General features: G+C 65.8%; 109 protein-coding genes, 8 tRNA genes and 1 riboswitch. Of the genes, 77 read left to right on the forward strand and 40 right to left on the reverse strand.

Annotation, left to right across the window (positions count from 1 at the left end):
- The first annotated feature begins 8 nt into the window (after positions 1-8).
- The 4 genes from QP457_RS08045 to QP457_RS08060 all read left to right on the forward strand — a co-directional run bounded on the left by QP457_RS08045 (position 9) and on the right by QP457_RS08060 (position 1,559).
- Positions 9-84 (forward strand) — tRNA-Gly (locus tag QP457_RS08045).
- Positions 85-150: 66 nt separating this feature from the next.
- Positions 151-224 (forward strand) — tRNA-Cys (locus tag QP457_RS08050).
- A 129-nt stretch (positions 225-353) separates the two neighbouring features.
- On the forward strand, positions 354-923 hold the full coding sequence (locus tag QP457_RS08055) for a DUF998 domain-containing protein (protein ID WP_205403944.1): 570 nt from the start codon (positions 354-356) through the stop codon (positions 921-923).
- Positions 924-1,013: 90 nt separating this feature from the next.
- On the forward strand, positions 1,014-1,559 hold the full coding sequence (locus QP457_RS08060) for a DUF4124 domain-containing protein (protein ID WP_240196355.1): 546 nt from the start codon (positions 1,014-1,016) through the stop codon (positions 1,557-1,559).
- A gap of 9 nt (positions 1,560-1,568) precedes the next feature.
- Here QP457_RS08060 and QP457_RS08065 read toward each other — a convergent pair whose 3' ends face one another.
- Positions 1,569-2,138, reverse strand: coding sequence for a flavin reductase (locus QP457_RS08065; RefSeq protein ID WP_240196354.1), 570 nt, complete (start codon positions 2,136-2,138; stop codon positions 1,569-1,571).
- 243 nt (positions 2,139-2,381) lie between these two features.
- Here QP457_RS08065 and QP457_RS08070 point away from each other — a divergent pair, with 243 nt between their 5' ends.
- Positions 2,382-3,020, forward strand: a complete 639-nt coding sequence (locus tag QP457_RS08070; protein WP_286041424.1) for a winged helix-turn-helix domain-containing protein — start codon at positions 2,382-2,384, stop codon at positions 3,018-3,020.
- A 132-nt stretch (positions 3,021-3,152) separates the two neighbouring features.
- Positions 3,153-3,422, forward strand: coding sequence for a hypothetical protein (locus QP457_RS08075; RefSeq protein ID WP_089240177.1), 270 nt, complete (start codon positions 3,153-3,155; stop codon positions 3,420-3,422).
- Positions 3,423-3,435: 13 nt separating this feature from the next.
- Here the strand turns inward: QP457_RS08075 and QP457_RS08080 are convergent, their stop codons facing one another.
- Positions 3,436-4,518 carry a hypothetical protein gene (locus QP457_RS08080; RefSeq protein WP_205403941.1) on the reverse strand — a complete coding sequence of 361 codons (1,083 nt, stop codon included), beginning with the start codon at positions 4,516-4,518 and terminating at the stop codon, positions 3,436-3,438.
- Between the two features lie 261 nt (positions 4,519-4,779).
- On the opposite strand from QP457_RS08080, the gene QP457_RS08085 reads away from it, so the two are divergent.
- Complete coding sequence (locus tag QP457_RS08085) at positions 4,780-5,295, forward strand: ATP-binding protein (RefSeq protein ID WP_205403940.1); 516 nt, start codon at positions 4,780-4,782, stop codon at positions 5,293-5,295.
- Positions 5,296-5,389: 94 nt separating this feature from the next.
- Entirely contained in the window at positions 5,390-6,223 is an 834-nt protein-coding gene (locus tag QP457_RS08090) for an AraC family transcriptional regulator (RefSeq protein ID WP_205403939.1), read from the forward strand.
- A 3-nt stretch (positions 6,224-6,226) separates the two neighbouring features.
- On the opposite strand, the gene crcB is transcribed toward QP457_RS08090, so the two are convergent.
- Both crcB and QP457_RS08100 read right to left on the reverse strand, forming a co-directional pair.
- A complete protein-coding gene (crcB, locus tag QP457_RS08095) occupies positions 6,227-6,619 on the reverse strand; it encodes a fluoride efflux transporter CrcB (protein ID WP_100552116.1) in 393 nt (130 codons plus the stop codon).
- A gap of 81 nt (positions 6,620-6,700) precedes the next feature.
- A riboswitch (Fluoride riboswitch) is annotated at positions 6,701-6,764 on the reverse strand.
- A gap of 22 nt (positions 6,765-6,786) precedes the next feature.
- Complete coding sequence (locus QP457_RS08100; protein WP_223880016.1) at positions 6,787-7,227, reverse strand: helix-turn-helix domain-containing protein; 441 nt, start codon at positions 7,225-7,227, stop codon at positions 6,787-6,789.
- Between the two features lie 78 nt (positions 7,228-7,305).
- On the opposite strand from QP457_RS08100, the gene QP457_RS08105 reads away from it, so the two are divergent.
- Both QP457_RS08105 and QP457_RS08110 read left to right on the forward strand, forming a co-directional pair.
- Positions 7,306-7,515 (forward strand): hypothetical protein, encoded by a 210-nt coding sequence (locus QP457_RS08105; protein WP_180167603.1) that lies wholly within the window; start codon positions 7,306-7,308, stop codon positions 7,513-7,515.
- Positions 7,516-7,866: 351 nt separating this feature from the next.
- Entirely contained in the window at positions 7,867-8,103 is a 237-nt protein-coding gene (locus tag QP457_RS08110; protein ID WP_025875165.1) for a hypothetical protein, read from the forward strand.
- A gap of 1 nt (position 8,104) precedes the next feature.
- Here the strand turns inward: QP457_RS08110 and QP457_RS08115 are convergent, their stop codons facing one another.
- Together QP457_RS08115 and QP457_RS08120 are read right to left on the reverse strand one after the other, a co-directional pair.
- On the reverse strand, positions 8,105-9,154 hold the full coding sequence (locus QP457_RS08115; protein WP_180167602.1) for a 4Fe-4S dicluster domain-containing protein: 1,050 nt from the start codon (positions 9,152-9,154) through the stop codon (positions 8,105-8,107).
- Entirely contained in the window at positions 9,151-9,432 is a 282-nt protein-coding gene (locus QP457_RS08120; RefSeq protein ID WP_108266615.1) for a hypothetical protein, read from the reverse strand. Before QP457_RS08120 ends, QP457_RS08115 begins: the two co-directional genes overlap by 4 nt.
- Before the next feature lie 180 nt (positions 9,433-9,612).
- On the opposite strand from QP457_RS08120, the gene QP457_RS08125 reads away from it, so the two are divergent.
- Positions 9,613-10,053, forward strand: a complete 441-nt coding sequence (locus QP457_RS08125; protein ID WP_205403938.1) for a group III truncated hemoglobin — start codon at positions 9,613-9,615, stop codon at positions 10,051-10,053.
- A gap of 44 nt (positions 10,054-10,097) precedes the next feature.
- On the forward strand, positions 10,098-11,507 hold the full coding sequence (hemN, locus tag QP457_RS08130; RefSeq protein WP_205403937.1) for an oxygen-independent coproporphyrinogen III oxidase: 1,410 nt from the start codon (positions 10,098-10,100) through the stop codon (positions 11,505-11,507).
- Positions 11,508-11,515: 8 nt separating this feature from the next.
- Here hemN and QP457_RS08135 read toward each other — a convergent pair whose 3' ends face one another.
- Together QP457_RS08135 and QP457_RS08140 are read right to left on the reverse strand one after the other, a co-directional pair.
- Positions 11,516-11,995, reverse strand: a complete 480-nt coding sequence (locus tag QP457_RS08135) for a hypothetical protein (RefSeq protein WP_205403936.1) — start codon at positions 11,993-11,995, stop codon at positions 11,516-11,518.
- Between the two features lie 176 nt (positions 11,996-12,171).
- A tRNA-Leu gene (locus QP457_RS08140) sits at positions 12,172-12,258 on the reverse strand.
- Between the two features lie 115 nt (positions 12,259-12,373).
- On the opposite strand from QP457_RS08140, the gene QP457_RS08145 reads away from it, so the two are divergent.
- The 5 genes from QP457_RS08145 to QP457_RS08165 all read left to right on the forward strand — a co-directional run bounded on the left by QP457_RS08145 (position 12,374) and on the right by QP457_RS08165 (position 17,481).
- Entirely contained in the window at positions 12,374-13,399 is a 1,026-nt protein-coding gene (locus QP457_RS08145; RefSeq protein ID WP_286041426.1) for a TraB/GumN family protein, read from the forward strand.
- A gap of 58 nt (positions 13,400-13,457) precedes the next feature.
- The gene (locus tag QP457_RS08150) at positions 13,458-13,910 is read left to right on the forward strand and encodes a BLUF domain-containing protein (RefSeq protein ID WP_240196353.1); all 453 of its coding nucleotides are present in this window, start codon (positions 13,458-13,460) and stop codon (positions 13,908-13,910) included.
- A 111-nt stretch (positions 13,911-14,021) separates the two neighbouring features.
- Positions 14,022-15,308 carry a nucleotide sugar dehydrogenase gene (locus QP457_RS08155; RefSeq protein ID WP_100552122.1) on the forward strand — a complete coding sequence of 429 codons (1,287 nt, stop codon included), beginning with the start codon at positions 14,022-14,024 and terminating at the stop codon, positions 15,306-15,308.
- Between the two features lie 45 nt (positions 15,309-15,353).
- On the forward strand, positions 15,354-16,976 hold the full coding sequence (locus QP457_RS08160) for an FMN-binding glutamate synthase family protein (protein ID WP_180167597.1): 1,623 nt from the start codon (positions 15,354-15,356) through the stop codon (positions 16,974-16,976).
- A 43-nt stretch (positions 16,977-17,019) separates the two neighbouring features.
- Positions 17,020-17,481, forward strand: a complete 462-nt coding sequence (locus tag QP457_RS08165) for a GNAT family N-acetyltransferase (RefSeq protein WP_180167596.1) — start codon at positions 17,020-17,022, stop codon at positions 17,479-17,481.
- A gap of 25 nt (positions 17,482-17,506) precedes the next feature.
- Here the strand turns inward: QP457_RS08165 and QP457_RS08170 are convergent, their stop codons facing one another.
- Together QP457_RS08170 and QP457_RS08175 are read right to left on the reverse strand one after the other, a co-directional pair.
- Positions 17,507-18,754, reverse strand: coding sequence for a TIGR03862 family flavoprotein (locus tag QP457_RS08170; protein ID WP_240196352.1), 1,248 nt, complete (start codon positions 18,752-18,754; stop codon positions 17,507-17,509).
- Entirely contained in the window at positions 18,741-19,175 is a 435-nt protein-coding gene (locus tag QP457_RS08175; RefSeq protein WP_205403933.1) for an FKBP-type peptidyl-prolyl cis-trans isomerase, read from the reverse strand. The genes QP457_RS08170 and QP457_RS08175 overlap by 14 nt, the downstream gene beginning before the upstream one ends.
- 68 nt (positions 19,176-19,243) lie before the next feature.
- Here QP457_RS08175 and QP457_RS08180 point away from each other — a divergent pair, with 68 nt between their 5' ends.
- The 4 genes from QP457_RS08180 (at position 19,244) to QP457_RS08195 (ending at position 22,430) form a co-directional block, all read left to right on the forward strand.
- Positions 19,244-19,609: a DUF6164 family protein gene (locus tag QP457_RS08180; protein WP_100552127.1), complete on the forward strand. Its 366-nt coding sequence runs from the start codon at positions 19,244-19,246 to the stop codon at positions 19,607-19,609.
- A gap of 302 nt (positions 19,610-19,911) precedes the next feature.
- Positions 19,912-20,679, forward strand: coding sequence for a sulfurtransferase (locus QP457_RS08185; RefSeq protein ID WP_205403932.1), 768 nt, complete (start codon positions 19,912-19,914; stop codon positions 20,677-20,679).
- Between the two features lie 191 nt (positions 20,680-20,870).
- Positions 20,871-21,866: an LLM class flavin-dependent oxidoreductase gene (locus QP457_RS08190; protein WP_180167592.1), complete on the forward strand. Its 996-nt coding sequence runs from the start codon at positions 20,871-20,873 to the stop codon at positions 21,864-21,866.
- A 66-nt stretch (positions 21,867-21,932) separates the two neighbouring features.
- Positions 21,933-22,430 (forward strand): pyridoxamine 5'-phosphate oxidase family protein, encoded by a 498-nt coding sequence (locus QP457_RS08195; RefSeq protein ID WP_205403931.1) that lies wholly within the window; start codon positions 21,933-21,935, stop codon positions 22,428-22,430.
- Positions 22,431-22,594: 164 nt separating this feature from the next.
- Here QP457_RS08195 and QP457_RS08200 read toward each other — a convergent pair whose 3' ends face one another.
- Together QP457_RS08200 and QP457_RS08205 are read right to left on the reverse strand one after the other, a co-directional pair.
- Complete coding sequence (locus QP457_RS08200) at positions 22,595-23,248, reverse strand: exopolysaccharide biosynthesis protein (RefSeq protein ID WP_205403930.1); 654 nt, start codon at positions 23,246-23,248, stop codon at positions 22,595-22,597.
- A complete protein-coding gene (locus tag QP457_RS08205) occupies positions 23,232-24,536 on the reverse strand; it encodes a hemolysin family protein (RefSeq protein ID WP_223880018.1) in 1,305 nt (434 codons plus the stop codon). The genes QP457_RS08200 and QP457_RS08205 overlap by 17 nt, the downstream gene beginning before the upstream one ends.
- A gap of 292 nt (positions 24,537-24,828) precedes the next feature.
- Between QP457_RS08205 and QP457_RS08210 the strand changes: the two genes are divergently transcribed.
- Positions 24,829-25,455, forward strand: a complete 627-nt coding sequence (locus QP457_RS08210) for a DUF47 family protein (protein WP_025878890.1) — start codon at positions 24,829-24,831, stop codon at positions 25,453-25,455.
- 13 nt (positions 25,456-25,468) lie between these two features.
- Positions 25,469-26,590, forward strand: coding sequence for an inorganic phosphate transporter (locus tag QP457_RS08215; RefSeq protein WP_099820083.1), 1,122 nt, complete (start codon positions 25,469-25,471; stop codon positions 26,588-26,590).
- Between the two features lie 342 nt (positions 26,591-26,932).
- Here the strand turns inward: QP457_RS08215 and QP457_RS08220 are convergent, their stop codons facing one another.
- The 3 genes from QP457_RS08220 to parE all read right to left on the reverse strand — a co-directional run bounded on the left by QP457_RS08220 (position 26,933) and on the right by parE (position 31,149).
- Entirely contained in the window at positions 26,933-28,429 is a 1,497-nt protein-coding gene (locus QP457_RS08220) for a S10 family peptidase (protein WP_205403929.1), read from the reverse strand.
- Between the two features lie 98 nt (positions 28,430-28,527).
- Positions 28,528-29,106 (reverse strand): GNAT family protein, encoded by a 579-nt coding sequence (locus tag QP457_RS08225; RefSeq protein ID WP_205403928.1) that lies wholly within the window; start codon positions 29,104-29,106, stop codon positions 28,528-28,530.
- A 153-nt stretch (positions 29,107-29,259) separates the two neighbouring features.
- Positions 29,260-31,149, reverse strand: a complete 1,890-nt coding sequence (parE, locus tag QP457_RS08230; RefSeq protein WP_205403927.1) for a DNA topoisomerase IV subunit B — start codon at positions 31,147-31,149, stop codon at positions 29,260-29,262.
- Between the two features lie 160 nt (positions 31,150-31,309).
- On the opposite strand from parE, the gene QP457_RS08235 reads away from it, so the two are divergent.
- From QP457_RS08235 to truD, 10 genes are all read left to right on the forward strand, one after another.
- Positions 31,310-31,543: a hypothetical protein gene (locus QP457_RS08235; protein WP_089240228.1), complete on the forward strand. Its 234-nt coding sequence runs from the start codon at positions 31,310-31,312 to the stop codon at positions 31,541-31,543.
- A gap of 401 nt (positions 31,544-31,944) precedes the next feature.
- Positions 31,945-33,609 carry a CTP synthase gene (locus QP457_RS08240; RefSeq protein WP_100464696.1) on the forward strand — a complete coding sequence of 555 codons (1,665 nt, stop codon included), beginning with the start codon at positions 31,945-31,947 and terminating at the stop codon, positions 33,607-33,609.
- A gap of 88 nt (positions 33,610-33,697) precedes the next feature.
- Positions 33,698-34,528, forward strand: coding sequence for a 3-deoxy-8-phosphooctulonate synthase (gene kdsA, locus QP457_RS08245; RefSeq protein WP_012510652.1), 831 nt, complete (start codon positions 33,698-33,700; stop codon positions 34,526-34,528).
- Positions 34,525-34,872, forward strand: coding sequence for a hypothetical protein (locus QP457_RS08250; RefSeq protein ID WP_089240231.1), 348 nt, complete (start codon positions 34,525-34,527; stop codon positions 34,870-34,872). Before kdsA ends, QP457_RS08250 begins: the two co-directional genes overlap by 4 nt.
- Positions 34,872-35,204 (forward strand): hypothetical protein, encoded by a 333-nt coding sequence (locus tag QP457_RS08255; RefSeq protein ID WP_205403926.1) that lies wholly within the window; start codon positions 34,872-34,874, stop codon positions 35,202-35,204. The genes QP457_RS08250 and QP457_RS08255 overlap by 1 nt, the downstream gene beginning before the upstream one ends.
- 97 nt (positions 35,205-35,301) lie before the next feature.
- Positions 35,302-36,594, forward strand: a complete 1,293-nt coding sequence (gene eno, locus QP457_RS08260) for a phosphopyruvate hydratase (RefSeq protein WP_176021100.1) — start codon at positions 35,302-35,304, stop codon at positions 36,592-36,594.
- Positions 36,595-36,598: 4 nt separating this feature from the next.
- A complete protein-coding gene (ftsB, locus tag QP457_RS08265; RefSeq protein WP_205403925.1) occupies positions 36,599-36,949 on the forward strand; it encodes a cell division protein FtsB in 351 nt (116 codons plus the stop codon).
- Positions 36,946-37,644: a 2-C-methyl-D-erythritol 4-phosphate cytidylyltransferase gene (gene ispD, locus QP457_RS08270; RefSeq protein ID WP_205403924.1), complete on the forward strand. Its 699-nt coding sequence runs from the start codon at positions 36,946-36,948 to the stop codon at positions 37,642-37,644. The genes ftsB and ispD overlap by 4 nt, the downstream gene beginning before the upstream one ends.
- 34 nt (positions 37,645-37,678) lie before the next feature.
- Complete coding sequence (gene ispF / locus QP457_RS08275; RefSeq protein WP_099820094.1) at positions 37,679-38,176, forward strand: 2-C-methyl-D-erythritol 2,4-cyclodiphosphate synthase; 498 nt, start codon at positions 37,679-37,681, stop codon at positions 38,174-38,176.
- The gene (gene truD / locus QP457_RS08280) at positions 38,173-39,204 is read left to right on the forward strand and encodes a tRNA pseudouridine(13) synthase TruD (protein WP_205403923.1); all 1,032 of its coding nucleotides are present in this window, start codon (positions 38,173-38,175) and stop codon (positions 39,202-39,204) included. Before ispF ends, truD begins: the two co-directional genes overlap by 4 nt.
- A gap of 303 nt (positions 39,205-39,507) precedes the next feature.
- On the opposite strand, the gene QP457_RS08285 is transcribed toward truD, so the two are convergent.
- Positions 39,508-40,047 carry a Smr/MutS family protein gene (locus QP457_RS08285; RefSeq protein ID WP_099820096.1) on the reverse strand — a complete coding sequence of 180 codons (540 nt, stop codon included), beginning with the start codon at positions 40,045-40,047 and terminating at the stop codon, positions 39,508-39,510.
- A gap of 209 nt (positions 40,048-40,256) precedes the next feature.
- Between QP457_RS08285 and surE the strand changes: the two genes are divergently transcribed.
- From surE to QP457_RS08305, 4 genes are read left to right on the forward strand one after another with little or no spacing between them, the layout of a single operon-like run.
- Entirely contained in the window at positions 40,257-41,036 is a 780-nt protein-coding gene (surE, locus tag QP457_RS08290) for a 5'/3'-nucleotidase SurE (RefSeq protein WP_089240247.1), read from the forward strand.
- Positions 41,033-41,710, forward strand: coding sequence for a protein-L-isoaspartate(D-aspartate) O-methyltransferase (locus QP457_RS08295; RefSeq protein ID WP_089240249.1), 678 nt, complete (start codon positions 41,033-41,035; stop codon positions 41,708-41,710). Before surE ends, QP457_RS08295 begins: the two co-directional genes overlap by 4 nt.
- A gap of 19 nt (positions 41,711-41,729) precedes the next feature.
- Positions 41,730-42,344, forward strand: a complete 615-nt coding sequence (locus QP457_RS08300) for a DedA family protein (protein WP_180167583.1) — start codon at positions 41,730-41,732, stop codon at positions 42,342-42,344.
- Positions 42,341-43,126: a peptidoglycan DD-metalloendopeptidase family protein gene (locus tag QP457_RS08305; protein WP_205403922.1), complete on the forward strand. Its 786-nt coding sequence runs from the start codon at positions 42,341-42,343 to the stop codon at positions 43,124-43,126. Before QP457_RS08300 ends, QP457_RS08305 begins: the two co-directional genes overlap by 4 nt.
- A 170-nt stretch (positions 43,127-43,296) precedes the next feature.
- On the opposite strand, the gene QP457_RS08310 is transcribed toward QP457_RS08305, so the two are convergent.
- Both QP457_RS08310 and yhbY read right to left on the reverse strand, forming a co-directional pair.
- The gene (locus QP457_RS08310) at positions 43,297-43,671 is read right to left on the reverse strand and encodes an Mth938-like domain-containing protein (RefSeq protein ID WP_205403921.1); all 375 of its coding nucleotides are present in this window, start codon (positions 43,669-43,671) and stop codon (positions 43,297-43,299) included.
- Between the two features lie 12 nt (positions 43,672-43,683).
- Positions 43,684-43,989: a ribosome assembly RNA-binding protein YhbY gene (gene yhbY, locus QP457_RS08315; RefSeq protein WP_025878910.1), complete on the reverse strand. Its 306-nt coding sequence runs from the start codon at positions 43,987-43,989 to the stop codon at positions 43,684-43,686.
- A gap of 64 nt (positions 43,990-44,053) precedes the next feature.
- Here yhbY and rlmE point away from each other — a divergent pair, with 64 nt between their 5' ends.
- The 15 genes from rlmE (at position 44,054) to QP457_RS08390 (ending at position 59,328) form a co-directional block, all read left to right on the forward strand.
- Entirely contained in the window at positions 44,054-44,686 is a 633-nt protein-coding gene (gene rlmE / locus QP457_RS08320; protein WP_100552143.1) for a 23S rRNA (uridine(2552)-2'-O)-methyltransferase RlmE, read from the forward strand.
- Positions 44,687-44,752: 66 nt separating this feature from the next.
- Positions 44,753-46,690, forward strand: a complete 1,938-nt coding sequence (ftsH, locus tag QP457_RS08325) for an ATP-dependent zinc metalloprotease FtsH (protein ID WP_162292006.1) — start codon at positions 44,753-44,755, stop codon at positions 46,688-46,690.
- A gap of 98 nt (positions 46,691-46,788) precedes the next feature.
- Positions 46,789-46,974: a hypothetical protein gene (locus QP457_RS08330; protein WP_100464731.1), complete on the forward strand. Its 186-nt coding sequence runs from the start codon at positions 46,789-46,791 to the stop codon at positions 46,972-46,974.
- Positions 46,975-47,575: 601 nt separating this feature from the next.
- Entirely contained in the window at positions 47,576-48,472 is an 897-nt protein-coding gene (gene folP / locus QP457_RS08335) for a dihydropteroate synthase (protein ID WP_180167581.1), read from the forward strand.
- Positions 48,472-49,425, forward strand: a complete 954-nt coding sequence (miaA, locus tag QP457_RS08340; protein ID WP_205405305.1) for a tRNA (adenosine(37)-N6)-dimethylallyltransferase MiaA — start codon at positions 48,472-48,474, stop codon at positions 49,423-49,425. Before folP ends, miaA begins: the two co-directional genes overlap by 1 nt.
- 95 nt (positions 49,426-49,520) lie before the next feature.
- Entirely contained in the window at positions 49,521-49,796 is a 276-nt protein-coding gene (hfq, locus tag QP457_RS08345; protein ID WP_025878916.1) for an RNA chaperone Hfq, read from the forward strand.
- Positions 49,797-49,810: 14 nt separating this feature from the next.
- Positions 49,811-51,121 carry a ribosome rescue GTPase HflX gene (gene hflX, locus QP457_RS08350; protein WP_205405304.1) on the forward strand — a complete coding sequence of 437 codons (1,311 nt, stop codon included), beginning with the start codon at positions 49,811-49,813 and terminating at the stop codon, positions 51,119-51,121.
- Positions 51,122-51,224: 103 nt separating this feature from the next.
- Positions 51,225-51,719 carry a nicotinamide-nucleotide amidohydrolase family protein gene (locus QP457_RS08355; protein WP_088101362.1) on the forward strand — a complete coding sequence of 165 codons (495 nt, stop codon included), beginning with the start codon at positions 51,225-51,227 and terminating at the stop codon, positions 51,717-51,719.
- Positions 51,720-51,754: 35 nt separating this feature from the next.
- Positions 51,755-53,437, forward strand: coding sequence for a 2-polyprenylphenol 6-hydroxylase (gene ubiB / locus QP457_RS08360; protein ID WP_205405303.1), 1,683 nt, complete (start codon positions 51,755-51,757; stop codon positions 53,435-53,437).
- Positions 53,438-53,575: 138 nt separating this feature from the next.
- Positions 53,576-54,211, forward strand: a complete 636-nt coding sequence (lexA, locus tag QP457_RS08365; RefSeq protein ID WP_025878920.1) for a transcriptional repressor LexA — start codon at positions 53,576-53,578, stop codon at positions 54,209-54,211.
- Positions 54,212-54,412: 201 nt separating this feature from the next.
- On the forward strand, positions 54,413-55,450 hold the full coding sequence (recA, locus tag QP457_RS08370; protein ID WP_025878921.1) for a recombinase RecA: 1,038 nt from the start codon (positions 54,413-54,415) through the stop codon (positions 55,448-55,450).
- Positions 55,451-55,559: 109 nt separating this feature from the next.
- Positions 55,560-56,051, forward strand: coding sequence for a recombination regulator RecX (recX, locus tag QP457_RS08375; protein ID WP_099820106.1), 492 nt, complete (start codon positions 55,560-55,562; stop codon positions 56,049-56,051).
- A 105-nt stretch (positions 56,052-56,156) separates the two neighbouring features.
- Positions 56,157-58,805: an alanine--tRNA ligase gene (gene alaS, locus QP457_RS08380; RefSeq protein WP_180167578.1), complete on the forward strand. Its 2,649-nt coding sequence runs from the start codon at positions 56,157-56,159 to the stop codon at positions 58,803-58,805.
- 148 nt (positions 58,806-58,953) lie between these two features.
- Positions 58,954-59,157 (forward strand): carbon storage regulator CsrA, encoded by a 204-nt coding sequence (gene csrA / locus QP457_RS08385; protein ID WP_025878924.1) that lies wholly within the window; start codon positions 58,954-58,956, stop codon positions 59,155-59,157.
- A 78-nt stretch (positions 59,158-59,235) separates the two neighbouring features.
- Positions 59,236-59,328, forward strand: a tRNA-Ser gene (locus QP457_RS08390).
- Between the two features lie 57 nt (positions 59,329-59,385).
- On the opposite strand, the gene QP457_RS08395 is transcribed toward QP457_RS08390, so the two are convergent.
- Entirely contained in the window at positions 59,386-61,716 is a 2,331-nt protein-coding gene (locus QP457_RS08395) for a TonB-dependent receptor (RefSeq protein WP_205405302.1), read from the reverse strand.
- 208 nt (positions 61,717-61,924) lie between these two features.
- On the opposite strand from QP457_RS08395, the gene QP457_RS08400 reads away from it, so the two are divergent.
- Positions 61,925-62,407 (forward strand): LuxR family transcriptional regulator, encoded by a 483-nt coding sequence (locus QP457_RS08400; RefSeq protein ID WP_100552151.1) that lies wholly within the window; start codon positions 61,925-61,927, stop codon positions 62,405-62,407.
- Between the two features lie 57 nt (positions 62,408-62,464).
- Here QP457_RS08400 and aceE read toward each other — a convergent pair whose 3' ends face one another.
- Positions 62,465-65,137 carry a pyruvate dehydrogenase (acetyl-transferring), homodimeric type gene (gene aceE, locus QP457_RS08405; RefSeq protein WP_205405301.1) on the reverse strand — a complete coding sequence of 891 codons (2,673 nt, stop codon included), beginning with the start codon at positions 65,135-65,137 and terminating at the stop codon, positions 62,465-62,467.
- 271 nt (positions 65,138-65,408) lie between these two features.
- Here aceE and QP457_RS08410 point away from each other — a divergent pair, with 271 nt between their 5' ends.
- The 4 genes from QP457_RS08410 (at position 65,409) to QP457_RS08425 (ending at position 71,640) form a co-directional block, all read left to right on the forward strand.
- Entirely contained in the window at positions 65,409-65,924 is a 516-nt protein-coding gene (locus tag QP457_RS08410) for a sigma-70 family RNA polymerase sigma factor (RefSeq protein ID WP_180167575.1), read from the forward strand.
- On the forward strand, positions 65,921-66,958 hold the full coding sequence (locus tag QP457_RS08415) for a FecR domain-containing protein (RefSeq protein ID WP_205405300.1): 1,038 nt from the start codon (positions 65,921-65,923) through the stop codon (positions 66,956-66,958). The genes QP457_RS08410 and QP457_RS08415 overlap by 4 nt, the downstream gene beginning before the upstream one ends.
- 141 nt (positions 66,959-67,099) lie before the next feature.
- Positions 67,100-70,033, forward strand: coding sequence for a TonB-dependent receptor (locus tag QP457_RS08420; RefSeq protein ID WP_205405299.1), 2,934 nt, complete (start codon positions 67,100-67,102; stop codon positions 70,031-70,033).
- Positions 70,034-70,044: 11 nt separating this feature from the next.
- Positions 70,045-71,640: an alkaline phosphatase D family protein gene (locus tag QP457_RS08425; RefSeq protein ID WP_205405298.1), complete on the forward strand. Its 1,596-nt coding sequence runs from the start codon at positions 70,045-70,047 to the stop codon at positions 71,638-71,640.
- Between the two features lie 55 nt (positions 71,641-71,695).
- Here QP457_RS08425 and QP457_RS08430 read toward each other — a convergent pair whose 3' ends face one another.
- The 4 genes from QP457_RS08430 to QP457_RS08445 all read right to left on the reverse strand — a co-directional run bounded on the left by QP457_RS08430 (position 71,696) and on the right by QP457_RS08445 (position 78,581).
- On the reverse strand, positions 71,696-73,804 hold the full coding sequence (locus tag QP457_RS08430; RefSeq protein WP_205405297.1) for a phospholipase C, phosphocholine-specific: 2,109 nt from the start codon (positions 73,802-73,804) through the stop codon (positions 71,696-71,698).
- A 10-nt stretch (positions 73,805-73,814) separates the two neighbouring features.
- Entirely contained in the window at positions 73,815-76,193 is a 2,379-nt protein-coding gene (locus QP457_RS08435; protein WP_205405296.1) for a TonB-dependent receptor, read from the reverse strand.
- A gap of 118 nt (positions 76,194-76,311) precedes the next feature.
- Positions 76,312-77,238 carry a c-type cytochrome gene (locus tag QP457_RS08440; protein WP_205405295.1) on the reverse strand — a complete coding sequence of 309 codons (927 nt, stop codon included), beginning with the start codon at positions 77,236-77,238 and terminating at the stop codon, positions 76,312-76,314.
- The gene (locus QP457_RS08445; protein ID WP_205405294.1) at positions 77,235-78,581 is read right to left on the reverse strand and encodes a cytochrome c; all 1,347 of its coding nucleotides are present in this window, start codon (positions 78,579-78,581) and stop codon (positions 77,235-77,237) included. Before QP457_RS08445 ends, QP457_RS08440 begins: the two co-directional genes overlap by 4 nt.
- Positions 78,582-78,764: 183 nt before the next feature.
- On the opposite strand from QP457_RS08445, the gene QP457_RS08450 reads away from it, so the two are divergent.
- Complete coding sequence (locus QP457_RS08450; protein WP_205405293.1) at positions 78,765-79,916, forward strand: alpha/beta fold hydrolase; 1,152 nt, start codon at positions 78,765-78,767, stop codon at positions 79,914-79,916.
- Positions 79,917-79,920: 4 nt separating this feature from the next.
- On the opposite strand, the gene QP457_RS08455 is transcribed toward QP457_RS08450, so the two are convergent.
- Positions 79,921-81,060 carry an MFS transporter gene (locus QP457_RS08455; protein ID WP_205405292.1) on the reverse strand — a complete coding sequence of 380 codons (1,140 nt, stop codon included), beginning with the start codon at positions 81,058-81,060 and terminating at the stop codon, positions 79,921-79,923.
- Between the two features lie 395 nt (positions 81,061-81,455).
- Here QP457_RS08455 and QP457_RS08460 point away from each other — a divergent pair, with 395 nt between their 5' ends.
- The 5 genes from QP457_RS08460 (at position 81,456) to QP457_RS08480 (ending at position 86,929) form a co-directional block, all read left to right on the forward strand.
- Positions 81,456-82,154: a hypothetical protein gene (locus QP457_RS08460; protein ID WP_205405291.1), complete on the forward strand. Its 699-nt coding sequence runs from the start codon at positions 81,456-81,458 to the stop codon at positions 82,152-82,154.
- A gap of 2 nt (positions 82,155-82,156) precedes the next feature.
- Entirely contained in the window at positions 82,157-82,993 is an 837-nt protein-coding gene (locus QP457_RS08465; protein ID WP_205405290.1) for a hypothetical protein, read from the forward strand.
- Between the two features lie 2 nt (positions 82,994-82,995).
- The gene (locus QP457_RS08470; RefSeq protein WP_205405289.1) at positions 82,996-83,787 is read left to right on the forward strand and encodes a Fic family protein; all 792 of its coding nucleotides are present in this window, start codon (positions 82,996-82,998) and stop codon (positions 83,785-83,787) included.
- A 94-nt stretch (positions 83,788-83,881) separates the two neighbouring features.
- Positions 83,882-84,577, forward strand: coding sequence for an alpha/beta hydrolase (locus QP457_RS08475; protein WP_180167566.1), 696 nt, complete (start codon positions 83,882-83,884; stop codon positions 84,575-84,577).
- Positions 84,578-84,733: 156 nt separating this feature from the next.
- Positions 84,734-86,929 carry a TonB-dependent siderophore receptor gene (locus QP457_RS08480; RefSeq protein WP_205405288.1) on the forward strand — a complete coding sequence of 732 codons (2,196 nt, stop codon included), beginning with the start codon at positions 84,734-84,736 and terminating at the stop codon, positions 86,927-86,929.
- Positions 86,930-86,983: 54 nt separating this feature from the next.
- On the opposite strand, the gene QP457_RS08485 is transcribed toward QP457_RS08480, so the two are convergent.
- Positions 86,984-87,685, reverse strand: a complete 702-nt coding sequence (locus tag QP457_RS08485; protein ID WP_099820122.1) for a pirin family protein — start codon at positions 87,683-87,685, stop codon at positions 86,984-86,986.
- A gap of 140 nt (positions 87,686-87,825) precedes the next feature.
- Between QP457_RS08485 and QP457_RS08490 the strand changes: the two genes are divergently transcribed.
- Positions 87,826-88,746 (forward strand): LysR family transcriptional regulator, encoded by a 921-nt coding sequence (locus tag QP457_RS08490; RefSeq protein ID WP_205407010.1) that lies wholly within the window; start codon positions 87,826-87,828, stop codon positions 88,744-88,746.
- Positions 88,747-89,357: 611 nt separating this feature from the next.
- Here the strand turns inward: QP457_RS08490 and QP457_RS08495 are convergent.
- The 10 genes from QP457_RS08495 to QP457_RS08540 all read right to left on the reverse strand — a co-directional run bounded on the left by QP457_RS08495 (position 89,358) and on the right by QP457_RS08540 (position 95,539).
- Positions 89,358-89,434 (reverse strand) — tRNA-Arg (locus tag QP457_RS08495).
- Positions 89,435-89,466: 32 nt separating this feature from the next.
- Positions 89,467-89,543: transfer RNA gene (locus QP457_RS08500), tRNA-Arg, on the reverse strand.
- Positions 89,544-89,612: 69 nt separating this feature from the next.
- A tRNA-Arg gene (locus QP457_RS08505) sits at positions 89,613-89,689 on the reverse strand.
- Positions 89,680-90,606 (reverse strand): alpha/beta fold hydrolase, encoded by a 927-nt coding sequence (locus QP457_RS08510; RefSeq protein ID WP_205404704.1) that lies wholly within the window; start codon positions 90,604-90,606, stop codon positions 89,680-89,682. The genes QP457_RS08505 and QP457_RS08510 overlap by 10 nt, the downstream gene beginning before the upstream one ends.
- Positions 90,603-91,412, reverse strand: a complete 810-nt coding sequence (gene thiD / locus QP457_RS08515; protein ID WP_205404703.1) for a bifunctional hydroxymethylpyrimidine kinase/phosphomethylpyrimidine kinase — start codon at positions 91,410-91,412, stop codon at positions 90,603-90,605. The genes QP457_RS08510 and thiD overlap by 4 nt, the downstream gene beginning before the upstream one ends.
- Before the next feature lie 329 nt (positions 91,413-91,741).
- Positions 91,742-92,410, reverse strand: coding sequence for a YoaK family protein (locus tag QP457_RS08520; protein ID WP_180167561.1), 669 nt, complete (start codon positions 92,408-92,410; stop codon positions 91,742-91,744).
- Between the two features lie 9 nt (positions 92,411-92,419).
- Positions 92,420-92,926: a hypothetical protein gene (locus QP457_RS08525; protein WP_180167560.1), complete on the reverse strand. Its 507-nt coding sequence runs from the start codon at positions 92,924-92,926 to the stop codon at positions 92,420-92,422.
- On the reverse strand, positions 92,923-94,323 hold the full coding sequence (locus tag QP457_RS08530) for a PhoH family protein (RefSeq protein WP_099820128.1): 1,401 nt from the start codon (positions 94,321-94,323) through the stop codon (positions 92,923-92,925). Before QP457_RS08530 ends, QP457_RS08525 begins: the two co-directional genes overlap by 4 nt.
- An 84-nt stretch (positions 94,324-94,407) precedes the next feature.
- The gene (locus QP457_RS08535) at positions 94,408-94,887 is read right to left on the reverse strand and encodes a peroxiredoxin (RefSeq protein ID WP_205404702.1); all 480 of its coding nucleotides are present in this window, start codon (positions 94,885-94,887) and stop codon (positions 94,408-94,410) included.
- 91 nt (positions 94,888-94,978) lie between these two features.
- Complete coding sequence (locus QP457_RS08540; RefSeq protein ID WP_025879444.1) at positions 94,979-95,539, reverse strand: glycine cleavage system protein R; 561 nt, start codon at positions 95,537-95,539, stop codon at positions 94,979-94,981.
- Positions 95,540-95,703: 164 nt separating this feature from the next.
- Between QP457_RS08540 and dapA the strand changes: the two genes are divergently transcribed.
- Together dapA and QP457_RS08550 are read left to right on the forward strand one after the other, a co-directional pair.
- The gene (gene dapA, locus QP457_RS08545; protein WP_089240321.1) at positions 95,704-96,597 is read left to right on the forward strand and encodes a 4-hydroxy-tetrahydrodipicolinate synthase; all 894 of its coding nucleotides are present in this window, start codon (positions 95,704-95,706) and stop codon (positions 96,595-96,597) included.
- Positions 96,598-96,629: 32 nt separating this feature from the next.
- The gene (locus QP457_RS08550; RefSeq protein WP_100552172.1) at positions 96,630-97,145 is read left to right on the forward strand and encodes a hypothetical protein; all 516 of its coding nucleotides are present in this window, start codon (positions 96,630-96,632) and stop codon (positions 97,143-97,145) included.
- 236 nt (positions 97,146-97,381) lie between these two features.
- On the opposite strand, the gene fdxA is transcribed toward QP457_RS08550, so the two are convergent.
- Positions 97,382-97,705, reverse strand: coding sequence for a ferredoxin FdxA (gene fdxA / locus QP457_RS08555; protein ID WP_005409054.1), 324 nt, complete (start codon positions 97,703-97,705; stop codon positions 97,382-97,384).
- Between the two features lie 186 nt (positions 97,706-97,891).
- On the opposite strand from fdxA, the gene QP457_RS08560 reads away from it, so the two are divergent.
- Positions 97,892-99,316, forward strand: coding sequence for a sugar porter family MFS transporter (locus tag QP457_RS08560; RefSeq protein ID WP_205404701.1), 1,425 nt, complete (start codon positions 97,892-97,894; stop codon positions 99,314-99,316).
- Between the two features lie 463 nt (positions 99,317-99,779).
- Here QP457_RS08560 and QP457_RS08565 read toward each other — a convergent pair.
- A tRNA-Glu gene (locus QP457_RS08565) sits at positions 99,780-99,854 on the reverse strand.
- A gap of 49 nt (positions 99,855-99,903) precedes the next feature.
- Between QP457_RS08565 and pcnB the strand changes: the two genes are divergently transcribed.
- From pcnB to pgi, 7 genes are all read left to right on the forward strand, one after another.
- Positions 99,904-101,283 carry a polynucleotide adenylyltransferase PcnB gene (gene pcnB / locus QP457_RS08570; protein ID WP_100552174.1) on the forward strand — a complete coding sequence of 460 codons (1,380 nt, stop codon included), beginning with the start codon at positions 99,904-99,906 and terminating at the stop codon, positions 101,281-101,283.
- Between the two features lie 3 nt (positions 101,284-101,286).
- The gene (gene folK, locus QP457_RS08575) at positions 101,287-101,772 is read left to right on the forward strand and encodes a 2-amino-4-hydroxy-6-hydroxymethyldihydropteridine diphosphokinase (protein ID WP_205404700.1); all 486 of its coding nucleotides are present in this window, start codon (positions 101,287-101,289) and stop codon (positions 101,770-101,772) included.
- Positions 101,773-101,806: 34 nt separating this feature from the next.
- A complete protein-coding gene (panB, locus tag QP457_RS08580) occupies positions 101,807-102,622 on the forward strand; it encodes a 3-methyl-2-oxobutanoate hydroxymethyltransferase (RefSeq protein ID WP_089240331.1) in 816 nt (271 codons plus the stop codon).
- The gene (panC, locus tag QP457_RS08585) at positions 102,619-103,458 is read left to right on the forward strand and encodes a pantoate--beta-alanine ligase (RefSeq protein WP_205404699.1); all 840 of its coding nucleotides are present in this window, start codon (positions 102,619-102,621) and stop codon (positions 103,456-103,458) included. Before panB ends, panC begins: the two co-directional genes overlap by 4 nt.
- Before the next feature lie 66 nt (positions 103,459-103,524).
- Complete coding sequence (locus QP457_RS08590; protein WP_205404698.1) at positions 103,525-104,019, forward strand: hypothetical protein; 495 nt, start codon at positions 103,525-103,527, stop codon at positions 104,017-104,019.
- Positions 104,020-104,106: 87 nt separating this feature from the next.
- Entirely contained in the window at positions 104,107-104,487 is a 381-nt protein-coding gene (gene panD, locus QP457_RS08595) for an aspartate 1-decarboxylase (RefSeq protein WP_100552178.1), read from the forward strand.
- Positions 104,484-105,998, forward strand: coding sequence for a glucose-6-phosphate isomerase (pgi, locus tag QP457_RS08600; protein WP_205404697.1), 1,515 nt, complete (start codon positions 104,484-104,486; stop codon positions 105,996-105,998). Before panD ends, pgi begins: the two co-directional genes overlap by 4 nt.
- A 90-nt stretch (positions 105,999-106,088) precedes the next feature.
- Here the strand turns inward: pgi and QP457_RS08605 are convergent, their stop codons facing one another.
- Positions 106,089-106,658, reverse strand: coding sequence for a response regulator transcription factor (locus tag QP457_RS08605; RefSeq protein WP_032952096.1), 570 nt, complete (start codon positions 106,656-106,658; stop codon positions 106,089-106,091).
- Positions 106,655-107,875, reverse strand: a complete 1,221-nt coding sequence (locus tag QP457_RS08610) for an ATP-binding protein (protein ID WP_205404696.1) — start codon at positions 107,873-107,875, stop codon at positions 106,655-106,657. The genes QP457_RS08605 and QP457_RS08610 overlap by 4 nt, the downstream gene beginning before the upstream one ends.
- A 114-nt stretch (positions 107,876-107,989) precedes the next feature.
- Between QP457_RS08610 and ispG the strand changes: the two genes are divergently transcribed.
- From ispG to QP457_RS08625, 3 genes are all read left to right on the forward strand, one after another.
- Positions 107,990-109,255, forward strand: a complete 1,266-nt coding sequence (gene ispG / locus QP457_RS08615; protein ID WP_100552180.1) for a flavodoxin-dependent (E)-4-hydroxy-3-methylbut-2-enyl-diphosphate synthase — start codon at positions 107,990-107,992, stop codon at positions 109,253-109,255.
- Positions 109,236-109,985 (forward strand): phosphatase PAP2 family protein, encoded by a 750-nt coding sequence (locus QP457_RS08620; protein WP_089240345.1) that lies wholly within the window; start codon positions 109,236-109,238, stop codon positions 109,983-109,985. The genes ispG and QP457_RS08620 overlap by 20 nt, the downstream gene beginning before the upstream one ends.
- Before the next feature lie 202 nt (positions 109,986-110,187).
- Positions 110,188-110,835 (forward strand): response regulator, encoded by a 648-nt coding sequence (locus tag QP457_RS08625; protein WP_025878804.1) that lies wholly within the window; start codon positions 110,188-110,190, stop codon positions 110,833-110,835.
- The last annotated feature ends 23 nt before the right edge of the window (positions 110,836-110,858 follow it).

Raw genomic sequence — 110,858 nt, forward strand, 5'->3', positions numbered from 1 at the left:
CGGCTTATGCGGGAATAGCTCAGTTGGTAGAGCGCAACCTTGCCAAGGTTGAGGTCGCGAGTTCGAGTCTCGTTTCCCGCTCCATGTTCCGACAGGCCCCATCGCGGGGTTTTGTCATGTCAGGGGCTTCGTTCCTGATCGCAGTACGTTGGCCTCATGGCAGAGTGGCTATGCACCGGATTGCAAATCCGTTTACAGCGGTTCGATTCCGCTTGAGGCCTCCAATTGAAAAGCCCTGACTCCGGTCAGGGCTTTTTCTTTGCGCGCAATCCGGCGCCGGCAGGCTGTACCAAAATGCACATGCGACCCGGCGGGGCCGGCTGCTAACGTCGCCGCTCTCCTCTTCAGCAGTGGTGACCGCAGTGCGAAACCTGGCGATCCAGCAGGCCGTGTACATCCCCCTCGGCGCCATGCTGGCGTTGATCGCTTTTGCTTTCACCGTGCCCGGCTACCACTCGCTCTCGCAGCACCTCAGCGAGCTTGGCCTGCTGCCGGGGCTGCAAGCCAAGGCGGTGCAGGCCGGCCCGGTGGCCAGTGGCTCGGCCATCATCCTCTTCAGCCTCGCGTTGCTCGCCCAGGGCCGCCGTTTCGCGCTCACTGCGCTCACCTCCACCCTGTTTGGGGTGTCCATGGTCAGCAATGGCGTCTTCACCATCGGCAGCCCCATGCATGGCCTCTATGGCATCGGCATCTTCTCGATCCTGACCCCGCTGCTGTTCCTCGCAGAGCTGGGCCCACAGGCGTCAACGCGGATGGCATGGTTTGCGCGCGCCAGCTCGCTGCTGGGCATGGCCTATCTGTGGCTGATGATGTCCGGCTTCGATCCGGAGCCCTATCGCGGCCTCACCCAGCGCCTTGCGCTGCTGCCGGCGTTCGGCTGGTACACCGTGGCGGCGCTGGAGCTGCGTTCATTCCGCCGCTGATTCGCCGGGCGTGAGGGCATTTGCCCGGACGCACGATCAGTCGTAGCGTATGGCCAAACGGGCCGCAGGGCCCCGGACAGGAGGTCTGGCATGAACATGAAACCTGGCATCGCGCTGGCGCTGCTGCTGGTCGCGCCGCTGGCGTCGGCGCAGGTCTACAAGTGCAAGGGTGCGTCCGGTGAGACCACCTACTCGCAGAGCCCCTGCGCCGCAGGCGCGGAGCCGATGAAGCTGCGCTCCAACCGCGCCGCATCGGAATCGGTTGGCGAGCTTGCCAACCGCACCGCGGTCTACCGCACTACCGAAATGAATGACGCCGGCATTGCCGAGCGCAACTGTCTGCAGAGCGAGCAGTCGCGCATCTATGGCCCGTTCGAATCGCGCAGCCAGGCGGTCAATCAACAGGTGGCCGATCTGAACCGGCAACTGGCTGCTGCCAGCAGCAATCTGGCCGGTGCCACCAGCGAATCTGGCATCCGCGCGCAGATTTCCAGCCTGCAGCAGTCGTTGAGCTCGGAACGGACCTCGGCCGACAGCCAGATGTCGACAGCGCGCGAGCGTTGTTCGAGCGCGCGTCGCGGCCGCGAAAAAGAGGTGCATGAGAAGTACTCGAACGCGCCAGCGTCTTCTTCCTGATCGCAGCTGTCATGCAGTCAGCTGCGAAGGAGCGTCAGCACGGAAGTTGCGCGCCACCGGAATGGTGGTGCCCACATAGTGGCGGAACAGGTAGATCAGCGGTGCCCAGCGCTGCACGTCGATGTGCTGGGTACCTGCAATGGTGATCGCCTCGTGTGCATGCACCCGGCAGATCCGTCCCTCGACGATCATGAAGCCCTGATCCTGCGTTCCGCTGGGTCGATGCGAGGCAAGCAGCGCGACCTCCACCTGCAGCGGGCATTCGGCGATCGCCGGTGGTGCAACCTGCACCGAGTCGACGCGGGTGAAGCCACCCAGTGCGAACTTGTCACGCACATGTACGTAGCCCATATCACGCTTCGAATCCGGCACAGGGGTGCGCGCGGTGGCGCGGGCGATGGCTTCAACCTGCGCCGCCTGGGTGGCATCTGCGAAGTTCAGGACGCATTCGCCGCGTGCCAGAAGATTGCTGCAGCCCTGGCCCTGTTCGCCGATGCCGAGCACCACGCGGTCGCCCAGCGCCCAGAATGAAGAAAGCGGGCTGATGTTCGCGCTGCCGTCTTCGTTCAACGTGGTCATCAGCACCACCGGCGTTCCCGGATAGAGCACGGAGGGAGTGATACAGCGGCGTTGGATGTCTTCTGCTCGCATGCTGGAAGTTGTGGGTTTCGGGCGATCACTGTGCCCTGTGCAAGCGCGCGGAAGCTTCGATCCGGGTCGAATGATGCGTGGCAGGGCGCATGCCACAATGCGGCCATGGTCCAGACCTCCCGCGCTTTCATCAATGTCGGCACCTTGGTCGGTGACCACGCACGCGCGGCCATGCTGTTGACGTTGATGGATGGCCGCGCGCACACGGCATCCGAGCTGGCTGGCGTGGCTGGCATCTCGCCGCAGACGGCAAGCAGTCATCTGCGGCGGTTGCTCGATGGCGGCATCCTGGCTGTAGCTGTGCAGGGACGCCACCGTTATCACCGGCTTGCCTCGGCTGAGGTCGCCGACATGCTGGAAGGCATCCTGCGCTTCAGCGATCAACGGCCGCCGCTCTCTCCACGAACCGTGCGGGTCGATGCCGGCTTCCGCCGGGCGCGTACCTGCTATCGGCACCTGGCCGGTGAATACGCCGTCGCCATCTCCGACCACCTGCTGAGCACCGGAGCGATCACCGCGGCGGCAGACCACTGGCAGATCTCGGCTCATGGCGCCGACGTCCTGCGCGCCGTGGGCGAGCCGCTGGCAGAGCTGATCGCGCGATCACCGCAGGTGAAGCCCGAGCGCTACTGCCGCGGGTGCCTGGACTGTACCGAGCGTCGCCCGCACATGGCCGGCATGGTCGGCGAAGCCATGCTGGAGAGCTTCCTGCAGAACCGCTGGCTGCGTCGCCTCGAGGGGCGGCGCGAACTGCGGCTCACACCCGCCGGGCAGGAAGCGTTCCGCAGGTTGTTCGACGTGGGCGACTGAGACCCACCATGTGCCCTGTCAGTCTCAGCCGGCCACGACATGGCGACGGGGTATGGTCGAGTTCTGGTCTTCGGGAGCAGCAATGGCAGGCAAGGACATGAGGGGCTGCATGCACGATGCAGCTGGCGGGCAATGAGCAGATCCACCGCAGATGTGCGCTGGCTTACATTCCGGTTGAAGAACGGGCAGTCCATCGGCCCCGATCAACTGAAGGACGGCTGGGTCCTCGCCTCGGAGAGCCGTCATTGTGATGTGCGCCGCGAGCGCATCGAGGGCGCTGGCGTGGTCTATGCGCTGTATGGCCCGCCGGATCTTCCGTCGCCGCGCCGCGCCGAGCTGCGCATGCGCGACTTCCTCATGCGCTCCGGGTATACCTTCACCATGGGTACGCTGGGCCACTGATCCGTTCGGCTGCTCAGAGGGGAGCCGCTGCTGCCTTCAGCGCCTCGACCACCTGCGAATCCACAAAGCCACAGTGGCCTCCGCCAACCGCAGGCAGGACACGCAGCAATGACGTGGCGCCTGCGCGCTCTGCCAGCTGCGGATACACCGCCTGCATGCGCGGCACGATGCTTGGGTCATTGTTGTTGAACTGGATCACCAGCGGCCGCTTGACCGCGCCGGTCAATGCCAGCTTGCCGCGCACATATCGCTGTGCCAGCGCGACCGGCACGTGCCGCTGCACGCCCGCATTGAACGCCTTGTCGTCGCCGAATCCGCGGTAGACAGTCCTCAGATTGCCGACCGGCATGCCGCCGGCGCGCGTAGCCAGTTCGTGCAGGATCATCGCGTGCAGGCTGATCGTGCCCGGCAATGCCTCGGCGCTTACCTGCAGTCGTGTGGCCAGTTGCGCAGCCACGGCGGGCCGGCTCTGAAGCGCGGCAGCGATGCCTTGATAGAGCGCCATCTGCGATAGCGCCGCAGCGTCTGCCGATACCAGGCCCTGGCGGGGCAGCCCCTCGGCCTCGGGGAAGAAATAATCGAACGCCACCAGTGTGGTCAGCAGGTCATTGGCCAACTGCTCGCCGGGCAGGTTGGCGCCGCACAGCGACACGCCGCCGCTGTAGTGCTGCGGCAGGCGTTCGAGGGTGGCGATGGCTACCGCGCCGCCCATCGAAAAGCCGAGGATCCAGGTGCGATGTACGTCCTTCAATTCGGACAGGGCCAGCACGCGCAGGCGTTCCATGTCGTCGATCGCATCTGCCACTGCCCAGCCCTGGCTGGCATAGGCGCTCTGGGCAACGGCGTAGCCCGCTGCAAGCAGGCCGGCGGTGCTGTCGTTGGCCGGCATCGGTGAAGGCTGCGGAACGCCGACCGGTTCATAGCCATGCGCCAGCATCACCAGTTCACCGTTCCAGCCGGTGGGCACGTCCAGGCGCCAGCGTGCGCCTTGCAGTTCGCCGCTGGAGGTGCGCGGCGTGGTTGCAGGTGCGGCGGACAGCGGGGTGTGTGGCAGCAGCAGGGCCACGGCCAGGGCGAGTCGAAAAAGTGGACGCATCGTGACCTTCCTTGCAGGGCGTGTGGCGAGGATAGGGCTGGATAGTGCAAGGGGCGCGCTGCACCGCATCAGTGGCTTGCCCAGGCGCCTGATCTGACGCTAGTGTGGGGGAATGGTGACCCAGCGCATTCCGGCGATTATCCGAATTCCCCACGGGAAGGCGGGTTAGCGCGCGGCTGTTCCAGCCATGCAACCCGCCCGGGAGGGCGGGCTGCCACCGCTCCCGGGCGATCGACGTTCCTTCGCCCTCGGAGATGGCACATGCAGCTACTTCCCACCAGTACACACGATTGCCCGGCCACCCTGCACCTGGTATGCGGCAAGATCGGAGCAGGCAAATCCACGCTGTCCCGGCAGTTGTCGATGCAGCCGCGGACTGCACTGATCTGCGAAGACACCTGGCTGGCGGCACTCTATCCCGGCCAGATCACGTCCGTGGCCGACTACCTGCGGAACGCGGCGGCGTTGCGCGGCATACTTACCGACCACGTCTGCTGCCTGCTGCAGGCGGGGGTGTCGGTAGTGCTCGACTTTCCCTCCAATACCCCCGCCAGCCGCGCATGGGCGCGGCAGATATTCGTTCGCGCCGGCGCGGCGCATCGGCTGCACTTCCTGGACGTCCCTGATGAGGTCTGCAAGGCGAGGCTGCGCGCGCGCAATGCTGCTGGCGCGCATCCATTCCAGGCTACGGAGGCCGAGTTCGAGCGGATTACCCGCCATTTCGTTGCTCCTGCCGAGGAAGAGGGATTCGACGTGATCCACCTACCCGGAGGATGAGCCCTTGTTCCGGCTTGAGCCGCCGTGCCGGTAGGTCTTGAATCCGATACGATCTGACGTATCTGCCTTCTTCCGCTTGATCTGGAGTCCCGTCATGGCCGATCGTCTCGCCATCCTGCTCGAACGCTTCGCGGTCACCGCCTCGGTGTTCCATGCCGGCGCGCTGTGTGGCATCAACAGTCTCGAAGGAGAGGGCGAGGCCGGCCAGCTGCATCTGGTGCGGCGCGGTCCGTTGCAGGTCAGCCATGGCGGGCAGACGGTGCAGGTCGATGTTCCCAGCCTGCTGCTGTATCCGCGCCCGATGCCGCACCGCTTCCATACCGATCCCCGGCACGGCGCCGACATGGCCTGCGCCAACCTTCATTTCGAGGGCGGCAGGCTCAACCCGATCAGTGCGGCGCTGCCCGATTTCATCTGCCTGCCCTTGGCCGATCTGTACGGCGGCCATGCCGCCCTGGAGCTGCTGTTCGAGGAGGCATTCGAGCAACGTTGCGGTCGAGCGGTGATGGTCAACCGTCTGTTCGAGGTGGTGATGATCCAGGTGCTGCGGCAGCTGATGGAGGGGGGCGAGATGCGCGGCGGCCTGTTCGCCGGGCTCGGCCACCCACGCCTGCGGTTGGCGCTGGTGGCGATGCATGAGGCACCGGCCCAGGCCTGGACACTGGAGGATCTGGCTGACGTTGCCGGCATGTCACGCAGCGTGTTCGCCGCCAGTTTCCGCGAGGCCATGGGAACCACCCCCGGTCACTATCTGCAGGGGTGGCGGGTTGGCCTGGCACAGCAGGCGTTGCGCCAGGGCCGGCCGTTGAAACGGATCGCCGACGAGGTCGGCTATGGCAGCGAGGCGGCATTGTCGCGGGCGTTCAAGGCGCACACCGGGCAATCGCCACGACAGTGGCGGGGACAGGCGCGCGTCGCTGCCGGTTGAGTGTCACCCCAGCGCGAGCCGGGTCAGCTTCATGCCGGCGAACAGCCCGGCCAGGCCCAGGGCTACCGAGCCGCCCGCGTAGAGTGCGGCCAGGCCATGCTGGCCCCGCTGCAGCAGCAGGCCGGTTTCCAGCGAAAAGGTGGAGAACGTGGTGTAGCCGCCAAGAATGCCGGTGGCCAGCAGCAGGCGCAGTTGCGGCGAGGCGCCGTTGCGCAGGGCAAATGCCTCCACCACTACACCCATCAGCAAGGCGCCGCTGATGTTGACCAGGAAGGTCGACCAGGGCCACGAACTGCCGACGGCGACGCGGGCGCCGATCAGATTGCAGGCGTGACGCAGGCAGGCGCCGACACCGCCGCCCAGGAATACCAGCACATAGTTGTTCAACGTCTGCATTGCTTGCCTCGAGTGCGTGTTCGCAGGTTCGACGGCGTACGCAATGGCGGGCAATGCCTGCCATCGACGAACGCCGGGTTCGTCGCAGCAGGAGCCATCAGCCATCTCAGGCGGTTATCGGGGGAGCCCCATCCCCATCGGCGGCCATGCTACCAGCCCGCGATGGGTCAGGGCAGGGCAGTCATCACCACGCGTGCGACCTTGCCGCGGCTGACGCCCTCCATCAGCAGGTCATGGGCCATCAGCCCCAGCGTGGCTTCACGGCGGTAGCCGACCTCCAGGCCGCGCTCGGCAAGGATGTGGGCGACCAGCTCATAGGCCGCTTGCCAGACATCCAGATGGGCTTCGCTGGGCATGTGCATGTAGGCCGTGCCGCGTTCGCCGACACCCCGTCCCAACGGGCCGAACAGCAGCTCCCGCGGGTCCAGCTTCACCGCATCGGCGATGCGGAACAGCTGTTCGGCTTTCACGTGGTTGGCTTTGACGTGGTCGTTGAGCCAGTTGCTGACCGTTGCCGTCGTCGTTTCGGCGGCACGCGCCAGGTCGGCCGGGCGGGCATGCCCGGCGTCCTTCATGGCGACCGCGAGTCGTTGTCCAAGAGTATTCATCTATGCAAGCCAGCTTAACGCGTGGAATCGAAAGAGGCCTTGGCGCAAGAATAAGTTTGATGATGAAAGGGATCGAAAATGGACGAATTCTGGAGCAAGCGGCAGGTCCGCGCGCGGCTGGGCTTTTCCACCGACGCGGAGCTCGCCAGATTGTTTGGAATCAGCAGATCCGCTGTCTCGCAATGGCCCAGAGGCTTTCCCATCCCGCCGCTGAGGCGCTACATCCTGCAGCAGCGGTACCCCGCGCTGTTCCCTCTGGATCAGGATCCGAACGATGAAATCGCATGAGATGCGTCCAAGACTGTCGCAGACAGACCGCTAAGGTCAATTTGCTAAGCATGCTTAGCAATATAGGCAGAATCGATCGCCCCGCTCGCAGCGATGGCCTGATCTGTGATGGGCACCCGGGTTCGTTGGCGAGCAGTGTCGACATCGGCACGGAGATTCGCGATCCCCTTCGTCACGGCCTTTCATGAACGATTAATAATTTCAATCGCGAAAGTCGTGCCCTGTAATTGACGTGTCGTGAAATCTATGACTAATTGGCATCAACCGGTTGTGAAGGCCGGGAGTCTTTCAGTAGCTCGCAAGTGAATTGGTCGACCGTCAACGATGCAGAACAAGTCAAACGGAGGTCGTATGGAATACGGCATGCATGGCTTGGCTGAACGGGTACGCCGCGAACTGGAAGCCAGTTATCACAAACACGGATGCGGTCCGGCGTTCTGGGATACCTACCAGCAGGTGCTTGATCGTCTGGTTCCGCAGGGGACCGGGCGGACCGATGTCACCAACGAAATGGCGCTGATCATCGAACAACTGGGCATCGTCCGTCGCGCCCAGCTGGTACCGCCGCGCCCGGGCGACCCGGGCTGACTCAGAACAGGCGCCAGACGCCACAGGCCAACAGCGCCAGCAGCATCGATGCGAGGACAGTGGTGCGGGGGCGCCACCACCGGCGCGGCTGGCCTGCCATCACCTGCGGGCTGCAATAGCTGATCAGGCCGGGCCCGAAGCCCGCCTGCTGCTGTTGCCGGGTGCACGCTTCCAGACAGGCGCCGCAGGCCAGGCAATCGGCCTGTGGACCATGGCGGATGTCCAGTTGCATCGGGCAGGCGCGTACGCAGGCCATGCAATCGATGCAGTCGCCCAGCCGATCCGCACTGAAGGTCGGCATCGGTCCGGCCAGCAGTGGATGTGCAGCACGGAAAACGTAGTCCTGCGCGGTGGTCGGGTCGAGCAGGCCACGACCGCGCCCGAGCACGCCGCCCAATGCCGGCGGGCGGGCGCCGCGTGGCTCGCCGCGGCGTGGGTCATACAACATGCGCGGGGTATGCGGGTCGGTCAGCAACGGCTGCATGCGCGCGAACGGACAGAGCGATCGGCACACCTGCTCGCGCAGGAACCCGGCATTGCCCCAGGTGGCGCCGGCATAGAACAGCACCCAGAAGGTCTCCCAGCCGCTCCAGCTGCCATCGAACGCGCCGGCGACCAGTTCGCGGATCGGACTGAACAGTCCTACGAAGGTGATCCCGGTCCACAGCGACAGCAGCAACCAGACCACGTGGGTAAACGGCCGCGCTGCCTGCGCGGGCAGCACGCGGGCCAGGGCCTGCGCGATCCCATCGAAGGCCCGTGTCCACAGCGTCTGCGGACAGGCATGCCCGCACCAAACGCGGCCGGCCAGATGGGTGAGCAGGGCCAGACCCACTGCCATCACCGCCAGCAGGCCCAGCAGCACGCCGATATCGTCTGGCCACAGTGTCAACGCGAACAGGTCGAAGCGGCGCGCGTTGAGGTCCAGCAGCAGGGCCTGCCGCCCATTCCATTGCAGCCACGGCAGGGCATGGAACAGGATCAGCAGTGCCAGGCCCAGCGCACGGCGCCAACGCCATGGGTGCGGTGGCGGCCTCGTGGCGACGCTCATCCCAGTGGCTCCTCATCCTCTTCGCTCGGCATCGGCCGCAGCAGGTAGCCGGTCACCGCGCTGGAAAGTGCGGTGACGGCCCAGAACATGAAGAACCCTGCGGTGTAGCCCAGCTCACGGCTGATGGCCGTACCCGGGAAGCTGATTGCCTGCAGCCGCAGTGGATCGACGAAGGCGAAGAACACCACGCAGGCCAGGCCGGCGGCGATGAAGCTGGGCCACAGGACTGCGCCCCACTGCTGGATACGCCGCTGGCGGCTGGAAGACGGTGTGTTCATGCGGGTTCGGGTTGAAGAAGAGGGCGGCGCGTATACTTCGCCGTGGTTGGCGCAGCATCCGCAGGGCATGCTTCCTGCAAGCGTGTCAGCCTAGGTGCGCCGCAGTGCGCTGACATTGATCTGGATCAACAGTAGTGGTGGCGGTCTGCGGCACACTGCCGATCCGCATTTGGTGCCCTGATGAACGCAACGCCCAAGACCGATATTCCCGTTGCTTCACCAGAGCTGTGCAGCGAGGAGGAAGTGACCCGGCTGGTTCACGATTTCTACGCGCGCGTGCGTGACGAGGAGCGTCTGGGGCCGGTGTTCGAAGGTCACGTGAAAGACTGGCCGGAACACCTCGCGCAGCTCGTGGATTTCTGGTCGGCGATGCTGCGCGGGACGCGCAGGTTCAAGGGCTCGCCGATGTCCAAGCACATGGCAATCGATCTGGAAAAGGATCTGTTCGATCGCTGGCTGGTGCTGTTCCACATCACCACGGCCGAATGCAACAACCCGCCGATGCAGGCGCTGGCCGACGATGTGGCCGCCCGCATCGCCGAAACCTTCTGGCGCCGCTACCAGATGCTGCGCTGGCCGCAGGTCATGCTGCCGGTGCTGGGCGTCCCCGCCAGGGATTGATCTGGGTCAAGGCGCACCGCCTGGCTTGGCGCGATGCTGGCGCCATGGACACGTTCTCTCCCGCTGCCGGTGGCCTGGCCTGGACCTTCGATCCCGATCTGCTGCGCCGGCATGACCGGCCCGGCCCGCGCTACACCTCCTATCCCACCGCACCGCACTTCCACGACGGCTTCGATGCACCGGCGCTGCGCCAGGCGATCGCCGACAGCAACCCGCTGGCGCGCGCGCTGTCGTTGTACGTCCATGTGCCGTTCTGCTCCAGCCCCTGCTTCTACTGTGGCTGCAACCGGGTGATCACCCGCGACCGCGGACGTGGCCACAGCTACGTGTCACGCGTGCTGGCCGAGGCGGACCTGCTGGCGCCGCAGTTCGCCGACGGCCGTGAAGTGATCCAGCTGCACCTCGGCGGTGGCACGCCGAATTTCCTGGATGCCGATGCGATGACCGCACTGGTCGAGGGCCTGCGCCGGCGCTTCGATTTCAGCGATTCCTCGCAGCGTGATTTTTCCATCGAACTGGACCCGCGCTTCATCGACACCAGCGACGTGGCGATGCTGGCCCGGCTCGGTTTCAACCGCGCCAGCCTGGGTGTGCAGGATTTCGACCCGCAGGTGCAGGAATCGATCAATCGCGTGCAGGGCGTGCGGCAGACGCTGGACATCCTGCGCGCGTGCCGCGACAGCGGCATGCGTTCGGTCAATGTCGATCTGATCTACGGTCTGCCCGGGCAGAGCCTGGAGGGCTTCGGCCGCACCCTGGAACTGGTGCTGGCGCTGCGCCCGGATCGCTTGGCGGTGTACGGCTATGCGCATCTGCCACACCTGTTCCGCGCGCAGCGGCAGATCGACGAAAGCCGCATGCCTTCGCCGGAAGACAAGCTCGCGCTGCTGGGCCTGGCGGTGGAGCGCCTGTCCGCAGCCGGCTACCAGTACATCGGCATGGACCACTTCGCATTGCCGGAAGAGGATCTGTCGCGTGCCCAGCGCGCCGGCCAGCTGCATCGCAATTTCATGGGCTATACGACCCATGCCGACACCGATCTGCTTGGCCTCGGCGTGAGCGCGATCAGCCACATCGGTGCCACCTACAGCCAGAATCCGCGCGACCTGCCGTCGTGGGAGAACGCAGTGGACCAGGGGCAACTGCCGGTCTGGCGCGGCGTCGCGCTCAGTGCCGACGACGAGCTGCGTGCCGAGCTGATCCAGCAGTTGATGTGCCAGGGGGAAGTGGATGGCACGTCACTGGCACAGCGCCATGGCATCGACTTCGAGACCTATTTCGCTGAAGACCTGCAGGCCGTGCAGCGCCTGCAGCAGGATGGCCTGGCCGAGTACCGCGACGGCGTGGTGCGCACCAGCGAGCCCGGACGGCCGTTGCTGCGCCTGCTGGCGATGTGCTTCGATCCCTATCTGCGTGTTGCCCAGGAGCAGCCTCGCTACTCGCGGGCGATCTGAGCGCAGCCTCAGCGCTTGCCGACGCCGCGTTCGGGGTGGCGCGCGGCCATGCCGCCGCTGGAGGTGGTGGTCCAGTTGCCGCTGAGATCGCGCACGCTGGTCGAGTAGGAGCCATCGCTGTACTCAGTGCGCCATCTGCCGCTCAAGTCACGCTTGCTGATGGAGTAGGCGCCGTTGCTGTACTCGGTACGGATGTTGCCGCTCAGGTCAGTGCTGCTGTTGGAGTAGCTGCCATCGCTGTGGATGGTGCGCTTGCTGCCACTCAGATCGGTGGTGGTGGTCGAACGGCTGCCGTTGCTGTGCTCGGCGATCACGCGGCCGGACAGATCGCGCTTGATGCGGCTGGACGAGCCGTCGCTGTTGCGGATATCCCGACTTCCGTCGAGGTTGCGGTGGCTGTCCGAACGGCTCTGTGCCGATGCGGGCGCGGTGGCCTGGGCGAGCAGCGTGACCAGCGCCAGCGATGATGCGAGCCACATCCACTTCATGGGTGATGTCCCTGTGCGTCGTTCGGCGGCCGGGGCGGCGCAGTCGATTCTGCCATGCGGGCCTGAAGGCGTCCTGATCGCGGCAACGGCAGCCGAATGGCTGCATTCCTTTCAACGGGCTGCTGTTGAACCAGCGGTGCGCTGGCCCTTTGCAGGGGCGTCGATGCGTGATTGGGTGGTGCCCGGAGCCGGGATCGAACCGGCATGGGGTTGCCCCCGGCGGATTTTAAGTCCGATGCGTCTACCAGTTTCGCCATCCGGGCCTGCAGCGCGCGCCGATTGTAACGGAATCGCCGCCGCTGCCGTCGGCTAACGCTGCTTTTACGCACCCCGACGCGGGGCTGGGTACAGTCCGCCAACGTTTCCGGGAATGGCGATATGCGTGCACGTGGTGGCAGGCGATGGATCGGATGCAGTGCCGTGCTGGGGCTGATGCTGGCGATAGGCCCGGCCGCCGCGCAGCAGGCACCAGCACCCACGGGCCCCGTGGTGGACATGGACACGGTGCAGGTGACCGGCGAACAACCCGGCCCCGGCCTCTGGAAGGTCACCGCTCCACAGGGGCATGTGCTGTGGATCCTGGGAACGGTCTCGCCGTTGCCAAGCGGCGTGCAATGGCGCTCGGATGAAGTCGAACGGACCATCGCCGGTGTCGACCATGTGCTGGGCGATCCTGGTTTCAGCCTCGATGCGAAGATCGGTGTGTTCAAGGGCCTGACCCTGCTGCCGCTGGCGATGAAGACCGCGCGTGATCCGCAGGGGCGCACGCTGGATCAGATCCTGCCGGCGGCAACGTACGCACGCTGGCTGGGGCTGAAACAGACCTACCTGGGCAATGACCGTGGCGTGGAAAAGGACCGTCCGCTGGTGGCCTCCGGTCGCCTGTACCAGGCGTTCCTCAAGCGCAACGGCCTCCGCGACGGCAAGCAGGTGAAGGAAGCACTCGGGCGCGCCTACAAGGCCCGCGATCTGAAGCCGGAAGATGTGCAGGTGAAGCTGAAGGTCGACGACATCCGTGGCACGTTGAAGGAACTGCAGGCCACCGAAGTCGATGACCGCGCATGCTTCGAACGCACGCTCGACACCGTGGAGTTCCAGGCACCGGTGTTGCGTGAGCGGGCCAATGCCTGGGCACTCGGCGATGTTGCCGCACTGCGTCGGCTGTCGGGCTCGGCGATGGCCCAGACCTGCCGCGAACTGCTGCAGGATTCGGCCTTCGTGCGCAGGCGTGGCTGGAGCGACATGCCACAGCAGGTGCGCACGCGCTGGCTGCAGGGCGTGGATGCGGCGCTGACCCACCACGCTGGCACGTTCGCGACGGTGCCGGTGAGCCTGCTGCTGGGCGAAGGCTATCTGGACGCGCTGGTGCAGCGCGGCTACCAGGTAGAGGCGCCGCCGGAATAACCAACGCTTGAAGTCCTCGTGCTTCCTGTCATATTCCTCTGCACTCAGGAGGGGAGTGATGGACATGCCGTTGCATGCGTACGCCTATGTCAGCACGGCCAGGGAGGGACTGGACGTGCCTGAGCTCGATGCGCTGCTGGCCGATGCGACGGCGTTCAATCGCATGGCCGGAGTGACCGGGGTGCTGATGTTCGATGGCAGCCGTTTCCTGCAGTACATCGAAGGCCCACGCGATGGGCTGGCCTCGGTGCACGCGCGCATCAGCAACGCGCGGCGCCACGGCAGCGTCGTCCAGCTTGCCGCAGGCCCGATCGCGACCCGCTGGTTCCCGCGCTGGACGATGGCCAACCGGCATGTGGATCCGGCGACGCTGGCCAGCATCGTGGCGGCCCCGTGGCACGGTTTCAGTCTGGAACAGAACCATCTGGACCACGGCTTCTGCCTGTTGCTGCGGGCCTGGACCGGGGGCCACGGCGAGCTCGAGCCGGCTGCCGTCAGCCTCGGATCCTGAGTCCGGCGTGGTCTGGCGGCGCTGCCGCGGTTAATCTTGTCGGCATGTTTGCCTGCACCCGGACCCTCGCATGACCCACTGGACACCGTCGCCAGCTGCTGGACGCCGCGCGTGAGCGCGCCGATCGGCGCAGCACAGATGCCGTCCCCGGCCATCATCGGCCTGGGGTATGTCGGGCTGCCGTTGGCGGTGGCTTTCGGCCGGCAGCTGCCCACGCTGGGGTACGACATCGACGCTGCGCGCATCGCCGAACTGGCTGGCGGGCAGGACCACACGCTGGAGATGGAGCCGGACGAACTGGCCAGCGCGTCGCTGCTGCGCTACAGCAGCGATCCGGCGCAGCTGGACGCCTGCAACGTGTACATCGTCACCGTGCCCACACCGATCGATGCCTACGAGCAGCCCGATCTGGAGCCATTGCGCTCGGCGACGCGACTCATCGCCAGCCATCTTCGCGCCGGTGACCTGGTGATCTACGAATCCACCGTCTACCCCGGCACCACCGAAGAAGTCTGCGTACCACTGCTGGAGCAGGGCTCGGGCCTTCGCTTCAACGAGGATTTCTACTGCGGCTACAGCCCAGAGCGGGTCAGCCCTGGCGATCGTCAACGGCGCCTGGCCGACATCCGCAAGATCACGTCCGGTTCAACGCCACAGGTGGCTGCGGTGGTCGATGGCCTGTACCAGCGGATCATCACCGCTGGCACCTTCCCGGTGCCGTCGATGCGGGTCGCCGAAGCGGCCAAGGTGGTGGAGAACATCCAGCGCGACGTCAACATCGCGCTGGTCAACGAGTTGGCATTGATCTTCGACCGCCTCGGCATCGACACCCAGGATGTGCTCGACGCGGCAGGCAGCAAATGGAATTTCCTGCCGTTCCGTCCGGGGCTGGTGGGAGGCCACTGCATCGGCGTGGACCCGTACTACCTGTTGCACAAGTCCGAAAGCGTGGGCTACCACCCCGACCTCATCCATACTGCGCGGCAGGTCAACAACCGGGTGGGCGAACATGTGGCCAATCGTGTGTTGGCGATGCTGGCCGAACGCGGTCGCTCACCGGCGCACTCGCGCATCCTGGTGCTGGGCGTGACCTTCAAGGAGGACTGCCCGGACCTGCGCAACAGTCGCGCGCTGGAACTGGCCCAGCGGCTGGCCGACGGCGGCGCGCAGGTGGATGTCAGCGATCCGTGGGTGGGGCCGGCCGCACTGGCGGACGAGGGTGTGAACTGGTTGGCTGAGCCGACGGCGGGGAGCTACGACGCAGTGGTGCTGGCGGTGGCTCATGAGAGCTTCAAGGCGATGGACGATGCCCATATCCGCAGCCTGCTGGCGCCCGGTGGATTGGTCTACGACGTGAAGTCTGCCTGGCCGCGCAGCGTGGTCGACGATCGCCTGTAGGTGCTTGCGCGGTAGACTCGGGGGCAGTTGCAACCGAGGAACGCCATGCACCGGTATATCGTCTACCTGCTCGCCATCCTGATGTTTCCGATCTGCCTGTGGCTGGCCACGATCTGGCCGGCCTGGTATTGGGGCGTCGGCCTTACAGCTGCGATGGTGGCGCTGGGGACCTGGGACCTGCTGCAGAAGCGCAGCACCCTGCGCCGCAATTATCCGGTGATGGCGCACTTCCGCTACGGCCTGGAATCCATCGGCCCGGAGATCCGCCAGTACTTCGTGCAGAGCGATCTGGAGGATGTGCCGTTCTCGCGGCAGCAGCGCGCGCTGATCTACCAGCGTGCCAAGAACCAGATGGATACGGTGCCCTTCGGCACCCTGCGCAGCACCTATGCGGTGGACTACGAATGGATCAATCATTCGCTGGCGCCGACCACCATCGCCAAGCACGATTTCCGCGTGCTGATCGGTGCGAACTGTGCCAAACCCTATTCGGCGAGCGTGTTCAACATCTCGGCGATGAGTTTCGGCTCGCTGTCGGCCAATGCGATCCGCGCATTGAACGAAGGCGCGCGCCGCGGTGGCTTCTACCACGACACCGGCGAAGGCTCGATTTCACCGTATCACCGTGAGATGGGCGGCGACCTGGTCTGGGAGATCGGCTCGGGCTACTTCGGTTGCCGTGACGAGAGGGGCGGCTTCAGCGAGGAACGCTTCGCCATCAACGCCGCGCTTGAGCAGGTCAAGATGATCGAGATCAAGCTTTCGCAGGGCGCCAAGCCGGGCCACGGCGGCGTGCTGCCGGCGCCGAAGGTGACGGCTGAGATATCGGTGACGCGTGGCGTGCCGATGGGCGTGGACTGTGTTTCTCCGTCACGCCATTCGGCGTTCTCCACGCCGGTTGAACTGCTGCAGTTCGTCGCCCGCCTGCGCGAGCTGTCCGGTGGCAAGCCGGTGGGATTCAAGCTGGCGATCGGCCACCCGTGGGAATGGTTCGGCATCGCCAAGGCGATGCACGAAACCGGTCTGCTGCCTGACTTCATCGTCGTCGATGGCGCCGAAGGCGGTACCGGTGCGGCACCCGCCGAGTTCGTCGATCACGTGGGTGTGCCGATGCACGAGGCGCTGCTGCTGGTGCACAACACCCTGGTGGGCCTGGACCTGCGCGAGCACATCCGCATCGGCGCGGCCGGCAAGATAACCAGCGCGTTCGATATCGCCCGCACCATTGCGATGGGCGCCGACTGGTGCAATGCCGGGCGCGGTTTCATGTTCGCGCTGGGCTGCATCCAGTCGCTCAGCTGCCATACCGACAAGTGCCCAACCGGCATCGCTACCCAGGATCCGGCGCGCTGGAAGCATCTGGATGCACCGGACAAGGCCACGCGCGTGTACAGCTTCCACGAGCACACCCTGCACGCGCTGAAGGAGCTGCTGTGTGCGGCGGGCTTGAACGATCCGGCCGAGCTTGGCCCGGAACACATCCTGCGCCGGGTGTCGCCGGTCGAGATCCGTTCGCTGGCCTCGCTGTACCGCTACCTGGAGCCGGGCGAGCTGCTGCACAAGGTGCCCGACCACGCGGTGTTCCATTCGTTCTGGGCCGATGCGCGCAGTGATTCCTTCCAGCCGCCGCCGAAGATCCAGGCGCTGCGGGCCAGCAAGTCGCGATGAGCCGCGTTGCAGGACATGAAAAGCAGACGCATACGGAGATTGCATGCAGTTCAGGACCGGCACCAACGATGATGTAAGCACGCTGTGGGCCTTGCGAACGCGTTGCGTACGCGAGCTGTGCAGCAGCCACTATCCGCCGGAGGTGATCGCGCCGTGGTCGGCATCGCCACCGCCGGTGCAGTACTCGCGGTTGCTGGGGCAGGGCGGCTGTGTCGTCGCCGAGGATGATCGGGGCGACGTGCTGGGGTTCGGTGTGCTCGATGCCGAGGGTAATGAGATCGACGCGCTGTTCGTTGATCCGGCTCAGGGCGGGCAGGGGGTTGGCCAGGCGCTGATGCAGCGGCTGCTGGCGATGGCCGATCCAACACGCGAGGTGGTGTTGTCGGCCTCGCTCAATGCCGTGCCGTTCTACCAGCGGCAAGGCTTCGTTGCCGAACGCGAGGAACTGTATCCGCATCCCAGTGGCGTGGCATTGGCTTCGGTGAAAATGCGCCGGCCAGCCTGATGTGCCCGGCGCTACCGCACCTTGATCAACGCGTGGCCAACCACGCGGTCACGCCCTCTGCCGCGCGCAGTCCGCTGGCATAGCAGGCCGTCAACAGGTAGCCACCGGTCGGGGCTTCCCAGTCCAGCATTTCTCCCGCGCAGAACACCCCCGGCAAGGCACGCAGCATCAATCCATCGTCCAGCGCATCCAGGCGCACGCCGCCGGCGGTGCTGATCACCTCGGCCATCGGCCGCGGGCGCAGCATGCGCAGCGGCAGGTGCTTCAATGTGGTGACTACCGCGGCGAGGTCGTTGCCGGCATCCTTGCCCAGCGTTTCGAATACCAGTGCGGTCTTCACGGCGTCCAGCCCAGCCTGGCGACGCAGGTGCTCGCCGAAGCTGCGGCCCTTGCGCGGCTGCGAGAGATCGGACTGCAGGCGTGCCTCGTCGCGGCCCGGAACCAGGTCCAGCCACAGCGTGGCGTGGCCGTCGCGGTTGATGGTGTCGCGCAGGTCGGCCGACAGGGCGTAGATCAGGCTGCCTTCGATACCGTACTCGCTGGCCACGCATTCTCCCTGCAGCGAGCGGGGCTCACCGTCCAGGCCATGCCAATGTGCGACGACCGGCTTCAGCGGCGCGCCCGCATGGCGCTGCGCGAAGAACGGTGTCCACGCCACGTCGAATCCGCAGTTGGCCGATTGCAGCGGCGCGATATCCACGGCGCGGGCCTGCAATACCGGAACCCATGCGCCGTCGCTGCCCAGCTGCGGCCAGCTTCCGCCACCCAGCGCCAACACGGTCGCGTCGGCGCGCACGTCCAGCACACCCGTCTCGGTGGCAAAGCGCAGTGCGCCGTCTTCGCCCCAGCCCAGCCAGCGATGGTTGACGTGCAGGCGCACGCCCTGTTCCTTCAGCCGGCGAACCCAGCCGCGCAGCAGCGGTGCGGCCTTGCGGTCGACCGGGAACACGCGGCCGGAACTGCCGACGTAGGTGTCCACACCGAAGCCAGCCGCCCAGTCGCGCAGCGCTTGTGCGTCGAAGCCGTCCAGCCATTGGCCGACGCTGGCGGCCTGCTCGCGGTAGCGGCTGTCAAACAGCGGACGCGGGTCGGAATGGGTGAGGTTGAGCCCCCCCTTGCCGGCGATCAGGAACTTGCGGCCCGGCGAGCCCTTGGCCTCGTACAGATCAACGTCGATCCCAGCCGCGCGCAGCCTCTCAGCGGCAAACAACCCCGCCGGGCCGCCGCCGATGACGGCGACGCGGCGCGGCGGGCGTACTTCACTGCTGGACATTGAGCAGCTCGACATCGAACACCAGCGATGAACCCGCCGGGATCGGGCCGACCTGGCGATCGCCATAGCCGAATTCCGGCGGAATCATCAGCGTGCGCTTGCCACCGACCTTCATGCCGGCCACGCCTTCATCCCAACCGCGGATGACCTGGCCGGCGCCCAGCGTGAAGGTGAACGGCTCGCTGCGTTCGACCGAACTGTCGAAGGTCTTGCCGTGCTTGTTGTCGGCGCGCTCGTCGTAGATCCAGCCGGTGTAATGCACGCTGACCTTCTGGCCCGGCACGGCCTCGGCGCCGGTGCCGGGCTGGGTATCGATGCGCTCGAAAGCGGCGATGGTGCCTCCCGGCGGCGGGCCAGGCGGTTCCGACGAGCAACCAACGGCGGCGAGGGACAGCAGCAGGGGAAGCAGCAGGCGGCGCATCGGCGTCTCCGTGGGTGATGAGTCAAGGGCGGCAAGGTTAGCGCATCGGCGCCGGGTATCATTGGCACATGGCAAAACTCCTGCTCAATCTGCGCAATGTCGGCAACGACGAATATGCCGATGTCTGCACGCTGCTCGACCAGCATGGCATCGCCTGGTACCGCACCGAACCCAGCCCTTGGGGCATCTCCAATGGTGGCCTGTGGCTGCGCGAGGATACCGACCAGCCGCGTGCCAAGGCGCTGATGGCCGAGTACCAGGCGGCCCGCGGCGTGCGGGTGCGCGCCGAGCGCGAGCAGGCCCTGCGCGATGGCACCGCCGAGACCTTTGGCAGCCTGTTCCGGCGCCGCCCTGGGTTCGTGGTGCTGGTGCTGCTGGGCATGGCGGTGGCGGCGGCATTGGTGCTGTTGCCGTTCATGCTGCTGCGGGGGTAAGGGTGTTCGGCCGGGTTGCACCCGGCACCCGCAGAAGCGACGGCAACAGCAACAGCAACAGCAACAGCAACAGCAACGGCGGGCGTTCCGTGGTGGGCGGGGCGGTGTGGGCGGGCGGGGACGGCAAAAGCTGCTCCTGCGTGCCTCGTAGAGCGCCATCCATGGCGCTCTGCGCCCCCGCCTGCCCACACCGCCCCGCCTCTGACAGTTCCCGTGATCTGCGGGGTCGGATCCCTCCGCTGCGCAGAGGGCTCCGACCCGTGAATCTGTCGATGGGGGCGGTCAGGCGGTAAAATGGCGGGATGATCGCCAATACCGCTGCTTATCATTTCGCCGTCATCGACGCTCCGCAGGCCCTGTGCGACCAGCTGCAGGCGCGTGCCGAGGCGTCCGGCCTGCAGGGCACGATCCTGGTGGCGGGCGAGGGGCTGAACCTGTTCCTGGCGGGTGCACCGTCTGCGATCGATGGCTTCTATGCGGAACTGCGTGCAGATGCGCGCTTCGCCGACATGCGGGTCAAGACCAGCTTCAGCGAGCACCAGCCGTTCGCGCGGCTGAAGGCCAAGGTCAAGGATGAGATCATCAGCTTCCGCCGGGACGATGGCCAGCCGCTGGACTACCCGCGCGCGCCGGCGATCGATCCCGCCACCGTGCAGCGTTGGCTGCGGCAGGGGCACGATGATGCTGGCAAGCCGGTAGTGATGCTCGATACGCGCAACCTGCAGGAGATCGAGTACGGCACCTTCAAGGACGCGCTGGTACTGCCCATCCACAAGTTCACCGATCTGCCCGAAGCCTTGGCACCCCATCGCGAGGCGCTGAAGGACAGCACCGTGGTCAGTTTCTGCACCGGTGGCATCCGCTGCGAGAAGGCAGCGCTGTGGATGCTCAACGACGGCATGGACAACGTGCTGCAGCTCGATGGCGGCATCCTCGGTTACTTCGAGGAAGTGGGTGGCGAGGGTTACGAAGGCCGCTGCTTCGTGTTCGACGAACGCGTTGCGCTGGACGCCGAACTGAAGCCGCTGGTGGACGAGCCGTTGCCGGAACCCCGCCCCAGCGCGTTCTGACCCGCCTTGTGTAGAGCCGAGCCCACGCTCGGCTGCTGTGCACCGGGGAAATGCAGCCGAGCGTGGGCTCGGCTCTACACAGGCCGGTGGCGCTGAATCCGTCCCACAGGAATCAGCGTCCCGCTACCGGCACTGGCCGCCGGGGCGGGGCGACCCCATCAACAGGGGATCCTGTAACGGAAAACCGCCTGATGATCCCGTTGTCGATCCTCGACCTGGCCCCGGTCTGCGAGGGCAGCGATACCACTGCCGCCTTCGCCAACATGCTCGAGCTGGCCCAGCATGCCGATGCGCTGGGCTACCGCCGCTATTGGCTGGCCGAACACCACAACATGCCTGGCATCGCCAGTGCCGCTACCGCGGTGCTGATCGGCCATGTGGCCGGTGGCACCAAACGCATTCGTGTCGGCGCCGGCGGCATCATGCTGCCCAACCACGCGCCGCTGCAGGTGGCCGAGCAGTTCGGCACCCTGGCCTCGCTGTACCCGGATCGCATCGACCTGGGCCTGGGCCGTGCACCGGGTACCGACCAGCCAACTGCGCGCGCCCTGCGCCGCTATTTCGACAGCGCCGACCAGTTCCCGCAGGACGTGCGCGAGCTGCTGCACTACTTCGAGCCGGTGCAGCCCGGTCAGGCTGTGCAGGCCGTACCCGGTGGCGGGCTGCGGGTGCCGACCTGGATCCTCGGTTCCAGCCTGTTCGGCGCGCGCATGGCCGCCTCGATGGGCCTGCCGTACGCCTTCGCCTCGCACTTCGCCCCCGATTCCATGGATGAAGCGCTGGCGGTGTACCGCCGTGAATTCCGCCCTTCGGCCACGCTCAAGCAGCCGCACGCGATGCTGGCATTGAACGTGGTGGCCAGTGACAGCGAAGCCGAATCGCGCCGGCTGTTCACCAGCCAGCAGCAGAGCTTCGTCAATCTGCGTCGTGGCCGTCCGGGCAAGATCCCGGCGCCGATCGATGACATCGAAGCGTTCTGGGAACCGCACGAGAAGCTGGGCGTGGAGCGGGCGCTGGCGTGCACGGTGCTGGGTGATCCACAGCAGGTGGCCGACGGCATCGCAGCCTTCGTCGAACGCCACCAGCCCGACGAACTGATGCTTACCGCCAACCTGTACGACCATCGCGCACGCCTGCGATCGTTCGAGCTGGCGATGCACGCCTGGCACGCCCGCCACGCGGGCTGAACAATTGCGTCACGGCAATTTGCGGCGCGAACGCGTCTGATGGGGTTCCCCTCTCTGGAGTCCCCCATGGACGAGTCCCGCACCGAACACATTGCCCGGCTGGCCGAACTGATCAAGGACGTGGAGGTGGCGATGTTCACCACCCGCGGCGTCGACGGGCGTCTCTACAGCCGCCCGCTCGGCACCCAGCAGGTCGCCTTCGATGGTGACCTGTGGTTCGCCACCGCTGCAGACAGCCCCAAGGTGGCGGAGATCGCGCTCGACCCACGGGTCAACGTGGCCTATGCCTCACCGTCGAAGAACACGTATGTCTCGGTGGCGGGTGTGGCGCGCATCGTCGATGACCGCGCCAAGGTCGAAGAGCTTTGGTCGCCGGCGATGAAGCTGTTCTTTCCCGGTGGTCCCGATGATCCGAAATTGCGGTTGATCCACGTGCGTGCGGAGACCGCCGAATACTGGGACGGGCCGGGCACGCTGCTGGGCTCGGCCCTTAGTTTCGTGTTGTCGGCCGTGCAGGATGAGCCGGCACAGTTGGGCGACAACGGCTTCATCGACCTGCGTTGAGGTGCCGCATCCACGCATGGCGTGGATCTACTGGGTTCAAGGTAGATTCGCGCCACGCGTGGATGCAGGTGATCCGAAGTAGATCCACGCCATGCGTGGATGCAGGTGATTCGAAGTAGATCCACGCCATGCGTGGATGGGAAACGCCCGGAAATTGCCTGCGCTCAGAACCAGCGCTGGAACAGTTCGACGGTGTAACCCACCAGTTGCCCGGAACTGAAACCAAAGAATGCGATCGCCACCACGGCAGCCACCCAGTTGAACAACATCAGCGCACCGTCGCGCTCGAGCAGCGCCAGCGCGAACAGCAGCAGCTGGAAACCAAACAGGTAGTTGGTGAATGGAATCGGCAGCGACAGCAGCAGGCCCAGCAGCACCAGCAGCAGGCCGCTGAAGGCGTGGGCGGGGGCAGGCGTCAGCATCTGTGGCATGCGCGGCTTGAGCATGCGGTCGAGGCGGCGCAGGGCACCGTCGATGCGGTCCAGGAACCGGTGCATGGTGCCGCGCTTTGGCCCGCGACGGGCGACGAAGCCGGGCAGCCAAGGCCGGCGCATGCAGAACAGCATCTGCAGGCCGATAAGGATCACCAGCGGCCCGCTGACCGCGCCGCCCAGCCCCGGGATGGGGATGAAGGTCGGCAGGATGGCGACGAACAGGAACACACCGAAGGCACTCTGCTGCAGATCCTGCAGGATCTGCCCCAGCTTCATGTGCTGGGCCGGGTCACCGAAGGCGAACATCGCCAGCAGGGTGCGGATGCCCTCGTTGCGGTACTCCGGCGACGCAGCGCCGGGGCCGGACTCAGGCGGTGAGCTCATCGGCCTGCTCATCGGACAGGGTGCGAAGCAGCAGCTTGTCCACGCGCGCACCGTCCAGATCGACCACCTCGAAGCGCCAGCCGGCCCAGTCGAAGTACTCGCCCGCGTGCGGGATGCGACCGAAGAAGTGGATGCACATGCCGGCCAGGGTGTAGTAGTCGCCATCCTCGGCGTCGGGCAGGTCGTTGCTGCCGATCAACTCGCGCAGGTCCTCGATCGGCAGCGAGCCGTCCACCAGCAGCGAACCGTCTTCACGGGTCACCACCAGCGCGTCTTCGTCGGCATTCTCTGTCGCCTGCAGGCGGCCGACCACCGCGCCCATCAGGTCACTGATGGTCACCAGACCTTGGATCTCGCCGTACTCGTCCACCACCAGCGCCATCGACTGCTGTTCTTCGCGGAAGATCTCCAGCAGCTTCATCGCATGGGTGGATTCAGAGACGTACAGCGGCTCGCGCAGGGTCTGGAACAGCGCGTTGTCGCCGCGTGCCATGCGCGTGGCCAGCGATTTCAGCTCAAGCACGCCGACCACGTCCATGTCGTTGTCGCGGTACACCGGGTACCGCGAGAACTCATGCTCGGCCATGATCTCCAGGTTCTTGTCCAGGCCACCCAGCGTGTCCAGCCAGGCGATCCGGTTGCGCGGGGTCATCAGGCTGTCGGCGGTACGGTCGCCCAGGCGCATCACGCGGTTCATCATGTCGCGTTCGTGGCTGTCGATCACGCCGGCTTCGTGGCTCTCGGCCACCAGCATGCGGATCTCCTCTTCAGTGACCGAGGCGACCTCGTCCTTGCCCAGGCCGAACAGGCGCAGCACCAGCTGGGTGGTCTTTGACAGCAGCCAGACGAAGGGGAAGGCCAGCTTGGCCAGCCAGCTCATCGGCAGCGCCACCAGTCCAGCGATGTCCTCCGAGCGGGTCAGGGCCAGGCGCTTGGGCACCAGTTCGCCGAAGATCAGCGTGATGAAGGTGATGAAGGTGACTGCCAGCGCCTTGCCAACCGCGCCGGCATAGGCGAAGCCCGGCATCAGCCCCTGGATCCAGCCGCCGATGGCCTCGCCCAGCGCTTCGCCGCCGAGGAAGCCGGTCAGCACGCCGATCACGGTGATGCCGATCTGTACGGTGGACAGGAACGCTTCCGGCTTCTCCGACAGCTCAAGTGCCTTGGCCGCGCGCTTGGAGGTGCCGGCCAGCTGCTTCAGCCGGCTCTTGCGCGAGGTCATGACCGACATCTCGGACATGGCAAAGAAGCCGTTCAACAGAACGAGCGCGAAGACAATCAGGATCATTTCAAACACGGGCATCGTCCCCGGTTGGTGGCAGGGAGGGCGGGTGCTTGCGATGGCGGCAGGCGCTCAGGAACAGGGTCCGGCGCGGCGCTGGGGGATAAGGGTCGTCGTCCATAAGGTGCGCCCGAGGGCGCGCTGGCATCTTAGCAAAGGGCCGTGGCTGGGTGGCAAATGCCTGTTCAGTTTTGGGCCTTCCAGCCCCGAAAAGGGGGCAGGGATACCCGTGATGGTCATCTAGCCGTCATAATTCGCCCTGGTGCCGTCCTTCCCGCGACGGCTGACAGGTTTCTCAATGTTCTCTCTGCAGACCATTTTCGGTTCCGGCAAACAGTTCTACACCCTGCTCGATGAGGCTGCCGTCGCGGCTTCCGATGCCGCCAAGGCACTGCATTCGATGCTGCGCGACGCCGATCGCCAGCCCGCCCTGGATGCCTTCAAGCTGGCGCGTCTGCGCGAACGCGCGGCCTCGGACAAGATCAGCCAGGCGCTGGTGGACAGCTTCATGACCCCGATCGAGCGCGAAGACATCGAAGCGCTGGGCTCGGCCCTGTACAAGATTCCCAAGCAGATCGAGAAGTTCGCCGATCGCTATTCGCTGGCCACGACCCACCTGGAGCACATCGACTTCGCGCCGCGCGCGGCGATGCTGGAGCAGGCCGCCGGCGTGGTGGTGGAGATGGTCGCCGACCTGCGCCACATGAACCTGGACCGGATGACCGCGCTCAACGAGCGCCTGCGTTCGCTGGAAAACGAAGCCGACCGCCTGATGCTCGAGCTGTACCGCGACATCTACTCCGGTCGCCTGGACAACCTGCAGATGTTCCTGCTGAAGGAATTCTTCGAGATCCTGGAAAAGGCCATCGACCGCTGCCGCGAAGCCGGTGTGGTGGCGTACCAGATCGTGTTGAAGAACAGCTGACGGACGCCACAGCATGCTGACCCTCGTTCTGGTGGTGATCCTGGCCGCGCTCGTTTTCGAGTTCATCAACGGCTTCCACGACACCGCCAACTCCATCGCCACCGTGGTGGCGACCAAGGTGCTCTCGCCCGGTTGGGCGGTGATGCTCGCCGCGTTCATGAACCTGCTCGGTGCACTGACCGGCACCGCCGTGGCCCTGACCATCGCATCGGGCCTGCTCAACACCAACGTGGTCGATGTGACCCCGCAGGTGATCCTGTGCGCGCTGCTGGGCGGCATCATCTGGAACCTGATCACGTGGTGGAAGGGCCTGCCGTCCTCGTCCTCGCACGCGCTGATCGGCGGCCTGTGTGGTGCCGGCCTGGCCGCAGCCCACAACAACTGGGATGCGCTGATCTGGTCGGAACGCTTCGGCAGCTGGGTGCAGAACAAGGGCCTGCTGTGGAAGGTGTTCGTGCCGATGATCACCTCGCCGATCGCCGGCTTCCTGCTCGGCATCGTGGTGATGGTGCTGCTGTGGGCATTGATCGCAGGCCTGGCCAAGATCGGCGGCGCGATCGGTCGGCTGGCACGCCCGCGCATCGTCAATGCGTTCTTCGGCAAGGCACAGATCGCCTCGGCGGCCTACATGGGCTTCGCCCACGGCCACAACGATGCGCAGAAGACCATGGGCATCATCGCCATGACCCTGATCGGTGCCGAAGCGACCGGTGCGTTGAACGACCTGCCGTCGTGGCTGGCCTTCATGCATCCGGACGCGCACGCCGGTGATGGCATCGCCATGTGGATCGTGCTGACCTGCGCCGTGGTGATGGCCGCCGGTACCGCCTCGGGCGGCTGGAAGATCATCAAGACCCTGGGCCACAAGATGGTCAAGCTGCATCCGATCCACGGTTTCGCCGCGGAAACGAGCTCGGCCACCGTGCTGACCGTGGCTGCCCACTTCGGCATGCCGGTGTCGACCACCCACAGCATCTCGACCGCGATCATGGGCGTCGGCTTCGCCAAGAACCCGCGTTCGCTGCGTCTGGGCGTGATCGAGCGCATCGTCTGGGCCTGGATCCTGACCATCCCGGCGGCAGGCGGCTGCGCCTACCTGATCCTGAAGCTGTTCGAGCTGTTCGGCTGGGCCTGAAGCCCGAGGCATTGAGGGCAGAGCCCTTTCCCTACGGGAAAAGGATCTGACCCCGGCAAATCAAAAAGCCCGCCGGATTCCGGCGGGCTTTTTTCATGGCAGATCATTTTCCCGTATCCACGCATGGCGTGGATCTACTGCAGGTCGCGTGAACCTGCCAGCGACGGGGTGGGGTGGGTGTGCAGGACCGTTGGCGCCATGGATGGCGCCATCGAGCCCCCAAGGACGGGTTTACGGCGTGTCCTGCACACCCACCCCATCCCGCCGCCCTCCAGAGACCGAGCCTTTGCCGTTGCTCCGGCCTCTGCGGGTGCCGGGCCGCAGGCCCGGCCCACACACCCCTCAATTACGCTGGAACAGCGCCTGCACATCCCTGCGGAACGCCGCCTGGCTGTCAGCCCTGCTGTAGAACATGTGCCCGCCTGGATAGCTGCGCACCTGCACGCGGTCCGGATTGCTGCCCATCGTCGGCATCTGGTCCACCGTCAGGATCGAGCCCATGAACGGGCACGACAGGTCATTCCAGCCATGCACGATCAGCACCTGCAGATGCGGGTCGATCGCCACCGCCTGGCGCAGCTGGGTCACTGCACCCTCGCGCAGGTCGCCATTGCGATCCCACAGACGGTTCACGTCGTAGTTCAGCGCCTGGTAGCGCGCATCTACCTTCCAGCCGACCTCGCGGGTGACGAAGTCGACCATCGCGGTGGTGGTCGGCGCGATGATGCTGTCCAGCAGCGGATCGTTGGCGCGCTGCTCCGGATCGTTCGGGAACGGATCGAACGCGGTGACGTTGGAGTCGTAGCGGCTGCCCAGCGTGCCCTTGTCGCGGAACACCTCGCGCAGGTAGGCCTGGGTCTCCAGGCGGCCGCCGGCGCGGCGCACGAACTGCGGGTCCAGGCCGGTCAACGCGGCCACCCGGCGCAGCATCGCCTCGGTCGCCTGCGGATCACTGCGGCCCTTCATCAACGCAGTGGCGTAGTCGCCGCGGGTGTACTCCACCACCTCGCGCATCGCCGCGTCGGTCAGCTTGCCCTGGCGCTCCAGGTGCGCGGCCGCGATCGAGGGCAGGGTCTGCATCCACGCCATCGGCGAAACATCGGCGTTGTCTTCCAGGGTCGGGCTCAGGTACGGCGACACCAGCACCAGGCCGTTCATCGCCACGCCCAGGCGGGTCTGCAGGAAGTGGGTGATGCGCGGGCCGCGGTAGCCGCCGTAGCTCTCGCCGGTCAGGTACTTGCGCGCGCCCATGCGCTGGTTGCGCAGCAGCCAGTCGTAGATCGAGCGCGACAGGTACTCGATGTCGGCGCTGGGGGTGTACAGCTGCTTCTTCGCTTCGTCATCGCCGATGCGCGCGCGGCTGAAGCCGGTGCCTACCGGGTCGATGAACACCAGGTCGGTGAAGTCCAGCCAGGTGCCGGGGTTGTCGTGCAGCTTCGCTGGCGCCGATGCGCTGTCGCCTTCCGAACCAAAGGTCACCACCTTCGGGCCGATGGCGCCCAGGTTGAGGTACACCGACGACGCGCCGGGGCCGCCATTGAGGGCGAAGGTCACCGGCCGGTCCTTGCCCGGCATCGTGTAGGCGGTGAACACCACATCGGCGATCACCTTGCCCTTCGCATCGCGTACCGGCAGCGTGCCGACGGTGGCGGTGTAGTCGAGGGTGCGGCCCGCCAGGCGCATGCTCTGCCGAGCCGACGCATCGGCCGGCAGCGGAGCGGCCTCGGTCTTTTCTTCTTTCGTTTCGGAGGCGCTGTCAGCAGCAGGAGCGGCCAGTACGCAGACAGGGGCGATCAGCAGGCCGACGCAGAGCGCGGCAGAGTGCAGCAGGAACTTCATGGCACCGGAACGGCAGCGGAAGGGACCCCGATGCTAGGACGGGGTGCCGCCTACCGTATGTGTCCAAAGGCATGGGCCAGCGTTGCGGCCTGATCCGGTCAAGCCGAGGTGGCAGCTGGCGCAGCGTCGTCGGCCAGCAGCCCATACACGGCCGAGTCCGACAGTTCACCGCGGATACGCCAGCGCTGCCGCAGCAGGCCTTCGCGGTGGAAACCCAGGCGTTCGAGCACATGTGCCGAGGCCTCGTTGCGTGGATCGATCTCGGCTTCCACCCGATGCAGTTGCAGGGTGTTGAACAGATAGGCCAGCACCCGCTGCAGCGCTTCATGCATGTAGCCATGGCCCTGCCTCCCAGGTGCCAGCAGATAGCCTATTTCGGCGCGGGCGGCGTCGCGATCCAGCGCAAACACCACGCAGATGCCCAGCAGCGGGCCGTCCACCGATTCGCGCAGGGCCAGCTTCAATTGCGTGCCGGTCGCCTGTGCGGCGAGGTCGTCGTCGATCTGCGCGCGTGCTTCGGCGGGACGCGTCCACGCCGGGTGGTTCCACCAGTGCATCACGTCCGGGTCGGATTGCAGGGCGAACAGGGCCGCGGCGTCATCGCGGCGGATGGGGCTCAGCACCAGGCGCGCGCTGTGCAGCGGCAGCCCGGGAAACAGCAGCGAGTTGGCGGGCAATGGGGTCGTCCACGCGGATAAGCGCGCATTATGGACCCGCAGGGTTTGCCGATGGGGGCGTGATGTCTGTAGAGCCGAGCCGATGCTCGGCTGCCCGGCACGGCGCGAAATGCAGCCGAGCGTGGGCTCGGCTCTACAGGAGGGCCGCGAGCGTCAGACTTCCAGCGAAGCCAGATCGCCCTTGCTCTCCAGCCAGCCCTTGCGATCCGATGCACGCTTCTTGGCCAGCAGCATGTCCATCAGCGAGCTTGTCTGCTCGCGATCGTCGACGGTCAGCTGCACCAGGCGACGGGTGTCCGGGTGGATGGTGGATTCACGCAGCTGCGGCGGATTCATCTCGCCCAGGCCCTTGAAGCGGGTCACGTTGATGGCGCCCTTGATCTTCTCGCGTTCGATCTTGTCCAGCATCGAGCGCTTCTCTTCCTCATCCAGGGCGTAGAACACCTGCTTGCCCACGTCGATGCGGAACAGCGGCGGCATCGCCACGAACACGTGGCCGGCATCGACCAGTGCCGGGAAGTGCTTCAGGAACAGTGCGGTCAGCAGGGTGGCGATATGCAGACCGTCCGAGTCGGCATCGGCGAGGATGATCACCTTGCCGTAGCGCAGGCCACTGATGTCCTCCTTGCCCGGATCGCAGCCGATGGCCACCGCCAGGTTGTGCACTTCCTCCGAGGCCAGCACGCTGTTGGAGGACACTTCCCAGGTGTTGAGGATCTTGCCGCGCAGCGGCAGGATCGCCTGGAAGTCCTTGTCGCGGGCCTGCTTGGCGCTGCCGCCTGCCGAGTCGCCCTCGACCAGGAACAGTTCGGTGCGCGACAGGTCCTGGCTGATGCAGTCGGCCAGCTTGCCGGGCAGGGCAGGGCCCTGGGTGACCTTCTTGCGGACAACCAGTTTCTCGGTCTTCAGGCGCGCGCTGGCGCGTTCGATGGCGATCTGCGCGATCTTCTCGCCCAGCTCCACGTTCTGGTTCAGCAGCAGGCTGAACGCATCGTGCGCGGCGCCTTCGACGAAACCGGCGGCCTGGCGCGAGGAAAGGCGTTCCTTGGTCTGGCCGCTGAACTGCGGGTCAGTCATCTTCAGCGACAGCACGAACGACACGCGGTCCCACACGTCTTCCGGGGCCAGCTTGACGCCGCGCGGCAACAGGTTGCGGAAGTCGCAGAACTCGCGCAGCGCTTCGGTCAGGCCGGTGCGCAGGCCGTTGGCGTGGGTGCCGTGCTGCGCGGTCGGGATCAGGTTGACATAGCTTTCCTGCACCAGCTCGCCTTCCGGCAGCCAGGCCACGGCCCAGTCCACGATCTCGGTGTCTTTCTTCAGGTTGCCGACGAACAGATCGGCCGGCAGCGATTCGCGATCGCCCAGCTCCATCTTCAGGTAGTCGCGCAGGCCGTCTTCGTAGTACCAGGTATCGACTTCACCGGTGGCTTCGTCGGTCAGCTTGACGGTCAGGCCGGGGCACAGCACGGCCTTGGCGCGCAGCAGGTGCTTGAGCGCACGCACGGCGAACTTGGGCGTATCGAAGTACTTCGGGTCCGGCCAGAAGCGCAGGCGGGTACCGGTGTTCTTCTTGCCGACGGTGCCGACCACTTCCAGCGGCGAGGCGCGGTCGCCGTTGCGGAAGGTGATGCGATGTTCGGCACCTTCGCGCTTGATGTGGATTTCCACCAGGGTCGACAGCGCATTGACCACGCTGACGCCGACGCCATGCAGGCCGCCGGAGAAGGTGTAGTTGTTGTTGTTGAACTTGCCGCCGGCATGCAGGCGGGTAAGGATCAGCTCGACGCCCGGGATCTTCTCTTCCGGATGGATGTCCACCGGCATGCCGCGGCCGTCATCGCTGACCTCCACGCTGCCGTCCTTGAACAGGGTGATCTCGATCGAGCGGGCATGGCCGGCGAGGGCCTCGTCCACCGAGTTGTCGATCACTTCCTGCGCCAGGTGGTTCGGGCGCGCGGTGTCGGTATACATGCCGGGGCGGCGCTTGACCGGGTCAAGGCCGGACAGGACTTCAATATCGGCGGCGTTATAGCGGGCGTTCATCTGTCTTCGAAAGCGTGGAGCGACGGGCAAGTGTGCGGTCTGGACCGGGAATTTGCACGCCTGCGGTTCAGCCTCGTTGGCGGGGAGGGGGTAAAATGGCAGCCGCTGGAACCGAACACCGGCGCCCCCCACATCCGAGCCATACCGCGAGGAGGACTCCATGAAGAAGTTGCTGACCATTGCGATCCTGGCTGCCGCCGCTGTTGCAGTGCCGATGGTGCTGGCGCAGAACGCCGGCCAGCCTGCTCCGCAGCAGGGTGACCAGGCCGACAAGGCGCAGTCCGAAGCCGACGCCAAGGCCAAGCGCCGCGCGCAGGCCAATGCCGAGATGAAGGCCAAGGGCCAGCCGGTGCCGCAGCAGGAAGAAGAGGAAGAGGCACGCAAGAAGAAGTAATTCTTCTGCCCCTGCGAAGCCCTTGCCACAAGGGTTTCACCCATGAGCGCCCCGCCCAGCGGGGCGTTTCTTTTTGCCGATGGCGTCACCTGCCCCTTGGGTTGGCGGCCATCTATCTGTAAACTATGGCTTTCCGGGAGTAAGTGCGTGTCCACCATTTGCGAATGGGCTGGCACGGCCAAGCGTGGCCTCCAGCAAAGCGGGTCGCAGGTGACGGTCGAAGTGACCGGCACGGCCGCCCCGACCTCGCAGGGTGGTTCCCCGTTGGCGCCTGGCGTCGGCCGGGCCCGCACCTCCCTCGCTGCTCCAGCGAACCGGAAAACCCCCTTTCTGCTCCACGCCCGCCCCCCGGGCAGGCGTGGCGCTGCCGTTTTCCATTTCCAGACAGGATGCTTGCAGCCATGACTCCCTTGATTTTCGTAACCGGCGGCGTGGTGTCCTCGCTCGGCAAAGGTATTGCCGCCGCGTCACTGGCCGCCATTCTCGAAGCGCGTGGCCTGAAGGTCACGATGATGAAGCTCGATCCGTACATCAACGTCGATCCGGGCACCATGAGCCCGTTCCAGCACGGTGAGGTGTATGTCACCGACGACGGCGCCGAAACCGATCTCGACCTGGGCCACTACGAGCGTTTCGTGCGCACCCGCCTGAGCCGCAAGAACTCGGTCACCACCGGTCGCATCTACGAAGAAGTGATCCGCAAGGAGCGCCGCGGCGACTACCTGGGCGCGACCGTGCAGGTCATTCCGCACATCACCGATGAGATCCGTCGCTGCATGGACGAAGCCACCGAGGGCTTCGACGTGGCCCTGGTGGAGATCGGCGGCACCGTCGGTGACATCGAGTCGCTGCCGTTCCTGGAGGCGATCCGCCAGGTGCGCACCGAGCGTGGCCCGGAAAAGGCACTGTTCATGCACCTCACCCTGGTGCCGTACATCGCCGCTGCCGGTGAACTGAAGACCAAGCCGACCCAGCACTCGGTGAAGGAACTGCGCTCGATCGGCATCCAGCCGGACGTGCTGCTGTGCCGCTCGGAACAGCCGGTGCCGGATTCGGAGCGTCGCAAGATCGCCCAGTTCACCAACGTCTCCGAGCGCGCGGTGATCAGCGTGCCCGACGTCGATGTGCTGTACCGCATTCCGATGGGCCTGCACGCACAGGGCCTGGACGAGATCGTCATCAACCAGCTGAAGCTGGCCGACAAGGCCGGCCCGGCCGACCTGTCGATGTGGGAAGACGCCGTCGATGCCACCCTGCATCCGCTGGATGCGGTGACCATCGCAGTGGTCGGCAAGTACATCGACCACCAGGACGCCTACAAGTCGGTCGGCGAGGCACTCAAGCACGGTGGCCTGCGCCAGCGCACCAAGGTCACCCTGAAGTGGCTGGAAGCGCAGGACCTGGAAGGCAGCGACATGTCCGCGCTGGCCGATGTCGACGGCATCCTGGTGCCGGGTGGTTTCGGCGACCGTGGCTTCGAAGGCAAGGTCCTCACCTCGCAGTACGCCCGTGAGCAGAAGGTGCCGTACTTCGGCATCTGCTACGGCATGCAGGCTGCCGTGGTCGACTACGCGCGCCACGTGGTGGGCCTGGAAGACGCCAACAGCACCGAGAACGATCGTCAGTCGCCGAATCCGGTGATCGGCCTGATCACCGAGTGGCGCACCGCCACCGGCGACGTGGAAAAGCGTGACGACAAGAGCGACCTGGGCGGCACCATGCGCCTGGGCCTGCAGGAGCAGCGCCTGAAGCCGGGCACGCTGGCCCGCGAGCTGTACGGCAAGGACGTGGTCGCCGAGCGTCACCGCCACCGTTACGAGTTCAACAACCGCTACCGCACCCAGCTGGAAGACGCAGGCCTGGTGATCGCCGGCAAGTCCATGGACGACACCCTGGTGGAAGTGGTCGAACTGCCGCGCGACCAGCATCCGTGGTTCCTGGCCTGCCAGGCGCACCCGGAATTCCTGTCCACCCCGCGTGATGGCCACCCGCTGTTCATCGGCTTCATCCGTGCCGCGCGCGAGCGCAAGGCCGGTGGCAAGCTGCTGCAGGAAGTGCGCGCCTGACTTGTCATGGGGGCCGCCGGCCCCCATCTTGCTCGCTTCAACCCCAGCGCACCGGCACTGCCGGTGTAGCGGACAACAAGGAAACGCCATGAAACTGTGTGGATTCGAGGTCGGGCTGGACCAGCCCCTGTTCCTGATCGCCGGCCCCTGCGTGATCGAGTCGATGCAGCTGCAGCTGGATACCGCCGGCAAGCTGAAGGAAGTGACCGACAGGCTCGGTGTGAACTTCATCTTCAAGTCCAGCTTCGACAAGGCCAACCGCACCTCCGGCACGGCCTTCCGTGGCCCGGGCATGGAAGAGGGCCTGAAGGTGCTGGCCGAGGTCAAGAAGCAGATCGGCGTACCGGTGCTGACCGACGTGCACGAGTACACCCCGATGGACGAAGTGGCCTCGGTGGTGGACGTGCTGCAGACCCCGGCGTTCCTGGTCCGCCAGACCGACTTCATCCGCAAGGTATGCTCGGCCGGCAAGCCGGTCAACATCAAGAAGGGCCAGTTCCTGGCGCCGTGGGACATGAAGCCCGTTGTCGAGAAGGCCAAGGCCACCGGCAACGAGCAGATCATGGTCTGCGAGCGTGGCGCCAGCTTCGGCTACAACAACCTGGTCAGCGACATGCGTTCGCTGGCGGTGATGCGCGATACCGGCTGCCCGGTGGTGTTCGACGCCACCCATTCGGTGCAGCTGCCGGGCGGGCAGGGCACCAGTTCCGGTGGCCAGCGCGAGCATGTGCCGGTACTGGCGCGTGCCGCGGTTGCCGTGGGCATCTCCGGCCTGTTCGCCGAGACCCATCCGGACCCGTCCAAGGCGCTGTCCGATGGCCCCAATGCGTGGCCGCTGGACCAGATGGAAGCCCTGCTCGAGACCCTGATGGAGCTTGACGCGGTGACCAAGAAGCACGGCTTCTCGCGCTTCGCGTGAGTCAGCACCCGCAGGCGGCGCTGGAGATCCAGCGTCGTCGCCGGCACTGGCGGCAGTGGCCGTGGGGCCCGATCGCACTCGGTCTGGCCTTGCTCTCGGTATCCGGCGTATTCGCCATCGGCATGCTGTTCGGTGCCGGTATGCGTCCGTCCAGTGCGGGCGGCCCGGTAGTGAACCTGCTGCCCTTCGTCATCGCGCTGGCGGTGGCCGAAGTGCTGACCATTTCCGCAGGGCTTTTCGCCGCGGTGCTCGGCTGGCGCCTGAACCGGGGCAGGGTCACCGCTGCACTGGCGATGGTCCTGCTGTCGCTGTGGGTGGGCATCCTGCTGCACGATCTGCTTTGATGAATACGACACCTGAACCCTCGCGCAGTCGCCCCTGGGGCCTGATCGCCCTGTTGCTGTCGGTGCTCGCCTGGGGCGCGTTGCTGCTGGGCGTGCTGGCCTTTGCCGCCAGCTTCCGTCCCCCGGGGGATGGCAACAACGGCGTGCAGGCCATGCAGTACTGGATGCTGGGCGCGCTGGTCACGCTGGTGCTGTCTTTCGTGGGCAGCCTGGTGGCGATGGTGATGGCCTGGCGACGGCGACGCGGAGCGGTGTGCGCGGCCATTGCCGGTGCGCTGCTGGTGATGCTGGTGTCGCTGGTGATGATCGTGATCGGGTCCAGCTGGGGCTGATGCCACTCAGGCCATTTGGCAAGTGAGGGGTAGCCGGGGATAATCACGCGGCATTCGTTTTTGTCGCCCCCTCTCCATACAGGTAACCGGCCCGACCATGAGTACGATCCGCAGCATCCATGCCCGTGAAATCCTCGACAGCCGTGGCAACCCCACGCTGGAAGCCGAAGTCACCCTGGAGGACGGTTCGTTCGGTCGCGCCGCGGTTCCCTCCGGCGCATCGACCGGCACCAAGGAGGCGGTGGAGCTGCGTGACGGCGACAAGACCCGTTACCTTGGCAAGGGCGTGCGCAAGGCCGTCGACAACGTCAACGGCGCCATCGCCAACGCACTGAAGGGCTTCGAGGCCACCGACCAGGCCGGCCTGGACCGTCGCCTGATCGATCTGGATGGCACCGAGAACAAGGGCCGCCTGGGCGCCAACGCACTGCTGGGTGTTTCCATGGCCGCCGCACACGCTGCTGCTGCCTCCAGCAAGCAGGCACTGTGGCAGTACCTGGCCGGCAAGACCGGCGCGACCCCGTCGCTGCCGGTGCCGATGATGAACATCATCAACGGCGGCGCGCACGCCGACAACAACGTCGATTTCCAGGAGTTCATGGTGCTGCCGGTCGGCTTCACCTCGTTCTCCGAAGCGCTGCGTGCCGGCACCGAAATCTTCCATTCGCTGAAGTCGGTGCTGAAGGGCCATGGCCTGAGCACGGCGGTGGGCGACGAAGGCGGCTTCGCGCCGGACTTCCGCAGCAACGTCGAAGCGCTGGACACCATCCTCGAAGCCATCGGCAAGGCCGGCTACACTGCCGGTGAAGACGTGCTGCTGGGCCTGGACGTGGCCTCCAGCGAGTTCTTCGAGAACGGCAAGTACAACCTGGTCGGCGAGAACAAGCGCCTGACCTCCGAGCAGTTCGTCGACTTCCTCGCCGACTGGGCCGCGCAGTACCCGATCATCACCATCGAAGACGGCCTGGCCGAGAACGACTGGGCGGGCTGGAAGCTGCTGACCGATCGCATCGGCAAGAAGGTGCAGCTGGTCGGCGACGATCTGTTCGTCACCAATCCGAAGATCTTCCAGGAAGGCATCGATTCGGGCACCGCCAACGCGATCCTGATCAAGGTCAACCAGATCGGCACCCTCAGCGAAACCCTGGAAGCGATCGCCATGGCCGACCGTGCTGGTTACGCCGCCGTGGTCTCGCACCGTTCGGGTGAAACCGAAGACACCACCATCGCCGATATCTCGGTGGCCACCACCGCCACCCAGATCAAGACCGGCTCGCTGTGCCGCAGCGATCGCGTGGCCAAGTACAACCAGCTGCTGCGCATCGAGGAAGCCCTCGGTGCCGGCGCGCGTTACGCGGGTCGTGACGCGTTCGTGTCGCTGAAGCGCTGAGCCGATGCGCGACTGGCGCTGGCTGCTGCTGTTGCTGGCCCTGCTGCTGGCATGGCTGCAGTACCGTTTCTGGTTCGGCCCGGGCAATTCGGGTGAAGTGATGATGCTCGAAGCCCAGGTCGCCAACCAGGAGCGGGACAATGACGGTCTGCGGCAGCGCAACGATGCGCTTGCTGCCGAAGTGAAGGACCTCAAGGAAGGCCAGTCCGCCATCGAAGAACGCGCGCGCAGCGAGCTGGGCATGATCAAGCCCGGCGAGAAGTTCTATCGCGTCGTGGAAGATGCACCCGTGCTTCCGGCGCAGCCTGCGCCGGTCACGGCGCAGGCAGGTGACCATCCGGCGGACGTGCCATGAGCGCGGCGATCTGGGTGGTGGTTCCGGCCGCAGGGCGCGGCACGCGTTTTGGTGCGCCGTTGCCCAAGCAGTACCTGCAGGCCGGCGGGCAGACCCTGCTCGCCCACACTCTGGACGCCTTGCTGGCGCACCCGGCCGTGGCCGGGGCGATGGTGGTGATCGGCGCGGACGATGCCGATTGGCCGGGCTGGACCGAGTGGGCCGGCAAGCCGGTGCTGACCTGCACCGGTGGCGCAACCCGTGCCGCCTCGGTGCTGGCGGGGCTGCAGGCCCTGCCGGACAGCGTGCGTGCCGACGAATTCGTGCTGGTGCACGACGCGGCGCGTCCGAACCTGTCGCAGACCGATCTTGGCCGCCTGCTGGAAGTGGGGCGCACCGACCCGGTCGGCGCCATCCTCGCCGCCCCCGTGCGCGACACGCTCAAGCGTGCCGGTGATGATGGCGGTATCGATGGCACCGAGCCGCGTGAGCGACTGTGGCGTGCACTGACGCCGCAGCTGTTCCGCCGCCACCAGTTGATCCGCGCCTTGTCCGAAGCCGCTGCTGCCGGCGTCGACGTCACCGACGATGCCATGGCCATGGAGCGCCAGGGCCAGCGCCCGCTGCTGGTGGAAGGCAGCGAGGACAACTTCAAGGTCACCACCCCGGCCGATCTCGATCGTTTCGAATTCGTACTCTCCCGCCGCGCCGGCTGACCGCCCGCGCGGCCCTGCTGCAAGGGCTGCATCCATGAGCACCTCCCCGTTCCCGCCCGTCCGTATCGGTCAGGGCTACGACGTCCATGCCTTCGGTGAAGGCGACCACATCATGCTCGGCGGCGTTGCGGTGCCGCACAGCTGCGGCGTGCTTGCGCACAGCGACGGCGACGTGATCCTGCACGCGTTGTGCGACGCGATGCTCGGCGCGATCGCGCTGGGTGACATCGGCCAGCACTTCCCGCCCAGCGATGACCGCTGGAAGGGCGCGGACAGCAGCGCGTTCGTGCGCCACTGCGACAGCCTGCTGCGCGAGCGCGGCTGGCGTGTCGGCAACACCGACATCACCGTGATCTGCGAGCGGCCCAAGGTCGGCCCGCATGCGCTGGCGATGCGCGAGCGCATCGGTGAACTGCTGCAGCTGCCGTTGGATGCGGTCAGCGTCAAGGCCACCACGTCCGAGAAGCTGGGTTTCACCGGGCGGGGCGAAGGCATCGCCGCGCAGGCCGTCGTTCTGCTGGTGGCGGCATGATTCCGTTGCCGCTCGCGTTCGGCGCGCCGCTGCTGCAGGCGCGCACCCGCACCACGCCGGAAGATTTCCAGGTCGATGAACTGCCGGCTTTCGAGGCGACGGGGGAAGGCGAGCACCTGCTGCTGCATATCCGCAAGCGTGGCGCGAACACGCTGCATGTGGCCAAGGTGCTGGCCAAGTGGGCGGGCCTGCCGGAAATGGCGGTCAGCTATGCCGGCATGAAGGATCGCAACGCGGTCACTACCCAGCGTTTCAGCGTGCACCTGCCCAAGCGCGTCGCGCCGGACCTGGCCGAACTGGCCAGTGACGAGATCGAAGTGATCGAGTCCACCTGGCACAACCGCAAGCTGCAGCGCGGCGCGCTGGCCGGCAACCGCTTCAAGCTGGTGCTGCGCGATGTGCAGGGAGATGCGGCGGCAATCGACGAGCGCCTGCAGCAGATCGCCACGCGCGGCCTGCCGAACTGGTTCGGCGAGCAGCGCTTCGGTCGTGATGGTGGCAATGTGCCGGCGGCGCTGGCGATGTTCGGTGGCCGCCGCATGCGCAAGGGCCAGCGGTCGCTGCTGTTGTCGGCCGCCCGTTCGGCGCTGTTCAACCGGGTGCTGGCCGCGCGCGTGGAGCAGGGCAGCTGGGACCAGCCGCTACAGGGTGAAGTGTGGATGCTGGATGGCAGCCGCAGCGTGTTCGGTCCCGAGCCGTACAGCGACGTGCTGGCCGAACGCCTGGCGCGCTTCGACATCCACCCCAGCGCGCCGCTGTGGGGCGAGGGTGAGCTGCGCAGCACTGACGCCGCCCGCGAGCTGGAACTGGCGGCGCTGGACGATGACGAATCCAAGGCGCTGCGTGTCGGTTTGGAAGAGGCGCGGTTGAAGCAGGAGCGGCGCGCGCTGCGGTTGCGTCCGGCGCTGCTGCAGCATCAGTGGTTGGCCGATGACGTGCTGGAGCTGTCCTTTGCGCTGCCGCCGGGCTGCTATGCCACGGCCGTCCTGCACGAGCTCGGGCCAGTCGAAGACGCGTCGCGGGCCTGACAGAAAAAGGGGGGCGGAGGCGAAGAGCATCCACGCATGGCGTGGATCTACTTGCTTCCGCTCGCCCCAGTAGATCCACGCCATGCGTGGATGAATCGTTAGTAGATCCACGCCATGCGTGGATGAATCGTCAGTAGATCCACGCCATGCGTGGATGGGCCGTCAGTAGATCCACGCCATGCGTGGATGAATCGCTAGTAGATCCACGCCATGCGTGGATGAATCGCTAGTAGATCCACGCCATGCGTGGATGGGCTGTCAGTAGATCCACGCCATGCGTGGATGAATCCAGCCGCCAGAACGTCAGCGCCGCGCCAGCAGCACCAGCACTGCGCCGGTGCCGCCTTGCCCGGTCGGGGCGGAATGGAACGCCAGCACGTCGTTGCGCAGGCGCAGCAGCCGATCCACCAGGTTCTTCAACACGGGTGCACTGCCATCGGACTGCAGGCCCTTGCCGTGGATGATGCGCACGCAGCCGTACTCGTGGGCATGCGCCTCCAGCAGGAACTGGCGCAGCATCGCCTCGGCCTGCGCGGCAGTGGCGCCATGCAGGTCCAGTTCGTCCTGCACCGAGTACTGCCCGCGCTTCAAGCGCTGGAACAGACGTGGCGGTAGATTGTCTCGCCGATAGCTGGCAACGTCGCCGGCTTCGAGGGGAGCGTTGTCGCGCAGCAGCCGGGCGAACTCACCGGCGGCTTCTGCGTCGTCTCGCTCGGCCATGCGCGCGCGCGGCTTGGGGCGCGGCGCGGCAGGCGCGGGCTCCACTTCCTTGCGCAGCGGCGTCACTTCGCCGATGGCTGCACGGAACAATGCAGCCGGATCTTCGTCTTCAGGGTGCGACATGCGCACAGGTTAAACCGGCTGCGCGGGTCTGCCTATGACCGTTTGATGCCGGCCGTGACCGCAGACAGGGTAGGACCCAGCGCCCGCTTGCGGCACAATAGTCGGCGCACTTGCGGAGCTGCCTCCTCCTTGGAGGAGACGGGTCGGCTTCGCCCACGATGCAAGGTGACGGGATCGAATTCTTGGAAAATCAAGCGGTTAAATCGAAGATGCGCATCCTGGTCAGCAATGATGACGGTGTCGACGCGGCAGGCATCCGGATGCTTGCATCCGTGCTGCGCGAGGCCGGGCACGAAGTCACGGTGGTCGCACCCGACCGCGATCGCTCCGGCGCCAGCAATTCGCTGACCCTGGATCTGCCGATCCGGCTCAAGCGCATCGACCACTACACCGTGTCGGTGGCCGGTACGCCTACCGATTGCGTGCATCTTGCGCTGACCGGCCTGCTGGAGTTCGAGCCTGACATTGTCGTGTCCGGTATCAACAATGCCGCCAATCTCGGCGATGACGTGATCTATTCCGGCACCGTCTCGGCGGCGATGGAAGGTCGTTTCCTCGGCCTGCCCGCAGTCGCGGTGTCCTTGGTGACCCGCAACCACGACCCGAAGCATTTCGAGACGGCGGCGCGTGCCGCAGTGGAGATCGTTGCCCGCCTCAAGGCCGATCCGCTGCCGGCCGACACCATCCTCAACGTCAATGTGCCGGACCTGCCGTGGAGCGAGGTCAAGGGCTTCGAAGTCACCCGCCTGGGCAACCGCCATCGCGCCGAAGGCTGCATCGCGCAGAAAGACCCGCGCGGCAACGAGGTGTACTGGATCGGTCCGGCCGGCCGCGAGCAGGACTCCGGCCCGGGCACCGATTTCCATGCGGTGCGCACCGGCCACATTTCGATCACCCCGATCCAGGTCGACCTGACCCGCTACCAGGCGCTGGAAAAGGTCGCCAGCTGGGTCGGCGGCCTTACCGCTGCGCTGGACCAGCCGGCATGAGCCCACGCCTGCGCCTGCAGCCGGAAGCGGTCGGCATCGGCATGACCTCGCAGCGCGTGCGTGACCGTCTGGTCGACCGCCTGCGCGAGGCCGGCATCGTCGACGAGTCGACGCTGAACGCGATCCGGGTGGTGCCACGTCATCTGTTCATCGACGAGGCCCTGGCCTCGCGCGCGTATGAAGACACCGCGCTGCCGATCGGCCACGGCCAGACCATTTCGCAGCCGTGGGTGGTCGCGCGGATGACCGAGGCCGTGCTGCAGGTGGCACCCAAGAAGGTGCTCGAAGTGGGCACCGGTTCTGGCTACCAGGCGGCGGTGCTTGGTGCGCTGGGGCTGGAGGTCTATACCGTCGAGCGCATCGGTGACCTGCTGCGGCAGGCGCGCAAGCGTTTCCGCGCGCTGGGCATGAACATCCGCACCAAGCACGACGACGGCCGCGTTGGCTGGGCCGAGCATGGCCCGTTCGACGCCATCGTGGTCACCGCTGCCGCACCGGCGCTGGTCGATGCCCTGGTCGAGCAGCTGGCCGAAGGTGGCCGCCTGGTCGCCCCGGTCGGTGGCGCGGGCGCACAGTCGCTGGTGCAGCTTGACCGCAAGGACGACGGCAGCATCGAACAACGCGTGCTGGCGCCGGTCACCTTCGTGCCGCTGCTGTCTGGCATGCTCGATTGAATCCACGGAGCAGGGTTGCATGAAGATTTTCGGGCCGCTGTACGAGCGGGCGATGAAGTGGGCCGCGCACGAGCGCGCGCCGACCTATCTGATGGTGCTGAGCTTTTTCGAAGCCATCATCTTCCCGGTGATGCCGGAAGTGATGCTGGCGCCGATGTGCGTGGCCCAGCCCAAGCGCGGCTGGTGGTTCGCCACCCTCAGCCTGGCCGGCTCGATGGTCGGCGCGGTGGTCGGTTACGCGCTGGGCCACTACGCGTTCGAGGCGGTCAAGCCGCTGTTCGAGGCGCTGGGCATGCTGCCGGCGATCGAGCAGGGCATCGCTACCGTGCAGGCCAAGATGGTGGAGTCGCCGTGGGCGGTGTTCACCTTCCTGGTGCTGGGTGGCTTCATGCCGATTCCGATGAAGGTCTTCACGTGGGCATCGGGTATCGTCGGTGTGCCGATGCCGCAGTACCTGTTAAGCATGTTGATCGGTCGTGGCAAGCGCGTGTTCGTGCTGGCCGCGGTCATCCGTATCGGTGGTGCGCGCGCCGAAGCAGTGCTGCGCCGATGGATTGAACCGCTGGGCTGGATCGCCACCGCGTTGGTGGTGGTGCTGATCGCCTGGCTTGTATGGAGGTCGAAGTTCGCATGAGTGCAGATCGTCTGAGCAAGGGAGTGCGCATCGGCGCACTGGCGTTGCTGGTATCCACCCTGGCCGCCTGTGGCACTGCCACCGTGGTCCGGCCCAGTGGCAGTGGCGGCAGTGGCGTCAGCACGCCGAAGACGTCGGTGCCCAAGCCGGGGCAGAACGTGGTTGTGCGCAAGGGCGACACCATCTACGCACTGGCCCGCATCCACGACATCACCCCGGCCGACCTGATCGCCTGGAACAACCTGGACAACCCGTCGACCATTTACCCGGGACAGGTGATCCGCCTGTATCCGGCCGGTTCCGGTGGTGGCCGTGCGCCGACCACCGTGGTCACCGCGCCGCGTCCGGGTGGCAGCACGTCCGGCGGCAGTACCGCGCCGACGCCGGGTCCGGCCGGTCCGGTCAAGAGCAACATTGCCTGGCGCTGGCCGGCCGATGGCGCAGTCGTGGGCCGCTACGTGGCCGGCGACGCGACCAAGCAGGGTGTGGACATCGCCGGCACCAGCGGCGCACCGGTGAAAGCCACCGCTAATGGCGTGGTGGTGTATTCCGGCGCCGGCCTGGTCGGCTATGGCGAGCTGATCATCATCAAGCACAGCGACCAGTGGCTGTCGGCCTATGGCCACAACCGCAAGCGCCTGGTCAATGAAGGGCAGAGCGTGAAGGCCGGCGAGCAGATCGCCGAGATGGGCCGTACCGGTGCCAACCGGGACATGCTGCACTTCGAGATCCGCTACAACGGCAAGCCGGTCGATCCGCAGCAGTATCTGCCGGCGCGCTAGCGCGGGCAGATACGGTAGCGCCGGGCCATGCCCGGCGTGACTCACCTGTAGCGCCGAGCCATGCTCGGCTGATCTTTGCTGCGATAAGGCGCCGCCAGAGCATGGGCTGGGGCGTTACACGCAACGTGTGATCCAGGGTAGCGCCGGGCCATGCCCGGCGGCTTCAGACCTCAGCCTTCCAGAATGAAGGCGGCCGCTACCTTGCGGCCTTCGCCGGCAAGGATGTTGAAGGTGCGCGCGGCAGCCGGATTGTTCATTACTTCCAGGCCGATACCACGCGACAGGCAGGCGGCCATCACAACCGCCGGCGGGAACGCCTGGCGCTCGCCGGTGCCGAGCACTATCAACGCCGGCTTCAGTGCCAGGATCGGCTCCAGGTCCGCAACCTGCAGCGCCGTGACGTCGGTCACCGGCCACAGCTCGACCAGCTGATCTGGCGTCAGGAAGAAGCTGCGGCCCAGAACGCGATCATTCACCCGTGCCGAGCGACCGTCAGCGGCGCGCAGGCTGTAGGCGTAGTCGGGCAGTTCGTGGTTCAGCTGCATGGCAGGGACCGATCAGCCGCGCGGCAGCACGATCTGGCGGTGTTCCTTGCTCGGGCGATACAGCACGGCCACATGGCCGATACGCTGCACCAGCGCACTGTCGGTGGCCTGCACGATCTCGCCGATCATCACGTCGCGGGCGTCACGGTCTTCGGCGGCAACCTTCACCTTGACCAGTTCGTGGCGCTCCAGCACTTCGTTCAGCTCGGTCAGGAAGGCCGGCGTGACGCCCTTGCCGCCGGTCTGCAGCAGGGCCTTCAGGTCGTGGGCTTGGCCGCGCAGGAAACGGGTCTGGGAAGGGGTCAAGGCAGTGGGCATGCAGAAAACACGGTTGAATGGGACGATCAGGGTATCATGGCGACCCCCTCAGCCCCTATTTACAATGGCTACCCGCAGCAAAAGCAGCCAGCGCTGGCTCAAGGAACACTTCTCCGACCCCTTCGTGAAGAAGGCCCAGGCCGAAGGCATGCGCTCCCGTGCGGCCTACAAGCTTGAAGAGCTGCTCGAACGTGACCGGCTGCTGAAGCCGCATATGGTGGTGGTTGACCTTGGCGCGGCCCCGGGCGGCTGGTCTCAGCAGGTTCGGAGACAGATTGGCGATACCGGCCGCGTGCTTGCCCTGGACATCCTGGACATGCCGCCGCTGGCCGGTGTGGAGTTCCTTCATGGTGACTTCAGGGAAGAAACCGTCCTATCGGAGTTTGAAGCCATGCTCGGGGATCAGCCGGTAGACCTTGTGCTGTCGGACATGGCCCCCAATAAGAGTGGTGTGGGCGCGGTCGACCAGCCGCGGATGATGCACCTGGCGGAGCTGGCCATGGATTTTGCCGACAACCACCTCAAGACCGGTGGGGCATTCCTGATCAAGCTGTTCCAGGGCGAAGGTTTTGACGACTACGTGCGTGATATGCGCCGCCGGTACGACAAGGTCTCCATCCGCAAGCCGGAAGCCTCGCGCAAGCGCTCTCCCGAGGTGTATGCCTTGGGTCAGGGAAAACGCGCCCACATGAAGTAAGCTCGACCCCGTAAGTTCGACCCCAACGCAACGCCAGCACTAAGAGGAACACCGGAGCCAATGAGGATGAACGACTTGACCAAGAACCTCCTGCTATGGGTGGTCGTCGCCGTCGTGCTGATGGTGGTCTTCCAGAGCTTCTCGCCCAAGACCTCGGGGGCCGGGGCGCAGGGCGCTTCGTACTCGCAGTTCCTGGACCAGGTGGACACCGGCAACGTGCAGAAGGTCGCCTTCGGCGGCGATACGCGCGGCGGTACCAGCCAGATCACCTACACCACCCGGGGTGGACAGTCGTCCACCATCACCGCGCCGTTCGATCGCGACCTGATCAACGTGCTGCGCACCAAGAATGTCGAGATCGTGCAGGAAGAGCCGTCCAGCGGCATCTCCCTCGGCGCGATCCTGATGAATTTCCTGCCGGTCATCCTGATCATCGGCTTCTGGTTGTTCATCATGCGGCAGATGCAGGGCGGTGGCGGCGGCGCCAAGGGCGCGATGTCCTTCGGCAAGTCGCGCGCCAAGCTGCAGGGCGAAGACCAGATCAAGGTCACCTTCGCCGACGTTGCCGGTTGCGACGAGGCCAAGGAAGAAGTCGGCGAACTGGTCGACTTCCTGCGTGACCCGTCCAAGTTCACCAAGCTCGGCGGCAAGATTCCGCGCGGCGTGCTGATGGTCGGCCCGCCGGGTACCGGCAAGACGCTGCTGGCCAAGGCCATCGCCGGCGAAGCCAAGGTGCCGTTCTTCTCGATTTCCGGTTCGGACTTCGTGGAAATGTTCGTCGGCGTCGGTGCCAGCCGTGTGCGCGACATGTTCGAGCAGGCCAAGAAGCACGCGCCGTGCATCATCTTCATCGATGAAATCGACGCCGTCGGTCGCCACCGTGGTGCCGGCCTGGGCGGCGGCCATGACGAGCGCGAGCAGACCCTGAACCAGCTGCTGGTCGAAATGGACGGTTTTGAAGGCGGCGAAGGCGTGATCGTGATCGCAGCCACCAACCGTCCGGACGTGCTGGACCCGGCGCTGCTGCGTCCGGGCCGCTTCGACCGCCAGGTGGTGGTCGGTCTGCCGGACGTGAAGGGCCGCGAGCACATCCTCAAGGTGCATATGCGCAAGCTGCCGCTGGCCGACGACGTCGTGCCGATGGTGATCGCGCGTGGTACTCCGGGCTTCTCCGGTGCCGACCTGGCCAACCTCTGCAACGAGGCCGCCCTGTTCGCCGCCCGTGGCAACGAGAAGGAGGTCCGCATGGACCACTTCGATCGTGCCCGCGACAAGATCCTGATGGGCGCCGAGCGCCGCTCGATGGCCATGAGCGAGGAGGAGAAGACCCTCACCGCCTACCACGAAGCCGGTCACGCCATCGTCGGCCGCTTGGTGCCCGAGCACGATCCGGTCTACAAGGTCACCATCATTCCGCGCGGCCGTGCGCTGGGTGTGACCATGTACCTGCCGGAAGGCGACAAGTACTCGATCAACCGCGTGGCGATCAACTCGCAGTTGTGCTCCCTGTATGGCGGTCGTGTCGCCGAAGAACTGATCTTCGGGCCGGACAAGGTCACCACCGGTGCGTCCAACGACATTGAGCGCGCCACCAAGATGGCCCGCAACATGGTCACCAAGTGGGGCCTGTCGGAGACCCTTGGCCCGATCGCCTACGGTGAAGAGGACGATGAAGTGTTCCTCGGCCGTTCGGTCACCCAGCACAAGAGCGTGTCCAACGACACGGCGCGCCGCATCGATGAGGAAGTGCGCAGCATCCTGGACAAGGCCTATGCCCGGACCACCGAACTGCTGACCGCCAACGTCGACAAGCTGCATGCGATGACCCAGTTGCTGCTGCAGTACGAAACCATCGACGCGCCGCAGATCGACGCCATCATGGAAGGCCGCGATCCGCCGCCGCCGATGGGTTGGACCAAGTCGAGCAAGGACGATGGCGGCAATGACAAGGGTGGCGACGCCCGTCCGCTGCCGCCGATCGCCGGTCCGGCCGAATCGATCTGACGGCCTGCCGTACGCAATGCAAGACGAGGCCGGGGCAACCCGGCCTTGTTGTTTCCGGGCCCTGGCCCATCCGATCCCGACCGTCCGCTGGAGTCCGCATGTCCGCCCCCAAGCCTGAACCGATTTCCCACACTGCCGAAATGGTGATCGCCACCGTGGTCGGCGTCGCTGTTGGCCTGACCGTGGACAATCTGCTGCTGGGCTGTGGTGTGGGTATCGCAGTGGGCATCCTGCTGAGCATCATCAAGACGCTGTACGTGGACCGGAAGCGTCGGCGCAAGTAGGGTTCTGCGGCAGGGCTGCGCCCTGCACCCGCAGAGGCCACAGCGACCGCCGAAGCAACGGCAAGAGCTGGGCTTCCTGGGGATGGCGGGGCGGTGTCGGATTGCGGGGACGCCGTAAACCCCCAGACCTGCCCAGCCGCTGGCGGCTGTGCGTTCGGGCGCTTGCGAAGCAGTGCTTCGCAAGCAAAGCGCCCTCACCCATGGGGGCTTGGCCGCGGCATCCATGCCGCGGACACCCCGCAATCCGACACCGCCCCGCCTTCGACGATTCCCCGCTGCTGTTGGTAGGTGTCGACCTTGGTCGACACGTAGATCCACGCCATGCGTGGATGCTCTTCGTTCAACTGTCGAGATGTTCGATTCCGCTGGAGATTCATCCACGTATGGCGTGGATTTACCGGGCACCGGGAAACTGTCGAAGGCGGGGTGGGTCCGGTTGCGGGGGTGTCCGCGGCATGGATGCCGCGGCCACCCCCGCAACCGGACCCACCACGCCATCCCACGAAAACCCGCTGTTGCTGTTGCTCCAGCCCTGGCCTCTGCGGGTGCAGGGCGCAGCCCTGCCGCCGTAAACTACCCTTCGTTGCCCGCAGGATCTGCCATGTTCGATATCTCTCCCCAGCTCGATTGCGCCGGCCGCATCCTGCGCCTGGACCGTGCCCGGGTCATGGGGATCGTCAACGTCACCCCGGATTCGTTCTCCGACGGCGGTGCCCATGACACCACCGAAGCGGCGGTCGCGCACGGCCTGAAGCTGGTGGAGGAGGGCGCCGACCTGCTCGATATCGGCGGCGAATCCACCCGCCCGGGCGCGGCGCCGGTGTCGATCGACGAAGAGCTGCGTCGTGTCGTTCCGGTCATCGAGCAGCTGGCTGCGCGCACGCCGGTGCCGATCAGCATCGACACCTTCAAGCCGGAGGTGATGCGTGCCGCAGTGGCTGCAGGGGCCGGGATGATCAACGACATCTTCGGCCTGCGCCAGGATGGCGCGTTGGAGGCCGCGGCAGACACTGGCGTGCCAGTGGTGCTGATGCACATGCAGGGCGAGCCGGGCCACATGCAGGCCGACCCGCAGTACGACGATGTCGTCACCGAGGTGCATGGCTTCCTGGTGCAGCGCTTGTTCGCCGCCGAGATGGCCGGCATCGCCAAGAAGAATCTGCTGATCGATCTTGGCTTCGGCTTCGGCAAGAGCACCGCGCACAACATCACCCTGCTGGCCCGCTCCGAGCGCTTTCTCGAGCTGGGCGTGCCGATGCTGGCCGGGCTGTCGCGCAAGCGCAGCCTGGGCGAGCTGACCGGTCGCGAGTCACCGGCCGAGCGCGTCGCTGCGTCCGTGGCCGCACACCTCATCGCCGTGCAGCGCGGTGCCCGTATCGTGCGAGTGCACGACGTTGCAGCCACGGTCGATGCCTTGAAGGTCTGGCAGGCGGTCGACGCGGTGCCTGCTGTCCGGGTAGATGCCAAACCGACCCTCCGCTGGCCGGACGAAGACTGATGGCAGTGGATCAGCGGCCGCTGGCGATCGCCGTGATGGGCCCGACCGCCAGCGGCAAGACCGCGACCGCGATCGCGCTGGCGCAGCAGCTGGATGGTGAAATCGTCAGCGTCGATTCGGCGCTGGTCTATCGCGGGCTGGATATCGGTTCAGCCAAGCCTGATGCCGGCGAACGCGCGCAGGCAGCGCACCACCTGCTGGACCTGCGCGATCCCTGGCAGACCTATTCGGCCGCCGAGTTCGCCGCCGATGCCGGCCGCGTGGTGGCCGACATCGTCGCCCGGGGCAAGACGCCGATCCTGGCCGGCGGCACGGGCCTGTACTTCCGTGCGCTGCTGCAGGGGCTGTCGCCGATGCCGGAAGCAGACCCGGCGATGCGCGACGTGCTGAGCGCCGAGGCTGCCGAGCGTGGCTGGGCCGCCCTGCATGCCGAACTTGCCACCGTCGATCCCGCCGCCGCTGCACGCATCCATGCCACCGATCCGCAACGCATCCAGCGGGCGCTGGAGGTCTACCGCCTGACCGGCACGCCGATCAGTGAATGGCAGCGTCGCCCCGGCGTCGCCCCGTTGCCGGTGCGTACATTGAAGCTGATTCTGGCGCCGCGCGACCGCGCCGTGCTGCACCACCGCATCGAGGCGCGTTTCGACGCCATGCTCGCCCAGGGCTTTCTCGATGAAGTGCGCGCGCTGCGTGCGTTGCCGGACATGCAGGCGGTCGCCACGCCGCTGGACCTGCCAGCCGTCCGCGCGGTTGGGTATCGCCAGGCCTGGGAATACCTGGACGGCGAGGGGGACGAGGCCCGCTTCCGTGACAAGTCCATTTTCGCCACCCGGCAACTGGCCAAGCGCCAGCTGACCTGGCTGCGCGGCGAGCTTGATGCGCGCTGGTTCGACCCCCATATGGATAGGGAGCGCCTGGCAGGCGCGGTGTCGACCTTCGTTGCACGCTGAACCGACGCTGGCCGTGTACCATCATGGGCCGGCAAGCGGCTCGGGGGCCGCGGCAACCGCCGGCTACCAATAAGAACAATAATCAGGAGTGTGCAATGTCCAAGGGGCAATCGCTGCAGGATCCTTTCTTGAATGCACTGCGGCGCGAACGCGTGCCGGTTTCGGTGTACCTGGTCAACGGCATCAAGCTGCAGGGCACGATCGAATCGTTCGATCAGTTCGTGGTCCTGCTGCGCAACACCGTCAGCCAGATGGTCTACAAGCACGCCATTTCCACCGTGGTGCCGGCGCGCAACGTCAAGGTCGGCCCGGGTGGTGGGTACGTGCAATCAGGTGAGGATGGTCAGGCGGGTGATGAAGCAGACGAATGATGTTGGAGCGGTGAATGTTTGACCGCTCAAAAATGGGCGAACACGCCCTGTTGATCCAGCCGCATTTCGGCAAGCTGGAAGACGATGTGCTGGAAGAATTCGGTGATCTGGCCCGCTCGGCTGGGGCCAGCATCGCGGTGACCATCACCGCGCGCCTGGATCGTCCCAATCCATCGACCCTGCTCGGCAGCGGCAAGCTGGATGAGATCAAGGCCGCCGCCGAAGCAACCGGCGCAGACCTGATCCTGGTCAACCACGCGTTGAGCCCGGGCCAGGAACGCAATCTGGAACGTTTCCTGGAGCGTCGGGTGATCGACCGTACCGGTCTGATCCTGGACATCTTTGCCCAGCGTGCGCGCAGCCATGAAGGCAAACTGCAGGTCGAGCTGGCCCAGCTGCGCCATATGGCGACGCGCCTGGTGCGTGGCTGGACCCATCTGGAGCGCCAGCGTGGTGGTTCGATCGGTCTGCGCGGCCCGGGTGAAACCCAGCTGGAAACCGATCGTCGCCTGCTGCAGAAGCGGGTTGAACAACTGCAGAAGCGGCTGGAAAAAGTCGAAGTACAGCGCACCCAGATGCGCCGTGCGCGTGTGCGCAGCGAATTGCCGCGGGTGGCCCTGGTGGGCTACACCAATGCCGGCAAATCGACCTTGTTCAATGCGATGACCGGCGCCGAGGCCTATGCGGCTGACCAGTTGTTCGCGACCCTGGATCCGACCGTGCGCCGGATCGCCGTGCCCGGTGGCAACGTCGTGCTGGCCGATACGGTTGGTTTCGTGCGCGACCTGCCGCATGACCTGGTGGCGGCCTTCCGCTCGACCCTGTCTGAAGCGCGGGAAGCGGATTTCCTGCTGCACCTTGTCGATGCCGCCGATCCGCACCGCGAGGAGCGCATCGCCCAGGTCGACGAAGTGCTGACCGCCGTCGGTGCTGGCGACCTGCCGCAGTTGCTGGTGTTCAACAAGATTGACCGCATCGAGGGTGCCGACGTGCGTCACGATGGCCAGGACGGTGTGCCGGATGAATCGCGGCGTGAGCGGGTGTGGATTTCCGCACGCGACGGGCAGGGCATCGAGCTGTTGCAGGCCGTGCTCGGCAAGCGGTTGGGTCTGCAGCACGTCACCGGCGAGCTGCGCCTGCCGCCCAGTGCCGGCCGCCTGCGCGCGCGCCTGCACCAGCTGGAAGTAGTCCGCAGTGAACAGGCCGATGAAGAAGGCTGGCTGTTGCAGGTCGATCTTCCCATCGCCGAGGCCGAGAAGCTGGCGGCCAGCGCCGATGGCGAGCCGATCCGGGCCCTGCTGCCGGAAAAGCTGCCCGAATGGTGAGGTAGTGCCGGCCGCTGGCCGGCAGTTCCTGCGGCCCCGTGCCGCGACACCACCTTGCGATCTGCGGTACAACGTGCAGGTTCTTCACCTTTCAGCTACCCCGATGTCCTTCCCGACCGACGCCGAACTCAACGCCCAGGCCGCTGCGCTGGGCCAGCGCCTGCAGCAGGCTTCGCTGCAGCTGGTGACTGCTGAAAGCTGCAGCGGTGGCTGGATCGCCAAGTGCATGACCGACATCGCCGGTTCCTCGGCGTTCTTCGACTGCGGCATGGTGGTCTACAGCTACGAAGCGAAACAGCGCCTGCTCGGCGTGCGCGCGCAGACGCTGGAGCAGTTCGGTGCGGTCAGCCGCGAAGCCGTGCTGGAGATGGTGTCCGGGGCACTGGTCAATTCCGGCGCCGGCATCGCGGTGGCAGTGACCGGTATCGCAGGGCCAGGCGGTGGCAGCCCGGACAAGCCGGTCGGCAGTGTCTGGATCGGCTGGAAGCGCCGCGGTGGCTATGCCCGTGCCGAGCTGTTCCAGTTCGACGGTGACCGTGAAGCCATCCGCCGGCAAACCGTAGCGGCGGCATTGCACGGTATCGACGCCCAGCTGTGACATGCTGCTCCGGCAATCAACCGGAGTAGGCAACGATGTGGGAGACGCTGGGCACCGTCCGTGACCTTGGTAGGCTGCAGGAAATCGCCGCCGTCCTGATCCGCTACGGCTTCGGCGACGTCGTGCGGCGCATCGGCCTGGCCACGGTGCTGGAACGTACCGGCCGCCTGCTGCACTGGAACGAGGAGCGGCAGGAAATGCTGCGCATGACCGCGCCGGTACGCGTGCGCAGCGCCCTGCAGGATCTCGGGCCGACCTTCGTGAAGCTGGGCCAGGTGCTCGCCACCCGCGTCGACCTGCTGCCGCCGGACTGGATCGCCGAACTCTCCGAGCTGCAGAACGCGGTCCCTGCATTGCCCTACGAGAAGATCCGCGACCAGTTGGAGGCCGACCTCGGTGCACCGCCGTCGCAGGTGTTCGCCTTCCTTGATGAAACCCCGATGGCCGCTGCTTCATTGGCCCAGGCCCATCGTGCGCGGCTGCGCGATGGCCGCGAAGTGGTGTTGAAGGTGCGCCGTCCCGGTATCCGTGACGTGGTTGAAGCCGATCTGCGATTGCTGGCACGGCTGGCCGAGATCGTCGAAGCCCGCCTGCCGGATCTGCGCCGCTACCGGCCCGCCGAGGTGGTGCAGCAGTTCACCGTGTCGCTGCGGCGCGAGCTGGATTTCGCTGCGGAGTGCCGCAATGCCGAGCGCATCGCACGCAACTTCGAAGGGCGGGACGACATCCTGATTCCGGCGGTGCACTGGCAATGGACCTGCGAAAGCCTGAACGTGCAGGACTTCGTCGACGGCATTGCGGGACGTGATCTGGCCGGTGTCGATGCGGCCGGACTCGACCGCCGTGAACTGGCCCGGCGTGGTGCCGACATCGTATTGAAGATGGTGCTGGAGGACGGCAGTTTCCACGCCGATCCGCACCCGGGCAACATCATCTACCTGCGCGATGGCCGCATCGGTGTGATCGATTTCGGCATGGTCGGCGCCTTGTCGGAGGTGCGCCGCTTCCAGGTCGCGCAGCTGCTGCATGGTCTGGTGGAACAGGACCCGCAGGGCGTGGCCGATGTGCTGCTGGACTGGGCGGGTGGCGTGGAAGTGGACGAGAACCGGTTGCAGCACGACATCAGCCTGTTCGTCGACCAGTACCGTGGCGTGCCGCTGAAGGACCTGCGGATCGGCCTGATGCTGGGCGACATCACCCAGCTGCTGCGCAGCTACAACCTGACCCTGCCGGCGGATCTGGCATTGATGATCAAGGCCTTCCTGACCCTGGAGGGCATGGGCCGCCAGCTCGACCCGGACTTCGACATGGCCAGCGCAGCACGCCCGTTCCTGGAGCGGGTGGTACTGCAGCGCTATGCGCCGCGGGCGCTGTTCAAGCGTGGCCGCCGCAGTCTGCTGGGCATGATCGACTTTGCCGGTGAACTGCCGCGGGATCTGCGCAAGCTGGTGCAGGCTGCGCGCCGGGGCCGCCTGCAGCTGAAGGTCGAGACCAGCGCGCTGCAGGGCTTCGGCGACCAGGTCAATCGCGCCGCGAACCGCTTGGTGATGGGCATCGTCACTGCGGCCCTGATCATCGGTTCTTCGATCGTGATGCACAGCGTAGGCGGCGTCTCCAGCCGTTGGCTGCTGGCGCTGGGCGTGTGCGGCTTCATCGGCGCAGGGTTCTGCGGGGTGTGGATCCTGTTCTCGATCTGGCGCAGCGGCAAGCACACGTAGTGTGCCTGCCGCGGCGGTTCCCACCAGGAACCGCGGAATCGCGCAGCGATTCCTGTAGAGCCGACCGCTGGTCGACTGCTTTCGCCTTGTCGCTCCCGGCACTTGCAGTCACAGGCGTTAGTAGTAATACTACTAATCATGGACCTGACCGACACCCAGCAGGCGATCCTGCAGTTGATCGCCGAGCGTATCGAGAGCGAAGGGGCGCCCCCTTCGCAGACTGAAATCGCACGTGCCTTCGGCTTCAAGGGGGTGCGAGCAGCGCAGTACCACCTGGAGGCGCTGGAGCAGGCCGGGGCGATCCGCCGCGTACCGGGCCAGGCACGCGGCATCCGCTTGGTGCAGGCACCACCGGTGGAAAAGCTCGCCGAGCCGGGGCTGCCTGACAGCGTCCTGCGCCTGCCGATCCTGGGTCGGGTCGCGGCGGGTCTGCCGATCGGCGCCGACATCGGCTCGGATGATTTCGTGGTGCTGGACCGGGTGTTCTTCTCGCCGGCACCGGACTACCTGCTGAAGGTGCAGGGCGACTCGATGATCGACGAAGGCATCTTCGATGGCGACCTGATCGGTGTGCACCGCACTCGTGACGCCCATTCGGGGCAGATCGTGGTGGCCCGCATCGATGACGAGATCACCGTCAAGCTGTTGAAGATCGCCAAGGACCGGATCCGCCTGCTGCCGCGCAATCCCGATTACAAACCGATTGACGTGCTTCCTGACCAGGATTTCTCGATCGAGGGCCTGTACTGCGGGCTGCTGCGACCGAACCGTTGACGATTCACCCTGCATTTCCCGCGGTCTTTTGTGGCGATTCTCTGGTTCTGCTGAGGTTGGTACGGATGTCCGATAATTTTTTTCCGAACGCCGGGCAGAATCTCAGCCTGTGCGATACGCCAGCCTTAAAGTGAACCCATGGCCAAGAAAACTTCCAAAGACAGCACCTCCAACGACGTGACCTCTGCAAGGACCAATCCGATGGACGAGAACAAGAAGCGCGCCCTCGCTGCAGCTCTGGGCCAGATCGAAAAGCAGTTCGGCAAGGGCTCGGTGATGCGCATGGGCGACCGTGTGGTCGAGCCTGTCGAGGCGATTCCGACCGGTTCTCTGATGCTGGATATCGCATTGGGCATTGGTGGCCTGCCCAAGGGCCGCGTGGTGGAAATCTACGGCCCGGAATCCTCCGGCAAGACCACGTTGACCCTGCAGGCCATCGCCGAGTGCCAGAAGCTGGGTGGTACGGCGGCCTTCATCGATGCCGAGCACGCGCTGGACCCGATCTACGCAGGCAAGCTGGGCGTCAACGTCGACGATCTGCTGTTGTCGCAGCCGGATACCGGTGAGCAGGCGCTTGAAATCGCCGACATGCTGGTCCGCTCCGGCTCGGTGGACATCCTGGTGGTCGACTCGGTCGCCGCGTTGACCCCGAAGGCCGAAATCGAAGGCGAGATGGGCGACCAGCTGCCGGGCCTGCAGGCTCGCCTGATGAGCCAGGCGCTGCGCAAGCTGACCGGCAACATCAAGCGTTCCAACACGCTGGTGGTGTTCATCAACCAGCTGCGCATGAAGATCGGTGTGATGATGCCGGGCCAGAGCCCGGAAGTGACCACCGGCGGCAACGCGCTGAAGTTCTACGCTTCGGTGCGCCTGGACATTCGTCGTATCGGTGCGATCAAGAAGGGCGACGAGATCATCGGCAACCAGACCAAGATCAAGGTCGTCAAGAACAAGCTGGCTCCGCCGTTCAAGCAGGTCATCACCGAGATCCTGTACGGCGAGGGCATCAGCCGTGAAGGCGAACTGATCGATATGGGCGTGGAGGCCAAGCTGGTCGAGAAGGCCGGTGCCTGGTACAGCTACGGTGAAGAGCGCATCGGCCAGGGCAAGGACAACGCCCGTGGCTATCTGCGCGACAACCCGCAGGTTGCGGCCAAGCTCGAGGCCGAGCTGCGCGAAAAGTTCCAGCCGACCGAAGCCGTCCGTGAGGAAGGCGAAGACGAAGGCGACGACGAGTAAGGCTTGCTGTGGGGCAGGGCGGCGCCGTCAGTGACGTCGCCCTGTCCTGCAGATTCGGTTTCCCCGACGGGGGACGCGCCAGGGACGGCGCATTTGATTGAAGGCGAGCATGAACGATTCCGACGCCCCGGAACCCGGCCGCAAGCGCCGCGTACGCGAACAGACCCCCGTCCAGCGTGCCCTGGGGTTGCTGGTGCGGCGTGAGCATTCGCGCAAGGAGTTGACCCGCAAGCTGACCTCCCGGGGTATCGAGGGCGAGGCGGCGCAGGCCGCGGTCGACAAGCTGACCGAGGCTGGCTGGCAGGACGACACCCGGTTTGCCGAGAATCTGGTGCGTATGCGCGCCAATACCGGCTACGGCCCCATCCATGTGCGTGCCGAACTGGGCACCCATGGACTGGACAGCGAGCAGATCGCTGCCGCCATGGAGACCTTTGAAGGCGACTGGACGGAGAACGCCCGGGACCTTGTCCGTCGCCGCTTCGGTGAGGCCGGCCCGCAGGACCTCGCACAGCGTCGCAAGGCCGCCGATCTGCTGGCCCGCCGGGGCTTTGATGGCGACAGCATCCGGCGTGCGACCCGTTACGATCCGGACGACTGAGACTGATGGCGCCGGGCCTGATACCCTTTGGGGTTTCGGCGGTCCGTTCGACCCTGGCCACTGCGGCCGGCGGCGCGGGCCCCGGCCCGCAGACTGCCAGCCCTCATGAACGCATCCGCCAAATTCACGACATCCCAGATCCGCAGCGACTTCCTTGAGTTCTTCAAGGGCAAAGGCCACACCATCGTGCCGTCGGCGCCGCTGGTGCCGGGCAACGATCCGACCCTGCTGTTCACCAACTCCGGCATGGTGCAGTTCAAGGACGTGTTCCTGGGCGCGGAGAAGCGCAGCTACGTGCGTGCGGCCGACGTCCAGCGCTGCCTGCGTGCCGGCGGCAAGCACAACGATCTCGACCAGGTGGGCTACACCGCCCGCCATCACACCTTCTTCGAAATGCTGGGCAACTGGTCCTTCGGCGATTACTTCAAGAAGGATGCGATCGCCTGGGCCTGGGAGCTGCTGACCCAGGTCTGGAAGCTGCCCGCCGAGCGCCTGCTGGTCACGGTCTACCAGACCGACGACGAGGCCTACGCGCTGTGGCGCGACATGATCGGCATTCCGGAAGAACGCATCGTTCGCATCGGCGACAACAAGGGTGCGCCTTTCGCCTCGGACAACTTCTGGCAGATGGCCGATACCGGTCCGTGCGGTCCGTGTACCGAGATTTTCTACGACCACGGTGACCATATCGCCGGTGGCCCCCCGGGCTCGCCGGACGAAGATGGCGACCGCTTCATCGAAATCTGGAACCTGGTGTTCATGCAGTTCGATCGTCAGCAGGACGGCACGCTGATGCCGCTGCCGGCGCCGTGCGTGGACACCGGCATGGGCCTGGAACGCCTGGCCGCGATCCTGCAGCACGTGCATACCAACTACGAGATCGACCTGTTCCAGGCGCTGATCCGCAAGGCGTCGGAACTGACCGGCACCGCCGATCTGGAAAACAAGTCGCTGCGGGTGATCGCCGACCATATCCGCGCCTGTTCGTTCCTGATCGTCGATGGCGTGCTGCCGTCCAACGAAGGCCGCGGCTATGTGCTGCGCCGTATCATCCGCCGTGCGCTGCGACACGGCTGGATGCTGGGCGTGCGCCAGCCGTTCTTCAGCAAGCTGGTGCCGACCCTGGTCGAGCAGATGGGCGAGGCCTATCCGGAACTGCCGGCGCAGGTCGATACCGTCGTGCGTGCACTGCAGGCCGAAGAAGAGCGTTTCGCTGAAACACTCGACTCGGGCATGAAGATCTTCGACGACGTCGCCGCCAAGGTCAGCAATGGCGTGATTCCGGGCGTGGACGCCTTCCGCCTGTACGACACCTACGGCTTCCCGCTCGACCTCACCCAGGACATCGCCCGCGAGCGTGACCTGACCGTGGACATCGAGGGCTTCAATGCCGCGATGGAGACGCAGCGCGAGACCGCGCGTGCCGCCGGCAAGTTCGGCGGCGGCGTGACCCTGTCGGCCGATCTGGTCGCCACGCTCAAGCCGACCGTCTTCCTCGGCTACGACCGCCTGCAGGCCGATGGCCTCAACGTGGTCGCGATCCTCAAGGATGGCCGCCCGGTGGACGCTGCCCAGGCCGGTGACGAGGTCATCGTGCTGACCAGCCAGACCCCGTTCTACGCCGAATCCGGCGGCCAGGTCGGCGACACCGGCATCTTGTCCGCTGCCGGCGTGCAGATGCAGGTGAGCGACACCCAGAAGTTCGCGGGCCAGTTCCATGGCCACGTCGGCAAGCTCACCCAGGGCAACCTGAAGATCGGTGATGTGCTGTCCGGCCAGGTTGATGGCGAGCGCCGGGGCGCCACCATCCTCAACCACTCGGCCACCCACCTGCTGCATGCTGCCCTGCGCGAAGTGCTGGGCACCCACGTGCAGCAGAAGGGCTCGCTGGTGGCGCCGGACCGCCTGCGCTTCGACTTCTCGCATTTCCAGCCGATCAGCGCCGAGGAACTGGCGATCATCGAGCGCAAGGTCAACCAGCAGGTGCGCGTCAACAACGCTGTGGAAGTGCACAACATGGGCATGCAGGAGGCGCTGGACTTCGGCGCGATGGCCCTGTTCGGCGAGAAGTACGGCGAGAACGTGCGCGTGCTGAAGATGGGTGATTACTCCACTGAGCTGTGTGGTGGTACCCACGTCAACCGGACCGGTGACATCGGGCTGTTCAAGATCACCTCCGAGGGCGGCGTATCGGCCGGTGTGCGTCGTATCGAGGCCGTCACCGGCCAGGGCGCGCTGGACTACGTGGACGCCGAGGAGGCGCGCCTGGCCGAGGCCGCGGAACTGCTGGGTGGCAGCGCTGCCGACGTGGTCGAAAAGATCCGTGCGCTGGGCCTGCGCCAGAAGCAGCTGGAGCGCGAACTGGAGGCCGTGAAGGCCAAGGTCGCTGCCGGCGCCACGGCTGATCTGTCCGGGCAGGCCGTCGAGGTCGCCGGTGTGAAGGTGCTGGCCGTCCGTCTGGAAGGCTTCGATGCCAAGGCCCTGCGCGATGCCATGGACCGCCTGAAGCAGCAGTTGGGCAACGCGGTGATCGTGCTGGCCGGTGCCCAGGACGGCAAGGCAGCCCTGGTCGCGGGCGTGAACGGCAGTGCAATGGGCAAGGTCAAGGCCGGGGAACTGTTGTCCCATATCGCCGGTCAGATCGGGGGCAAGGGCGGCGGACGCCCGGACCTCGCCCAGGGTGGTGGCGAGGACGGGCCCGCCCTTGCCACCGCGCTGGCTGCGGTCGTCGAATGGGTCAGCCCCCGCCTGTGATGAACCCCTGCCGTCCCCCTCCTTGTAGGAGCGGGACGGCTGACGGTACCATTGCGAATCTTTTCCCTTTGTCGTGGGCGCGCTTCTTGACGGAGCGTCAAGCCGGTGGGGGATACCCTTCCACACGGTTCCATGGAGACTTAAAAAAATGTTGATCCTGACTCGCCGCGTCGGCGAAACCCTGATGATCGGTGACTCGGTGAGCGTCACCGTGCTTGGCGTCAAGGGTAACCAGGTGCGTATCGGCATCACTGCGCCGAAGGACGTCGCTGTGCATCGCGAAGAGATCTACCAGCGCATCCAGCGTGGTGACGAAGCCGGCAGCACCGGTGGTGAAAATTCTGCGGAATAAGGCTTTACCTTCGCGCGTGATTAACGTTATGATTCACGCCCCGCTGAGGTGCAACGCACCAGACGCGGAGAAAACCCCGGAGCGATGCCCGAGCGGCTGAAGGGGCTCCCCTGCTAAGGGAGTATAGGGTCAAAAGCTCTATCGAGGGTTCGAATCCCTCTCGCTCCGCCAGATACAAAGAAGCGCCTGCAGATCCTCGATCTGCAGGCGTTTTTCTTTTCCGCTCGCTTAAAGCCTTACGGTCACGCCGACCTGGAACCCGCGACCGGGCAGCGGTGCGATGTACTTCAACGGCGAGTTGTGTGGGCGGGCGTCGTCGTCCAGAAGGTTGCTGCCGTTGACGAACACTTCCATCCCAGCGATGTACGCATTGCGTACTGGCAGCTCGCGGCTGACCTGCAGATCGACCAGGTTGAATGCATCCAGCGGAATCTCTTCGCTGACGTTGCGGCCCAGGTACTTCTGCTTGTCGTAGTAGGTGCTGGAGAGTTGTACCTTCCAGCTGTCGCGCTGCCATTGCAGGGTGGCGCCATAGCGGTTGGTCGGCATGTTCGGCAGGTACTCGCCGTCGTTGTGCGCGCGCAGCGTGTCCGGACGATCAGCCTGGTTCCTGACCAGATCGGCGAAGGCGGACAGATTCAATTTCCCGTAGCCGCCAAGGTCGAGCGCCTGCGAGGCATCGATCTCGAACCCCTTCACCGTGGTGTCGGTCTGCTTCCAGTACTTCAGCGGCAGGCGGTTGGCCATCTGCATGCCGGAGTGGCCCTGGTAGAGGTAGTTTTCGTACTTCATCCGGTAGGCGGTGGCCGACAGCGCGAAGCCACCGAGGTGGAACAGTCCGGTCAACTCCAGGTTCTTCGCGCGTTCCGGCTGCAGGTTCTGGTTGCCTTCTTCCTGGGTCATTACCGAGTAATGCGCGTTGCTGGCATACAGCTCGTTGATCTCCGGTGCGCGTTGCGAGGACGAATAGCGCACCTTGGCGGCGAACAGCGGGCCGAGTTCGACATACGAACCCAGGGTGTAACTGTTGAGACGATAGGAGCGGTCCTGCAGCGTGGTGTTGGCAGCATTGCGCGAGGTCTTGAAGCGGCTGGGCTGCAGGTCATGGTCCACGCGTTCATGGCGGACGCCGGCATCGAAGGACGCCCAGCCGACGTCGAGGGTTTCCTTCAGGAACACCGCGTTGCTGCGCGTTTCCACATCAGGCAGGTAGCGCAGCGCGCCGCTGGCGGTCACGTCGCGCGCCTGATGGCTCAGGCCCAGCACGCCGCTGAGCGGCCCGACGGGTTGATGTGCCAGCAGCAGTTCGGCCTGGGTGCTCTGGAAGTCGTAGTCGTTGGCCCTGGTCGAGCCCAGGCGCTCGCCCGAGGCGTTGTCCAGTTTTGAAACCCGCAGTTCGGCACGTTCGACGTGCGGCAGCGGGTCCCGCAGCAATGCTTCCAGGGCGTAGCGCTGCTGTTTGATCACCACGCCCACCGGCAGGCCGTCGGCAGGGTTCGCGCCGAAGGACAGGTTCTGCATCGAGAAGCCCGGCACACCGTATTCGCTGTCCTTGGCATCGATGCTGACGCCGACGTAACCGCGATCGAAGAACCAGGTCGAGCCGAGTGCCACCTGCGAACTGCGTGAGTAGCTGTTACCCAGCCGATGGTGGTAATCGGGGGTCACATCGTTGTTGATCTGTTTCTGTACGTACGAAGGCGTGCCGGCGACATAGGCCGGGTTGACTGGATTGATGTAGGTGCGGCGCTGCCAGACCGAGGTCGGACTGTTGGTGTAGAAGGAAAAATCGCCATCGGCCCAATCGGGGTTCTCGGTCATGAACTGGTCGATGTAGGGTTGCGAGGCCTTGTTGTAGAGCTGCTGGACGCGCGCTTCCTTCTGGCAGCTGTCGGCCAGCGCCGAATTGACACCGCCGGTGGCCGGGAACAGGCGGGTGTTGCAGACGCCGGCCTTGCTGTTGCCGGGAATGTCGTAGTACGAGATGCGTTGCCGAGAGACCTGCAGGTTCGTCGAGACATTCCGCTGGTTGTTGAAGTTCATGCGGAAACCCTGCGCATCGGCCGCGTTGAAGCCTTTGCGCAGGACCAGTTCCATCGACTGGTCCTTGTCCTCCATCGTGCGCGAGATCAGACCGGAGTCGATGTCGACGCTGCCGCCGATGGCGTTGCCGCCGTAGCGGACGGTATCGGAGGATTTGTTGACGGTGACGCTGCGCACGAACAGCGGGTCAAAGGGAATGTTGATGTCGCCGCTGAAGGCGTTCATGCCGAGGATGGACTGGCCGTCCTCCAGGATCTGCACGCGGTTGCCGCTGAGGCTGCGGATGACCGGTGCGCCGGCGTTGGGCCCGAAGGCGCTGTTCTGCACGCCGGAGACATGTTCAAGCATGCCGCCGAGGGTGCGGTTCTGGGCCTGCGAGGCCTCGACAGTGACGATGCTGTCGATCCGGGAGGGCTTGCTTGCCTCGACCCGCACGGCGGGCAGGGTGGGGTCGTCGCTGGCATGGGCGTTGTGGACGACGAACAGGATGGCTGCAGCAAGCAGGTGACGACGCATGACACACTCCGTGAAAAGAATGTGAAATGTTATAACGTAACCATTTAGCTTCACAAGCCGGAGGGGGACGGCGCAGGGGGGGGATTGGGCCTGGCCATCGCCGGCAGCTTGGTCGCTTGCACGACCGGACGTTGGCGCGCAGCATCGGCCATTGCCGGTACCCCAGACCGCACCCTGCAGCACTTTCTCCACTCGAAAGGAGCCTTGCATGAAGCTGTTGTCCGCCGCGTTGCTGTCCGTGGCCCTGCTGCAGGCGATGCCTGCCCTGGCTGAAAGCCCGAAGTCCTCGCCGCTGCTGGGCCGCTGGTCGCTGGATATCGCCACGTCCGCGCTGCCTGAAGCACAGCGTCCGCAACAGGTCGTGCTGGAATTCAAGGATGCCGGCGCGGGCAGGTGGAGCTCGCACGTGGATATCGTCCTGCATGATGGCAAGACGATGAAATCCGACGGTACGCTGGCGTTGGATGGCACGCCCGCATCGCTGATAGGCAGCTACGGCGCCAACCAGGCGACGCTGAAACTGCCGGCGCCGAATACGCTGGTGATGCAACTGGTCGATCACGGTGCGCCGGCGTCCACCCGTGTGTATACGGTGGCCGCCGATCGCTCAACGATGACCGAAACCAAGGCGTTCTTCGGTCATGACGGCACGCCGATCCTGCAGACCAACCTGTTCAAGCGGTTGCCGTAGCGGTGTGATGCAGCGACACCCGCAGAGGCGGGCTCTGCGGATACCGTTGCTGCGGGCTCATGCGGCGGCGGGGTCGCGCTTGCCGGTATCGATCCCGTACCGGTCGATCGCCTGCTGCAGCAGGTTCCGTTCGACATGTCCGTCGTCGGCCAGGGCCTTCAGTGCGGCCAGCACGATGAAGTGGCGATCGACCTCGAAGAACGTCCGCAGCGATTCGCGTGTATCCGAGCGGCCGAAACCATCGGTGCCGAGTGCGATGAAGCGACGATCGCTGATGAAGGGGCGGATCTGGTCGCCGACGATCTTCATGTAATCGGTCGCCACCACCACCGGGCCGGCGTGGTCCTGCAGGCACTGCTGCACGTAGGGAACGCGCGGCTCGTCGGCCGGGTGCAGCAGATTCCAGCGCTCGACGGCCAGACCATCCCGGCGCAGTTCGGTCAGGCTGGTGGCGCTCCAGACGTCGCTGGCGACACCGAAATCCTGCTGCAGAAGATCGGCGGCGGCCAGCACCTCGCGCAGGATCGAGCCACTGCCCATCAACTGCACGCGAGGCCGTGCAATGGTGTCGGCAGCGGCGGGGCGCAGCAGATAGAGGCCCTTCAGGATGCCGGCCTCGGCGCCGTCGGGCAGGGCCGGGTGCGGGTAATTCTCGTTGAGCAGGGTGATGTAGTAGTAGATGTCTTCCTGGTCCACGTACATGCGGCGCAGGCCATCGTGGATGATCACCGCCAGCTCGAAATTGTAGGTCGGGTCATAGGACACGCAGCTGGGAATCACCGAGGACAGCACGTGGCTGTGGCCATCGTCGTGCTGCAGGCCTTCGCCCATCAGCGTGGTGCGGCCCGAGGTGGCACCAAGCAGGAAGCCGCGGGTGCGCGCGTCGGCTGCTGCCCAGGCCAGGTCGCCGACGCGCTGCAGGCCGAACATCGAATAGAAGATGTAGAACGGAATCGTGGCCAGGCCGTGGTTGGCGTATGCGGTACCGGCGGCGATCCACGAACAGATCGCGCCGGATTCGTTGATGCCTTCCTGCAGGATCTGGCCATCCTTGGCTTCCTTGTAATAGCTCAGCTGGCCAGCGTCCTGCGGCGTGTACAACTGGCCGAGGTAAGAGTGGATGCCGATCTGGCGGAACAGGCCTTCCATGCCGAAGGTTCGCGATTCATCGGGCACGATCGGGATCACCAGCCTGCCCAGCTCGGGATCCTTGAGCAGGGCGGTGAGGATGCGCACGAAGCCCATGGTGGTGGACTGGCCGCGATCACCACTTCCCTGCAGCTGGACGTTGAACGTGGACAGCGGCGGCAGTGGCAGCGGATCGACCTGTGCCAGGCGTGCCGGCAGCTGGCCGCCCTGCGCCTGGCGACGCTGCGCGAAGTAGAGCGCCTCCGGGCTGCCCGGCGCCGGGCTCAGGTACGGCATTTCCTCCAGCTGCTCATCGCTGATCGGTAGATCGAAACGGTCGCGGAAAGCGCGCACCGCATCGGTGCTCATCTTCTTCAACTGGTGATTGATGTTCTGGCCTTCGCCGGCCTCACCCATGCCGAAGCCCTTCACCGTCTTGGCCAATACCACGGTCGGCCGGCCCGCGGTGTTCACTGCCTGCTGGTAGGCGGCGTAAACCTTCTGCGGATCGTGGCCGCCACGTGCCAGCGCCCAGATCTCGTCGTCGCTCATGTGCGCGACCAGCGCCAGCAGTTCCGGGTAGCGTCCGAAGAAATGCTCACGTACATAGGCACCGCTCTGTGACTTGAAGGTCTGGTAGTCACCATCGACGCATTCCATCATGCGCTGGCGCAGCAAGCCGCTGTGATCACGTGCCAGCAGGTCGTCCCAGCCACCGCCCCAGATCACCTTGATCACGTTCCAGCCGGCGGCACGGAAGGTGCCTTCCAGTTCCTGGATCACTTTGGCGTTGCCGCGCACTGGTCCGTCCAGGCGCTGCAGGTTGCAGTTGACCACGAACACCAGGTTGTCCAAGCGCTCGCGCCCGGCCAGTGAAATGGCCGCCAGCGATTCGGGCTGATCCATTTCACCATCACCGAGGAAGGCCCAGACCTTGCGGCCCTGGTGCTGCTTCAGCCCGCGGTATTCCAGGTAGCGCATGTAACGGGCCTGATAGGCCGCGGTCAGCGGGCCCAGGCCCATCGATACGGTAGGGAACTGCCAGAACTCCGGCATCAACCGCGGGTGCGGATACGAGGACAGGCCCTCACGCCCGGCTTCGCGGCGGAAGTTGTCCATGCGCTCGGCGCTGATGCGGCCTTCCACGAATGCACGTCCATAGATGCCCGGTGCGGAATGGCCCTGGATGTAGATCATGTCGCCGTCGAAGGTGTCGGTACGGCCACGGAAGAAGTGATCGAAGCCCACGTCATACATGACCGCGGCGGACTGGTAGGTGGCGATGTGGCCGCCGACATTGGAATGCTTGCCGGCGCGCAGCACCATCACCATGGCGTTCCAGCGGATCATCGCGTTCAACCGCCGTTCGATGGCCAGGTCGCCCGGGTAGGCGGGCTGGCGCTCGGGTGGAATCGTGTTGGTGTAGGCGGTCCATGCGCGGGTGTGCAGGTCGCCATGCTGCTGCACATCAAGATCATCGAGCTGGTCCAGCAGGTAGTGCGCGCGGGGGCGGCCGCCAGCCTTGATCACCGCGTGCAGGGACTCGCGCCATTCGCGGGTTTCCTGCGGATCGGTGTCGAGAGGGAAGTGTGCCTGGTTCATGCTGCGTCTCCAGAGAGCGCCGGCCGGCATCTGCGCGACACCGCCGGCAGGACGACAGCTCTGGAGCGGAATCGCGCCGGCAGGGCCGTGGCGCGGGGGCGGCCTTGGTGGCTGCCGGGGAGACAAGCGTAGGCGGCGCATGGGTTGGCCGGTAGACAGGTGAGGGTTGGGTCTGCGCGAACCTGCGCTTTGCCCGGCGCCGCTGCAATGCGGTTGTCATCGTCGGTGTGCACCCTGCTGGGTTTTCCAGCCTCGGGGTGGTTGGTCGGTTGTGAACAGCGTCAGGATCTGGGAGAAGAGCTACGCCTTGCGGCGCCGCCTGCTGCGTGGCTTCTTCCTTCGGCGTGGTTCACACGCTGCCGATGCCGAGGATCTGGCCCAGGAGGTCTATCTGCGCCTGCTGCGCAGCACCGGCGAAGACGCCGCGGCGATCGAGAACCCTGAAGCCTATCTGTTCGCGGTGGCAGCCAACCTGGCCCGTGAACAGGCACGCTCGCGCTCCGGCCTGCCGCAGATCGAGGACGTCGACCTGCTGGCCGAGGTACTCAGCAGCGAAGAGGACATCGAGGCTGATTTCGAGCGGGCGCAGCGCTGGAGCGGAATCCGTGGCGCCATCGCGCAACTGCCGCCCACGACGCGGCGGGTGATGGAGCTGCACTACCGCGAAGGACTGGATTGCCATCAGGTGGGGGCGCAGCTGGACGTGTCGGTGCACATGGTGCGCAAGCACATCGGCAAGGGGCTGGAAGCCTGCAGGAAGGCGCTGGGCGCCGGGAAGGACGGATGAACCAGCAGGAGCCTGCAGCGATGGATGACGAGGTGGCCGAACAGGCTGCGCACTGGTTCCTGTGCAACCGCGAGGGTGACCTGAGCGCTGCGCAGCGCGCCGAGTTCATGGCGTGGATGAAGGGCTCGCCCGAGCACGTGCGCGCGTACCTGCATGCCCTGCATCTGCACCGGCAGGTGGGCGCGGCGATGTCGGTGCACCCGCAGGAACAGGGAAGCAGGGCAGTGCTGCCGATGCTGCCGGCAACGGCGAAAGTGGTGCCGTTGTTTGCCGCGCCCGTGCCCGCGCCGCGCGCCGTGGTTGCAACACGAACGCGCCGGCCGCTCTGGAGGCGGGTGGCTGCGGTGGCGTGCGGACTGTTGCTGGTGGCCGGTCTGCTGCCGTGGCTGATGCCGCGCGAACAGATGCTGGTCGCTGGGCACGGGCAACTGCGTGAGGTGCTGCTGGCTGACCAGACGCAGGTGCGGCTGAATGCAGACAGCCGTCTGCGGGTGAAGATTGGCTGGTTCAGCCGCCGCGTCGAACTGCTGCAGGGCGAGGCCACATTTGATATCGCAGCGGATCGCCGGCCCTTCGAGGTACGGGTCAGTGATCTGCAGATCCGTGACATCGGCACCGTGTTCGATGTGTCGCGCCGGTTGCAGAGCACGCGCATCGGCGTGGTATCCGGCGAGGTGGAGGTCTGGACCGCCGGTGATGGGCAACGCCGGCTGGCGCAGCTGCCCGCCGGGCGGGTGGTGCAGGTCGATCATCTCAGCCATGCGGTGCAGCCGCTGGAAATACCGATGTCCATGCTGCTGGACTGGCAGCAGCGCCGGGTGTCGTTCCGTGATGAGCGGCTGGACGAGGTGGCTGCTGCGTTCAACCGGCACAACCAGGTGCAGGTGCGGGTGACCGATGACGTGGCGCGGGCGGCGCGCCTGTCGGGCAGCCTGGCGGCGCACCGGGTTGCTGCGCTGCAGGCATTCCTGCAGCGGGACGCGCGCTTCGTCATCCGCCGCGAACAGGACACGGTATGGGTCTCCAGCCGCTGATCCCGGTTGGGCGATGGGCTGTCAGAAAAAATTCATCGAATCGGCGTTCTCCACTTCCGCCGATGCCGGCTCTTACTTGGGAGAAGCCGCTGTCGAATGCCGACGCGGCAGCAGCAGTCCTCTCTCCTGCAAGGAACCGTGATGCGCAAGAAGCTCTATCTGTCGGTGGTACTGGCCTTGTCTCCCTGTCTGGGCGCACATGCGCAGGCGGTGTCGTCCAACGGGCTTGAGACCAAGGTCACTGCAGCGATCGCCGCGCAGCCTTTGAGCCAGGCACTGGAGCAGCTGTCACGCAGCTCCGGCGTGCAGTTCCTGTATGCCGGCGCGGGCAATGCACCGATGGCGGGCGCGGTACCGCGGGGCGCCACCGTCAAGCAGGCGCTGGACACGCTGCTGGCCGGCACCGGCATGCGCTACACGGTGCTGGACGGCAACGTGATCGCCATCGATGCGGCACCGGCACAGCGCGAAACCGGGCCGGCCGCACCGGCACCGCAGCAGCCGCAAGCCGTGGTCGCTCCGACGCTGGGAACGATCAAGGTGATCGCCGCCCATGAGGTGATCGATCAGAAGAAAACCTCGCCGGTCATCAAGGATTCGGTGATCTACGATGAGATGGACAGCTACGGCGATGAGACGCTGGCCGAGAGCCTGATGGCCGCGCCCGGTCTGAGTGCGGTGGAAGATGCGGGCGAACCGCGCTATGTGACCGTGCGCGGCGTGCAGGCCAATCTCAACTACACGACCATCGACGGCATCGCGATCGCAAGCGTGGGTGGCAGTGGCTCCGGCGAGCGCATGAACAACCTGCAGCTGATTCCCAGCGACATCGGCACCCGCACGGACATCTACAAGAGTTTCAGCGCCGAGCAGGCACCGGATGCCATTGGTGGTGTGATCGACATCATCAGCCGCAGTGCCTTTGACCGCTCCGGCAAGTATGTGTTCGCCGACGTGGCCGGCATCTATTCCACGGCCGAGACCAATGTGGGGCGCAGCGCGGGTGGCGACCACAAGACCCTGGGGCACTTCGGCAAGAGCGCCAAAGCGGTGTTCTCCAACCAGTTCGGTGCCGATGACCAGTTCGGCATCGTCGCTGTTGCGCGCTATGAACAGCGCTCGCGCAACAGCGTCAAGCGCTGGGTGGAATCGAACTATTACTACAACGATGCCGGCAAGTACCTCACCGATGGCACCACCGGCCCGGACGAGGCGAAAGGCTGGAACGGCCTGCGTGCGCCGGGCAACTTCAGCACCGGCACCTACACCAACTACATCACCAACTTCGGTGGCTCGGCCAAGCTGGAATGGAAGCCGTCGGACGATCCGTTCTACGCCTCGCTGCTGCTGTACTCGTACCGGTTCTACGAGAACTCGACGATGAACAAGACCGATCTGTATGGCAACGCCAAGTTCCCGATACGCAACCAGAGCGAGGACGGCGGCACCACCCAGATCAACAGCATCTACATCAAGAACCGCCATGACCGCTGGGACCGCAGCAATCGCGGTGCGATCGCCAGCTTCAACTGGGATATCGGCGGCCTTTCGCGGCTGACCCTGCGCGCCGGCCACACCGAAGAGACCTTCCACAACACCCAGGTCTACTGGGGCGTACGCGCGTACCCGAGCAACCTGTTCGTCGACTATGCCAACGACAGCCATGGCTTTCCGAACGCGGTGGGTGTCTCGGACTCCAGCCTGTTGACCAGCTCGGCGTTCAAGCTCAATCCCGCGCAGGCCTACATCTCGCCGCGCGACGCCAAGGAGAGCATCGACAACCTGCGTGCCGACTTCAGCTACAACATCGATGCCGATGCGCGCGGCTTCGGTCTCGCTGCTGGTGCCGAGTATCGCCACCTGAAGATCTGGCAGGACATCGATTTCGATTACTACAAGACCAGCGCGACCCTGAACGACTATCTGTATCCGGGTTCGACCCTGCTTGGCAGCGTCCCCGGCTTCCCGCTGATCGACAACCGCAAGTGGCATGACGAGCTGTACCCGAAGCTGGGCAACAACGATGCGGCCTACCCGAATGCCGATTTCACCAGCGACTACAAGTACGTGGAGGACATCGCCAACGCCTACGTCTCGGCGCATTACGCCTGGGACCGGCTGCTGCTGATCGGTGGCCTGCGCTATGACCACACTACCTTCGATGCGTTCAGCCCGTTCAGCGATGATGGCGGTACCACCTACACCTCGGCATTCCGCAAGAGCAGTGGCGGCTACAACAACCTGCTGCCGTCATTGAATGCGACCTTCAAGCTGAGCGAGAACCAGCGCCTGCGCTTCTCCGCCAGTCGCACGCTGGGGCGGCCGACACCCAGCAACATCGCCCAGGCCACCAGCACCAGCTGTGGCGATGACGAACTGGGCGGAGGCTTCTGCACCATCAAGCAGGGCAATGCCTCGCTGCAGCCGCGCCGCTCGACCAATCTCGACCTGGCCTGGGACCTGTACTTCAATGGCAATAACGGCCTGGTCTCGGTGGCGCTGTTCGACAAGGTCATCAAGGACGACATCTATACCTTGACCACGTTCGAGAACATCGGCGACGTCCGCTATCGCGTCACCCAGCCGATGAACACCGATGAGTCGACGCTGCGCGGTGTCGAGTTCGCGGTGGCAAACCGCAATCTGCAGTGGGGCCGCCAGCGCTTCGACATGTACCTCAATGCCACCCGACTGGACGGACAGACCAACTACCGTATCAGTGATGGCAGCGAGCGCCGCCTGGACCGCCTGCTGTACCAGCCGGACTGGTCGGTGAACGGCTCGGTGATCTGGCGCATGCCGTGGAAGAGCTCGCAGCTGCGCGTGTCCGGCACCTACCGCAGCCGCATGCTGGTCGACTTCGGCGATACCCAGTGGCTGGACTCGTACTACGACCCGTACATGACCTTCAACCTGGCCTTCAGCCACAAGGTCAGCAAGCACGTGACGCTGAAGTACGAGGCGAAGAACCTGTTCAATACCCAGCCAACCTACAGCACCGGTCCGAACGGACGCTTCCGCACCGAGATCGATGACTACGGTCGCTTCTTCTACTTCCACATCATCTACAACTGAGGGCGGCCGTCTTGGATACGATCAATCGCAGGCGCTTCCTTGCCATGTCGGGACTTTCCGCGTTGGGTGCGTGGGCCGGGACCGCCCGCGCGCTGGCCGCGCAGAACGATGCGGCGGCGTTGAATCCACGCAATCTGCTGGCTTCACCGCGCTTTGCCAGTACGCCGTTCACCCTCGGCGTGGCATCCGGTGATCCGTCAGCCGACGGCATGGTGTTGTGGACGCGGCTGGCCACCGAGCCCCTGGTGTTCGGTGGCGGCATGCCCACCCGGCCGATGGTGGTGGGATGGCAGGTGGCCGCTGACGAGGGCATGCGCACCGTGGTACGGCAGGGAACCTCGCTGGCCCACCCCGAACTTGGCCATGCGCTGCACGTGGAACTGGACGGCCTGCTGCCGGGGCGTCCGTACTGGTACCGCTTCACCGTGGGAGGCCATGCCAGTGCGATCGGGCGCACCCACACCCTGCCTGCGGCGAGCGCGCCGATCAAGCGCGTGCGCTTCGCGGTGGCCGGTTGCCAGCATTTCGAAGAAGGGCACTACACGGCCTGGCGACACATTGCCGAGCAACCACTCGATTTCGTGTTCCATTACGGCGACTACATCTACGAGGGCGAAAGCCAGACCGGCGTGCGCAAGATGAACGGTCAGCCGTTCACCAACCTGCGCAACCACGTTGGCCCACAGACCTACACGCTCGACGACTATCGCCGCCGCTACGCGCAGTACAAGACCGATACAGACCTGCAGGCGGCGCACGCCGCGTCACCGTGGTTCGTGACGTTCGACGACCATGAAGTGGACAACAACTGGGCGGGTGCCGAAGACCAGGACGGTACGCCCAGCGAACTGTTCCTGCTGCGCCGCGCACAGGCGTTCCAGGCGTATTACGAGAACATGCCGTTGCGCGCTTCGTCGTTCCCGCGCGAGGGTCATATGCAGATGTTCCGTCGCGCACGCTACGGCACGCTGCTGGACCTGCACCTGCTCGATACCCGCCAGTACCGCAGCAAGCAGGTGGACATGGCGCAGCGCGGACAGGTGGAATCTGCCGAGCGCAGCATTGTGGGTGCGAAGCAGGAGCAATGGCTGTTCGATGGCCTGGCCGATGCCGCGCCACGCTGGCACGCGATCGCGCACCAGGTCTCATTGGGCAATTACATGCGCGAGAAGGACGGCGTGGTGCAATCTTCCGATGACCAGTGGTCCGGCTACCTGTCCAGCCGCCGGCGCCTGCTCGATCACATCCAGAAGGTGGGCTTCGGTAACGTGGTGACCGCCTGTGGCGATGCACACCGTCACTATGCCAGCGACCTGGTGCAGGACAACGTCGATTCCGGGGTGATTTCCAGCGAGTTCCTGGCGACCTCGATCAGCTCGGGCGCTGACGGGCAGGGCGTGGATGCCTATGCAGAGAACCAGCTGCGGCACAGCCCCCACTTGAAAGCGACGACGGACAAGCGCGGTTACGTGCTGTGTGATGTCACCCGTGATGCCTGGATCGGTGACATGAAGACGCTCGATACGGTCATGCGGCCGAACGGCGCGCTGCAGAGCTGGAAGCGCTATGCGGTGGAGCACGGCCGACCGGGGTTGCAGGAGGCCTGAGCCGGCTGTCCTGCCCTGTAGAGCCGGGCAAGCGCCCGGGGCTACGGAAGTACTTTCAGCCGTGTTCGAAGCGCAACGGTGCGGTGCCCATGGCGGGGTCGCTCGTACCAGGACGGCCATCTTCGGCACGGCCGGCCAAGCGTTGCTCGACGCCCTCCGAGCGCACGATCAGGTCGTACCAGCCTGCGGTCGGTGTCGGGTCCCAGGCCAGTACGGTTTCCGCGCCGGCCACCAGCTGCAGTTCCTGTACCGGCATGTGGCCCGCGTAGGCGCCGCCCTGCACCTTGACCCTGCGCGCTGAAGGCGATGGATTGCGCAGCACCAGCCGCAGCTGGCCGTCCGCGCGTTCCACCTGTGCATACAGCGGCGCGAGCGTGCCCGCGCCGCGATAGTGGCGATGGAACCCATTCGGCCCCAGCAGCCAGAGGTCGTAACGACCCTGTGCATCCAGCGGCCAATGATCCTGCAACGGGGCACCCGGTACTACGGTGTAACGGCGCGGGATGGCGTCCAGCTGCAAGCGGTCGTAGACATGCAGCACGGCCGTGGCGCCATCGCTGGCCAGCTGCAGGGTGAGGCCCTCGCCATCCATCGACGTGGCCTGCACCTGCGGCCGATAGGGCAGTGCCCGCGCCGGACGCACGCCCGGCTCCTGGCGGGCCGGATGCAGGCCATCGGGCAGCGCAGGCACGGTACGGCCGGGCAGGGCGGCGGCGCGCGCTGCGACGGCGGTGACATCCGGCAGCGCCTTGACGAAGGGGCGCGTGTCGCGCTGGGCGAAGTCGAAGGCGTTGCTGAGATCACCGCAGACCGCACGCCGCCACGGCGAGATGTCCGGTGCGGCCACGCCGAAGCGACGCTCGATCAGGCGCAGCACCGAGGTGTGGTCGTAGACCTGCGAGTCGACCCAGCCGCCACGGCTCCACGGCGAAATCACATACAACGGGACACGCGGGCCGAGACCATAGGGGCGGCCGCGCAGCTCGGCGGCATCGTATTTCCCGTCGCCCGGTGCCGGGTTGCGGTGGTACTCGCCCTCGGTGCTGACCGCCGATGCACCGGCCCAGCCATCGCCAAGCGGAGAGGGCGGTGCCGGCGGCGGTACATGGTCGAAGAAGCCATCGTTCTCATCGAACATCAACAGCAGGGCGGTGCGGCTCCACACCTCGGGATCGGCGGTCAATGCATCAAGCAGGCGCGCAGTATAGGCGGCGCCCTGCGCGGGGCTGGACGGCCCCGGATGCTCGCTGCCGGCCGCATCGGCGATGATGAAACTGACCTGCGGCAGGCGGCCGCTGATCGCGTCCTCGCGCAGCTGCGCCAGGCCACGGGTGCTGACGCCGCGTGCGCGCAGCTCCGGGTCATGCCCCGGGTCGCCGCGGTGCGCCTGGCGGAAGGCCTCGAACCCGGCCAGCGGGTTGTCGGTGAAGTTGTCGGCCATGTCCTGGTAGATCTGCCAGGACACACCGGCCTGCTGCAATCGCTCGACATAGCTGGTCCAGCGATACGACTCCGGATAGCCGCCCTGCTCGGGGAAATTGTCGTGCGAGTTTGCGATCACCGGGCCGCCTGCGCGGGCCTGGGCATCGTTGTGGCCGGTCCACAGGAACACGCGGTTGGGGTTGGTGCCGGCCTGCATCGCGCAGTGGTAGGCATCGCAGAGGGTGAACGCATCGGCCAGGGCGAACTGGAACGGCATGTCGCTGCGCTGGAAGTAGCCCATCGAATGGTTCTGCTTGGCCTTGGGCCAGTGCGCCATGCGTCCGTGGTCCCACGCCTGTTGTGCATCCGGCCAGGTGTGCGGCGTGCCTTCCACCCGCATGTAGCCGAAGTGCGCAGCGGTATCCAATGGGAAAGGGGCGATCGCGCGCTGGCCGCTGGCATCGGGCTGCAGCCACAGGCTGCGCGGGCGGTCGCCACCGGGCAGCGGTGATGCCGGCGCAACGAAGCGGTCGCCGAAACCACGTACGCCCGGCAGGGTGCCGAAGTAGTGGTCGAACGAACGGTTCTCCTGCATGAACACCACGATGTGCTGCAGGTCCTGCAAGCTGCGCGTGCGCGAAGCAGGGGCGATCACTGCTGCCCGGGCGATGCTGGGCAGCAGCGGCGAAAGGCCGGCGGCGACGCCGGCCTGCAACAGTCGGCGTCGGCCGGTATCGGTCACAGGGTCACACTCACAAGTCCACGCGGAAGGAGATGCCGACGGTGCGCGGGGCGCCGATGAAGGCGTTGTCGCGTCCGTCCACCCCTGCAAGATAGCGCTTGTCGGTCAGGTTGCTCACCACCAGGTTGGCGCCCATACCCTTCAGGCGCGGCGACAGGCCCTGCAGGTCGAAGCCGATGTTGGCGTTGAACACGGTGGCCGAAGGCAGTTTGTTGACATTGGCCGCATCCAGGTAGCGCTCGCCGAGGTAGCGACCGGACAGGCCGAAGTTCCAGTTCTCACCCTGCCAGTCGGCCGACACCACCAGGATCTGCTCGGGCTGGCCGATCACCTTGGCGCTGTCGACGATGCCCAGCTGCTTGTCGCGCGCGTCGTTGCCGCTGCCCAGGTACTTGGAGCGGTTGTAGGTGTAGGCGGCATTGATGCGCCAGCCATTGTCCCAGCCGTAGCCGAAGGCTGCTTCCAGGCCGTTGCTCTCCACGCCGCCGAAGTTCTCGTAGACGCCATCGGTCTCGCCGAGGTAGTCGATGCCGCTGACCAGACCGGCCGGCAGGTAGACGATGCGGTTGTCGAACTTGATGTTGTACAGGGTGACCGAGGCGGTCAGCGGCCAGCGGCTGATGCGCATGCCCAGTTCGATGTTGTCGGCGGTTTCCGGTTCGACGTTGCGGAAGCGCTGCGGATCGGTTTCACCCAGCACGCCGGAGGGGATCGCGGCGAAGTTCTGCGAGTAGCCGGCGAACAGCTCCATGCCCTCCACACCCGGGGCCCAGGTGAAGCCGGTGGACAGCAGCGGATCGGACTTCGAATCGGACTTCACATTCTCGGCGGCGCCGATCACACGGCGACGCGACTGGTCGACGAAGAACTGCTTCACGCCGAGGCGTGCGCTGAACGGGCCGAAGCGGGCCACGTCCTCGACGTAGTACATCTGCTCATCGACCTTGTACTTGTCTTCGAACTGCACCCAGTAGGGCTGGTGGTCGAAGGCGATGTCCTGGCCGACGTTGAGCAGGCGGTGCCAGTCGCGGCGCACGGAACGGTCGAGCTTCTCCACCCACAGGCCACCGCGGATCGTGTTGTCGATCGCGCCGAAGGTCTGCCGCCATTCGACGTCGGCGGTGACGCCCATGCGATCGTTGTCGTAGTGGGAATGGCGGTAGGACTGCGCGCCCTGCACATTGCCGGCGTAGCAGTTGGGGTCGTACTCGGCGCTGAAGCCGAGTCGCGGCGTGCAGTTGGCCAGACGCTGGGCGGAACTGCCATCGGGGTTCACGAAGTAGATCTGGCCGCGGTTGCTGCCGCCGTAGACTGTCCTGCCGCCGAGGTATTCCGACTGCGGGCGACCGGCGCCATCGTCGCTGACATCGGCCAGGTACGGCGGCAGCCAGTCACCGCGGCCCTGCATGCGGTGCCCGTACGCAGCCGTCGAGGCTTTGAAACCGTTGCCGCCATCGAAGGCCGCGCGCAGGTAGCCGAAGGTGTTCTCGCGCAGTGCGCGCGAACCGGAGCGGTAGTTCTGGTCCAGATACGGAATGCCGGTCAGGGTGCCGACCAGGCCATCCCGGTCCGGGTTGGTGGCGAAGCCCTTCGGTGAAACGCTGGTGTATTCCGGCTCGTCGGCATCGTTGTAGGACAGGTAGCCGGTCAGGGTCCAGCGGTCCAGCTCGGTGATGAACTTGCCGGCGATGTTGTCGTTGCTGGTGTGACCAGTGCCATCGATCCAGTCATGCACGCGCGCCGATGATGCGCTGATCCACGCGCGGGTGTGTCCGCCCAGCAGGCCTGTGTCGTAGCGTACGTAGTACTTGCGTGCTTCATTGTCACCGGCACCCACCACCATGCGCAGGCGCTGTTCCTGCAGTGGATCGCTGGTGAGGAAGTTCAGGGTGCCGCCCAGCGCTTCGTTCGAGCGCGAGGAGATATCGGCAGTGCCCTGGCTCACCTCTACCGTCTCCAGGTCGAGCGTGTCGATGTAGCGGTTGGCCAGCGAGCCGCCGCCATACCCGGAGCCGCCATTGGGCAGGCTGTCGATGGTGGTGCCGATCTGCTGGGTATCGCGGTTGGTGACGAAGCCGCGCATGCTGATCTGCGTGCCCCAGACCGACGAGCCAGTGGCATCGGCTTCGCTGACGACCACGCCGGGCACTTCGTTGAGCGCGCCATTGACGCTGCTCAGCACGGTCTGCCGGTTCAAGGTTTCCTGCCGCACCGAGGTCTTGGCATAGCTGGTGGCCTGGCCGATCACCTGCACCTGGTCCAGGGTCCGCGCGTCGGCGCTTCGCGTATCGGCTGCATCGCCCTGCGGAGCTTCAGCCAGGGCATCCAGTGCGGGAGCAATCAGCAGGGCAAGCAGCGAGATACGGGGAAAGCGCGCAATCGTTCGCATCGAAACCGGACCTTCAGGGGAGGAAAGTCCGGGAGTGTCGGCAGCGCCGATGACATGGCGGTGACGCGCAGATGCAGGGAGTGTGTTGTGTGACGGCCGGCAACACCGGCGGCGTTCCTCAGTAGCGTGCGTCCTTCGGTTTCGGGTCGCGTGGCCAGTCCTTGGCCTTGCCGGCGAAGTCCGGGCGCGGCTGGTGGATGAAGTAGCTGGCGATATCCACCGCATCCTGGTCGGGCATCACCTGCTGGCCCAGTGGCGGTTCACGGGTCACTGCCGGCGGCATGTTGTGCTTGACGAAGCCAGCGGCCTTGTACAACCGCGCCATGCCGGCACCGATGTTGAAGCTGCGCTCCCCCCACAACGGCGGGAACGCGATATCGCCACTGGCATCGCGCTGGCCCTCTCCGTTGTCGCCGTGGCAGGCAGCGCACTGCGCGGCATACAGCGCCTGCCCACGTATCGGGTCCGGCGTCAGCGTGCTGTCGATCGGCCCTTCGCTGGGCGCGGCTACGCGTGCACCCTCCGGTACCGGACGGCTCAGCCACGCCATGTATTCCAGCATCGCGCGCATCTCCGGTGCATCCTTGGCCAGCGGTTTGCCGTTCATCGAACGCTGCAGGCAGCCGTTGATGCGCTCGGCCAGACCGATTTCCCTGCCCGGGCGCGGCATGTAGCGCGGGTAGCTGCCGCCGCCGGTGTTGAAGTAGTGATTGCCGAAAGGTCGCTTGCCTTCGGCCATGTGGCAGGAATTGCAGTTCAGATCGTTGCCGACGTTGTCCGGCAGCAGGCGTGCGGTCTCGTTGAGCAGGCGACGGCCGAACATCACCGCGTCTGCGTTGCCGAGGCTGGCGATCTCTTCGGCACTGGGCACGTGGTACTGGCCCACCACCTGGCCGTGGCCGTCGAGGATGTCCAGGGTCCTTGCCACCTCCGCATCCAGGTCCGGGTACAGGTGCTGGTACAGCAGCGTACCGGCACCGGCCAGCAGCACCGCAACCACTGCGCTGGCGACCAACGCTCTGGAACGCTTCTTCGAACGTCTCATTGCGCCGTCTCCTGCGGGACCACATGCACCGGCTTGTCACGCACCACCCGGCGCATGCGCGCCACGTCCAGTTCGCTGACCGCGCTGGCCTGGTTGCCCCAGCTGTTGCGGATGAAGGTGAGGATGTCGGCGAGCTGCGCGTTGGGCAGCTGCTCGAAGCCCGGCATGGTGAATGCCATCCGGTCATGCGGGGTGTGCGGCGTGCGTCCACCGATCAGGGTCACCTGCACCAGCGAGCTGGGATCGTCGGCGAACACGATGGAGTTGCCGGCCAGGGCCGGGTAGACCCGTGGCATGCCACGGCCATCTGCACGATGGCAGGCCTGGCAGTGTTCGGCGTATGCCAGCGAACCGGCCACCTGGTAGTCGCCGCCGCGCAGTGCGGCGGTAGTGGTGTCGGTGCCCGGCGTCCACTGCGCGCTGCGGCCTTCACGTGCTGGCAGCTGCTTCAGATAGCGCGCCATCGCCAGCAGATCGGCGTCGGACAGGTACTGCGTGCTGTGTTCGACCACATCGGCCATGCCGCCGAAGGCCGCGGAACGATCGGTGCGGCCGGAACGCAGGAACTCGACGATCTCGGCTTCGCTCCAGCTGGCCAGGCCAGTTGATTCGTTGCGCAGGTTCTTCGCATACCAGCCTTCCAGCACCGACCCGGACAGGAACTGGCGGCTGCCGTCATCGGCCATCGCCTTTTCCTGGAAGGCCAGCCCGCGTGGGGTATGGCACGCGCCGCAATGGGCCAGGCCTTCGACCAGTTCGGCGCCGCGTTGCTGGCCGGCATCCAGGGTTGGATCAGGGATGAAACTGCGCGGGCGCGCGAACAGCAGCTGCCACCAGGCAAGTGGCCAGCGCATGTTGGCCGGCCACGGAATGGTGCTGTCGGCGTTGTCCTGCCGGACCGGCTGCACCGCGCCCATGAAGTAGGCATACAGCGCCTTGATCTCGGCATCGCTGGCGATCACGTACGAGGCGTAGGGCATTGCCGGATACAGCGGCTGGCCGTCATGGCGGATGCCACGCCGCACCGCGCGCTCGAAATCCGCATAGTCGTACGCGCCGATACCGGTATCCGGGTCCGGGGTGATGTTGGTCGAGTACAGCGTGCCCATCGGTGTCTGCATGCCAAGCCCACCGGCGAAGCGCTTGCCGCCGGGTGCGGTATGGCAGGCGGCGCAGTCGGCGGCACGTGACAGATACCGGCCCTGCTCGATCAGGGTCGGGTCGTGGATATCGACCTCGGCCTGTTGCCGTGGGGCGAACCAGTACGGTGTGCTGCGGGCGATGCCGTAGGCGGCGGCCAATGTGGCGGCCAGGGCAATGGCGAGCTTGAACGAGGTGCGCATGCCGGCACTGTGGCCATTCGTGCGATGGCGTTCATTGATCCGGATCAATGCTTTGGCCGGTCGCGACATTGTGACAAGCTGAATCGATCCTGCGCTGTCATCAACCCGTCATCCAGCTGCGATAGATGGCGTCGGGCGTGATCGCTAACCTGCCACGCTGTCGCACTTTTCCCCTGACTGCCCATGAAGCGCCTGCTGCTGCTTTTGCTGGCGTGCGCCGGCCTGTGGCTGGCTGCATGCTCTTCTTCGATGACCGCCTCGTCCACCTCGCTCAGCGATCGCCTGATCGCGCCCGGTGGCGTTTCGACCCTGCTTGATCAGCCGCGTATCGCCGCCGCTGTAGCTGCGTTGCCGAACCGGCATGGTTTCGCCGCGGGCCGTGATGGCGTGCCGATCTTCTGGCGCGCATTCGATCCGGGTGACTATGGTGCGCGCTACCACTACCTGCCGCAGCAGCACCAGAACGGCCTGCCGCTGGATACCGGGCTGAGCCTGGCGGTACCGCAACCGTTCCGCGCGCAGGCGCCGCGTGGCACCGTGGTGCTGCTGCACGGCTGGATGATGAACGGTGATTCGATGCTGCCGTGGTCCCTGCAGCTAGCCGAGTCGGGCTACCGCGTGGTCACCCTGGACCTGCGCAACCATGGCCAGTCCGGCGCCGGTCCCTCCGGCTACGGCACCTATGAATCGGACGATGTGGTGGATGTTATCGCTGAGCTGCGCGCGCGCGGCGAAGTGACTGGCCCGCTGTACCTGTTCGGCGTTTCCTATGGCGCTGCCACCGCACTGTTCACCGCTGACAAGCTGGGTGACCAGGTGGCCGGCGTGGTAGCGATGGAATCGTTCGCCAATGCCGGCGTAGCGATCCGCACCATGATTCCGCATCTGATGGCCCTGCAGCCGGAAGGCTTGAAGGCACAGGCCATCGCCTCGTATGCACGCTGGCGCTACGGCAGCCAGGACATCAACCAGGTGGTGGCCGCCGCCAGCCGCCGCATCGACGTGGACCTGGACCAGGTGGACGTGGCACGCGCGCTGGCCGATACCCGTGCCTGCGTGCTGCTGCTGCACGGACAGGGCGACCAGCACATTCCGGTCAGCCAGGGGCGTGCGCTGGCACAGGCCAACCCGCGTGCGCACTACATCGAGATGCGCGGCGAAGATCACATCACCCTGCCGCTGCGGCTGGACCTGCTGGCCGGGGTGGTCGATGACTGGATGGCGCGCGACGAACACCACCCGAAGTCCGCGTGCCCAGCGCCCCAATTGCCGGCTCAGGCCGAGTGGCTGGTGCACGGCGTCGATGCACCGGCAAAGACCCCAGCGCGCAGCTGAGCCTTCAGGGCAGGCGGCGGGCCAGTGAACGCGCCGACGCCGCCACGCCCAGCAGCATCGCCGCCACGCACAGGAAGGCAAAGCCCAGGCTGGTGGCGTGGGCGAGCGCGCCGATCGCTGCGGGACCCGCAAGGATGCCGGCATAGCCTAGCGTGGTGACTGCGGTGATCGCAATGCTCTCCGGCATCGCGCGCTGCTGGCCGGCCATCGAAAACAGGGCGGGCACGATGTTGGCGCAGCCCAGGCCCACCAGCACGTAGCCGACCAGTGCCATCGCGAAGGAGGGCACCAGCGTGGCCAGCGCGAAACCGGCTGCTGCGGTGATGCCGCCAATGACGATGGTGCGGGTGCGGCCAAGGCGCTCGACGATGCCATCGCCGAACAGGCGCATCGCGGTCATCGCCAGCGTGAACACCGCAAAGCCGGCACCGGCCTGGTCGCGCGGCACCTGCCGCACTTCGGCCAGGAATACCGCGCTCCAGTCGAGCATCGAGCCCTCGGCCAGGAACACCACGAAGGCGAGCACGCTGATGAACAGCACGACGCCGTGCGGCACGGCCAGCATCGGGCCATCATGCAGGATGCGCTGCGGGCGCCAGTGCGGGGCCGACAGCAGGGCCACCAGCAGCATGGCCGCCACGGCGATCAGTGACGCCAGCCACAGCGGAGTGCCGAGCACCAACAGGCCGGTCATGCAGCCTGCGCCGACGAAGCCACCAATGCTGTAGAACGCGTGGAAGCCGGACATCATCGGGCGGCCCGCATCGCGCTCGACGGCCACCGCCTGCATGTTCATCGTGCAGTCCATCGCGCCCACACCCGCACCGAACACGAACAGCGTCGCCCCCAGTGCCAGCGGCGTGGGGGCGAGCGTCAGCAGTGGCAGGGTGAGCAGAATCAACGCCGTGGTGGCGATCATCAAGCGGCGCGAGCCCAGCCGCGCGGTCAACGCACCTGCCAGCGGCATCGCCAGCAATGAGCCCAGTCCCAGGCACAGCAGCAGCCCGCCGAGGCTGGCATCGGACAACCCGGCCTTGGCCTTGGCGAACGGCACCATCGGTGCCCAGGCAGCAGTGGCAAAGCCGGGAATGAAGAAGGCAGCGCGGGTCGCGTGCTGCTGGGCGCGGGGAGAAGAAGGCGTCATGCGCGAGGAAGGCTCCAGAGGATCGCCTTCATGAAAACGTTTTCAGGCTCGCCGGGCAAGTGCCATGCGTGACATCGAATGTCGAATACGAATGCATCGTCGTGATTCCTCTGGCTTTCCATTGTGAGTAACGCATTCGGGCCATTGTTGCGTTGGTACCTGCAGCAACGGTGCGCTGCGTCGATGCTCACGCAACGGCTCGCGCGGATGTCGCGCGCATGGAAGTGTGATCCTCCGCCAGCTTTGCACCAGCAGGAGCGGAATCCTTGGCGGAAGCAAGGACATTTCCTGATACAGGGCCCACGAAGCACCTCCTAAGGTCTCTCCGTCGCGCAGAAGCGACCGGTGCAGGGAATCCCTGCTCACCGCGTTTCCATTCACGGAGGAGATCGTCAATGAACTCATCGCGCGCGCTGAAGCTGGTCGTGGCCAGCGTTCTTGGGCTGGGAGGCGGCGCCGTTGCAGACGGCGCAATAGCAGGAACCAGTACCTGCACGGGTTCGGGGTGCTGGGTCTATCCGCCCTTCCTTCCAAACCCTGGTGGGGGCGGTGGTGTTGGAGGTGGCTGGGGCGGTGGTGACGGTTCGTCCGATCCGCGCGATGAGTATCACAAGATCTCATGGTGTACCGATGCCCCGGGCTACGCGTGGGACGCTCATGGCTGTGATCTCTACAACCCGCCGGTTCTGACGGTGAATGGCTGTGGCACGGCGGGTGGCGTACCGGTGCCGGATTTTCTGGTTGCACCTGGGGCATTGCAGGGCGGTGCGGCGGCGTTCGGAGCGATGTTCAAAGCGGCCTGTGATGCGCATGACATGTGCTACGGAACCCATGGCAATGACAAGCATCAGTGCGATGAACGTCTTCGGCAGGACATGATCGCGGATGGGCAGCAGAAGCTCGGCGGTGCATTCCCGGCATTAGGTGTATTCGTGATAGGCCAGGCCACGGCGTATGCAAGGTTTCTGCAGTGGGAGTGGATCGAGCCCTGGACTTCCCAGCCGGCCTATGACCGGTCGCAGATGGACGCGGCCTGCCGTACATCCAGCGCTGCCTTCAAGAACTACTGCGATCATCTCGGGTTCGGGAGCTGACCATGAAGTTCAGCTGGAAGGCTGCAAGCCTGTTGGCGGTCCTGATCTGCGGTGGCGGACTTTGGCTCCTGGATTCATATGTCGGGGAGGATGTCGATCCGCTGCAATCGGCAGATCATGAGGATCATTTACTGCAACCCTACAGCGACGCGATGGCGGGGATGAAGGCGCATCGTGACGCCGAAGCCATGGCATCCATGAAGAAACCACCGCAGCAGCGCACACTGACGGTGCGGGAGGCTTTTGCTGGCGATCCCCGTCTGATCGCGTTGTCGGTTGAAGAGGCGGCATGGATGGATCGGCATCACTACCCGAAAGCTGCCGACTTGGCAGAGGCAGAGTCGATCGATCCGCGACAACTGGCAGGAACCCGCGATCCGCGGCTTTTGACGATAGCGGGTTCTGCATTCAAGAAGCGTGGTGAGTACATGCTGGCCATGAGCCAGCATTTCGATGCCGGTGCTCATGGTGCTTTGTATGCCTATCAACAAGGTGCGGTTGCCGAGCGCGCGCTCTACGAGGAGCGCTTTGGACCTACGAATCGGGATAGTGCCGGCGTACTTCGAGCTCGCCTGGAGGTGCCACTGGCGCTGGGGGATCACACCGTGCAGTACCTGATGGATACCGTAATGGCCGACGTGGACGCCATGGCGTCACCGAAGCAGGTGCAGATCCAGTCTCGTGAGTTCCTGCGCGCGCTTGCCGAAGATGCTCGACTGCAGGGGTTGGCGCCGCCCAGTGTGGATCCACGCCCGAACGCAGCGCAGTGGAACGACCTGTATCAACTGAGCCGATCGGGCGTCGCAGACCAGCTGGTTACCATCTACGAGCGCCAGTAGCCATGGATATCACCTTCACCTGCAGCAGTCAGTGGATTGCTGATGCCTTTACCGAGCTGCGCCTGTCGTGTGATGTCCCGCTTCGGCGAGACATCACCTGTCCGTTGCCAGTAGTAACCGCTCTGCTGCTGCATGATTCATTTGATCATTCCGAGGTTTTTGAGCGGAACCTGGAACGTCATGAGCGGCTGCACGCGCAGGGAATACTCGAACTGTCGCTCGACCGGGCGCTCAGTGCATGCACGCTGGGGCAGCTATCGACGGCACTGGAAACGATCACCTGCATGCGCCCGGTGCAGCGCATGCAGGGGATTGGGATCGTGACGCAGAATTCCTACAGTCGACGGTTCCGCGCACCGCCAGCGGTGGAGGCCATGCGAGCGTCGGTGCGCTTGTTCAACGCACGGCGTCGGCATGCGGAACGGTCGGGTATCGAGCGGGCACTGGCCACCTATCTGGTGCTGTTGTCGATCCATCCGTTTGCCGATGGCAATGGGCGCACGGCACGCATGCTGTTTGCCGCCGATGTGCTTGCGCATGATGGCCACGCCGCGCCTCGGTTGATGCTGGGCCTGATTCTGCTGCACCGTGGGCGGGGACGGCTGTTCCACCTCGCTGCCATGTGCGCCCGCACAGGTGACTTTTCGATGCTGGCAACGTGCTACGGCGAGGCATTGTCGTTGGCTGACACATTTCTCCCGGCGCTATGCCCGCAACATGGTCGGCTGGCAGTGCTCGAGGAGTATCGGAAGATCGATGCACTGTTGAAGCGCACACCAGAACCGCACGTCTGAATTCCGACTCCAAAGCCTCACCAGGGATTAACGTCGCCTGCGCAAAGTAGCCCGACGGTCGGCATTCCGCCCGGCCGCTGCCGGAGATCAGCGCATGAGCACCACACCGACCATCCTCCTCGTCCATGGGTTCTGGGGCGGGGCCGCACACTGGGCCAAGGTGATCCTGGAACTGCACCGCAAGGGCCACGACCAGGTGAAGGCGGTCGAGCTGCCGCTGACCTCGCTGGTCAACGACGCCGAGCGGACGCGCCGGATGATCCGCCAGATCGATGGCCCGGTCGTGCTGGTCGGGCACTCGTATGGTGGCGCGGTGATCACCGAAGCCGGCAACCAGCCCAACGTGCAGGGCTTGGTCTACATCGCCGCGTTTGCGCCGGACAGTGGTGAGAGCCCGGGCGGCATTACCCAGCAGCACCTGCCCGAAGCGGCACCGAACCTCGCCCCGGACAGCGATGGCTATCTGTGGCTGCGTGCCGACAAGTTCCATGAGAGCTTCTGCCAGGACCTCAGCGCCGACGAAGGCTGGGTGATGGCGGTGACCCAGAAGGCGCCGCTGGCCAGCACCTTCGGCGATGCAATCAGCGATCCGGCGTGGAAGCACAAGCCGAGCTGGTACCAGCTTTCCAGCCAGGACCGGATGATCTCGCCACAGAACCAGAAGGCCATGGCCGAACGCCTGCAGCCCAAGCGCCTGCTGCAGCTGGAAGCGAGCCATGCCTCGCTGGCCTCGCATCCGGCCGAGGTGGCGGCACTGATCCTGGAGGCTGTGGCGTCCGTCGACGGCTGACGTTTGCCACGGGGCAGCGCCTGCTCAGGCCCGGGCGCCACCCACGACAGCGGAAGCGCAGGAGAGTAAACTCCTGCGCCTGCGGCCCTTGGCCGCCATTCCCCCTTTCCCTCGAGCCGCCGCCAGAGGATCCCACCCCTTCGTGGAGGTCCCGTCGTGTCGTCCGTGCCTGTTCGTTTTTCCGTCCTCTCCCTGCGTCGTCGCCCGTTGGCGAGGGCTCTTGCCCATGGTCTTCTGCTGACCTCAGTGGCCGCTGCCGGCGCCGCCTCGGCGCAATCCGCACCGGCTGAAGAAGAGGGCAAAACGCCCTCGCAGACGTTGCAGACCGTGCAGGTCACCGCCAACCAGCTGGGCACCATCACCGAAGGCAGCGGCGCCTACACGCCGGGCACCATCGCCACCGCTACCCGCCTGGTACTGACGCCGCGGCAGACCCCGCAGACCATCAGCGTTATCACCCGTGCGCAGATGGATGACTTCGGCTTGGACGGCATCGATGATGTGATGCGGGTGACCCCGGGCATCAGCATCGTTACCTACGACAGTGAGCGTACCGAGTACTACGCACGTGGTTTTGCCGTGCAGAACTTCCAGTACGACGGTATTCCGATGTCGCGCGACTCGGCCTACTCGGCCGGCAATACGCTCAGCGATACCGCGATCTACGACCGCATCGAAGTGCTCAAGGGTGCCACCGGCCTGCTGACCGGCATGGGCGATCCCGGCGCGACCATCAACCTGGTGCGCAAGAAGCCGGGCAAGGAATTTGCCGGCAGTGCGACGCTCGGCGTCGGCCGCTGGGACGACTACCGTGCCGAAGTCGATGTCGGCGGCCCGTTGACTGCCGATGGCCGCGTGCGTGGGCGTGCAGTAGGTGCCTGGCAGGACAAGCATTCCAATCTGGATTTCTACCAGCGCACCAGCAAGGTGGGCTATGCCGTGCTGGAAGCGGATCTGGGCGAACGCACGCTGCTGACCGTGGGCGGCGACGTGCTGGAGAGCGACCCCAAGGGCTCGACCTGGGGCGGCATTCCGTTGCTGGACAGCCAGGGCAATTTCAATGACATGCCGCGCTCGTTCAACAACGGTACCCGCTGGAGTGGCTGGCGCCAGTACGTGCGCACCGGCTTTGCCACGCTGGAACACACCTTCGACAACGACTGGGTGGCCAAGCTGCAGCTCAACCACCAGGTCAACGGCTACGATGCAGCGCTGGCGGGTGCGGCCGGTGGCAATCCCGATCCGGTCACCGGCGAAGGCGTCTCGCTGTGGCTGGGCAAGTACGTCGGCAAGACGGTCAGCAACGCTGCCGACTTCTACCTGAGCGGCAACTTCGGCCTGTTCGGTCGTCAGCATGAACTGGTGGTCGGCGGCAGTGCGTCGCGCAAGCGCTGGACCAACACCGGTTATTCGCCGCAGCCCGGCTATCCGACCGCCGTTGCCGACTACAACAGCTGGAAGGGGGATATTCCGGAACCGGAATGGCAGCGCGGTTACGGCAACAATGAAGTGACCCGCGAGAACGGCCTGTACGTGGTCGGTCGCTTCGATGTGGCTGACCCGTTGAAGGTGATCGTCGGCAGCCGCCTGGCCAGCTACCGTTCGCCGCAGACGCGCGAGACCGGCGTGTTCGTGCCGTATGCCGGCGTGGTCTACGACCTCGGCGAGCACTATTCGGTGTATGCCAGCTACAGCACCATCTTCAAGCCGCAGGGTGAGCGCGACGAACAGGGCAGGACGCTGGATCCGCTGGAGGGCCGCAGCTATGAAATGGGTCTGAAGGCGGAGTTCTTCGACGGCCGCTTCAATGCCAGCGCGGCGCTGTTCCAGCTTGACCAGGACAATTTCGCCCAGCCTACCGGTGGCAAGACGCCGACCGGCGATATCGCCTACCGCGGATTGATGGGCGTGCGCACCAAGGGCTACGAACTGGAGTTGTCCGGACAGCTGGCCGAGGGCTGGCAGGTGCAGGGCGGCTTTGCGCACAAGATCGCCCGCCAGGCCGGGACCAAGGTGTCCACGCTGGAGCCGGAAAACCAGTTCAGCCTGCATACCAGCTACCGCCTGCGCGGCGACTGGCAGGGGCTGACCGTCGGTGGCGGCGCGCGCTGGCAGGATTCCACGTTCGGCACCATCACCAACCCGGCCGATGGTGCGTCGGTGGTCCATCGCACCCAGCCGTACTGGCTGCTGGATGCCATGGCGCGCTACCAGTTCAACGATCGCCTGTCGGCCACCGTCAACGTCAACAATCTGCTGGACAAGCGCTATTACACGATCTTCAGCTGGTACAGCACCTACACCTGGGGCGAGCCGCGCAACGTGCGGTTGGCGGTGACGTACAAGTTCTGATCGCGTTGCCACATGACACGCCCGCGATGCCGGACGGCATCGCGGGCGTGTGGGTTACAGCGGCAGGTCGAACACCAGCACTTCGGCGTCGTTGCCGTTTTCCAGGGTCAGCTGTGCCTCGTCGCTGACCTGCAGCGCGTCACCCGCTTCCAGGGTGATGCCGTTGACCTGCAGCTGGCCACGCGCCACCTGCACATACGCGCCGCGGCCGGCAGCCAGGGCGTGATGCAGCTTCTGCTCGCCATCGAGGATGGTGGCGAAGATGCGCGCATCCTGGTGGATGTGCAGCGAGCCATCGGCGCCATCCGGCGAGGCGATCAGGCGCAGCTGGCCGCGCTTGCTCTCCGGCGTGAAGTGGGTCTCCTCATACGACGGCGTGATGTTCTCGGTCTGCGGGAAGATCCAGATCTGCAGGAAATGCACCGGATCGGTGGCCGAATGGTTGAACTCGCTGTGGCTGACACCGCTGCCGGCGCTCATGCGCTGCACGTCGCCGTAGCGCAGCACCGAACCGGTGCCCATCGAGTCCTTGTGCTCCAGTGCGCCACCCAGCACGTAGGAGACGATCTCCATGTTGCTGTGGCTGTGGGTGCCGAAACCCTGGCCGCCGGTCACCTTGTCTTCGTTGATGACCCGCAGCGGGCCGAAGCTCACATAGCGGGGGTCGTAGTAGCTGGCGAACGAGAAGGTATGGCGCGAGGACAGCCAGCCATGCTCGGCCAGGCCACGGGTAGCGCTCTTGCGGATCTGCAGCATGATGGAATCTCCTTGTTCGATGGTTTCGATGGGACGGGATGGGCTGGCAGCCGCTGTGTTTTCCCGTTGAGGAGAAGTATCCGCTTGCACCTTGGGTTTGAAAAACGGATAGTTTTGACAGCCATCATCGAAAATTTCGAATGCTCAAGCTCAGCCTCGATGCCCTGCAGATCCTGGACGCGATCGACCGCCGAGGCTCATTCGCCGGCGCCGGCAAGGCCCTGCACAAGGTGCCCTCGACCATTTCCTACACCGTGGCCAAGCTGGAAGAGGACCTTGGAGTGCAGCTGTTCGACCGGATCGGCCCGCGGGCGGAGCCGACCGAGGCCGGGCGCGCGTTGCTGGAGGAGGGCAGGCACCTGCTGCGAGCGGCCCGGGAGCTGGAACTGCGGGTACGGCGCGTAGCCTCGGGTTGGGAGGCGGAATTGACCCTGGCGGTGGATTCGGTGTTTCCGACCTGGCTGCTGGGGCCGGATATTGCTGCATTCCGTGAGGTGGCGGCGCCGACCCGATTGCGCCTGTTTGGCGAGGCGTTGTCCGGCACCTGGGAAGCACTGCTGGACCGGCGCGCCGACCTGTTGGTCGGTGCACCGGGCGAGGGTCCCAGTGGCGGGGGCTACGTGGTCGAGCCGCTGGGCAGCGTGGGTTTCGTGTTTGCGGTGGCGCCGGAGCATCCACTGGCGACCGTGCCGGGTGTGCTGGGCCGCGAGCAGTTGGCGCCGTACTGTGCGATCGCGGTATCCGATTCGGCACGACGCCTGCTGCCACGAACGGTGGGCCTGTTGATGGGCCAGGAGACGTTGACCGTGCCGGACATGGCAAGCAAGTTGAAGCTGCAGTGCCAGGGGCTGGGATTCGGTTTCCTGCCCGAGCCCTGCGCGCGCGCGGCGGTGGCACGTGGCCAGCTGGTGATCCGCGAGGTCGAGGAGCACAAGCCGGAAGAGAACTTCTGGCTGGCGTGGCGCACCGGCGAAGATGGCGCGGCCCTGCGCTGGTGGCGCGAACGCCTGCGACGGCCGGAGCTGCTGGCGCAGTGGTGGCTGGCGATGGCAGAGGGGTAGGGTTCGGCAGGGCTGCGCCCTGCACCTGCAGAGGCAACAGCAACAGCAACGGTAACAGCCAAAGCCAAAGCCAAAGCCAAAGCAACAGCGGGTATTCCGTGGGATGGCGGGGTGGGTCCGGTTGCGGGGGACGCCGCAAGTACGTCCCTGTAGGCTTGGGCGCGCCATCCATGGCGCTTACACCCCCGCAACCGGACCCACCCCGCCTTCGACAGACCTCCGCAATCTGTCGGATGGCATGGCCTGCTCTTGGTGGGTGTCGACCTTGGTCGACACGTAGATCCACGCCATGCGTGGATGCTCTTCGTTCAATTGTCGAAATATTTGATCTCGATGAGATTCATCCACGCATGGCGTGGATCTACCAGATCGCGGAAATCTGTCAGAGGTGGGGCGGTATGGGTAGGCAGGACCGTTGGCGCCATGGATGGCGCCATCGAGCCCCCAAGGATGGGTTTACGGCGTGTCCTGCCTACCCATACCGCCCCGCCACCCACGGAATGCCTGCTTCTGCTGTTGCCGTTGCTTTGGCCTCTGCGGGTGCAGGGTGCAACCCTGTCGAAAAAAACACAAAAAAAAACAGCAGGCCGAGGCCTGCTGTTTCGGTGTAATGGTGCGCCCGGAGAGATTCGAACTCCCGACCGCCTGGTTCGTAGCCAGGTACTCTATCCAACTGAGCTACGGGCGCCAATTACATAAACTTGTTGTGTTGATCGTGTGTGGTGCGCCCGGAGAGATTCGAACTCCCGACCGCCTGGTTCGTAGCCAGGTACTCTATCCAACTGAGCTACGGGCGCGCGGTACACAATCAACTTACTGCCATATTTTACTGCACTTCCAGCGGCGGATGCTGAAGGTCTGTCGAGTGGTGCGCCCGGAGAGATTCGAACTCCCGACCGCCTGGTTCGTAGCCAGGTACTCTATCCAACTGAGCTACGGGCGCCCTGCGACAGGAGCGGAATTATGCGGATGTCGGCGCGAGTCGTCAACGCTTTTGTGAAAATTTTCACCCAACTGAATGAAAAACGCCTTTGCGACAGCCTCCGGGTGTTTCATCCACGCGAAGTGGTCAGCTCGCGTACCCAGGTCCTGCGCAGAAAGCACGCGCAGCTGTGAGGCGACATTCGGCAGTTTCGCCAGCAGCGCCTGCATCGATCCGATAGGCGCCAGCCAATCGTGTTCCATCAGCACCGCCTGCGCACTGCCATGCACACGCGCCATCTGCGCGTCCAGATCCTCGTCCATGCCGACGGCAGCGTAGTGATTGTTCAGCCCTACGCGCGCCCAGTCGGCGATCAATCCACGTGCTTCGGTGCCGCCGAAGCCCAGTCGGCGCCCGTGCAGCACGCCCTGGCGTCGCGCGATCCATGGCAGGAAGCGATAGATCAGGGGCAGCAACCAGCCACGCGGTGGCGGGAACGTGCGCCAGAAGGGTGTACCGCTGGCGGCCAGCCACAATCGATCGAATGCCTGCGGCTGGCGCCCGGCGTGCACGCAGGCCAGTTGGCCGCCCAGGCTGTGACCACCGATGATCCATGGCAGCGCGTTCTGGCCAGCATCGCCATCGGCGAGCAGTGCCTGGCTGGCCGGCAGGTCGTGGTCGAGGATCTGCCGGTAGCCCCAATCCTGGGCGCGTGACGGGCGCAGCGAACTGCTGCCATTGCCGCGCCATTCGTGCAGGTAGACCGCCACGCCCCTGGCGGCCAGTGCCTGCGCAAGGGGCAGGTAATGGCGTGCGGCCACGCCCAGCGCCGGCAGCCACAACAACCGCGCCAGCGGCTGTGCAGGCACGCAGGCGATGACCTCGTAACGGTGGCCATCGCCGCTGTCCACGGCGAGTGCGCGTGGCGAATCGCTCATGCGTGCGGTGCCGCGCCGAAATGATCCAGCACCAGCACCTCACTGCGGCCGGGCGCATAGCCCTGCTGCAGCCCGCGCGCCACGTAATCGATGCCGGCTTCGCAGGCATTGGCCAGGCTCAGACCGTTGCACAGCTGCGCGGCGATGGCCGAGGCCAGCGTGCAGCCTGTGCCGTGCGCATCCAAGGGCAGGCGGGCATGGATGAACTCTTCGCTGCTGACGCCATCGAAGTAACGGTCGACCACACGGTTGCCTTCATGCAGGTGGCCGCCCTTCAGCAGCACCGCGCCGGCACCCAGCTCCAGGAGTGAGGCGGCGGCCTGCTCTGCGTCGTTGCCATTGGCGATGCTGCGGCCGACCAGCAGCTCCGCTTCCGGTGCATTGGGGGTGACCAGGGTGGCCAGTGGCAGCAGCCGTTCGCGCATTGCCTGCAGCGCGCTGTCCTCCAGCAGGCGAGCGCCGCTGGTGGCGACCATCACCGGGTCCAGCACCACGTGCGGTGGTCGATGGCGTTCCAGTGCATCGGCCACGGCGTGGATCACCTCGGCGTTGGCCAGCATGCCCAGTTTCACTGCGTGGATGTCGAAGTCGTCAAAGCAGGCCTCGATCTGCGCGCGCAGGAAGTCGATCGGTGGTACGTGCACGGCGCTGACGCCGCGGGTGTTCTGCGCGGTCATTGCGGCGATCACCGACAGGCCGTGCACGCGATGCGCGGCGAAGGCCTTCAGGTCGGCCTGGATGCCGGCGCCGCCGCCGGAATCGGAGCCGGCGATGGTGAGGGCGGAAGCGGGGGTGGTCGGGCTCATGCGGTGATTGTGCCGTGCTGCCCAGTGTGGGGGTAGTGCCGGCCGGGTTGCACCCGGCACCCGCAGAAGCCGGGGCAACAGCAACAGCAACAGCAACAGCAACAGCGGCTCTGGATTTCTGCGCGGGAGGCGGGGCGGTGTCGGATTGCGGGGACGCCGCAAGTACGTCCCTGTAGGCTTGGCCGCGCCATCCATGGCGCGGACACCCCGCAATCCGACACCGCCCCGCCTCTGACGGCTCCCTGCAGTAGATCCACGCCATGCGTGGATATCGCGGAAATGATCGGAGGGACAACGTAGATCCACGCCATGCGTGGGTGACGCCATGCTCAGCGCCGCCAGCGTGCCCATTGCTGGTAGAACACATAGCCCAGACCGGTCAGTCCGGTCAGCAGGGCGGGGGCGAGCAGGGCGTCGTACTGCCAGCGCACGAACAGCCAGGCGCCGATGACGCCGCCTGCAAGGAAGCCGCTGATGATCAGGCCGCTCAGGGTCAGGCGTCGTATCTGCAGCGGCAGTCCGCGCAGCAGGTGGCCGAGGCCGATGCCGAGGTCGGTGAACATGCCGCTGAGATGAGTGGTGCGTACGACGGCACCACTGAAGGTGGTGGCCATCGCATTCTGCAGTCCGCAGGCCATCGCGGCCGCCAGTGCGCCCCAGATCTGATGCTGCTTGAACAGCGGAATGGCCGCCAGCAGCAGCAGTGATTCCAACGCCAGCGCGACGCCGTAGCGGCGGCCGAGCTGCAGTGCGCTGTCCTGGATCAGCAGCCCGCTGACCATCGCGCCCAGTGAGAACGCGATCAGCAGACCCCACAGGTGCCCGACGGCGCGCCAATCCCCCTGCGCCAGCGCCATGCCGAGCTGGCTGGTGCTGCCGGTCATGTGGCTGACCGCCTGGTGTTCAAAACCCAGGAAGCCGACCACATTGACCATGCCGGCCACGCACGACAGCGCGACCGCGCCGATCCAGACCCAGGTGGGCAGGCGGATTCCCATGGCAGGCCCTCAGGGCCCGCCGAAGCCGCCGTTGAACTGCAGCTCGTTGAAGGTGCCGCTGGCCGGATCGAAGACCGCGCCCCAGAACTGCGCGCCACCATCGCAGACCCGCACCGCTTCGCGGGCGGGCCGCAGACGGTTGTCTTCAGGCAGGTGGAACGCGTTGATGTAGATCACCCGCTTTCCGTCCAGTTCGATGCCGACGTACTGGCGATCGAAGTCCATGACATGCGGCACCTGCGTTTCCAGCGCTGACAGCTTCGCTTCCAGCTGGTCCACCTGCTGCCGGCTCGGTGCCCAGTAGCCGCTGACCCGCCCGGCCTCGCGGCCGGGGCTGGGGCGCGAGCAGGTGTCGAGCACCTGCGCGGCGATGATCGGGCGGGTGACCACCCAGGACTGGCCACTGCGTTCGGTGGTCGGCACGCTGGCCGGTCCCTGCGTGGTCGCGCAGGCACCGAGCAGCGTGGTGATGGCGACCGCCATCGATGGCAGCAGCAGACGGGTGCAACGGTTCACAACACCTCCGACGCGTAATCGGCCAGCCGCGAGCGTTCACCGCGACGCAGCGTGATGTGCGCGCTGTGTGGCCAGTTCTTGAAGCGGTCCACGGCGTAGGTCAGGCCCGACGTGGTTTCGGTCAGGTAGGGGGTGTCGATCTGTTCGACGTTGCCCAGGCAGACGATCTTGGTGCCGGGGCCAGCACGGGTGATCAGCGTCTTCATCTGCTTGGGCGTCAGGTTCTGCGCCTCGTCCAGGATCAGGTAACGCGACAGGAACGTACGGCCGCGCATGAAGTTCATCGAGCGGATCTTGATGCGGCTGGCGAGCAGGTCGTTGGTCGCCTGGCGGCCCCAGGTGCCGCCTTCCTGGTTGTGCGTCAGCACTTCCAGGTTGTCGGTCAACGCGCCCATCCACGGCGTCATCTTCTCTTCCTCGGTGCCGGGCAGGAAGCCGATGTCCTCGCCGACGCTGACCGTGGCGCGGGTCATGATGATCTCGCGGTAGCGCTGCTGGTCCATCGTCTGCGCCAGGCCGGCGGCCAGCGCCAGCAGGGTCTTGCCGGTGCCGGCGGTGCCGAGCAGGGTGACGAAGTCGATTTCCGGGTCCATCAGTGCGTTGAGCGCGAAGTTCTGTTCGCGGTTGCGCGCGCTGATGCCCCACACGGCGTGGCTGCCGTGGCGGAAGTCATCGACCAGGGACAACACCACCTTGCCATCGCCGACGATCTTGCTGACACGCAGCTCGACTTCGTCTTCGCCCGGCAGGTAGACGTACTGGTTCGGGTACCACTCCTCACCCTCCTGGGCGAGGACTTCGTAATGGGTGCGGCCCTTGTCGCTCCAGCTGCGCAGATCCTCGCCGTGGCGCTTCCAGAAGTCTTCCGGCAGCTCGGTGGCGCCGGTGTAGAGCAGGCTGAAATCGTCCAGCGCACGGTCGTTCTCGTAGTCTTCCGAAACGATGCCGGCGATGGCCGCCTTGATCCGCAGGTTGATGTCCTTGGAGACGAACACCACCGGGATTTCCGGTGTTTCTTCCTTCAGCGCCAGGATCGCGCCGAGGATGGCGTTGTCCGGGATGACCTTGCCAAAGCTCTTGCCCGCGTCGAAATGACTGGTCTGGAAGCGCAGCTTGCCCACGCTCTGTTTGCCGCGCAGCTGCAGGCCCTGCGGCCGCTGCAGCGGAATGCCCTCGGCCAGGTTGTCCAGGCCCGAAGCTTGCACCAGCTCGTTGAGGAAGCGGCTGACCTGGCGCGCATTGCGGCTCGCTTCGGTCGTGCCCTTCTTGCCGTTGTCCAGCTCCTCGATCACCTGCATGGGCAGGTAGACATCGTGCTCCTCGAATTTGAACAGCGCGGTGGGATCGTGCATCAGCACGTTGGTATCCAGCACGTAGATGCGCTTGCCTCGGGTCATCATCGGTTCCTGGTTACGGACAGGGAAAAACCACCACGACCTGCTGCAGGGCAGGGTGGTGGCGGACAAAGTGGGCGATGGGACTCACTTGGACGGATGGGCCTTCAGTTCGGCAAGCACGGCGTCGGCATGGCCGGCGACCTTGACCTTGCGCCATGACTGCACGATGCGGCTGTCGGGGGAAATCAGGAAGGTGCTGCGCTCGATGCCACGTACCTGTTTGCCGTACATGTTCTTCATCTTGATGACGTCGAAGGCGGTGCACAGCGCTTCGTCGGCATCACTGACCAGCGGGAACGCGAAGCCCTGCTTGGCACAGAAGTTGTCGTGGGACTTCACCGAGTCGCGGGAGACGCCAAGCACGGCCGCGCCCGCCTTCCTGAAGTCGGGCAGCAGTGCGTTGAAGTCGATGCCCTCGGTGGTGCAGCCCGGGGTGCTGTCCTTGGGGTAGAAGTACAGCACCAGCCACTGGCCGGCGTAATCGCCGAGGGTGGCCTGGGCGCCGCCGGACAGTGCCAGCGGCAGGGAGAGGGTGGTGCTGTCCAGGGTATCGCCGTTGTTCATGAGGTCCTTCTGTCGAGCCTGGGTTCTTTCTACGACAATTGCATGAAACGCCACGCGCCCGTGAGGAGCGCGCGAAAAATCCGGGTTTCAATCAGAACTTCATCGGGTCCATGATCGCGTCCAGGTTCAAGTGGTCGCAGAACTCGAGGAAATCGTCGCGCAGGGCAGCGATGTGCATGTTGGCCGGCACGCCGATGGTGACCTGTGCGCTGAACATCTCCGCACCGGTCTGCATGGCGCGGTAACGCGTGCTCTGCAGGGTCTCGATGGTGATGCCCTGGCGATCGAAGAAATCGGCCAGCTGGAACAGGATGCCCGGCTTGTCGGCGGCGATCACCTCGACGATGTACGGCAGCAGGTTGGACTGCGCCTGCTTGGCTTCGGTGCGGTACCAGACCAGCTTCAGGCCTTCCTCGCGCTCGAGCCGGGTCAGCATCGCTTCCAGCTTGGCGACCGAATCCCAGGAGCCGGTGGCCAGCGCGGTCACCGAGACATCGCGGCCCACGGTGGCCAGGCGTGCATCCACCAGATTGCACCCGCTGTCGGCGATGCGGCGGGTGACGGACAACAGGGGGGACTCCGGATGCGTCGTATAGGCGTTGATCAGGAGGTGGTTTTCGCTCGGCGCTGGGCGCGGGGTGGTGTCGGTCAAGGCGATTCCGGGTAATGCATGCGTTAGTCTGAATGCCCGCCAGAGGCGGGGATCCACCGGTGTCCAGCATACTTGCCCGTGCTTTCGCGCCGCAAGTAACATTCAGATCGCCCCCGGCCTTTCGTGGCGGGCGTTTTCCCTCCCCAGCCAAGAGCAGCACGTCCTTGTCCCTTTCCGGCCTCATCACCGCGCTGGCGACCCCCTTCCGGGCCGACGGCGCACTCGACCCCGACGGTTGGCAGCGCCTGCTGCACCTGCAGCTGGAGGGCGGCGTCCAAGGCGTTGTCGTTGCCGGCTCCACCGGCGAGGCAGCCACCCTGTCCGATGCGGAGTATGACCAGCTGCTGGCCAGCGCGGTCGAACGCATCGCCGGCCGCGTTCCGGTCCTGGCCGGCACCGGCCTGTCCGGCACCGCCAAGACCATCGAGCAGACCCGCCGCGCCGCCGCGCTCGGTGCCACCCACGCTCTCGTGGTCACACCGCCGTACGTGCGGCCGACCCAGGCCGGCTTGATCGCGCATTACCGCGCGGTCGCCGACCAGGCGGGATTGCCGGTGGTGCTGTACAACGTGCCCGGCCGTACCGGCTGCGACATGCTGCCGGAGACCGTGGCCGAGCTCGCCAGCCATCCGAACATCGTCGGCATCAAGGAAGCGGTGGGTGATACCGGCCGCGTGCGCGCGCTGCTGGACCTGCGCAGCGCGACCTTCGCCGTGCTCACCGGTGATGACGGCACTGCCGCACGTTCGATCCAGGCCGGCATGGACGGCCTGATCTCGGTTGGCTCCAACGTGCTGCCCGGCGCCTACCGCCGGATGTGCGACCTGGCCGCTGCCCGCGACCATGAAGCCGTCGAATCCTGGGATGCGCGCCTGCAGCCGTTCCATGACTTCTGCGGTATCGAATCCAACCCGATTCCGGTCAAGGCGCTGTTGCGTCGGATCGGCATCGGTCACGATCTGCGCCTGCCGCTGCTGCCGCTTTCGGCAGCACACACGCCTGCCGCCGACCATCTCGCCGGCGATATCGCCGCCCTCGAAGCCCTTTCCAGCCACTGACCTTCCGTCTTGGTCTGATCCAGGAGATTCACATGCGCCAATCCGTTTCTGCCGTCCGCGTGCTGTCCTTCGCGCTCCTTGCCGTCGCCACTGCTGCCGGCACCACCGGTTGCTTCAAGCGTGGCGTCAAGGGCGACTACGCCCTGGCCCCGGAAGTGCGTCCGCTGGAAGTGCCGCCGGACCTGAACCTGCCGGCAGGCGCCGGCAACAACCAGGTGCCGACCCTGAGCTCGGCGACCAAGCCGGCCGCTCCGGCCGCCGCCGCTCCGGCGGTCAGCGCCACCGGCTTCACCATTGCCGGCACCAAGGAAGACGCCTTCGCCAAGGTCGGTACCGCGCTGGAAGGCGTGGAAGGCCTGACCATTGCCACCCGCGCGCAGCTGCTGGGCTCGTACGACGTGGCCTATGAAGGCAGCAACTTCCTGGTCCGCGTGGTCGCCGTCGACGCCGGTGCGTACATCTCCGCAGTCGACCCGCGTGGCCTGCCGGCCACCGCCGCAGCGCCGGTGAAGCTGATTGCCGCACTGAAGGCGAAGCTGGCCCCGTAATGGCTGGGCCGGTGGGTACGGACCTGCGGGTTCGTGCCTGCCGTGGTAGAGGCTGACCTTGGTCGGCGCTTTGTGCCAACCGAGGTTGGCAGCTACCAAGGCAAGAACGGAAAAGGGCGCCCTGGGCGCCCTTTTCATTGCCTGCTGGTTGGTGCCTGTCGTGGAAGAGGCCGACCTTGGTCGGCGCCTGCATGCCAACCAAGGTTGGCAGCTACCAAAGCAGCGTTGCCGGCGCCTCAGCGCTCCAGCAGCTTCAGCTTGTCGGGCTTGCCGTCCCACTCACCGGCATCGGCCGGCGGGTCCTTGCGCACGGTCAGTACCGGCCACTCCTTCGCCAGTTCTGCATTGAGGGCGACGAAACCTTCCTGACCAGCGGGAACATCGTCTTCCGGGAAGATCGCGTTGACCGGGCACTCGGGTTCGCAGAGGGTGCAGTCAATGCACTCGTCCGGGTCGATCACCAGGAAGTTCGGGCCTTCGTGGAAGCAATCCACGGGGCACACTTCCACGCAATCGGTGTGTTTGCACTTGATGCAGTTTTCGGTGACGACAAAGGGCATGGGTAGGGGGCGAATCGCTTTCTGAACCTGCCAATTCTAGAACAGGTTGGCCCCCGCTGCCGGTTGCCGTGTGAAAGTGGGGCAGATTGGCGCCCCTAATGCCCATTTGGCGGCATGCCCGCCCTGTGCGACGCTGCCAAGGCCGCCGGCCCGCTTCGGTCGGCCCCCTTCCTTGCAGGATCCTTCATGTCGCCAGTCCAGCCCGGTGCCGCCTCCAATGGCGGTGAGAACACGGCCTTCATCGTCCTGATCAGTTGCGCCGCCACTCTTGGTGGTTTCCTGTTCGGTTTCGACAGTGGCGTCATCAATGGCACCGTCGACGGTCTGCGCCAGGCCTTCAACTCCAGCGAGGCCGCGCTCGGCTTCGAGGTGGCCTCGATGCTGCTGGGGTGCGCGATCGGCGCGTTCGCAGCCGGCTGGCTGGGTGACCGGCTGGGACGTCGCGGCGTGCTGATCGGGGCGGCCGTGATGTTTCTGGTGTCGGCGCTGGGTGCCGGCGCCGCACATGCGTCCTGGTTGTTCGTCTGCGCGCGCGTGCTCGGCGGATTCGCCGTCGGTGCGGCCAGCGTGATGTCGCCGGCCTACATCGCCGAAGTCGCGTCGGCGCGCTATCGCGGCCGGCTGGCGACCGTGCAGCAGATGGCGATCATTTGCGGCCTGTTCGCGGCGTTCCTCAGCAACTATCTGCTGGCCAGGGCCGCAGGCGCCTCGACCGAGCCGCTCTGGCTGGGGCAGCAGGCATGGCGCTGGATGTTCTGGATGCAGGCGCTGCCGTCGCTGCTGTTCCTGCTGCTGTTGCTGGTGATCCCGGAGAGCCCGCGCTTCCTGGTGATGAAGGGCCGGCAGGCGCAGGCGAGGGCGGTGCTTGGCCGGCTGTACGGTGAGCGTGTCGCGGTGAACAAGCAGGCCGAGATCGAAGCGAGCCTGGCCCAGGACCAGCACAAACCGCGATTCGGCGACCTGCTCAACAGGGCTACCGGCAAGTTGCGCCCGATCGTCTGGGTCGGCATCGGCCTGGCGATGTTCCAGCAGCTGGTCGGCATCAATGTGGTGTTCTATTACGGCGCCGTGTTGTGGCAGGCGGTAGGTTTCTCGGAAAGCGATGCGCTGCTGATCAACGTATTGTCCGGTGCGCTGAGCATCGGCGCCTGCCTGCTGACGGTGCTGCTGATCGATCGCATCGGCCGCAAGCCGCTGCTGTGGGTCGGTTCGGTCGGCATGTCGGTGGCGCTGGTGCTGATGGTGGTCGCCTTCGCCAGTGGCAGCCTGGTCGATGGTCGCCTGCAGCTGTCCGACGGCATGGGCCGGTTGGCGCTGGTAGCGGCCAACGTCTACGTGGTGTTCTTCAACATGTCCTGGGGCCCGGTGATGTGGGTGATGCTGGGCGAGATGTTCCCGAACCAGATCCGCGGCCCAGCGTTGGCGGTGGCCGGTGCGGCGCAGTGGACGTCGAATTTCGCGATCACCGTGACCTTCCCGATGCTGCTGGCCGGCATCGGCCTGGCCGGTGCGTACGGCATCTACACCGTCGCCGCGATCCTCTCGATCATCTTCGTCGTCCGCTACGTGCGCGAGACCAAGGGCAAAGAGCTGGAGCAGATGGAAGGCTGACGGCTCGGCCTGGGTTTCAGCGCCTCCCTGTTCCGAGGGGAGGCGGCAGGCCGGCCGCTCCAGGACACGCCGTAAACCCATCCATGGTGCTCGATGGCGCCATCCATGGCGCCAACGGTCCTGGAGCGGCCGGCCTGCCGCCTCTCGACAGATCGCGGATAGCGGATAGCGGACGCAGGCAAGCGCGTCGGGGTTGAATTTGTTTCGGAGGAGCGAGGCTGTTCTTGCCGCCGTCGCGGGAAATTGTCAGGAGGGGGCGGGCCACCCTTTCCTGGACCGTTGGCGCCAAGGATGGCGCCATCGAGCACCATGGATGGGCTTTGGCGTGTCCAGGAAAGGGTGGCCCGCCCCCTCCCGCGCAGGAACAGGGAGGCGCCAAAGCGACCACGCCCGTTGGAATCGAGAATCCGGAAAACAGAAAAGCCCGCACAAGGCGGGCTTTTTCGGTTCCTGCTGCGGCGACTGGTGCTCCCTAGGGGACTCGAACCCCTGTTTTAGCCTTGAGAGGGCCACGTCCTAACCACTAGACGAAGGGAGCAGTGTGTCGCTGCCGGTGCAGGAGCGCTAGTATATGCACCTCGATGCCATTGGGCAATCCCGAAACTTCAACCGGAAGCGCCAACATCATTTCCTCTGCTACATCACCGTTCAGCCTGCGCGTCATCCCGCGCGACCAGCACACGATCTCCCGCAAGGACATCAGCCCGAACGCTTTGCGCGTGCTTTATCGACTGCGCGATGCCGGCTTCGGCGCCTACCTTGTCGGCGGCGCGGTGCGCGATCTGCTGGTCAATGGCCAACCCAAGGATTTCGACGTGGCCACCGATGCCACGCCCGAACAGGTCAAGCAGTTGTTCCGCAACTGCCGCCTGATCGGCCGCCGTTTCCGCCTGGCCCATGTTGTGTTCGGCCGCGAGATCATCGAAGTCGCCACCTTCCGTGCCAACATCGATGACGGCAGCGGCGACCGCGAGATGGAAAACGGCATGCTCGTGCGCGACAACGTGTACGGCAGCATCGAAGACGACGCCATCCGCCGCGACTTCACCTGCAATGCCCTGTACTACGCCATCGAGGACTTCTCGGTGCGTGACTACACCGGCGGCTTCGAAGACGTGCAGGCACGCCTGATGAAGCTCATCGGCGACCCGGTGCAGCGCTACCAGGAAGACCCGGTGCGCATGCTGCGTGCGGTCCGCCTGGCGGCCAAGCTCGGCTTCCAGATCGAAGAGGGCACCGCTGCACCGATCCCGCAGCTGGCCGGCCTGCTCAATGAAGCCGCACCGGCGCGCCTGTTCGAAGAAGTCCTGAAGCTGTTCCTGTCCGGGCACGGCGTGGCCAGCTTCGAAGGACTGGAACGCTATGGCCTGTTCGACGTGTTGTTCCCGGAAAGCGCCAAGGCGCTGAAGTCGAATCGCACCGGCGCGCTGCGCCGCATGCTGATCGAAGGCCTGGCCAACACCGACGCACGCGTGGCCAACGACGAGCCTGTGTCGCCGGCGTTCCTGTTCGCGCTGTTGCTGTGGCCGGCCTATTGCCGCGCGCAGGCAACCCTGCTCAAGCAGGGCGTGGCACCGGAAGAGGCGCAGCGTCGCGCCGCCGACCGCGTCACCGTGCAGCAGTTGAGCACCATTGCATTGCCGCGCCGTTTCTCGCTGCCGATGCAGGAGATCTGGCTGCTGCAGGCGCGCTTCAGTTCGCGCCAGCGCAAGCGCGTGATGCGCACGCTCAGCCATCCCCGTTTCCGTGCCGCCTTCGATTTCCTGGCCCTGCGCCAGGTGGCATCGGCAGAGCACGAAGCCGACGTCGCGTTCTGGCGCGAAGCGCAGGCGCAGTCCGGGCATGAGCTGGATTCGTCGCTGGATTCGCTGCACAGCGAGGCCGGCGATGAGGAGGGTGGGGCGCCGCGCAAGCGTCGTCGTCGCCGTCGTCGTCCGGACGGCGCAGCTGCCGGTGCTGCCGAGTAATCCATGACCGGTGCCTGGATCGGGCTGGGCGCCAATCTTGGCGACGCAGCCAACACCGTCCGCGCGGCCATCGCCGCGCTGGGCGACCTGCCCGGAACCCGGCTGACGCAGGCGTCGCGGTTGTACGCGACGCCGGCATGGGGAAACGAGGACCAGCCGCCCTTCGTCAACGCGGTGGCCTCGGTCGACACCGATCTGTCCGCTGTCGAACTGCTGCAGGCCATGCTCGCGCTGGAGCAGCGCTTCGGCCGCGTACGCGACCCTGCCGTGCACTGGGGCCCGCGTGCGCTGGATCTGGACCTGCTGCTGTTCGGCGAGCAGGTGCTGGACCTGCCCGAGCTGAAAGTGCCGCATCCCTACCTGCACGAGCGGGCGTTCGTGTTGGTGCCGTTGGCCGAAATCGCCGCCGATCTGGCCATTCCCGGCCATGGCCGCGTGCGGGATGCAGTGATGCGGGTGGATGCCTGCGGGATCGCGCCGTTAGGGTGATAATGCCCGGGTTATCTCCCCCGGTTATCAGCACATGAGCACCCACGCAGACAGCAAGCCCTGGACCGTTCCCGCCCTGGCCGAGGCCAAGCGCAATGGTCAGAAGCTGGTCATGTTGACCGCCTACGACGCAGGCTTCGCCCGCACGTTCGATGCCAATGGTGTCGACCTGATCCTGATCGGCGATTCGCTGGGCATGGTCGTGCAGGGCCACGATTCGACCCTGCCGGTGACCGTCGCCGACATGGTCTACCACACCCGCGCGGTCGCCCGCGTGCTGCAGCGCGCGCTGCTGATCGCTGACCTGCCGTTCGGTGCCGATGCGACCCCGGAACGCGCGCTGGATGCTTCGCTGCAGCTGCTGCAGGCAGGCGCGGAGATGGTCAAGATCGAAGGTGCAGGCTTCAAGGTCGACATCATCCGTTACCTGGTCGAGCGTGAGATTCCGGTCTGCTCGCACCTGGGCCTGACCCCGCAGTCGGTGCTGCGCCTGGGTGGCTTCAAGATCCAGGGCCGTGGCGATGCCGCGCGCCAGCTGGTGGAAGACGCCAAGGCCGTTGCCGAGGCGGGCGCCAGCATCATGGTGCTCGAATGCGTGCCGACGCCGGTTGCCGCTGCCGTCACCGCTGCCGTTCCCGTGCCGACCATCGGTATCGGTGCTGGCCCGCAGTGCGATGGCCAGGTGCTGGTGCTGCACGACTTCCTTGGCCTGGACAGTGGCCACCGTCGTCCGAAGTTCGTCAAGGACTTCCTGGCCGAAGGTGGCTCGGTGGCCGGTGCCACCCGCGCCTACGCCGATGCCGTGCGCGATGGCAGCTTCCCCGACGAAGAGCACGCGTACGCCCAATGATCCAGACCTTCAACGAACTCGGTGCACTGCGCGCGCAGATCGCGCAATGGAAGGGCGAGGGCCTGCGCGTGGCGCTGGTGCCGACCATGGGCAACCTGCATGGCGGGCACCATGCGCTGATCACCCTGGCAAAGCAGTACGCCGACAAGGTCGTGGCCAGCATCTTCGTCAACCCGACGCAGTTCGGGCCGAACGAGGATTTCAGCCGCTATCCGCGCACCCCCGAAGCCGATGTGGCCGGGCTGGAGCAGGTGGGCTGCGATGCGGTGTGGCTGCCCAGCGTCGAAGCGATGTACCCGCTGGGCGTGGACAAGACCACGCAGATGCATGCGCCCGGCGTCAGTGAAGTGCTGGAAGGCGCCAGCCGCCCGGGCCATTTCGATGGCGTGTGCACGGTAGTGGCGCGGCTGTTCCTGCAGGTGCAGCCGGACGTGGCCGTGTTCGGTCGCAAGGACTACCAGCAGCTGGCGGTCATCAAGCAGATGGTGGCCGAGCTGTCGTTCCCGATCCAGATCGTCGGTGCCGAGATCGTGCGGGATGAGGATGGCCTGGCCAAGAGCTCGCGCAACCAGTACCTCAGCGCCGAGCAGCGCCCGTTGGCGACCACCCTTCATCGCACCCTGCTGGGCATGCGCGAAGGCTACGTGGCCGGGCAGACGCGCACGCAGATCGAGGCCGAAGCCACGGCGGCGCTGCAGGCGGCCGGCTTCCAGGTGGATTACGCGGTGCTGCGCACCCCGGAGCTGGCCGAACCGACCTTTGATGGCGGTGGCCGCGTGGCCCTGATCGCCGCCCGCCTGGGCACCACCCGGTTGATCGACAACCTGGAGTTCTGAGCCGCATGCGGCTCAGGGGCGCCCGCAGCGGGCGCCTCTCACCTTCCCATGGACGGGAGACCGGAAATGAATACCCCCACCACTACCGGCTGTCTTGCCCGGGCCTCGATCCTGGCGGTACTGGCCGCCGGCATGGTGCCTGCCCAGCTGATGGGCGGCCTGTTGTTCGCGCTCGACTTCGCGCGTACGCCCGTACCGGCACTCACCGGCGGTGCGCTGATGTTCGTGCTGGGCGTGTGCAACGCCATCGCGGTGTTGCTGCCGATGGCGCTGATCCTGCAGTCCCAGCGGCGTCTGCGCCGGACCGCCTTCCTGCTCGTGGGGTTCGGTCTGGGCGCGCTGGCCATGGCGACCTGTGCCTGGCCGGGCGCGGACAATGGTCCGCTGCTGCAGCGCCTGCGCTATGTCGATACCTTCGACGTGATCAGCTACGGCCTGTTGGTGCTGGCCGCGGGCGGCTTCGGCCTGGTCGCCGGGCTGGCCTTCCATACGGTGTTCGGCCTGTCGCTGCAGGGCGCCTGCGGGCATGCCCCGTCAGCGCTACCGGTCGAGGGCGCCTGAACGGTCTTCAGCGTCCCGTCCCAGCCCCCTGATGACGGCCAAGCGGGTGCTAGAATCCGCTCTTTCCTTTGCCGTTGCAGCGCCCCCATGCACCTGTCCCTGCTCAAGACCAAGATCCACCGCGCCACCGTCACCCATTCCGAGCTGAACTACGAAGGCTCGATCGCCATCGATGACAACCTGCTGGCCGCCACTGGCATCCGTGAATTCGAGCAGGTGCACATCTGGGACGTGACCAACGGTGCGCGCTTCTCGACCTATGCGATCCGCGCCGAAGCCGGCAGCGGCATCGTCTCGCTCAACGGTGGCGCCGCGCGCCACGTGCAGGTCGGTGACATCATCATCATTGCCGCCTTCGCCAGCATGACCGAGCAGGAAGCCGACAGCTTCAAGCCGAAGCTGGTGTACGTTGATGGCAACAACCAGATCTCCCACACCAACGACACGATCCCGACCCAGGCCGCATGACAACGAACAACGGATTCGACTCGCTGCATTCCCACGCCCAGCGCCTGAAGGGCGCAAGCATTCCCGGCCTGCTCGCCGCCGAACCCGGCCGTGTACAGGACCTGGCGCTGCGGGTCGGTCCGTTGTATGTCAACTTCGCCCGGCAGAAATACGATGCCGCGGCGTTGCAGGCGCTGTTGGCGCTGGCTGCCGAACGTGATGTCGGCGGTGCCATCACGCGCCTGTTCCGTGGCGAGCAGGTCAACCTGACCGAAGGCCGCGCCGCGCTGCATACCGCGCTGCGCGGTGATGTGGTCGATGCGCCGGTGGCGGCCGAGGCCTATGCCACCGCGCGCGGCATCCGCCAGCGCATGGGCGTGCTGGTGCGCGCGCTGGAAGACAGTGGCGTGACCGATGTGGTCAGCGTCGGTATCGGCGGTTCCGATCTCGGTCCGCGTCTGGTCGCCGACGCGCTGCGTCCGGTCACGGGTGCACGCCTGCGCGTGCATTTCGTGTCGAACGTGGACGGCGCCGCCATGCAGCGCACGCTGGCCACGCTGGATCCGGCGAAGACCGCCGGCATCCTCATTTCCAAGACCTTCGGTACCCAGGAAACCCTGCTCAACGGCCAGATCCTGCACGATTGGCTGGGGGGCAGCGAACGCCTGTACGCGGTCAGCGCCAATCCGGAACGCGCCGCCAAGGCCTTCGCCATCGCCGCCGAGCGCGTGCTGCCGATGTGGGACTGGGTGGGGGGCCGCTATTCGCTGTGGTCGGCCGTCGGTTTCCCGATCGCACTGGCCATCGGCTTCGAGCGTTTCGAGCAGTTGCTGGAAGGCGCCGCGCAGATGGATGCGCATGCGCTGGACGCGCCGCTGGAGCGCAACCTGCCGGTGCTGCACGGCCTGACCGACATCTGGAACCGCAATCTGCTGGGCCATGCCACGCACGCGGTGATGACCTACGACCAGCGCCTGGCGCTGCTGCCGGCGTACCTGCAGCAGCTGGTGATGGAAAGCCTGGGCAAGCGCGTGCAGCGCGATGGCCAGCCGGTCACCACCGACACCGTGCCGGTGTGGTGGGGCGGTGCCGGCACCGACGTGCAGCACAGCTTCTTCCAGGCCCTGCACCAGGGCACCAGCATCATTCCGGCCGATTTCATCGGCTGCGTGCACAACGACGATCCGTATACGGTCAACCACCAGGCGTTGATGGCCAACCTGCTGGCGCAGACCGAAGCGCTGGCCAACGGCCAGGGCAGCGACGATCCGCACCGCGATTACCCGGGTGGCCGCCCGAGCACGATGATCCTGCTCGACGCGCTGACCCCGCAGGCGCTGGGCGCCTTGATCGCGATGTACGAACACGCGGTGTATGTGCAGTCGGTGATCTGGAACATCAACGCCTTCGACCAGTTCGGCGTCGAGCTGGGCAAGCAGCTGGCCAGCGGCCTGCTGCCCGCTCTGCAGGGTGAGGATGTCGAGGTCAACGACCCGCTGACCCGTGAGCTGCTGGCCCAGCTGAAGGGCTGACGCGGGCGGGGAATGCCGCCGGGCATGGCCCGGCGCTACCCTTCGTTACGCCGGTAGCGCCGGGCCATGCCCGGCGGATATGACGCCGCGTTACCGGCTCGGATCGCGTTCCGGGCTCGGCCGCTTGGCCAGCTTGCGCTGCAGCGAACGCCGGTGCATGCCGAGCAGGCGCGCGGCCGCCGACACGTTGCCGCCGGTTTCATGCATCGCCTGCTGGATGTGCTCCCACTGCAGGCGACTGATCGGGGTCATCGCATCGGGCACTTCCATCTCGCCGTCATCGGCCGGGCCATCGTCTTCTTCGCCCAGCGCGCGCAGGATCATCGGCACCGTCGACGGCTTGGGCAGGTAGTCGTCGGCGCCGAGCTTGATCGCCTCCACCGCGGTGGCGATGCTGGCATAGCCGGTCACCAGCAGGATCCGCATGTCCGCACGCAGCGCGCGCAGCGGCTGGATCAGCGCCAGGCCGGAATCGCTGCCCAGCTTCAGATCGATCAGTGCGAACGCTGGCGGATGCTGGCGCGCCAATGCCAGTGCGCTGGCGGCATCCTGTGCGGTCTGCGTCTCCAGCCCTTTGCGGGCCAGGCTGCGCTGCAGCGTGCGCAGGTAGAGTTCGTCGTCGTCGACCAGCAGGCCGAGGGTAGAAGCAGTCATGGTCATTCCTCGCGGGGGGCCAACGGCAGGCGGAAGCCGACGCGGCTACCGGCCCCTTGGGCCGGGCGCATCCACATCTCGCCGTCCAGGCGTTCGATGGTGGCATGGGACAGGGCAAGCCCGACGCCCATGCCTTCACTCTTGCTGCTGCCGAACAGCTTGCCCGGCAGGACGGCGGCGCGGGCATCGAAGCCATGGCCGTAATCGCGTACTTCGCCGATCAAGTCGTCGCCTTCGATGCGCAGGCTGAGGTCAACGCGCGGTCGTCCAGCCTGCTCGCCGGCATCGGCAGCATTGTTCAGCAGCACCATCAGCAGGTGGCCGACGCCCGGGTCCAGCGGCAGGCGCAGCGGTGCGTCGTCGTTGCGATGCAGGTCGATGGTCGGGCGCACCAGCCGCCACTGCTCCAGCACCTGCTGGGCCGTGGAGTGGGCGCGGCCGGGGCGGTCGTTGGAGGCCGGCGCGGCCAGTGCCAGCACGCGCTCGCGGCACTGCACCAGCAGCTCGCGCAGGGTCTCCATGTCCTCGCGTACTTCCGGCTCTTCGCTGCGCTCGGCCACGTCGTCGGCAAGCAGGGTCATCGTCGCCAGCGGCGTGTTCAGTTCGTGCGCCACCGAGGCCGCATGCGTGGCCAGGGCGACGATGCCTTCGTTGCGCGCGAAGCGTTCGCGCAGCGCCGACAGTTCCAGCTCGCGCGCGCGCAGGGCGATCGCCAGCCGGGTGGAGAAGATCAGCACCACCGCAGCGGACAGCAGGAAGGTGGCGATCACGCCCCAGCGATTGAGGTCCAGTGCGTTGAAGTAGCCGGCCGGCAGCGGTTGGCCGAACAGTCCGCTGGCGGCATAGCCCAGCAGGCAGGCGCTGGCCACGGCCAGGGCCCAGCGCAGGGGCAGGGCGAAGGCGGCCAGGGCGATCAGGATCAGGAACAGCGAGCCGAACGGATTGGCGATGCCGCCACTCCAGCTGACCATCCAGGTGAGGATGATCACGTCAACCAGGATGTGGCCGAAGGCGGTCAGCGGCGCGGTATCGGCCGGCTCCGGCCGCAGCTGCGTATACAGGTTGAACACGGCAAGCACGGCCACGCCCGACCACAACGGCAGTTGCGGCAAGGGCAGTCCCAGCACCCAGGTGGCGACCAGGATGGTGGCCGCCTGGCCAGCCACGGCCAGCCAGCGCAGGCTGCACAGGGTTCGGAGAAACGGGGCGTCGGGACCGGTCATTCGCGCCCATCGTATGCGTTCGCAGGCAAGCCTGCCTGCGACAATCGGCCGCAGCCGCACTGCCGCCTGAATGCGACACACCCGCAAGGTCGGGGCGGGCGTTAGAATGCCCGCATGCATGACGCCGTCACCCGCCCTACAGCCCCCTCCGATGCCACTGCCTGGCCCCGTCGCCTGACCCAATCGGTCCAGATCGGTGGAGTCACCGTGGGCGGTGGCAAGCCGGTGGTGGTGCAGTCGATGACCAACACCGACACCTCCGATGTGGCGTCCAGCGTGAAGCAGGTCGCCGAGCTCTGGCGCGCCGGCTCGGAAATGGTGCGCCTGACCGTCAACACGGTCGAAGCGGCCGCGGCGATCCCGCGCATCGTCGACAAGCTGGCGATGATGGGCATCGATGTACCGCTGATCGGCGACTTCCATTACAACGGCCATCAGCTGCTGACGGCCGAACCGGCCTGTGCCGAAGCGCTGGCCAAGTACCGCATCAACCCGGGCAACGTGGGCTTCGGCAAGAAGAAGGACCTGCAGTTCGCCCAGCTGATCGAGTTCGCCATCCGCTACAACAAGCCGGTGCGCATCGGCGCCAACTGGGGATCGCTGGACCAGGCCCTGGCAGCGAAGCTGATGGACGAGAACAACCATCGCGAGCAGCCCTGGGATGCCGGCCGCGTGCTGCGCGAGGCACTGATCCGTTCGGCGCTGGATTCGGCCGAGCAGGCCGTCGAGCTGGGGCTGCCGCGCGACCGCATCATCCTTTCGGCCAAGGTCAGCGGCGTGCAGGAGCTGATCGCGGTCTACCGCGACCTGGCCCAGCGTTCGGACTTCGCCCTGCACCTGGGCCTGACCGAAGCCGGTATCGGCAGCAAGGGCATCGTCGCCTCGGCGGCGGCGCTGAGCGTGCTGCTGCAGGAAGGCATCGGCGACACCATCCGCATTTCGCTGACGCCCGAACCGGGCCAGTCGCGTACGCAGGAAGTGATCGTCGCCCAGGAACTGCTGCAGACCACCGGCCAGCGCGCGTTCACCCCGCTGGTCACGGCCTGCCCGGGCTGCGGCCGTACCACCTCGGAGTTCTTCCAGGAACTGGCCAAGGTGGTGCAGAACCACGTGCGCGAAAAGATGCCGCTGTGGAAGATCCAGCACCCGGGTGCGGAGAACATGACCCTGGCGGTGATGGGCTGCGTGGTCAACGGGCCCGGTGAGTCGCGGCATGCCAACATCGGCATCTCGCTGCCGGGTACCGGCGAAGCACCGTCGGCACCGGTGTTCGTCGATGGCGAGAAGAAGGTGACCCTGCGTGGCGAGAACATCGCCCAGGAATTCGTCGCCCTGATCGATGATTACGTTGAACGCACCTATGTCCGAAGCGCCGGGTAAGCCGACGATCCTCGCTGCGCCGGAGCCAGCCTCCGGTTTCCGCCACTGGATGGCGCGCAATGCCTGGCGGCTGCTGTTGCTGTTTGCCGGTGTGCTGCTGCCGCTGGCCGGATTCGTCGCCCTGGCCGACGAAGTGCACGAGTTCGAGTCCTTCCACTTCGATGCGCCGCTGCTGTGGCAGATGCACGGCCTGCATTCGCCGTGGCTGGACCGCATCTTCGTGCTGCTGTCGAAACTGGGTTACGAGTGGTTCCTGATCCCGGCCGACGTGCTGATTGTCGGCGCATTGGCCTGGCACCGGCGTTGGCGTGAAGCGACCTTCGTGGCCGTGAGCTTCGTCGGGTCGGCGCTGCTGAACATGGGCAGCAAGCACTTCTTCCAGCGCGACCGGCCCAGCCTGTGGGAATCGATCGCGCCGGAATCCACGTTCAGTTTCCCCAGCGGCCACGCGATGGGCTCGATGACCCTGGCGGTCACTCTGGTGCTGCTGGCCTGGAATACCCGCTGGCGCTGGCCGGTGCTGCTGTTGGCGCCGTCGTTCAGCCTGCTGGTAAGCGTTTCCCGGGTCTATCTGGGGGTGCATTACCCCTCGGACATCCTGGCCGGATGGTGTGCCGCGCTGGTTTGGGTGGTAGGGTGCTATCTGGTCATGTTCAGCCGCCGTCATCCATGGCGACGGCACGGTTCGCCGCCAGCGACGGCCAGCGAAGCGATCACGCAAGGGGAGTGACGTGGATGCCCTCCCAAGGGCGTCTACCTGAGGGACGGGTTGTTTCGTTGTAACGGGTTCTGCAGGGCAAGGGGCACGATCAGTGCGTGAAGAATGTGATGCGCAAGGCAGAACGCCGGAATTGCGCAACATCCGCGCTTGCAGTGGTCAGGTGCTCCTGCCTAGGTTGACCCGTATTGGCCGCATTCGAAGAGGTACGTGAATGACGATTCGAGTCTACCTGGTGGATGACCACGCGTTGGTCCGCACCGGGATGAAGATGATACTGTCGAGTGAAACCGACATTGAAGTGGTGGGCGAGGCCGAGACGGGCGAAGACGCGCTGCCCGCGATCCGCCAGCTGCAACCGGACGTGGTGCTGTGTGATCTGCACCTGCCCGGGGTGAGCGGAATGGAAGTGACCGAGCGCATCGTCCGTGGCCATCGCAGCACGCGGGTGGTGATCGTGTCGGTGCTGGAGGACGGTCCGCTGCCCAAGCGTCTGCTCGAAGCGGGCGCTGCCGGTTACATCGGCAAGGGCTGCGATGCACAGGAACTGCTGCGCGCGGTGCGCGACGTGGCCGCCGGACGGCGCTACCTGGGCACGAGCATCGCGCAGAACCTGGCGTTGTCCACCGTGGAAGGCAACGGCTCGCCGTTCGACAACCTGTCGCCGCGTGAGCTGGAAGTGGCATTGCTGCTGACCCAGGGCCTGCGCCAGGAAGACATCGCGCGGCGCCTGAGCCTGAGTGCGAAGACGGTGAACACGCACAAGGCGCGGTTGTTCGAGAAGATGGGAATCCACGACAACATCGCGTTGGCGCGGATGGCCAGCCAGTATGGGTTGGTGGATCCGGCACGGCCGCTGTAAGGGTTTCGGCCAACGGCTGAGCC

Source organism: Stenotrophomonas sp. As-7 (assembly GCF_030291015.1).
Lineage (GTDB): Bacteria > Pseudomonadota > Gammaproteobacteria > Xanthomonadales > Xanthomonadaceae > Stenotrophomonas > Stenotrophomonas lactitubi.

Coding starts and splice junctions, on each gene's coding strand:
- QP457_RS08210 (WP_025878890.1), top strand. CDS start 24,829: ATGTTCTCTCTGCAGACCATTTTCGGTTCCGGCAAACAGTTCTACACC.
- QP457_RS08115 (WP_180167602.1), bottom strand. CDS start 9,154: ATGAGCGTCGCCACGAGGCCGCCACCGCACCCATGGCGTTGGCGCCGT.
- QP457_RS08090 (WP_205403939.1), top strand. CDS start 5,390: ATGGCCGATCGTCTCGCCATCCTGCTCGAACGCTTCGCGGTCACCGCC.
- QP457_RS08125 (WP_205403938.1), top strand. CDS start 9,613: ATGAACGCAACGCCCAAGACCGATATTCCCGTTGCTTCACCAGAGCTG.
- QP457_RS08460 (WP_205405291.1), top strand. CDS start 81,456: ATGAACTCATCGCGCGCGCTGAAGCTGGTCGTGGCCAGCGTTCTTGGG.
- QP457_RS08475 (WP_180167566.1), top strand. CDS start 83,882: ATGAGCACCACACCGACCATCCTCCTCGTCCATGGGTTCTGGGGCGGG.
- QP457_RS08395 (WP_205405302.1), bottom strand. CDS start 61,716: ATGCGTCGTCACCTGCTTGCTGCAGCCATCCTGTTCGTCGTCCACAAC.
- QP457_RS08160 (WP_180167597.1), top strand. CDS start 15,354: ATGCACCGGTATATCGTCTACCTGCTCGCCATCCTGATGTTTCCGATC.
- aceE (WP_205405301.1), bottom strand. CDS start 65,137: ATGAACCAGGCACACTTCCCTCTCGACACCGATCCGCAGGAAACCCGC.
- parE (WP_205403927.1), bottom strand. CDS start 31,149: ATGAACGCCCGCTATAACGCCGCCGATATTGAAGTCCTGTCCGGCCTT.
- QP457_RS08240 (WP_100464696.1), top strand. CDS start 31,945: ATGACTCCCTTGATTTTCGTAACCGGCGGCGTGGTGTCCTCGCTCGGC.
- QP457_RS08450 (WP_205405293.1), top strand. CDS start 78,765: ATGAAGCGCCTGCTGCTGCTTTTGCTGGCGTGCGCCGGCCTGTGGCTG.
- QP457_RS08065 (WP_240196354.1), bottom strand. CDS start 2,138: ATGACCACGTTGAACGAAGACGGCAGCGCGAACATCAGCCCGCTTTCT.
- folK (WP_205404700.1), top strand. CDS start 101,287: ATGACCGGTGCCTGGATCGGGCTGGGCGCCAATCTTGGCGACGCAGCC.
- panB (WP_089240331.1), top strand. CDS start 101,807: ATGAGCACCCACGCAGACAGCAAGCCCTGGACCGTTCCCGCCCTGGCC.
- panC (WP_205404699.1), top strand. CDS start 102,619: ATGATCCAGACCTTCAACGAACTCGGTGCACTGCGCGCGCAGATCGCG.
- hemN (WP_205403937.1), top strand. CDS start 10,098: ATGGACACGTTCTCTCCCGCTGCCGGTGGCCTGGCCTGGACCTTCGAT.
- QP457_RS08220 (WP_205403929.1), bottom strand. CDS start 28,429: ATGAAGTTCCTGCTGCACTCTGCCGCGCTCTGCGTCGGCCTGCTGATC.
- QP457_RS08185 (WP_205403932.1), top strand. CDS start 19,912: ATGATCGCCAATACCGCTGCTTATCATTTCGCCGTCATCGACGCTCCG.
- QP457_RS08620 (WP_089240345.1), top strand. CDS start 109,236: ATGTCCGAAGCGCCGGGTAAGCCGACGATCCTCGCTGCGCCGGAGCCA.
- fdxA (WP_005409054.1), bottom strand. CDS start 97,705: ATGCCCTTTGTCGTCACCGAAAACTGCATCAAGTGCAAACACACCGAT.
- QP457_RS08610 (WP_205404696.1), bottom strand. CDS start 107,875: ATGACCGGTCCCGACGCCCCGTTTCTCCGAACCCTGTGCAGCCTGCGC.
- truD (WP_205403923.1), top strand. CDS start 38,173: ATGATTCCGTTGCCGCTCGCGTTCGGCGCGCCGCTGCTGCAGGCGCGC.
- QP457_RS08530 (WP_099820128.1), bottom strand. CDS start 94,323: ATGACCCGAGGCAAGCGCATCTACGTGCTGGATACCAACGTGCTGATG.
- QP457_RS08420 (WP_205405299.1), top strand. CDS start 67,100: ATGCGCAAGAAGCTCTATCTGTCGGTGGTACTGGCCTTGTCTCCCTGT.
- QP457_RS08255 (WP_205403926.1), top strand. CDS start 34,872: ATGAATACGACACCTGAACCCTCGCGCAGTCGCCCCTGGGGCCTGATC.
- lexA (WP_025878920.1), top strand. CDS start 53,576: ATGGACCTGACCGACACCCAGCAGGCGATCCTGCAGTTGATCGCCGAG.
- QP457_RS08590 (WP_205404698.1), top strand. CDS start 103,525: ATGAATACCCCCACCACTACCGGCTGTCTTGCCCGGGCCTCGATCCTG.
- ispF (WP_099820094.1), top strand. CDS start 37,679: ATGAGCACCTCCCCGTTCCCGCCCGTCCGTATCGGTCAGGGCTACGAC.
- recX (WP_099820106.1), top strand. CDS start 55,560: ATGAACGATTCCGACGCCCCGGAACCCGGCCGCAAGCGCCGCGTACGC.
- QP457_RS08105 (WP_180167603.1), top strand. CDS start 7,306: ATGGACGAATTCTGGAGCAAGCGGCAGGTCCGCGCGCGGCTGGGCTTT.
- QP457_RS08520 (WP_180167561.1), bottom strand. CDS start 92,410: ATGGGAATCCGCCTGCCCACCTGGGTCTGGATCGGCGCGGTCGCGCTG.
- QP457_RS08445 (WP_205405294.1), bottom strand. CDS start 78,581: ATGCGCACCTCGTTCAAGCTCGCCATTGCCCTGGCCGCCACATTGGCC.
- eno (WP_176021100.1), top strand. CDS start 35,302: ATGAGTACGATCCGCAGCATCCATGCCCGTGAAATCCTCGACAGCCGT.
- QP457_RS08300 (WP_180167583.1), top strand. CDS start 41,730: ATGAAGATTTTCGGGCCGCTGTACGAGCGGGCGATGAAGTGGGCCGCG.
- folP (WP_180167581.1), top strand. CDS start 47,576: ATGTTCGATATCTCTCCCCAGCTCGATTGCGCCGGCCGCATCCTGCGC.
- QP457_RS08150 (WP_240196353.1), top strand. CDS start 13,458: ATGGACATGCCGTTGCATGCGTACGCCTATGTCAGCACGGCCAGGGAG.
- ftsB (WP_205403925.1), top strand. CDS start 36,599: ATGCGCGACTGGCGCTGGCTGCTGCTGTTGCTGGCCCTGCTGCTGGCA.
- QP457_RS08415 (WP_205405300.1), top strand. CDS start 65,921: ATGAACCAGCAGGAGCCTGCAGCGATGGATGACGAGGTGGCCGAACAG.
- kdsA (WP_012510652.1), top strand. CDS start 33,698: ATGAAACTGTGTGGATTCGAGGTCGGGCTGGACCAGCCCCTGTTCCTG.
- QP457_RS08110 (WP_025875165.1), top strand. CDS start 7,867: ATGGAATACGGCATGCATGGCTTGGCTGAACGGGTACGCCGCGAACTG.
- QP457_RS08485 (WP_099820122.1), bottom strand. CDS start 87,685: ATGCTGCAGATCCGCAAGAGCGCTACCCGTGGCCTGGCCGAGCATGGC.
- QP457_RS08080 (WP_205403941.1), bottom strand. CDS start 4,518: ATGCGTCCACTTTTTCGACTCGCCCTGGCCGTGGCCCTGCTGCTGCCA.
- QP457_RS08075 (WP_089240177.1), top strand. CDS start 3,153: ATGAGCAGATCCACCGCAGATGTGCGCTGGCTTACATTCCGGTTGAAG.
- ftsH (WP_162292006.1), top strand. CDS start 44,753: ATGAACGACTTGACCAAGAACCTCCTGCTATGGGTGGTCGTCGCCGTC.
- QP457_RS08235 (WP_089240228.1), top strand. CDS start 31,310: ATGAAGAAGTTGCTGACCATTGCGATCCTGGCTGCCGCCGCTGTTGCA.
- csrA (WP_025878924.1), top strand. CDS start 58,954: ATGTTGATCCTGACTCGCCGCGTCGGCGAAACCCTGATGATCGGTGAC.
- QP457_RS08605 (WP_032952096.1), bottom strand. CDS start 106,658: ATGACCATGACTGCTTCTACCCTCGGCCTGCTGGTCGACGACGACGAA.
- QP457_RS08175 (WP_205403933.1), bottom strand. CDS start 19,175: ATGCGCCGCCTGCTGCTTCCCCTGCTGCTGTCCCTCGCCGCCGTTGGT.
- QP457_RS08330 (WP_100464731.1), top strand. CDS start 46,789: ATGTCCGCCCCCAAGCCTGAACCGATTTCCCACACTGCCGAAATGGTG.
- QP457_RS08285 (WP_099820096.1), bottom strand. CDS start 40,047: ATGTCGCACCCTGAAGACGAAGATCCGGCTGCATTGTTCCGTGCAGCC.
- QP457_RS08490 (WP_205407010.1), top strand. CDS start 87,826: ATGCTCAAGCTCAGCCTCGATGCCCTGCAGATCCTGGACGCGATCGAC.
- QP457_RS08145 (WP_286041426.1), top strand. CDS start 12,374: ATGCGTGCACGTGGTGGCAGGCGATGGATCGGATGCAGTGCCGTGCTG.
- pgi (WP_205404697.1), top strand. CDS start 104,484: ATGACAACGAACAACGGATTCGACTCGCTGCATTCCCACGCCCAGCGC.
- QP457_RS08550 (WP_100552172.1), top strand. CDS start 96,630: ATGCGCCAATCCGTTTCTGCCGTCCGCGTGCTGTCCTTCGCGCTCCTT.
- QP457_RS08440 (WP_205405295.1), bottom strand. CDS start 77,238: ATGAGACGTTCGAAGAAGCGTTCCAGAGCGTTGGTCGCCAGCGCAGTG.
- QP457_RS08190 (WP_180167592.1), top strand. CDS start 20,871: ATGATCCCGTTGTCGATCCTCGACCTGGCCCCGGTCTGCGAGGGCAGC.
- QP457_RS08060 (WP_240196355.1), top strand. CDS start 1,014: ATGAACATGAAACCTGGCATCGCGCTGGCGCTGCTGCTGGTCGCGCCG.
- crcB (WP_100552116.1), bottom strand. CDS start 6,619: ATGCAGACGTTGAACAACTATGTGCTGGTATTCCTGGGCGGCGGTGTC.
- rlmE (WP_100552143.1), top strand. CDS start 44,054: ATGGCTACCCGCAGCAAAAGCAGCCAGCGCTGGCTCAAGGAACACTTC.
- QP457_RS08205 (WP_223880018.1), bottom strand. CDS start 24,536: ATGATCCTGATTGTCTTCGCGCTCGTTCTGTTGAACGGCTTCTTTGCC.
- QP457_RS08510 (WP_205404704.1), bottom strand. CDS start 90,606: ATGAGCGATTCGCCACGCGCACTCGCCGTGGACAGCGGCGATGGCCAC.
- QP457_RS08085 (WP_205403940.1), top strand. CDS start 4,780: ATGCAGCTACTTCCCACCAGTACACACGATTGCCCGGCCACCCTGCAC.
- miaA (WP_205405305.1), top strand. CDS start 48,472: ATGGCAGTGGATCAGCGGCCGCTGGCGATCGCCGTGATGGGCCCGACC.
- QP457_RS08465 (WP_205405290.1), top strand. CDS start 82,157: ATGAAGTTCAGCTGGAAGGCTGCAAGCCTGTTGGCGGTCCTGATCTGC.
- alaS (WP_180167578.1), top strand. CDS start 56,157: ATGAACGCATCCGCCAAATTCACGACATCCCAGATCCGCAGCGACTTC.
- panD (WP_100552178.1), top strand. CDS start 104,107: ATGCACCTGTCCCTGCTCAAGACCAAGATCCACCGCGCCACCGTCACC.
- QP457_RS08355 (WP_088101362.1), top strand. CDS start 51,225: ATGTCCTTCCCGACCGACGCCGAACTCAACGCCCAGGCCGCTGCGCTG.
- QP457_RS08195 (WP_205403931.1), top strand. CDS start 21,933: ATGGACGAGTCCCGCACCGAACACATTGCCCGGCTGGCCGAACTGATC.
- thiD (WP_205404703.1), bottom strand. CDS start 91,412: ATGAGCCCGACCACCCCCGCTTCCGCCCTCACCATCGCCGGCTCCGAT.
- ispD (WP_205403924.1), top strand. CDS start 36,946: ATGAGCGCGGCGATCTGGGTGGTGGTTCCGGCCGCAGGGCGCGGCACG.
- QP457_RS08470 (WP_205405289.1), top strand. CDS start 82,996: ATGGATATCACCTTCACCTGCAGCAGTCAGTGGATTGCTGATGCCTTT.
- QP457_RS08165 (WP_180167596.1), top strand. CDS start 17,020: ATGCAGTTCAGGACCGGCACCAACGATGATGTAAGCACGCTGTGGGCC.
- ispG (WP_100552180.1), top strand. CDS start 107,990: ATGCATGACGCCGTCACCCGCCCTACAGCCCCCTCCGATGCCACTGCC.
- QP457_RS08435 (WP_205405296.1), bottom strand. CDS start 76,193: ATGCGAACGATTGCGCGCTTTCCCCGTATCTCGCTGCTTGCCCTGCTG.
- QP457_RS08100 (WP_223880016.1), bottom strand. CDS start 7,227: ATGAATACTCTTGGACAACGACTCGCGGTCGCCATGAAGGACGCCGGG.
- ubiB (WP_205405303.1), top strand. CDS start 51,755: ATGTGGGAGACGCTGGGCACCGTCCGTGACCTTGGTAGGCTGCAGGAA.
- QP457_RS08560 (WP_205404701.1), top strand. CDS start 97,892: ATGTCGCCAGTCCAGCCCGGTGCCGCCTCCAATGGCGGTGAGAACACG.
- QP457_RS08625 (WP_025878804.1), top strand. CDS start 110,188: ATGACGATTCGAGTCTACCTGGTGGATGACCACGCGTTGGTCCGCACC.
- hflX (WP_205405304.1), top strand. CDS start 49,811: ATGTTTGACCGCTCAAAAATGGGCGAACACGCCCTGTTGATCCAGCCG.
- QP457_RS08215 (WP_099820083.1), top strand. CDS start 25,469: ATGCTGACCCTCGTTCTGGTGGTGATCCTGGCCGCGCTCGTTTTCGAG.
- QP457_RS08310 (WP_205403921.1), bottom strand. CDS start 43,671: ATGCAGCTGAACCACGAACTGCCCGACTACGCCTACAGCCTGCGCGCC.
- QP457_RS08170 (WP_240196352.1), bottom strand. CDS start 18,754: ATGTCCAGCAGTGAAGTACGCCCGCCGCGCCGCGTCGCCGTCATCGGC.
- QP457_RS08305 (WP_205403922.1), top strand. CDS start 42,341: ATGAGTGCAGATCGTCTGAGCAAGGGAGTGCGCATCGGCGCACTGGCG.
- QP457_RS08535 (WP_205404702.1), bottom strand. CDS start 94,887: ATGAACAACGGCGATACCCTGGACAGCACCACCCTCTCCCTGCCGCTG.
- yhbY (WP_025878910.1), bottom strand. CDS start 43,989: ATGCCCACTGCCTTGACCCCTTCCCAGACCCGTTTCCTGCGCGGCCAA.
- QP457_RS08200 (WP_205403930.1), bottom strand. CDS start 23,248: ATGAGCTCACCGCCTGAGTCCGGCCCCGGCGCTGCGTCGCCGGAGTAC.
- surE (WP_089240247.1), top strand. CDS start 40,257: ATGCGCATCCTGGTCAGCAATGATGACGGTGTCGACGCGGCAGGCATC.
- QP457_RS08120 (WP_108266615.1), bottom strand. CDS start 9,432: ATGAACACACCGTCTTCCAGCCGCCAGCGGCGTATCCAGCAGTGGGGC.
- QP457_RS08070 (WP_286041424.1), top strand. CDS start 2,382: ATGCTGTTGACGTTGATGGATGGCCGCGCGCACACGGCATCCGAGCTG.
- hfq (WP_025878916.1), top strand. CDS start 49,521: ATGTCCAAGGGGCAATCGCTGCAGGATCCTTTCTTGAATGCACTGCGG.
- QP457_RS08180 (WP_100552127.1), top strand. CDS start 19,244: ATGGCAAAACTCCTGCTCAATCTGCGCAATGTCGGCAACGACGAATAT.
- QP457_RS08400 (WP_100552151.1), top strand. CDS start 61,925: ATGAAGCTGTTGTCCGCCGCGTTGCTGTCCGTGGCCCTGCTGCAGGCG.
- recA (WP_025878921.1), top strand. CDS start 54,413: ATGGACGAGAACAAGAAGCGCGCCCTCGCTGCAGCTCTGGGCCAGATC.
- QP457_RS08455 (WP_205405292.1), bottom strand. CDS start 81,060: ATGACGCCTTCTTCTCCCCGCGCCCAGCAGCACGCGACCCGCGCTGCC.
- QP457_RS08295 (WP_089240249.1), top strand. CDS start 41,033: ATGAGCCCACGCCTGCGCCTGCAGCCGGAAGCGGTCGGCATCGGCATG.
- QP457_RS08135 (WP_205403936.1), bottom strand. CDS start 11,995: ATGAAGTGGATGTGGCTCGCATCATCGCTGGCGCTGGTCACGCTGCTC.